This is a genomic window from Mesorhizobium sp. BH1-1-5 (assembly GCF_020165615.1).
Classification (GTDB): domain Bacteria; phylum Pseudomonadota; class Alphaproteobacteria; order Rhizobiales; family Rhizobiaceae; genus Mesorhizobium.
Genome location: NZ_JAIUIM010000014.1, coordinates 1 through 111,354 on the forward strand (window position 1 = coordinate 1; position 111,354 = coordinate 111,354).

General features: G+C 64.6%; 118 protein-coding genes and 1 riboswitch (1 of these 119 only partly in view). Of the genes, 66 read left to right on the forward strand and 52 right to left on the reverse strand.

Annotated elements, in window-relative coordinates:
- Positions 1–108: 108 nt before the first annotated feature.
- Positions 109–720: a TIGR00730 family Rossman fold protein gene (locus tag LB572_RS19230; RefSeq protein WP_140809730.1), complete on the reverse strand. Its 612-nt coding sequence runs from the start codon at positions 718–720 to the stop codon at positions 109–111.
- Between the two features lie 120 nt (positions 721–840).
- On the opposite strand from LB572_RS19230, the gene LB572_RS19235 reads away from it, so the two are divergent.
- From LB572_RS19235 to LB572_RS19260, 6 genes are all read left to right on the forward strand, one after another.
- Positions 841–2,370 (forward strand): LysM peptidoglycan-binding domain-containing protein, encoded by a 1,530-nt coding sequence (locus LB572_RS19235; protein WP_224668813.1) that lies wholly within the window; start codon positions 841–843, stop codon positions 2,368–2,370.
- A gap of 146 nt (positions 2,371–2,516) precedes the next feature.
- Positions 2,517–2,810 (forward strand): ArsR/SmtB family transcription factor, encoded by a 294-nt coding sequence (locus tag LB572_RS19240; RefSeq protein ID WP_224668814.1) that lies wholly within the window; start codon positions 2,517–2,519, stop codon positions 2,808–2,810.
- Positions 2,810–4,693: an ABCB family ABC transporter ATP-binding protein/permease gene (locus tag LB572_RS19245; protein ID WP_224668815.1), complete on the forward strand. Its 1,884-nt coding sequence runs from the start codon at positions 2,810–2,812 to the stop codon at positions 4,691–4,693. The genes LB572_RS19240 and LB572_RS19245 overlap by 1 nt, the downstream gene beginning before the upstream one ends.
- 196 nt (positions 4,694–4,889) lie before the next feature.
- Complete coding sequence (locus tag LB572_RS19250; protein ID WP_224668816.1) at positions 4,890–5,231, forward strand: antibiotic biosynthesis monooxygenase; 342 nt, start codon at positions 4,890–4,892, stop codon at positions 5,229–5,231.
- A 170-nt stretch (positions 5,232–5,401) separates the two neighbouring features.
- Positions 5,402–6,139 (forward strand): phosphatidylserine decarboxylase, encoded by a 738-nt coding sequence (locus tag LB572_RS19255; protein WP_318014053.1) that lies wholly within the window; start codon positions 5,402–5,404, stop codon positions 6,137–6,139.
- Positions 6,140–6,142: 3 nt separating this feature from the next.
- Positions 6,143–6,958 carry a CDP-alcohol phosphatidyltransferase family protein gene (locus LB572_RS19260; protein ID WP_412033575.1) on the forward strand — a complete coding sequence of 272 codons (816 nt, stop codon included), beginning with the start codon at positions 6,143–6,145 and terminating at the stop codon, positions 6,956–6,958.
- Between the two features lie 178 nt (positions 6,959–7,136).
- Here LB572_RS19260 and LB572_RS19265 read toward each other — a convergent pair whose 3' ends face one another.
- Positions 7,137–9,359, reverse strand: coding sequence for an AMP-binding protein (locus LB572_RS19265; protein ID WP_224668818.1), 2,223 nt, complete (start codon positions 9,357–9,359; stop codon positions 7,137–7,139).
- Between the two features lie 206 nt (positions 9,360–9,565).
- Here LB572_RS19265 and LB572_RS19270 point away from each other — a divergent pair, with 206 nt between their 5' ends.
- Complete coding sequence (locus LB572_RS19270; RefSeq protein ID WP_224668819.1) at positions 9,566–10,012, forward strand: antitoxin Xre/MbcA/ParS toxin-binding domain-containing protein; 447 nt, start codon at positions 9,566–9,568, stop codon at positions 10,010–10,012.
- Positions 10,009–10,515 carry an RES family NAD+ phosphorylase gene (locus tag LB572_RS19275; protein WP_224668820.1) on the forward strand — a complete coding sequence of 169 codons (507 nt, stop codon included), beginning with the start codon at positions 10,009–10,011 and terminating at the stop codon, positions 10,513–10,515. The genes LB572_RS19270 and LB572_RS19275 overlap by 4 nt, the downstream gene beginning before the upstream one ends.
- 33 nt (positions 10,516–10,548) lie before the next feature.
- Here LB572_RS19275 and LB572_RS19280 read toward each other — a convergent pair whose 3' ends face one another.
- Positions 10,549–10,959: a tautomerase family protein gene (locus tag LB572_RS19280; protein ID WP_140809710.1), complete on the reverse strand. Its 411-nt coding sequence runs from the start codon at positions 10,957–10,959 to the stop codon at positions 10,549–10,551.
- Between the two features lie 112 nt (positions 10,960–11,071).
- Between LB572_RS19280 and LB572_RS19285 the strand changes: the two genes are divergently transcribed.
- Complete coding sequence (locus LB572_RS19285) at positions 11,072–11,926, forward strand: LysR substrate-binding domain-containing protein (protein ID WP_224668821.1); 855 nt, start codon at positions 11,072–11,074, stop codon at positions 11,924–11,926.
- Positions 11,927–12,109: 183 nt separating this feature from the next.
- Here LB572_RS19285 and LB572_RS19290 read toward each other — a convergent pair whose 3' ends face one another.
- The 3 genes from LB572_RS19290 to LB572_RS19300 form a co-directional block, all read right to left on the reverse strand.
- A complete protein-coding gene (locus LB572_RS19290; protein WP_224668822.1) occupies positions 12,110–13,024 on the reverse strand; it encodes a DMT family transporter in 915 nt (304 codons plus the stop codon).
- A 37-nt stretch (positions 13,025–13,061) separates the two neighbouring features.
- On the reverse strand, positions 13,062–13,958 hold the full coding sequence (locus tag LB572_RS19295; protein ID WP_224668823.1) for a DMT family transporter: 897 nt from the start codon (positions 13,956–13,958) through the stop codon (positions 13,062–13,064).
- Positions 13,959–14,093: 135 nt separating this feature from the next.
- Positions 14,094–15,596, reverse strand: coding sequence for a S10 family peptidase (locus LB572_RS19300; RefSeq protein WP_224668824.1), 1,503 nt, complete (start codon positions 15,594–15,596; stop codon positions 14,094–14,096).
- Positions 15,597–15,760: 164 nt separating this feature from the next.
- Here LB572_RS19300 and LB572_RS19305 point away from each other — a divergent pair, with 164 nt between their 5' ends.
- Entirely contained in the window at positions 15,761–16,516 is a 756-nt protein-coding gene (locus LB572_RS19305) for a helix-turn-helix transcriptional regulator (protein ID WP_224668825.1), read from the forward strand.
- 15 nt (positions 16,517–16,531) lie between these two features.
- Here the strand turns inward: LB572_RS19305 and LB572_RS19310 are convergent, their stop codons facing one another.
- Entirely contained in the window at positions 16,532–17,632 is a 1,101-nt protein-coding gene (locus tag LB572_RS19310) for a polyamine ABC transporter substrate-binding protein (RefSeq protein WP_224668826.1), read from the reverse strand.
- 88 nt (positions 17,633–17,720) lie between these two features.
- Complete coding sequence (aguA, locus tag LB572_RS19315) at positions 17,721–18,827, reverse strand: agmatine deiminase (protein WP_224668827.1); 1,107 nt, start codon at positions 18,825–18,827, stop codon at positions 17,721–17,723.
- 305 nt (positions 18,828–19,132) lie between these two features.
- Between aguA and LB572_RS19320 the strand changes: the two genes are divergently transcribed.
- A complete protein-coding gene (locus LB572_RS19320; RefSeq protein WP_224668828.1) occupies positions 19,133–19,639 on the forward strand; it encodes an OsmC family protein in 507 nt (168 codons plus the stop codon).
- 300 nt (positions 19,640–19,939) lie between these two features.
- On the opposite strand, the gene LB572_RS19325 is transcribed toward LB572_RS19320, so the two are convergent.
- The 13 genes from LB572_RS19325 to rpsF all read right to left on the reverse strand — a co-directional run bounded on the left by LB572_RS19325 (position 19,940) and on the right by rpsF (position 32,206).
- Positions 19,940–20,164, reverse strand: coding sequence for a hypothetical protein (locus LB572_RS19325; RefSeq protein ID WP_041008353.1), 225 nt, complete (start codon positions 20,162–20,164; stop codon positions 19,940–19,942).
- A gap of 125 nt (positions 20,165–20,289) precedes the next feature.
- Positions 20,290–20,931 (reverse strand): hypothetical protein, encoded by a 642-nt coding sequence (locus LB572_RS19330; protein WP_140806374.1) that lies wholly within the window; start codon positions 20,929–20,931, stop codon positions 20,290–20,292.
- An 88-nt stretch (positions 20,932–21,019) separates the two neighbouring features.
- Complete coding sequence (locus tag LB572_RS19335) at positions 21,020–21,763, reverse strand: SDR family NAD(P)-dependent oxidoreductase (RefSeq protein ID WP_140806376.1); 744 nt, start codon at positions 21,761–21,763, stop codon at positions 21,020–21,022.
- A 79-nt stretch (positions 21,764–21,842) separates the two neighbouring features.
- Positions 21,843–23,324: an amidophosphoribosyltransferase gene (gene purF, locus LB572_RS19340; RefSeq protein ID WP_224668829.1), complete on the reverse strand. Its 1,482-nt coding sequence runs from the start codon at positions 23,322–23,324 to the stop codon at positions 21,843–21,845.
- A gap of 113 nt (positions 23,325–23,437) precedes the next feature.
- Positions 23,438–24,115 carry a CvpA family protein gene (locus LB572_RS19345; RefSeq protein ID WP_224668830.1) on the reverse strand — a complete coding sequence of 226 codons (678 nt, stop codon included), beginning with the start codon at positions 24,113–24,115 and terminating at the stop codon, positions 23,438–23,440.
- Between the two features lie 42 nt (positions 24,116–24,157).
- The gene (gene radA / locus LB572_RS19350; RefSeq protein ID WP_140806398.1) at positions 24,158–25,561 is read right to left on the reverse strand and encodes a DNA repair protein RadA; all 1,404 of its coding nucleotides are present in this window, start codon (positions 25,559–25,561) and stop codon (positions 24,158–24,160) included.
- A gap of 221 nt (positions 25,562–25,782) precedes the next feature.
- Complete coding sequence (locus LB572_RS19355; protein WP_140806411.1) at positions 25,783–27,273, reverse strand: replicative DNA helicase; 1,491 nt, start codon at positions 27,271–27,273, stop codon at positions 25,783–25,785.
- Between the two features lie 457 nt (positions 27,274–27,730).
- Positions 27,731–28,696: a small ribosomal subunit Rsm22 family protein gene (locus tag LB572_RS19360; RefSeq protein ID WP_224668831.1), complete on the reverse strand. Its 966-nt coding sequence runs from the start codon at positions 28,694–28,696 to the stop codon at positions 27,731–27,733.
- A 69-nt stretch (positions 28,697–28,765) separates the two neighbouring features.
- A complete protein-coding gene (locus LB572_RS19365; protein WP_224668832.1) occupies positions 28,766–29,086 on the reverse strand; it encodes a YnfA family protein in 321 nt (106 codons plus the stop codon).
- A gap of 67 nt (positions 29,087–29,153) precedes the next feature.
- Positions 29,154–30,440, reverse strand: coding sequence for an SAM-dependent methyltransferase (locus tag LB572_RS19370; protein WP_224668833.1), 1,287 nt, complete (start codon positions 30,438–30,440; stop codon positions 29,154–29,156).
- Positions 30,441–30,669: 229 nt separating this feature from the next.
- On the reverse strand, positions 30,670–31,254 hold the full coding sequence (rplI, locus tag LB572_RS19375) for a 50S ribosomal protein L9 (protein ID WP_140806436.1): 585 nt from the start codon (positions 31,252–31,254) through the stop codon (positions 30,670–30,672).
- A gap of 212 nt (positions 31,255–31,466) precedes the next feature.
- A complete protein-coding gene (rpsR, locus tag LB572_RS19380; RefSeq protein ID WP_006203718.1) occupies positions 31,467–31,715 on the reverse strand; it encodes a 30S ribosomal protein S18 in 249 nt (82 codons plus the stop codon).
- Positions 31,715–32,206: a 30S ribosomal protein S6 gene (rpsF, locus tag LB572_RS19385; protein WP_224668834.1), complete on the reverse strand. Its 492-nt coding sequence runs from the start codon at positions 32,204–32,206 to the stop codon at positions 31,715–31,717. Before rpsF ends, rpsR begins: the two co-directional genes overlap by 1 nt.
- Positions 32,207–32,661: 455 nt before the next feature.
- Between rpsF and LB572_RS19390 the strand changes: the two genes are divergently transcribed.
- Positions 32,662–34,290, forward strand: a complete 1,629-nt coding sequence (locus tag LB572_RS19390; RefSeq protein WP_224668835.1) for a pilus assembly protein — start codon at positions 32,662–32,664, stop codon at positions 34,288–34,290.
- Between the two features lie 280 nt (positions 34,291–34,570).
- On the opposite strand, the gene LB572_RS19395 is transcribed toward LB572_RS19390, so the two are convergent.
- Positions 34,571–35,401 (reverse strand): hypothetical protein, encoded by an 831-nt coding sequence (locus LB572_RS19395; RefSeq protein WP_224668836.1) that lies wholly within the window; start codon positions 35,399–35,401, stop codon positions 34,571–34,573.
- Positions 35,402–35,759: 358 nt separating this feature from the next.
- Complete coding sequence (locus tag LB572_RS19400; protein ID WP_224668837.1) at positions 35,760–36,677, reverse strand: NADP-dependent oxidoreductase; 918 nt, start codon at positions 36,675–36,677, stop codon at positions 35,760–35,762.
- Between the two features lie 103 nt (positions 36,678–36,780).
- Between LB572_RS19400 and LB572_RS19405 the strand changes: the two genes are divergently transcribed.
- Positions 36,781–38,184 carry a PLP-dependent aminotransferase family protein gene (locus tag LB572_RS19405; protein WP_224668838.1) on the forward strand — a complete coding sequence of 468 codons (1,404 nt, stop codon included), beginning with the start codon at positions 36,781–36,783 and terminating at the stop codon, positions 38,182–38,184.
- Between the two features lie 79 nt (positions 38,185–38,263).
- Here the strand turns inward: LB572_RS19405 and LB572_RS19410 are convergent, their stop codons facing one another.
- A complete protein-coding gene (locus LB572_RS19410) occupies positions 38,264–40,192 on the reverse strand; it encodes an LTA synthase family protein (RefSeq protein ID WP_224668839.1) in 1,929 nt (642 codons plus the stop codon).
- 274 nt (positions 40,193–40,466) lie between these two features.
- On the opposite strand from LB572_RS19410, the gene fabD reads away from it, so the two are divergent.
- From fabD to gmk, 7 genes are all read left to right on the forward strand, one after another.
- Positions 40,467–41,408: an ACP S-malonyltransferase gene (gene fabD, locus LB572_RS19415; protein ID WP_224668840.1), complete on the forward strand. Its 942-nt coding sequence runs from the start codon at positions 40,467–40,469 to the stop codon at positions 41,406–41,408.
- Between the two features lie 231 nt (positions 41,409–41,639).
- Entirely contained in the window at positions 41,640–42,377 is a 738-nt protein-coding gene (gene fabG, locus LB572_RS19420; protein ID WP_224668841.1) for a 3-oxoacyl-[acyl-carrier-protein] reductase, read from the forward strand.
- 220 nt (positions 42,378–42,597) lie between these two features.
- Complete coding sequence (locus tag LB572_RS19425) at positions 42,598–42,834, forward strand: acyl carrier protein (RefSeq protein WP_006203723.1); 237 nt, start codon at positions 42,598–42,600, stop codon at positions 42,832–42,834.
- Positions 42,835–42,868: 34 nt separating this feature from the next.
- A complete protein-coding gene (gene fabF, locus LB572_RS19430; protein ID WP_224668842.1) occupies positions 42,869–44,131 on the forward strand; it encodes a beta-ketoacyl-ACP synthase II in 1,263 nt (420 codons plus the stop codon).
- 155 nt (positions 44,132–44,286) lie between these two features.
- Positions 44,287–45,564, forward strand: a complete 1,278-nt coding sequence (gene mltG / locus LB572_RS19435) for an endolytic transglycosylase MltG (RefSeq protein WP_224668843.1) — start codon at positions 44,287–44,289, stop codon at positions 45,562–45,564.
- Positions 45,565–45,698: 134 nt separating this feature from the next.
- Complete coding sequence (locus LB572_RS19440; protein WP_224668844.1) at positions 45,699–46,589, forward strand: YicC/YloC family endoribonuclease; 891 nt, start codon at positions 45,699–45,701, stop codon at positions 46,587–46,589.
- A 5-nt stretch (positions 46,590–46,594) separates the two neighbouring features.
- A complete protein-coding gene (gene gmk / locus LB572_RS19445) occupies positions 46,595–47,269 on the forward strand; it encodes a guanylate kinase (RefSeq protein ID WP_095767013.1) in 675 nt (224 codons plus the stop codon).
- A gap of 39 nt (positions 47,270–47,308) precedes the next feature.
- On the opposite strand, the gene LB572_RS19450 is transcribed toward gmk, so the two are convergent.
- The 8 genes from LB572_RS19450 to lptF form a co-directional block, all read right to left on the reverse strand.
- The gene (locus LB572_RS19450) at positions 47,309–47,602 is read right to left on the reverse strand and encodes a type II toxin-antitoxin system RelE/ParE family toxin (protein WP_224668845.1); all 294 of its coding nucleotides are present in this window, start codon (positions 47,600–47,602) and stop codon (positions 47,309–47,311) included.
- Positions 47,599–47,907, reverse strand: a complete 309-nt coding sequence (locus tag LB572_RS19455) for a type II toxin-antitoxin system RelB/DinJ family antitoxin (RefSeq protein WP_140806536.1) — start codon at positions 47,905–47,907, stop codon at positions 47,599–47,601. The genes LB572_RS19450 and LB572_RS19455 overlap by 4 nt, the downstream gene beginning before the upstream one ends.
- 81 nt (positions 47,908–47,988) lie before the next feature.
- Positions 47,989–48,834, reverse strand: a complete 846-nt coding sequence (rsmA, locus tag LB572_RS19460; RefSeq protein ID WP_224668846.1) for a 16S rRNA (adenine(1518)-N(6)/adenine(1519)-N(6))-dimethyltransferase RsmA — start codon at positions 48,832–48,834, stop codon at positions 47,989–47,991.
- Between the two features lie 7 nt (positions 48,835–48,841).
- Positions 48,842–49,876: a 4-hydroxythreonine-4-phosphate dehydrogenase PdxA gene (gene pdxA / locus LB572_RS19465; RefSeq protein ID WP_224668847.1), complete on the reverse strand. Its 1,035-nt coding sequence runs from the start codon at positions 49,874–49,876 to the stop codon at positions 48,842–48,844.
- A 69-nt stretch (positions 49,877–49,945) separates the two neighbouring features.
- A complete protein-coding gene (locus LB572_RS19470) occupies positions 49,946–50,869 on the reverse strand; it encodes a peptidylprolyl isomerase (RefSeq protein ID WP_140806555.1) in 924 nt (307 codons plus the stop codon).
- A 222-nt stretch (positions 50,870–51,091) separates the two neighbouring features.
- Positions 51,092–53,503: an LPS-assembly protein LptD gene (locus LB572_RS19475; protein WP_224668848.1), complete on the reverse strand. Its 2,412-nt coding sequence runs from the start codon at positions 53,501–53,503 to the stop codon at positions 51,092–51,094.
- Positions 53,503–54,585, reverse strand: a complete 1,083-nt coding sequence (gene lptG, locus LB572_RS19480; protein ID WP_140807470.1) for an LPS export ABC transporter permease LptG — start codon at positions 54,583–54,585, stop codon at positions 53,503–53,505. Before lptG ends, LB572_RS19475 begins: the two co-directional genes overlap by 1 nt.
- A 2-nt stretch (positions 54,586–54,587) precedes the next feature.
- Complete coding sequence (gene lptF, locus LB572_RS19485; RefSeq protein WP_224668849.1) at positions 54,588–55,784, reverse strand: LPS export ABC transporter permease LptF; 1,197 nt, start codon at positions 55,782–55,784, stop codon at positions 54,588–54,590.
- Between the two features lie 378 nt (positions 55,785–56,162).
- Here lptF and LB572_RS19490 point away from each other — a divergent pair, with 378 nt between their 5' ends.
- The 8 genes from LB572_RS19490 (at position 56,163) to LB572_RS19525 (ending at position 64,617) form a co-directional block, all read left to right on the forward strand.
- Positions 56,163–57,704 carry a leucyl aminopeptidase gene (locus LB572_RS19490; protein WP_224668850.1) on the forward strand — a complete coding sequence of 514 codons (1,542 nt, stop codon included), beginning with the start codon at positions 56,163–56,165 and terminating at the stop codon, positions 57,702–57,704.
- A 3-nt stretch (positions 57,705–57,707) separates the two neighbouring features.
- A complete protein-coding gene (locus tag LB572_RS19495; RefSeq protein WP_224668851.1) occupies positions 57,708–58,157 on the forward strand; it encodes a DNA polymerase III subunit chi in 450 nt (149 codons plus the stop codon).
- Between the two features lie 275 nt (positions 58,158–58,432).
- Complete coding sequence (locus tag LB572_RS19500; protein WP_224668852.1) at positions 58,433–59,422, forward strand: 3-oxoacyl-ACP synthase III family protein; 990 nt, start codon at positions 58,433–58,435, stop codon at positions 59,420–59,422.
- Positions 59,423–59,425: 3 nt separating this feature from the next.
- Complete coding sequence (locus LB572_RS19505; protein ID WP_224668853.1) at positions 59,426–60,409, forward strand: NAD-dependent epimerase/dehydratase family protein; 984 nt, start codon at positions 59,426–59,428, stop codon at positions 60,407–60,409.
- The gene (locus tag LB572_RS19510) at positions 60,406–61,230 is read left to right on the forward strand and encodes an MBL fold metallo-hydrolase (protein WP_224668854.1); all 825 of its coding nucleotides are present in this window, start codon (positions 60,406–60,408) and stop codon (positions 61,228–61,230) included. Before LB572_RS19505 ends, LB572_RS19510 begins: the two co-directional genes overlap by 4 nt.
- Complete coding sequence (locus LB572_RS19515; RefSeq protein WP_224668855.1) at positions 61,227–62,483, forward strand: F390 synthetase-related protein; 1,257 nt, start codon at positions 61,227–61,229, stop codon at positions 62,481–62,483. The genes LB572_RS19510 and LB572_RS19515 overlap by 4 nt, the downstream gene beginning before the upstream one ends.
- A complete protein-coding gene (locus tag LB572_RS19520) occupies positions 62,480–63,625 on the forward strand; it encodes a GNAT family N-acetyltransferase (RefSeq protein ID WP_224668856.1) in 1,146 nt (381 codons plus the stop codon). Before LB572_RS19515 ends, LB572_RS19520 begins: the two co-directional genes overlap by 4 nt.
- Positions 63,622–64,617 carry a Rieske 2Fe-2S domain-containing protein gene (locus LB572_RS19525; RefSeq protein WP_224668857.1) on the forward strand — a complete coding sequence of 332 codons (996 nt, stop codon included), beginning with the start codon at positions 63,622–63,624 and terminating at the stop codon, positions 64,615–64,617. The genes LB572_RS19520 and LB572_RS19525 overlap by 4 nt, the downstream gene beginning before the upstream one ends.
- A 218-nt stretch (positions 64,618–64,835) precedes the next feature.
- Here LB572_RS19525 and LB572_RS19530 read toward each other — a convergent pair whose 3' ends face one another.
- From LB572_RS19530 to LB572_RS19545, 4 genes are all read right to left on the reverse strand, one after another.
- Positions 64,836–65,993 (reverse strand): hypothetical protein, encoded by a 1,158-nt coding sequence (locus LB572_RS19530; protein ID WP_224668858.1) that lies wholly within the window; start codon positions 65,991–65,993, stop codon positions 64,836–64,838.
- 88 nt (positions 65,994–66,081) lie between these two features.
- Complete coding sequence (locus LB572_RS19535) at positions 66,082–67,161, reverse strand: glycosyltransferase family 2 protein (protein WP_224668859.1); 1,080 nt, start codon at positions 67,159–67,161, stop codon at positions 66,082–66,084.
- 5 nt (positions 67,162–67,166) lie between these two features.
- Positions 67,167–68,084, reverse strand: a complete 918-nt coding sequence (locus tag LB572_RS19540; RefSeq protein ID WP_224668860.1) for a lysylphosphatidylglycerol synthase domain-containing protein — start codon at positions 68,082–68,084, stop codon at positions 67,167–67,169.
- A gap of 253 nt (positions 68,085–68,337) precedes the next feature.
- Positions 68,338–68,811, reverse strand: coding sequence for a carboxymuconolactone decarboxylase family protein (locus tag LB572_RS19545; RefSeq protein WP_140807456.1), 474 nt, complete (start codon positions 68,809–68,811; stop codon positions 68,338–68,340).
- A 135-nt stretch (positions 68,812–68,946) separates the two neighbouring features.
- On the opposite strand from LB572_RS19545, the gene LB572_RS19550 reads away from it, so the two are divergent.
- The 3 genes from LB572_RS19550 (at position 68,947) to LB572_RS19560 (ending at position 71,249) form a co-directional block, all read left to right on the forward strand.
- The gene (locus tag LB572_RS19550) at positions 68,947–69,561 is read left to right on the forward strand and encodes a TetR/AcrR family transcriptional regulator (RefSeq protein WP_224668861.1); all 615 of its coding nucleotides are present in this window, start codon (positions 68,947–68,949) and stop codon (positions 69,559–69,561) included.
- A gap of 148 nt (positions 69,562–69,709) precedes the next feature.
- On the forward strand, positions 69,710–70,342 hold the full coding sequence (locus tag LB572_RS19555; RefSeq protein WP_224668862.1) for a hypothetical protein: 633 nt from the start codon (positions 69,710–69,712) through the stop codon (positions 70,340–70,342).
- A 58-nt stretch (positions 70,343–70,400) separates the two neighbouring features.
- A complete protein-coding gene (locus LB572_RS19560) occupies positions 70,401–71,249 on the forward strand; it encodes a 23S rRNA (adenine(2030)-N(6))-methyltransferase RlmJ (protein WP_224668863.1) in 849 nt (282 codons plus the stop codon).
- 15 nt (positions 71,250–71,264) lie between these two features.
- Here LB572_RS19560 and LB572_RS19565 read toward each other — a convergent pair whose 3' ends face one another.
- A complete protein-coding gene (locus LB572_RS19565; protein WP_140807452.1) occupies positions 71,265–72,017 on the reverse strand; it encodes an AraC family transcriptional regulator in 753 nt (250 codons plus the stop codon).
- A gap of 182 nt (positions 72,018–72,199) precedes the next feature.
- Here LB572_RS19565 and LB572_RS19570 point away from each other — a divergent pair, with 182 nt between their 5' ends.
- The 3 genes from LB572_RS19570 to LB572_RS19580 all read left to right on the forward strand — a co-directional run bounded on the left by LB572_RS19570 (position 72,200) and on the right by LB572_RS19580 (position 73,599).
- A complete protein-coding gene (locus LB572_RS19570; protein WP_140807451.1) occupies positions 72,200–72,622 on the forward strand; it encodes a VOC family protein in 423 nt (140 codons plus the stop codon).
- Positions 72,623–72,651: 29 nt separating this feature from the next.
- A complete protein-coding gene (locus tag LB572_RS19575; RefSeq protein WP_224668864.1) occupies positions 72,652–73,014 on the forward strand; it encodes a DoxX family protein in 363 nt (120 codons plus the stop codon).
- Positions 73,015–73,146: 132 nt separating this feature from the next.
- Positions 73,147–73,599, forward strand: a complete 453-nt coding sequence (locus tag LB572_RS19580; RefSeq protein WP_140807449.1) for a hypothetical protein — start codon at positions 73,147–73,149, stop codon at positions 73,597–73,599.
- Between the two features lie 155 nt (positions 73,600–73,754).
- Here LB572_RS19580 and LB572_RS19585 read toward each other — a convergent pair whose 3' ends face one another.
- The 3 genes from LB572_RS19585 to LB572_RS19595 all read right to left on the reverse strand — a co-directional run bounded on the left by LB572_RS19585 (position 73,755) and on the right by LB572_RS19595 (position 76,142).
- The gene (locus LB572_RS19585; RefSeq protein ID WP_224668865.1) at positions 73,755–75,005 is read right to left on the reverse strand and encodes an RNA polymerase sigma factor; all 1,251 of its coding nucleotides are present in this window, start codon (positions 75,003–75,005) and stop codon (positions 73,755–73,757) included.
- Positions 75,002–75,406 carry a YciI family protein gene (locus tag LB572_RS19590; RefSeq protein ID WP_224668866.1) on the reverse strand — a complete coding sequence of 135 codons (405 nt, stop codon included), beginning with the start codon at positions 75,404–75,406 and terminating at the stop codon, positions 75,002–75,004. Before LB572_RS19590 ends, LB572_RS19585 begins: the two co-directional genes overlap by 4 nt.
- A gap of 145 nt (positions 75,407–75,551) precedes the next feature.
- A complete protein-coding gene (locus LB572_RS19595; protein WP_224668926.1) occupies positions 75,552–76,142 on the reverse strand; it encodes a TetR/AcrR family transcriptional regulator in 591 nt (196 codons plus the stop codon).
- A gap of 103 nt (positions 76,143–76,245) precedes the next feature.
- Here LB572_RS19595 and LB572_RS19600 point away from each other — a divergent pair, with 103 nt between their 5' ends.
- The 4 genes from LB572_RS19600 (at position 76,246) to LB572_RS19615 (ending at position 78,965) form a co-directional block, all read left to right on the forward strand.
- Positions 76,246–76,764, forward strand: a complete 519-nt coding sequence (locus LB572_RS19600) for a DinB family protein (RefSeq protein ID WP_224668867.1) — start codon at positions 76,246–76,248, stop codon at positions 76,762–76,764.
- Between the two features lie 402 nt (positions 76,765–77,166).
- Positions 77,167–77,532 (forward strand): hypothetical protein, encoded by a 366-nt coding sequence (locus LB572_RS19605; protein WP_181179718.1) that lies wholly within the window; start codon positions 77,167–77,169, stop codon positions 77,530–77,532.
- A 271-nt stretch (positions 77,533–77,803) separates the two neighbouring features.
- Complete coding sequence (locus tag LB572_RS19610) at positions 77,804–78,400, forward strand: glutathione S-transferase family protein (RefSeq protein WP_224668868.1); 597 nt, start codon at positions 77,804–77,806, stop codon at positions 78,398–78,400.
- 190 nt (positions 78,401–78,590) lie between these two features.
- Positions 78,591–78,965, forward strand: coding sequence for a TfoX/Sxy family protein (locus tag LB572_RS19615; RefSeq protein WP_140807444.1), 375 nt, complete (start codon positions 78,591–78,593; stop codon positions 78,963–78,965).
- 95 nt (positions 78,966–79,060) lie between these two features.
- Here LB572_RS19615 and LB572_RS19620 read toward each other — a convergent pair whose 3' ends face one another.
- Entirely contained in the window at positions 79,061–79,708 is a 648-nt protein-coding gene (locus LB572_RS19620; protein WP_140807443.1) for an outer membrane protein, read from the reverse strand.
- A 410-nt stretch (positions 79,709–80,118) separates the two neighbouring features.
- On the opposite strand from LB572_RS19620, the gene LB572_RS19625 reads away from it, so the two are divergent.
- From LB572_RS19625 to LB572_RS19695, 15 genes are all read left to right on the forward strand, one after another.
- Complete coding sequence (locus LB572_RS19625) at positions 80,119–80,883, forward strand: SDR family oxidoreductase (RefSeq protein WP_140807442.1); 765 nt, start codon at positions 80,119–80,121, stop codon at positions 80,881–80,883.
- Positions 80,880–82,964, forward strand: a complete 2,085-nt coding sequence (uvrC, locus tag LB572_RS19630) for an excinuclease ABC subunit UvrC (RefSeq protein ID WP_224668869.1) — start codon at positions 80,880–80,882, stop codon at positions 82,962–82,964. The genes LB572_RS19625 and uvrC overlap by 4 nt, the downstream gene beginning before the upstream one ends.
- 476 nt (positions 82,965–83,440) lie before the next feature.
- Positions 83,441–84,037 carry a CDP-diacylglycerol--glycerol-3-phosphate 3-phosphatidyltransferase gene (pgsA, locus tag LB572_RS19635; RefSeq protein WP_027165584.1) on the forward strand — a complete coding sequence of 199 codons (597 nt, stop codon included), beginning with the start codon at positions 83,441–83,443 and terminating at the stop codon, positions 84,035–84,037.
- Positions 84,038–84,042: 5 nt separating this feature from the next.
- Positions 84,043–84,300 (forward strand): molybdopterin converting factor subunit 1, encoded by a 258-nt coding sequence (gene moaD / locus LB572_RS19640; RefSeq protein ID WP_041001878.1) that lies wholly within the window; start codon positions 84,043–84,045, stop codon positions 84,298–84,300.
- A gap of 1 nt (position 84,301) precedes the next feature.
- Entirely contained in the window at positions 84,302–84,781 is a 480-nt protein-coding gene (locus tag LB572_RS19645) for a molybdenum cofactor biosynthesis protein MoaE (protein ID WP_224668870.1), read from the forward strand.
- A gap of 134 nt (positions 84,782–84,915) precedes the next feature.
- Positions 84,916–85,329 (forward strand): YbaY family lipoprotein, encoded by a 414-nt coding sequence (locus LB572_RS19650; protein WP_140805177.1) that lies wholly within the window; start codon positions 84,916–84,918, stop codon positions 85,327–85,329.
- Positions 85,330–85,511: 182 nt separating this feature from the next.
- Positions 85,512–86,384, forward strand: a complete 873-nt coding sequence (locus LB572_RS19655) for an amino acid ABC transporter permease (protein ID WP_210242035.1) — start codon at positions 85,512–85,514, stop codon at positions 86,382–86,384.
- The gene (locus LB572_RS19660) at positions 86,381–87,190 is read left to right on the forward strand and encodes an amino acid ABC transporter ATP-binding protein (protein WP_224668871.1); all 810 of its coding nucleotides are present in this window, start codon (positions 86,381–86,383) and stop codon (positions 87,188–87,190) included. Before LB572_RS19655 ends, LB572_RS19660 begins: the two co-directional genes overlap by 4 nt.
- Positions 87,191–87,224: 34 nt before the next feature.
- Positions 87,225–88,364 carry an N-methyl-L-tryptophan oxidase gene (gene solA / locus LB572_RS19665; RefSeq protein ID WP_224668872.1) on the forward strand — a complete coding sequence of 380 codons (1,140 nt, stop codon included), beginning with the start codon at positions 87,225–87,227 and terminating at the stop codon, positions 88,362–88,364.
- Between the two features lie 70 nt (positions 88,365–88,434).
- Positions 88,435–89,355 carry an ABC transporter substrate-binding protein gene (locus LB572_RS19670; protein ID WP_181179506.1) on the forward strand — a complete coding sequence of 307 codons (921 nt, stop codon included), beginning with the start codon at positions 88,435–88,437 and terminating at the stop codon, positions 89,353–89,355.
- A gap of 31 nt (positions 89,356–89,386) precedes the next feature.
- A complete protein-coding gene (locus tag LB572_RS19675) occupies positions 89,387–90,148 on the forward strand; it encodes a glutamine amidotransferase (RefSeq protein WP_224668873.1) in 762 nt (253 codons plus the stop codon).
- A gap of 168 nt (positions 90,149–90,316) precedes the next feature.
- Positions 90,317–91,333 (forward strand): LacI family DNA-binding transcriptional regulator, encoded by a 1,017-nt coding sequence (locus tag LB572_RS19680; RefSeq protein ID WP_224668874.1) that lies wholly within the window; start codon positions 90,317–90,319, stop codon positions 91,331–91,333.
- A 47-nt stretch (positions 91,334–91,380) separates the two neighbouring features.
- Positions 91,381–91,443, forward strand: a riboswitch (Fluoride riboswitch).
- 100 nt (positions 91,444–91,543) lie between these two features.
- Positions 91,544–91,957, forward strand: coding sequence for a fluoride efflux transporter CrcB (gene crcB / locus LB572_RS19685; RefSeq protein ID WP_140805187.1), 414 nt, complete (start codon positions 91,544–91,546; stop codon positions 91,955–91,957).
- Between the two features lie 3 nt (positions 91,958–91,960).
- Complete coding sequence (crcB, locus tag LB572_RS19690) at positions 91,961–92,383, forward strand: fluoride efflux transporter CrcB (RefSeq protein WP_224668875.1); 423 nt, start codon at positions 91,961–91,963, stop codon at positions 92,381–92,383.
- Positions 92,384–92,396: 13 nt separating this feature from the next.
- Positions 92,397–92,741, forward strand: a complete 345-nt coding sequence (locus tag LB572_RS19695) for a DUF190 domain-containing protein (RefSeq protein WP_140805191.1) — start codon at positions 92,397–92,399, stop codon at positions 92,739–92,741.
- Between the two features lie 15 nt (positions 92,742–92,756).
- Here the strand turns inward: LB572_RS19695 and LB572_RS19700 are convergent, their stop codons facing one another.
- On the reverse strand, positions 92,757–92,963 hold the full coding sequence (locus tag LB572_RS19700) for a hypothetical protein (RefSeq protein ID WP_140805193.1): 207 nt from the start codon (positions 92,961–92,963) through the stop codon (positions 92,757–92,759).
- 169 nt (positions 92,964–93,132) lie between these two features.
- A complete protein-coding gene (gene ndk / locus LB572_RS19705) occupies positions 93,133–93,555 on the reverse strand; it encodes a nucleoside-diphosphate kinase (RefSeq protein ID WP_041010781.1) in 423 nt (140 codons plus the stop codon).
- 177 nt (positions 93,556–93,732) lie between these two features.
- On the opposite strand from ndk, the gene LB572_RS19710 reads away from it, so the two are divergent.
- Positions 93,733–93,939: a hypothetical protein gene (locus tag LB572_RS19710; RefSeq protein WP_140805195.1), complete on the forward strand. Its 207-nt coding sequence runs from the start codon at positions 93,733–93,735 to the stop codon at positions 93,937–93,939.
- Here the strand turns inward: LB572_RS19710 and LB572_RS19715 are convergent.
- Entirely contained in the window at positions 93,936–94,232 is a 297-nt protein-coding gene (locus LB572_RS19715) for a DUF1905 domain-containing protein (protein WP_224668876.1), read from the reverse strand. The genes LB572_RS19710 and LB572_RS19715 overlap by 4 nt on opposite strands.
- A gap of 17 nt (positions 94,233–94,249) precedes the next feature.
- A complete protein-coding gene (locus LB572_RS19720) occupies positions 94,250–94,942 on the reverse strand; it encodes a glutathione S-transferase family protein (protein WP_224668877.1) in 693 nt (230 codons plus the stop codon).
- Positions 94,943–95,004: 62 nt separating this feature from the next.
- Between LB572_RS19720 and LB572_RS19725 the strand changes: the two genes are divergently transcribed.
- The 4 genes from LB572_RS19725 to LB572_RS19740 all read left to right on the forward strand — a co-directional run bounded on the left by LB572_RS19725 (position 95,005) and on the right by LB572_RS19740 (position 98,983).
- The gene (locus LB572_RS19725; RefSeq protein WP_224668878.1) at positions 95,005–95,517 is read left to right on the forward strand and encodes a DinB family protein; all 513 of its coding nucleotides are present in this window, start codon (positions 95,005–95,007) and stop codon (positions 95,515–95,517) included.
- A 475-nt stretch (positions 95,518–95,992) separates the two neighbouring features.
- Positions 95,993–96,640 (forward strand): hypothetical protein, encoded by a 648-nt coding sequence (locus tag LB572_RS34590; protein ID WP_318014049.1) that lies wholly within the window; start codon positions 95,993–95,995, stop codon positions 96,638–96,640.
- A 116-nt stretch (positions 96,641–96,756) separates the two neighbouring features.
- Positions 96,757–97,542, forward strand: a complete 786-nt coding sequence (locus LB572_RS19735) for a GGDEF domain-containing protein (RefSeq protein ID WP_140805203.1) — start codon at positions 96,757–96,759, stop codon at positions 97,540–97,542.
- A 628-nt stretch (positions 97,543–98,170) separates the two neighbouring features.
- On the forward strand, positions 98,171–98,983 hold the full coding sequence (locus tag LB572_RS19740; protein WP_224668879.1) for a sterol desaturase family protein: 813 nt from the start codon (positions 98,171–98,173) through the stop codon (positions 98,981–98,983).
- Between the two features lie 65 nt (positions 98,984–99,048).
- Here the strand turns inward: LB572_RS19740 and LB572_RS19745 are convergent, their stop codons facing one another.
- Complete coding sequence (locus LB572_RS19745; protein WP_140805207.1) at positions 99,049–99,351, reverse strand: DUF982 domain-containing protein; 303 nt, start codon at positions 99,349–99,351, stop codon at positions 99,049–99,051.
- A gap of 264 nt (positions 99,352–99,615) precedes the next feature.
- On the opposite strand from LB572_RS19745, the gene LB572_RS19750 reads away from it, so the two are divergent.
- Positions 99,616–100,431 (forward strand): phosphatase PAP2 family protein, encoded by an 816-nt coding sequence (locus LB572_RS19750; RefSeq protein ID WP_263498163.1) that lies wholly within the window; start codon positions 99,616–99,618, stop codon positions 100,429–100,431.
- Positions 100,432–100,664: 233 nt separating this feature from the next.
- Here LB572_RS19750 and LB572_RS19755 read toward each other — a convergent pair whose 3' ends face one another.
- Together LB572_RS19755 and LB572_RS19760 are read right to left on the reverse strand one after the other, a co-directional pair.
- Positions 100,665–102,746 carry an ATP-dependent helicase gene (locus LB572_RS19755; protein WP_224668880.1) on the reverse strand — a complete coding sequence of 694 codons (2,082 nt, stop codon included), beginning with the start codon at positions 102,744–102,746 and terminating at the stop codon, positions 100,665–100,667.
- A gap of 105 nt (positions 102,747–102,851) precedes the next feature.
- A complete protein-coding gene (locus LB572_RS19760) occupies positions 102,852–103,019 on the reverse strand; it encodes a hypothetical protein (protein ID WP_181179508.1) in 168 nt (55 codons plus the stop codon).
- A gap of 129 nt (positions 103,020–103,148) precedes the next feature.
- On the opposite strand from LB572_RS19760, the gene LB572_RS19765 reads away from it, so the two are divergent.
- Positions 103,149–103,331 (forward strand): hypothetical protein, encoded by a 183-nt coding sequence (locus tag LB572_RS19765; protein ID WP_224668881.1) that lies wholly within the window; start codon positions 103,149–103,151, stop codon positions 103,329–103,331.
- A gap of 226 nt (positions 103,332–103,557) precedes the next feature.
- Here LB572_RS19765 and LB572_RS19770 read toward each other — a convergent pair whose 3' ends face one another.
- Positions 103,558–104,526, reverse strand: coding sequence for a LysR substrate-binding domain-containing protein (locus LB572_RS19770; protein WP_140805215.1), 969 nt, complete (start codon positions 104,524–104,526; stop codon positions 103,558–103,560).
- A gap of 112 nt (positions 104,527–104,638) precedes the next feature.
- Here LB572_RS19770 and LB572_RS19775 point away from each other — a divergent pair, with 112 nt between their 5' ends.
- The 5 genes from LB572_RS19775 (at position 104,639) to LB572_RS19795 (ending at position 107,923) form a co-directional block, all read left to right on the forward strand.
- A complete protein-coding gene (locus LB572_RS19775) occupies positions 104,639–105,472 on the forward strand; it encodes a hypothetical protein (protein WP_224668882.1) in 834 nt (277 codons plus the stop codon).
- Positions 105,472–106,611, forward strand: a complete 1,140-nt coding sequence (locus LB572_RS19780; protein WP_224668883.1) for a DMT family transporter — start codon at positions 105,472–105,474, stop codon at positions 106,609–106,611. The genes LB572_RS19775 and LB572_RS19780 overlap by 1 nt, the downstream gene beginning before the upstream one ends.
- Positions 106,601–106,813 carry a hypothetical protein gene (locus LB572_RS19785; protein WP_140805217.1) on the forward strand — a complete coding sequence of 71 codons (213 nt, stop codon included), beginning with the start codon at positions 106,601–106,603 and terminating at the stop codon, positions 106,811–106,813. The genes LB572_RS19780 and LB572_RS19785 overlap by 11 nt, the downstream gene beginning before the upstream one ends.
- Positions 106,814–107,167: 354 nt before the next feature.
- Positions 107,168–107,611, forward strand: coding sequence for a MucR family transcriptional regulator (locus LB572_RS19790; protein WP_140805219.1), 444 nt, complete (start codon positions 107,168–107,170; stop codon positions 107,609–107,611).
- A gap of 3 nt (positions 107,612–107,614) precedes the next feature.
- Complete coding sequence (locus LB572_RS19795) at positions 107,615–107,923, forward strand: hypothetical protein (RefSeq protein WP_140805221.1); 309 nt, start codon at positions 107,615–107,617, stop codon at positions 107,921–107,923.
- A gap of 224 nt (positions 107,924–108,147) precedes the next feature.
- Here LB572_RS19795 and LB572_RS19800 read toward each other — a convergent pair whose 3' ends face one another.
- The 3 genes from LB572_RS19800 to LB572_RS19810 form a co-directional block, all read right to left on the reverse strand.
- A complete protein-coding gene (locus tag LB572_RS19800; protein WP_140805223.1) occupies positions 108,148–108,348 on the reverse strand; it encodes a hypothetical protein in 201 nt (66 codons plus the stop codon).
- 298 nt (positions 108,349–108,646) lie between these two features.
- On the reverse strand, positions 108,647–109,366 hold the full coding sequence (locus LB572_RS19805) for a lysozyme inhibitor LprI family protein (protein WP_224668884.1): 720 nt from the start codon (positions 109,364–109,366) through the stop codon (positions 108,647–108,649).
- Positions 109,367–109,587: 221 nt separating this feature from the next.
- A complete protein-coding gene (locus tag LB572_RS19810; protein ID WP_224668885.1) occupies positions 109,588–109,818 on the reverse strand; it encodes a hypothetical protein in 231 nt (76 codons plus the stop codon).
- Positions 109,819–109,956: 138 nt separating this feature from the next.
- Between LB572_RS19810 and LB572_RS19815 the strand changes: the two genes are divergently transcribed.
- Positions 109,957–111,354, forward strand: the 5' portion of a protein-coding gene (locus LB572_RS19815) for an ABC-F family ATP-binding cassette domain-containing protein (protein WP_224668886.1). 480 nt of this gene lie beyond the right edge of the window; 1,398 of the gene's 1,878 nt are visible here — the first part of the coding sequence; the start codon lies at positions 109,957–109,959; its stop codon lies beyond the right edge, outside the window.

Below are 111,354 nucleotides of genomic sequence, written 5' to 3' on the forward strand. Positions count from 1 at the left end.
TTCCGTCTTTGAGGCATCAGTCCCTCTCTCAGGACTGTCCCTTATATCCTTGTCTCAGTTTTGGGGTGCACTCCAGGCTGCAGTTTCCTATTGCCTACTGCCTATTCCCTACATTTTATCGATCACCGACCGGACCCCTTCCGTCGGCGCATCGACCGACGAGCCGGCCACCATGATCGCGGCGACGATCGCCTCCGGGTCGTCGACCACCAGCGGCTTCACGCGATGCGCGGTATGGATGAAGCCTTCGGCCGACATGTGCTCGATCAGCGCCAGCATCGGATCCCAGAAACCCTTGATGTTGGCGAAGACCATCGGCTTGCGGTGGTGGCCGAGTTGGGCCCAGGTCATGATCTCGACGATTTCCTCCACCGTGCCGATGCCGCCCGGCAGCGCCACAAAGGCGTCGGATTTTTCGAACATGCTGTGCTTGCGCTCGTGCATGTTGTCGGTGATCAAGAGTTCGTCGAGCTTGTCGAGCGCGGTCTCGGTCGCCTCCTTGTTGATCAGGAAGCGCGGGATGATGCCGGTGACCTTGCCACCGGCCTTGAGCGCGCCATCGGCGACGGCGCCCATGATACCCTTGGTGCCGCCGCCATAGATCAGGCGCAAACCGGATTTGGCAAGCGAGCGGCCGAGTGTGTGGCCGGCCTTGATATAGGCCTCGTCGCGGCCCGGAGACGAGCCGCAATAGACGCAGACGGATCGAATCGTGTTCATGTCGATGATTGGTGATGGGGACGGTTGGCGCGGTCAAGCCCGCGGACGGGCTTTTTCTTGTGAGCATGGAGAAAACACGCTAGACCGGGCGTTAGGTGGCTAAGGGGGCAATAAAGAGTTATGGCTGTCAATCCATTGAAGGCGTTTCTGTTCGCGGCTGGCGGCTCGGTAGCCGTGGCCGGGACCGCCTACGTATCGGGCGCGCTCGATCCGTATCTCAACCAGAAGCCGGCGCAGATCGCAGCGCTGCCGCAAACCGGCACGAAGCCGGCTGAATCCTCAAGCACGAGCACTGAGGCGCGGGTGCCCCAGGCTCCGGCCAACACGATGGCTCCGGCCAACAAGATGGCACCGGCGAACAACGCCATGGCGCCGGCCAACGCAATGGCATCGGCAAACAATGCGACGGCCCCGGCCGCTCAATCGCCTGCCGCCGCAGCCGGCCCGACATTGCCGACCTTCGATGTCGTGCGCGTCGAAGGCAACGGCTCGATCGTCGTCGCCGGCAGCGCCGCGCCCAACGCCAAGGTCGAGATCCTGAATGGCGGTACCGTGCTCGGCTCGACCGATTCCGGCCCCGATGGCGCCTTCGCCATCGTGCTCGACGACCCGCTGAAGCCGGGCGACTACACGATCACGCTGCGCCAGACGGTTGGCGGCACTGCCGTCGCCTCGGCCCAGACCGCCGTCGTCTCGGTGCCGCAGAGCCCGACCGGCCAGGTGCTGGCCATGGTCGAGGAACCGGGCAAGGCCTCGCAACTGATCACCGTTCCTGAGGCCGAGACCAAGCCGGCAGCGCCGGTCGCGACCGATCAGGCGACGGCAGCTCCGGCGACAACGCCCACCGCCACCGACCAGGCCCCGGCGACCGCGCCGGCAGCGGCCGCGGCGGCGGAGCCCAAGATCGCAGTCGAGGCGGTCGAGATCGACGGCAGCAAGATCTTCGTCGCAGGCACCGCCGACCCGGGCCGCAAGGTGCGCGCCTATGCCGATGCCATCCTGCTCGGCGATGCAAAAACCTCGCCCGACGGCCATTTCCTGATCGAAGCGACGCGCGATATCCCGGTCGGTAACTACACCATCCATGTCGACGGGCTGGACGATGACGGCGTCAAGGTCGTCGCCCGCGCCGCCGTGCCGTTCGAACGCGAGCCCGGCGAGTCGATCGCCGCCGTCGCCCCGAATGAAACCAAGACCGGCGAGGCCAAGCCGGCGGATACCAAGACCGCTGACGCCACGCAGCCGGCTGAGGCCCCGGCCACCGCGGAGGCCAATCCTGCCGAAACCACGACCGAGACAGCGACTGCCGATGCGGCCAAGCCCGCTGCCGCCGCCGAGGCTCCCGCCAAGGTCGCCGAGGCGACGCCTTCGACCGACGTGCCCGAGACGGTCGCGCCGAAGCTTGAACATGCCGACGGCGCCGTCATCATCCGCCGCAACGACACGCTCTGGCGCATCTCGCGCCGCGTCTACGGCCACGGCGTGCGCTACTCGACCATCTATCTCGCCAACAAGGACCAGATCCGCGATCCCGACCGCATCTGGCCGGGCCAGGTGTTCAAGGTGCCTTCGACTTCGAAGGAAGGCGAAGCTGCCGATATGAAGGCCATGGGCGAGCAGATGACAGCCGCGCCGGCGAAGACGGAGTAGGGGCCGCGATTAGCTAATCTCCCCCCTTGTGGGGGAGATTAGCTCTCTACCCATCCGCCTAGCTTGCCCTCGCATCGTCCATCGTCTATCGCCGATGCACGATGGACGAATCCCCAGAAAAGCGATGCAGCAATGACAGCCACGCCATGGCCATTCGCCTGGCGGCGCTCTCGCATCCGGCGCGCATCGAGATCCTGAAACGCCTCTCGGCCAGCCGTTGCTGCTCGTGCCGTGAGGTGGTCGATCATCTCGACCTTGCCCAGTCGACCGTCTCGCAGCATCTGAAAGTGCTGGTCGAGGCGGGGCTGGTCCGCTTCGAGGCCGATCGGCAGCGCTCGCGCTATGCCGTCGACCATGCCGCGCTCGCCGGCGTCTCCGCCTCGCTCACCGAACTCGTCGACTCCTGCTGCCCCAGCCATTCATCCAAAAGGCAAGACTAGTGGCCGAAAAAACCGTATCCGCCGAAGCCGACACCCTCACGACCCTGCGCAACCTCTGGCCCTATATGTGGCCGGCCGAGCGTGCCGATCTCAGAGCCCGCGTCACCTGGGCGACGCTGCTTCTGGTCGTCGCCAAGGTCACCCTGGTCGCCGGTCCTTATTTCTTCAAATGGGCGACGGACGCGCTCGCGCACGCCGCGAAGACGCCGCCGCCGCTGCCGGCCTTCCTGCTGGCGCCGGTGATGCTGGTCATCGCCTACAATGTGCTGCGCCTGATCCAGCTCGGCTTCAACCAGTTGCGCGACGCGCTGTTCGCCCGCGTCGGGCAATATGCGGTGCGCCAGCTCGCCTACCGCACCTTCGTCCACATGCATCAGCTGTCGCTGCGCTTCCATCTCGAGCGCCGCACCGGCGGCCTGTCGCGCATCATCGAGCGCGGCACCAAGGGCATCGAGACGATCGTGCGCTTCATCATGCTGAACACGGCGCCGACCATCCTCGAATTCGCGCTGACGGCCGGCATCTTTGCCTTCACCTATGGCTGGAAATATGTCGCCGTGGTCGCCGCCACCGTCACCGTCTATGTCTGGTTCACGGTCAGGGCGAGTGACTGGCGCATCTCGATCCGCCGCGACATGAACGACAGCGACACCGACGCCAACACCAAGGCGATCGACTCTTTGCTCAACTTCGAGACGGTCAAATATTTCACCAATGAGCGCATGGAGGCCGAGCGCTTCGACCGCTCGATGGCGCGCTATGAGATCGCCGCGACCAAGACCTGGACCTCGCTCGGCTGGCTGAACTTCGGCCAAGGGCTGATCTTTGGCCTGGGCACCGTCATCGTCATGTGCATGTCGGCGCTGGAAGTGCAGGCCGGCACGCAGACCGTCGGCGACTTCGTCTTCATCAATGCCATGCTGATCCAGCTTTCGGTGCCGCTCAACTTCATCGGCTTCATCTACCGCGAAATAAGGCAAGGCCTGACCGACATCGAGCACATGTTCGACCTGCTCGACGTGCCGCAGGAGATCGTCGACAAGCCGGACGCCAAGCCGCTCAAGGTCAGCGCCGGGAAGGTCGAGTTCCGCGACGTGCATTTCTCCTACGATCCAAACCGCAAGATCCTGAAGGGCGTCTCCTTCGAGGTGCCGGCCGGCAAGACGGTGGCGATCGTCGGCCCGTCCGGCGCCGGCAAGTCGACCATTTCCAGGCTTTTGTTCCGCTTCTACGACGTGCAGGGCGGCCAGGTGCTGATCGACGGCCAGGATATCCGCGATGTCACCCAGGAGAGCCTGCGCGCCATGCTCGGCATGGTGCCGCAGGACACGGTGCTCTTCAACGACACGATCGCCTACAACATCCGCTACGGCCGCGTCGGCGCAAGCGAGGACGAGGTGCGCAAGGCGGCCGAGCTCGCCCAGATCGGCCCGTTCATCGAGAAGCTGCCCGAAGGCTACCGCTCGATGGTCGGCGAGCGCGGCCTGAAGCTTTCCGGCGGCGAGAAGCAGCGCGTGGCGATCGCCCGCACCATCCTCAAGGCGCCGCCGATCCTGATGCTGGACGAAGCGACCTCGGCGCTGGACAGCCATACCGAGCAGGAAATCCAGGCCGCCCTCGACCTCGTCAGCAAGGGCCGCACCACCATCGTGATCGCCCACCGGCTGTCGACGGTGATCTCGGCCGACGAGATCATCGTGCTGAAGGACGGCCAGATCGCAGAGCGCGGCACACATGCGGCGCTGCTCGCCAAGCATGGCCTCTACGCCTCGATGTGGGACCGCCAGCGCGAGGCGACCGAAGCCGAGGAGCGCCTGCGCATCGCCCGCGAAAGCGACGAGCTTGGTGTTATCGTGAGAAGAAGGACTTCGGAGGTTAGCTAGCGCCGACTTCCCCTTCTCCCCCTTGTGGGAGAAGGTGTCGCCGAAGGCGACGGATGAGGCGCTGCGCGCGGATCCACCTTCTCCCACAAGGAGAGAAGGGAAGGGCAAAATCCCCCTTGACCTCAACCTATCTTGAGCTTGCAAACCCTCTCCGAGCTGCCTGCCAGGCAACCCTTTCAATCGGAGATGGATGAAAATGACCACCAAAAACCACCGCACCGGCAGCGTGTTCCGGGTCGACAAATTCGTCGTGCCGGCGGCAGCGCGCGACGAAATCCTCAGCAAGGCCAGGATGACGCATGAACTGCTGCGTCAGCAGGAAGGCTTCGTGCAGGATTTCCTGCTCGAGCAATTCTCTGGCCCGGGCGAGTTCAACATCGTCACCGTGGTCGAATGGGAAAGCCAGGCCGCGGTCGACAAGGTGGTGCCGATCGTCAAGGCAGCGCACGAACGCATCGCCTTCAGCGCGCAGGAAACCATCGCGCGCCTCGGCGTCAAGGCCGACATCGCCAACTACCAGCGCGTGCCGGAGGTGTAAGGCCTATATCCTGCCGGGCTGAAGATTGGCGAAAGCGGGCGCGGCAGCCAATCTCCCCCCAAGTGCGGGAGATGTCCGGCAGGACAGAGGGGGGCGCTGTCCCGCCAGCGTGAGCAGGGATCGGGATCACGCTGGATATTGTTGCGTTGCGGCGAGGGGGGCTTTCGGCTATTGAGGCGCAACCTGAAACAGGGACCGCCCCCAGCCCTATGACGCTTCTCGACTCGGTCAAGAACACGTTCGTCCCGATCCATCGCGAAGGCTACCCCTTCATCGCCGCCTTCGCCGCGGCGACGCTGTTTCTCGGCTATTTCTCCTCGATCCTGTTCTGGATCGGGCTGATCCTCACCGCATGGTGCGTCTATTTCTACCGCGATCCCGAGCGCGTCACGCCGGTCGATGACCGTCTGGTGGTGAGCCCGGCCGATGGCGTGGTCTCGGCGGTCGGGCCTGCCGTGCCGCCGAGCGAGCTTGGCCTGGGCTCAGGCGAGATGACCCGCATCTCGGTGTTCATGAACGTGTTTTCCTGCCACATCAACCGCGCCCCGGTGCGCGGCCGGATCACGCGCATCGAGCATAAGCCCGGAAAATTCCTCAATGCCGAGCTCGACAAGGCAAGCGCCGAGAACGAGCGCAACGGCCTCGTCATCGACAGCCCGAACGGCACCATTGCCGCCGTGCAGATCGCCGGACTGGTGGCGCGCCGCATCGTCTGCTGGGCCGAGGCCGGCGGCTCGATCGCCATTGGCGAACGTTTCGGCCTGATCCGCTTCGGCTCGCGCGTCGACGTCTTCCTGCCGTCGAACGCCGTGCCGCGCGTCGCGGTCGGCCAGACGGCGGTCGGCGGCGAGACCGTGCTTGCCGAATTCGGCGCCACGGCGGTCACCCCATTGGTCAGGGTTTCCTGAGCGTTGGGCGCGCCGTTCAAAAAATTCGAGGCCCATGCCAGCGGCGGTCCGCGCATCCGCGAGATCCCGATGCGCATGGTGCTGCCCAATCTGGTCACGGTGCTTGCCATCTGCGCCGGCCTCTCGGGCATTCGCTTCGCCTTCGAGAACCGCTTCGAGATCGCGGTGGTCATGGTGCTGCTCGCCGCCTTCCTTGACGGCATCGACGGGCGGCTGGCGCGCATGCTGAAAGCCACCTCGAAATTCGGCGCGCAGATGGATTCGCTGGCCGACATCGTCAATTTCGGTGTGGCGCCGGCCCTGGTGCTTTATGCCTTCCTGCTCGATCGCGCCGGCTCGCCGGGCTGGATCGCCGCACTTCTGTTCACCATCGCCTGCGGCATGCGGCTTGCCCGCTTCAACGTGCTGGCCGACGACACCGACCAGCCGGCATGGCAGACCGAATATTTCGTCGGCGTGCCAGCCCCTGCCGGTGCTGTGCTGGTCATGCTGCCGCTCTATCTCTATTTCCTGCGGCTTGGACTGGAGCCCACCCGGCCGGCCGCTTTCGTCGCCACTGGTTTCACCGTGCTCATCGCCTTCCTCCTGGTCAGCCGCCTGCCGGTTTATTCCGGCAAGAGCGTCAAGGTGCCGGGCGACAGGGTGCTGCCGGTGATCCTCGGCGTCGTCCTCTACATCCTCTTGCTGATGACCTATCCCTGGTACACGCTGACCGCTTCGGTCGCCGGCTATCTGTTCTTCCTGCCGTTCTCGGTGCGCGCCTATTCGAAACGGGCGAAGCTGGAAGGGGAAAAGGTGCCACCTTCGGATATCGGGTAGCGCCATCGCAAGTGAGGGGAAAAGCGCCGACTAGGAAAGTTGGGCGCTCGACGAGAAAAGCGGCCGCACTCTACGAAATCCCCTCTCTGGCATTTTCCAAGCACTTGCTCGGGGACAAGCCCGCTCGCAAATGCAGGAAAATGTTTGCTCCCCCACAAGGAGGGAGATAGTGCGGCGCCTATGCCGCCGCACTCAGCCCCAACCGATCGATCGCCAGCTTGCGCGCCGAGATGTAATCCGTCTTGCCCGAGCCCAGCACCGGGATCTCGTCCACCTTGATGATGTCGTTGGGCACCATCAACTCGGCCGCGCCGGCCTTCTTGCCGAACTGGCGCAGCTCTTCCGGGTTGGCGTCGCCGGCGGTAGTGACCAGCACGATACGCTCGCCGCGTCTCTTGTCAGGCACAGCCACCGCCGCGTGACGCTCTTCCGGCCACAGCGATTGCACCAGCATCTCGACAGCGCCCAGCGACACCATCTCGCCGGCGATCTTGGCGAAGCGCTTTGCCCGCCCGCGGATGCTGATGAAGCCTTCGCGGTCGATCGAGACGATGTCGCCGGTGTCGTGCCAGCCCTCCAGCGGCTGCAATTCGCCGGGTCGGTCGGCGGTCATGTAGCCCATCATCATGTTGGGACCGTCGAGCCACAGCCGGCCGCCCTCGGCGATGCCTTCGACCGGCTCCAGCTTCATGCGGATGGCCGGCAACGGCCGCCCGACCGTGCCGTCGCGGCCATGGATGGCGGTGTTTACCGCCACCACGGGCGCCGCCTCGGTCAGGCCGAAACCTTCGACGATCGAGGCCTGGAAACGGTCGCGATAGGTGCGCCGCGTTTCCGGCTTCACCGCTTCGGCGCCGGCCACGACGAAGCGCAGGCTGGAGAAGTCGCCATCCTTGGCGGTGCGCGCGTAATTGGCGAGGAAGGTGTCGGTGCCGAACATCACCGTCGGCTTCACCTTGCGGGCGATCTCCGGAATGATCTTGTAGTGCAGCGGCGAGGGGTAGAGGAACAGCTTTATCCCCAGCACCAGCGGCAGGATGGTGCCGCCGGTCAGCCCGAAGGAATGGAACACCGGCAGCACGTTGAGCAGGATGTCGGCCGGCGAGACGGAGACGCGCGCCTCGGCCTGCATGACATTGGCAAGCAGGTTGCGGTTCGACAGCACGACCGCCTTCGGCGTGCCTTCCGAGCCGGAGGTGAACAGGATGACGGCTGGCTTCGAGGCTTGCTGCCGCTGCAGCGGGAAACGCCACAGAAGCGCGGCGGCGACCTTGTCCAGGGACGTCACGCTGGCGCGCACATCTTCCAGCCACAGCATCTTGGCGCCGCCCGCTTCGACCGCGGCGACGATGTCGTCGATGGCGGCCTTCTCGATGAAGGCGCGGGACGAGATCACGGTGCGGATCACGGCGGTGCGGACCGCCGCGGTCACGCTCGCAGGACCGGCGGTGTAGTTGATCATCGCCGCCACACGGCCCGCGGAGATCAGCCCGACGAAGGTGAGTACCACGCCATTGGCGTTGGGCAACAGCACGCCGACCGCTTCGCCCGGCGCCGTCACCGTCTCGAAATGACGGCCGAGCACGCGCGCGCCGATGAACAGCTTGCGATAGCTGAGGGAGCCGGAAATCACGTCCTCGATGATCGGATGCGAGGGGCCGACGCGATCGGCCGCGTCCCGCATGGCGAGGAACAGGCCGCGGTCGAGATTGGTGCCGTAGAGCCGTGCCTCGGCGAACCGGTCGAACAGCGCGTTGGTGTTGGAAGCCATGTCGGGGTTGCGCGCCACCAGCTCGGCGACAGTCATCGGCTCCAGCACGCTTACCGACAGCCGCGGGAACCAGTGGCGCGGCGCCTTCTCCTTCGGCGTCAGCGACACCGGCAGGTCGCGCGTGCCGGCGACGAAGATCGGCACGATGCGGGCGTCGGCCTGCATGGCGATGCGGGTGATGGCGCGAAACAGTCGGAAGGATTTGACGTCCGGCTCGACATTGTCGGGCAGGTAGACGGCGAGCCGCCCCTTGCCCTTCAGCACGCGCACCAGCCGCCGGCTGACGAAGACATGCTCGGCATTGAAGGCAATCGTGCGCGCAAGCTCGCGCCACGGCTCCAGCCAGGGCGAGCGCGCCGAGGCCTCGTCCAGGATATGCAGCGTGTCGTCGGGAAGCAGCGACAGCATCAGCGCCGGCTCGATGCGCGACTGGTGCGAGACCACATAGATCACCGGCGTCTTGGCGCTGCGGGCAATGCGGATGCGATTGTCGGCGATGCGCCAGGCGAGCTTGAACGGCACATAGAGCAGCGCCTGGGTGAAGCGCAGGTCGAGCCGGAACCTTTCGATCACCGCGATCAGCAGCCAGGCAAGGACAAGGCCCGCCAGCAGCGCCAGGGTCAGGATCATGCCGCTCTCTCCCAGTCTCCTCGGCGCGGCTCTTGGGCGGCCGCTTCGGTGGCAGAGGGTAGCGGAAGTGGGGGCAAGGTCAATGCGGGCCGATACAGCGCTTCGATCGCCACTTGAAAAACTTCGACACATGTCGTAAATAAAGCGACACGTGACGGAGAAATAACATGGCCAGTTTCCCAACGGGGTTTGCCGAGGCGCCGCACATGGAGCCCGAGTTCAAACGGCTGGTCGATCTGTTCGGCGGGCCGAAGGTTCTTGGATCCTCGGTATCCAGCCCGCTCGAGGCCCATGAAATGATCCTGCATGGAATTCCAAGCCAGGCCCTGGAAAGCCTTGTCAGGCGGCTGACCGTCATTGATGCAGATGCCTTCGAGGCGGCATTCGGCATGAGCGAGCGGACATTTCAGCGGCACAAGTCGGATCACTCCAGGACGCTCAATCGGGAACAAGGCTCAAGGACATGGAATTTCGCCAGGGCTCTCACCAAGGCCACATCCGTTCTGGGAAACCAGGAAGCAGCCGAAAAATGGATGATTGAGCCCGCCATGGGCTTGGACAACCGGCGGCCGATCGATCTTTTGGCCACGGCGGCGGGCACCATCCTAGTACAGGAATTCCTGGAGCGGCTCGACTACGGTGTCTACGCGTGACGCCTTTGCCGGGTTCTCTCGGAACAGGCGACGTTCTTGGCTGGAGGCTTGATCACAAACGTTTCCAGGCAAGCTGGGACAGCGGCGAAGGAGCCTTCAAACTCGGAGGAAGGTGGAACAGCAAAGGGGTCAGGGCCATGTACGCGTCCATCGACCCATCGACCGCCATTCTGGAGGTGGCGGTCCACAAGGGGTTTCGCACGCTCGATATCGTTCCTCACGTGCTGACGGCATTAGACATCACCGATCCGTCGAAGATTCACGTCGTGGAAAAGGACGATATTCCGAACGCCAACTGGCTGCGTCCCGGCATTCCCGGCGCGGGACAGCAGAAGTTCGGCGACAGTCTGCTTGCCAGGCATCCCTTCTTTCTCATTCCGAGCGCGGTATCCCAGCACAGTTGGAACCTTGTGTTCGATCCTGGCCGGACGGCCGGCCTTTACAGGCTGCGTCTCCAGGAGGATTTCGCGCTTGATACGAGGCTTCATCCTCCTGCGGGATAGCGTCCCTCGGAGACAGCGAAGGCGCGCAAAAGCCTACGCCGCCGCCTTCAGCCTCCCGCTGATGAAGCGGAACTCCTGGCTCTTGCCGCCAAAGCCATAGGCCGCCGCCGGCACCTCGTGCACAAGCGCATAGCTTTCCTCATGCACGCCGCCCAGCAACCGGCCGAGAGCCTCGAAGATCGCCTTCAGATAGGCTTCGAGCTCGAGCTTGGTGTTGGTGCCGTCGACGACCTTGATGTCGAGCCAGAATGTGTTGGTGCCATGCTCCGCAAGCGACTTGCCGCCGGCGAACCAGTGCCGCGGGTCGATGTAATTGACCGCGACGGCGGTGATCGTCGGATCCTTGTGCAACAGCTTGGCGGTGATGTCGGTTGCCTCCTTGGCGATTGCCGCGGACAGCTTGGCATCGGGCTTGCCGGTGACGCTGATGTTGATGATCGGCATTTTTCTCTCCTTCGGCTTCGCGTCGTCGCGCTTTCGATGGGAGAGATATGGGCTCATCCATTCGTCAAAAAAATCGAATTGTTTTTGATAATTGCTTCGATATTATCGAAGTATGGAAACGCTCGATCCCGATTTGCTGAAAACATTCCTTGCCTTCGTGGACGGCGGTTCGCTCGCCAAGGCAGCATTCACCGTTGGCCGCACACCATCGGCGGTGACCGCGCAGATGCAGCGGCTGGAAGAGATCGTCGGTGAACCGCTGCTCATCCCGCAGGGCAGGGGACGCGGGCTGACGCCGGCCGGCGAGGATCTTGTCGGCCATGCGCGGCGCATCCTTGTCGTCCACACCGAGGCGTGGCTGGCGTTGAAGGGCGCGCGCGCCGGCGGCCGCATCGCCATCGGCACGACGCAGGATTTCGCCGATCATGGCCTGCCGGACCTGCTGCGCGCCTTCGCCGCGAGCCATCCGCGCGTCAGGATCGATCTGCGCGTCGGCCGCTCCCTGGAACTCGGGTCGGCCCTGCAGGCAGGCCAGTTGGACCTCGCGATCACCATGCGCCATGCGGCATCGCCGGACGAAGCGGCGCTGATCAGCGAGCCGATGCTGTGGCTTTGCTCGGAAAAAGGCCTGGCGACGCGGCAGGAGGCCGTGCCACTGGCGCTGCTCGATCCCTATTGCGGCTTCCGCGAGGCCGCGCTCAATGCGCTTGACGCCGCCGGTCGCCGCTACCGCATCGCCGCCGGCAGCGCCAGCCTCGCCGGCCTGCATGCCGCGGTCGATGCCGGCATCGCGCTGACGCCGCGAACCCGGCGTTTCGCCCATTCCGGCATCGTCGAGGCGTCCGCCGATTTCGACCTGCCGCCGCTGCCGATGGCCGATTTCGTCATCCGGCTCGGCCGAGAAGCCCCCCGCCCGGCGCGGGATCTGGCGGAGCTTCTTGGCGGCGGCCTCGCCTTGCCGTCGTGAATGGAAACCGCGGTGCCATCTCCCGGAATTTCCCGAAGAAAGGAATTCCCAAAGAAAAAGCCGACCTTTTTGCGGGTCGGCTTCTAGTCGGACGGGTCGAGGGGTTTGGGGGGACTTGGGGGGTGACCCGTCGAACTAACAATGCCCGACTCGAATGATGGTTCCGTGACTGGCAAAATATTTTTACGAACGCGCCGATTTCGCCTTCAACCAGTCGCGGCCGGCATGCGCGAAAACCGCGCAAAGCACGATGGCGCCGCCGATGATGCTGGCCGTCGGCGGGATTTCACCGAGGAACAGTAGGGCAAACAGGATGGCGAACGGCACTTCGGCCGAGCCGAGCAGTCCGGCCTCCGCCGACGGGATGAGCCGCGAACCTTCCGTCCACAGGATCGAGGCCAGCGCGAAAGAGCAGCCGAAAGTGGCAAGCAGCACCACGTCGCGGGCGGACACGGCGAGCGGATCGGTGACGAACCAGCCGAGCACGAAAAGCAGGAAGGCGGAGACTGCACCCGCCCACACGACCGGCGAGTCGCGAAAGGCGCGCACCATGATCATGTAGAGCGCGCTGCCGGCGGTCATCAGCAGCGCCAGCCCGTCGCCGAACAGATGCCCGTTGCCGAGGCCGGCGCCCACCATGATGGCGACGCCGCACAGCGACACCGCCGCCGCAACCATCGTCTGCAGCCGGAATTTTTCCCGCACCAGCACGAAGGCAAGCAGCGCCGCGATGAAGGGCGAGGTCGCGTAGATGACGGCGACATTGGCGACATAGGTGAATTTGAAGGCCGAGATGAAGGCGATGCTGGCCGCCGCCCCTTCGATAGCCAGCAGCCAGCCGCGCCAGCCGAGTTTCAGGCTTTCGCGCCCGCCCGAGCGCCGGCGGCGCCACAGCACGTAGAGGCTGATGAGGATCGAGCCGAAAAAGCCGCGCCAGCAGGTGATGGTCAGCGGATCGGCATGGATCGACTTGGTCAGCACGCCGGTGAGCGCGAAGGCGACCGCCGAGGCCGACACCAGGATGATGCCGAGCGTGCGCTCGGCCGCCACGTCGGCGGCAGGCGCAAGCTTTTCGGGCAATTCGAGCGTATCCGTCATGGCGCCAGACTATTGGGTTGCTGCTGACAGCCTTCTGTCATGAGGCCTGCTCCCGTTTGCGGAAACGTTCGTTGCCGACGATGAGCAGGCCGGCGCCGATGATCAGCGTTGCGCCCATGAACACTTCCGTGCGTGGCAGATCTCCCCAGATGGCGTAGCCCAGCGCGAAGGCCCAGACCAGCGAGGTGTATTCGAACGGCGCGATAATCGACACCGGCGCGCGCTTCATGCCTTCGAACAGCACATATTGCGCCACCCCGCCAAGCGCCCCGACGCTGAGCAGCAACAACAGCTGCGCCCCGTCGGGCATGCGCCACCAGAGCAGCGCCGGCACGGCCGAGAAGAGCAGGAAATAGAAATTGTTGAGCGCGAGTTGGATCATAGTGCGCTCTTGCAGCGCCGTCTTGCGCAACAGCACGACGGCAATCCCCCAAAGCACGGCCGCGGCCAGCACCAGAAGCACCGGCGCCGAGAAGCCGAGCCGTGTCGGATCGCAGGCGATGAACACACCGACGAAGCCGATGAACACCGCCAGCCAGCGCAGCAGCGGCACGGTCTCGCCCAGGATCAGCACCGACAGCACGGTGACGATGATCGGCGCGGCGTAATAGATGGTGGTGAGCTCGGCGAGCTGCAGCGAGCGCGCGGCGTTGTAATAGCAAAGCCAGGCGGCGAGCGTGAAGGCGCTGCGCACCAGCATCGGCTTGACGATCGGCGAGTCGATCGTGTCGGCGAACAGCCGCCTGCCGCCGATCGCGCCGCAGGCGACGAGCACCGTGATCGAGCGGACGAACATGATCTGCCAGACCGTCAGGCCGACGACCAACAGCTTGATCGAGGCATCCTGCGCCGAAAACAGGAAATAGGCGGCGGCCGTGAACAGGATGCCGGCCAGCACCCTTTCGCGGCTTTCAAGGACGACGACATCGGCCATGCGGTTTCAGCGGGTTTGCGTGAGGCGGCTCCGTCCCAGCCGGAGCCATGCCCGCAGCTATACGGGTGAAAACAGGCGCTGCGCTGCTCCAGCGCGGCGCTTGCGTTGGGGCAGGCCTTTGCCGACGGCGGTCGCCTACTGCGTCGCCTGGTAGAGCTCCGATGCCGCGTCCTTCAATGCACGCCGGCCGTCGGGCCGCAGATACATCATGTGGCCGCCTTCGACGACGTCGAGCTGGATCGGCTTGGCGTTGGCGAGCGAGGGGACCTGGTTCACCAGGTAGCGCGAGGCGAGATAAGGCGTGACGAGGTCGGTATAGCCGTTGACGATGACGACGCCGAGCGCAGGGTTGAGCGAGCGGGCGCGCTGCAGGTCGTTCATCACGCCGGCATAGCCCTGGCCCGAGGTGCCGTAATCCCAGTTGCGGCTGATCTCGCCATTGAGCAGCCGGTAGCTGACATCGGTGCGGTAGTTGAGCTCGTCGCGGGCATAGGCGACGAAAGCGGAGGTCAGCACCGGAACGCTGCGGTCGAGCACTGGGTCGGGGCCGGCGTCACGCGCGCTTTGCGGCGCGATGTCGGCGGTGCCGATGGTGGCGTCGTAGGGGCTGAGCACCTTGCCGGTGGCGCGCTGGAATTCCTTGGCGAAAAGCCCGGTGGGGATGCGGGCGAAATTGCGTTGGACAAGCTCGAGCGGCAGGCCGGTGATCTCCGACACGCGAACGCTGGCGAGCTTGCCGCCTTGCTCCAGCCCGCTGTTCAGCGCCGTCAGGTAATCGCCGAACGCGTAATGCTCGACTTCGGCCAGTCTGTCGCGCAATGCATCGCCGCTGACGCCGTCGGCCTTGAGCCGCGTTGCCGCGAGCGAAGGCAGCTCCAGCGCCCAGTGCAACTGGTCGAACTGGTCGGGGCGCACCAGCATGAATTCCAGCGCCGGCGAGATCAGCACGATGCCGCTCGGGCTCAGGCCCACATCCTCCTGCAGCGTGCGGGCAAGCAGTGCCGCGCGAAACCCGCCGTAGCTTTCGCCGGCGAGATAGAGCGGCGATCCGGTGCGGCCGTTCTGCGCCAGATAGAGGCGGATGAAGGCGCCGACCGAGCTGGCGTCGGCATCGACGCTCCAGAATTCCTTCGGCTCGTGCCCCGGCGCTTCGCGGCTGTAGCCCGTGCCGACCGGATCGACGAAGACGAGATCGCTCATGTCGAGCCAGCTGTCGGGATTGTCGATGAGCTTTTGCGGCGGCCGCCGGAATTCGCCGTCGGCGGCGGTCTCGACGATGCGCGGCCCGATCGCGCCGAGATGCAGATAGGCCGACGCCGCGCCCGGTCCGCCGTTGAAGACGAAGGTGATCGGCCGGTCCTTCGCAGGCGCCGGCGACTGCTGCGTGTAGGCGACATAGAAGATCTCGGCGGTGACCTCGCCCCTGGCCGACAACAGCGACAGCGTGCCGGCCTTGGCCTGGTAATCCAGCTTGCGCCCGCCAAGCGTGATCGAATGCTCGGTCACCTGCGGCGCCGGCAACAGCGACAGCACGCCGCCTTGGGGGGCGGGGCGTTCCGGCGTTTCGGCGAGCGCCGGCTGGGAGAAGGCGGCAAGCGCCAGGAGGATGAAGGGGACGAGTCTCAGCTTGGACCTCATGATGCCTCCGCAAGGGTTCCGCAATAGGTATGGCCTGGGCCTGCGAAGTCAAAGCAACTATTCGGCCTCGCGATCCGTCACGGTGCCTGAGCCAGCCATACCGGTCCGCCTTGCCGCCGTTCGCCAGGTTGAACTTGCGGCGGCATGCGCTACGCTAGGCGCGAATGCTCTCGAATTTTTCCCTCGACCGATTTGCAAGCTGGAGCGGCGGCGTCCCCCCCGCGGCCGGCGCCGCGACGCCCGAGGAATTGTCGGCTCGCTTCACCACGGCGGCGGGGGTGCTGCTCGGCTCCGATCGCGTCTATGTCGGCTTCTATCGCCGTGACATCACCTCCCTGACGATCGACGACGCCGGCCCCGATCGCTGGAACCGCGACTACGACGCCCGCGTCTACCGGCTGGATCCCTTCTTCCAGCGGTTCGCCAGCAGCCGGCAGGATTTCCTGTTGCCGTTATCGGCTCTCCGCAGGGGCGATTTTCAGCGCTCGCCCTATTATCGCGAATTCTATGGCCCCTCCGACAGCTTCGACGAGATAACCGGCGTGTTCAATCTCGACCGGCTGACCGCTGGTTATGTCACCTTTCTGCGACGCAACGGCGCGCCGCCCTTTGGCGAGCAGGACCTGGCGCTCGCCGGCGCCGCGGGCGGCGCAACGAAGCTGGTTCTGGAAAGATTGTTTCACTTGTGCCGGCTCCGGGACAAGGGCCGGGCAGTCGAGGCCGCGCGGTCCCTGCTCAGCGCGCGTGAGAGCGAGATCGCGCGGCACCTGGTCGACGGCGGCAACGCCAAGACCATCGCGCGGAGCCTTTCCATTTCGCCGGGCACGGCCCGCAACCACATCAAGCAGGTCTACCGCAAGCTCGGCGTGCACTCCCAGGTGGAGTTGCTGGCCGCCGTTCGCGAGGCCGCGCGCAACTGATGTTGCGCGCCAGCCCTACTGCCCCGTCACCACGCGCGTCCACATACGATTTTGGGACCGCAGCAGCTTCGCGTCGCTGTTGCTGACCACGAACAGCTTGGCCTTCACGTCGTCGGGAGGAAAGACGCCGGGGTCGCCGGCGACCGCCTTGTCCATCAGCGGCAGCGAATCCGGTATCGCGTTGGCGTAGGAGACATAGCTGGAGTTGGCCGCGGCGATGTCGGGCCGCAGGTTGAAGTTGATCCAGGCCATGGCGTTGTCAGGGTGCGGCGCATCTTTCGGCACCGCCATAGTGTCGAAGTTGATGAGCGTGCCTTCCTTCGGAATGGAATAGGCGATCTCCAGCTTCTTGGCGGATTCGGCGGCACGCGTTCTTGCCTGAAGGATATCGCCCGACCAGCCAAGCACGACGCAGATGTCGCCGTTCGCCAGGTCGTTGATGTATTTCGACGAATGGAAATAGCGAATGTAGGGACGCACCTTGCCCATCAATTCCTCGACCTTGGCGAGGTCGTCGGGACTGGTCGACCGCGGGTCGATATGCAGATAGTTGAGCGCCATCGGGATGACTTCGGCCGGGGCGTCGATCATCGCCACGCCGCAATCGGAGAGCTTCTTGACGACGTCGACGTCGAAGACCATGGCGAAGGAATTCGTCGGCGCGTCCGGCAGCCGTTGCTTGACCGCGGCGACGTTGTAGCCGATGCCGTCGGTGACGGCCATATAAGGCACGGCATGCTTGTTTTGCGGGTCCGCGCCCGCGATCAGCGAAAGAGCGTGCGGATCGATCTTCGTGTGGTTTGCGAGCTTGGACGTGTCGAGCTCAAGGAAAGCTCCCGCCTTCACCTGGTTCTTCAGGAACGGATAGGCCGAAGGATAGACCACGTCATATCCGGAGCCGCCGGTGAGCAGCTTTGTCTCGAGCACCTCGTTGCCGTCATAGACATCGTAGCGAACCTTGATACCCGTCTCCTTCTCGAACTTCTCGGCGGTATCCGGCGCGATGTAGTCCGACCAGTTGTAGACGTTGACGACTTTTTCGTCGTCCGCCGAAGCCGTGCTGGCGATGCCGCAGGCGAGCCCGGCAAGCAGCGTTGACAGGATCAGGGCGCGCATGAATCTCCTCCTTTTCGCCTAGGCTGGCACCGATTGATCGCTCAGCCCTCAGTTCGTTTCGCAGCCGGTAGCCGGCGTTCGCCTTCGCTCAACATCGTTGTGGGGCATAGACCGGCAAGGTGATGCAGGCGACATTGCCGCCACCCAGCAAAATCTCGCGGGAGTTCTCGATGCCGACTATTCTATGGTCGGGAAACAGCTCGGCCAGCTTTGCTTTTGCTTTCACGTCGAGGCCGGAGCCGAACTCAGGCACGACCACGACGCTGTTGCCTGGATAGTAATTGATGTAGCTCGCCGCGATCCGGTTGCCGGCCGGTCGCGCCCAAGTCGAATCGAGCCGGTCAACGCTTTCGCTTTCTTCCGGCGTCATCTCGATCGGCATGGGATGAGGCAGGCGATGCACCTCGAGCGTACGGCCACGCGCGTCGCGAGCCGAGCGCAGCACTTCCTCGGCTTCCCGCACGATCTCATATTGGGGATCGTCGCGATCGTCGGTCCAGCTCAACACCACCACGCCGGGGCGCACGAAACAGCAGACATCGTCGACATGGCCGTCCGTCTCGTCGAAGGCAAAGCCGCGCGGTAGCCAGATGATGGTGTCGACGCCGAGATAGTCGCCCAGTTGCCGTTCCACCTCGGCCTTGCCGAGATGGGCGTTGCGATTTCGATTGAGCACGCATTGCTCCGTCGTGATGAGCGTGCCCTGGCCGTCGCATTGCAGGCCTCCGCCCTCGGCGATCAGCGGCGCGCGATAACGATCCATCCCCTCGATTTCGAGCACCTTTTGCGCCGCCAGGTCGTCCAGGTCCCATGGCGCGTAGAGCCCGCCATCGAAACCGCCATAGGCGTTGAAGGTCCAATCGACGCCGCGCACGGAGCCTTGATCGTTGACGACGAAATTCGGGCCGCTGTCGCGCAGCCAGGAATCGTTGGTGGACATCTCCACCACGCGCACATGCTCGGGCAGGCGGGCCCTGGCGTTCTGCCACTGCCGGCTCGATGCCGCCACCGTCACCGGCTCGCTTTGCGCGATCGCCGCGGCGACATTGGCAAACAGCTTCTGCGCTGGCTTGGCGCCGAGGCGCCAGGTGTCGGGCCGCTCCGGCCAAATCAGCCAACACCCCGATTTGGGCTCGAACTCGCCGGGCGCGCGAAATCCGTCCTGTTTCGGCTTCGTCGAAAGGGTACGTGGCATGTGGGGCACCGGAAAATGGCAGACGACACTCGTCCGGATCAGACTTTTCGGGGGATCGTCCGTCAATGTCCCATTTGGGATACCCGGATGCCGGCTGGAGCAAGTCCAGGAGAGGGATGGCAGGTACTTTCCCGGCTTGCCACGAACCAAGGAAGCAGGGGCCGCTCGCCCTTCCTTTCGACGGTGAGGACCTGGGGCGGAGCGGCGGCAGGGATAAATGCATTGCCTTGCCGATCGATCGGGGCAAATCTCGATCCGACGGCGAATGGCGATGCAGCAACAAGTCGACGAAAAGGACCCGCAAAATGGACTCCACCGCACTCAAGGCCATGCAGGCCCCGCTCAAGGAAGCCTATCGCGACGATGCTGCCAGGGCGCTGATCACGCTCAAGGCGCGCGGCACGCTCGACGACCAGTCGATCGCCTGCAAGGTGGAGACGGGCAGGGCGCTTGCGGTTGCCGGGCTTCATCCCGCAACCGGCGGCTCGGGTCTCGAGCTCTGCTCGGGCGACATGCTGTTGGAGGCGCTGGTCGCCTGCGCCGGCGTGACGCTGAAGGCGGTGGCGACGGCGCTGGAGTTCAAGCTCGGCAACGCCACCGTCGAGGCGGAGGGCGACCTCGATTTTCGCGGGACGCTCGGCGTTACCCGCGACGCGCCGGTCGGCTTCCGCGAGATCAGGCTGAAATTCGGCCTCGATACCGACGAGCCGCAGGAGCGCATCGATTCGCTCATGAAGCTCACCGAACGCTATTGCGTGGTGTTCCAGACGATCAACAACAAGCCGGCGTTGACGGTGAGCGCGGGGCGCTGAGGCTGCCAATCTCCCCCTCAAGGGCCCTTGTGAGGGAGATGCCCGGTAGGGCAGAGGGGACGCTGTCCCGCCGACGTCAGGCACCTGGCTCTACGGCGCGGCCCATGCCTTCGTCATACTCGGGCATGACCCGAGTATCCATGCCTTGACGCGCAGCGGTGCAGAATTCTGTAACCGCAGCAACGCCTTAGCGTAACGGCATGATTCTAGGGTCTGCGCGCGTCGCTTCGCTCCTTCCTCCGCCCTAGGATGACGAAGCAGAAGGTCGCGCCGTTCAAGGGAGGAGAGATCTGCCCCCCGCTATTGCGCGGACGGCGTCTCCGCATCGCCTTCATCGGTGAAGGGTGAGGCGCTCGGCACGCATTGCACGGCCCAGCCCTGCGGCGTCGGCTGCTTCTGGTATTCGGTTATGGCGTTGGTGCACTGTTCGCGGGTGTCGAAGGTGCTCGGCAGCACCACCATGCCGCCTTGCGGTCCGGCGATCACAAGATACCAGACCAACGCTACGCTAGGGGTGGCAGCCATGGGTATTCCTCACTTTGCTCGAATGTCGGAGTCAGACCGATCCTAGCAACTCCCTCGGCACGGCGAAAGCAGGGCAGCGGCACACGCTTCCACCGCCCTGGTCACAGACCCGTGAACGACCGCGCCTACTCGGCCGCGAAGCAGTAGAACAGGCCGTCGCCGCCGGTGCCTTTGAGCGCCTCCTGGCTGCAGCCGCCGCGCGAGGCATGCGAGGAATTCCACGACTTCGCTGCCGCCGAGTCGTCAAGCCCGGTGCGGTCGTGATGGCCCATCATGGCAACACCCTCGGCGCCGCTCATCGTCCAGTCGCCGCAGGTCTGGTCGGCGATCCTGGTGCCGTCGGGCTTGGAGCCGGTCAGCATGTCGTGCCGGTTCGGCGTGTCGCCCCGGCCGTTGATCGTCTCGCCCTTTTCGGTCAGCGCCGTCTTTTTGCTGATGCCGTTGGCGTCGCTGTGCAGCGAGGCGACATCGTCGGCGATCTTCTCGCCCTTGGCGTTGAACCACGGACCCTTGCCGATCCGGTCGCGCACGTCCTCGGTGCTGCTCGACAGGTAGGCATGCCAGGTCTTGCCGGTGACGCCGGCCGCTTCCGCCAGCGACGCGCAGTGGGCATCGGCGCCTTTCAGGCCGCCGAGATCGGCGCCCTTGCCGGAGCCGACGCTGGTCACGAAGAAGCTCATGGTCTTGTCTTGCGAGAGGGCCACGCCGGCTGTGGCCGCGAGTGCCGCGGCAATGACGGTGGCGGCAAGGAGAGTGGGTCTACGCATGTCGATCCTCCGGTTTTCGAATGTTCTACATTCGAAGAACGTTGCCGGAGGGCTATTTCATCCGTCTTCAGCTCTACTTTCAGCAGGCCTATTCCGGCTGCCGGTAGGCGACGAAGCGGTTGTGCTTGGCCCGGAAGATCAGGCCCGTCTCCTTCAACTCCGGGCTTGCCAAAGGCACGATACGTTTGGCGATCTCGGACGGATGCGGCAGCGTCTCCGGATCCTCGCCGGGCATCGCCTGCGCGCGCATCGCCGTGCGGGTAGCGCCTGGGTCGGCGGCATTGACCCGGAGCGCCAGGCTCTCGGTCTCATGCGCCCAGGAACGCATCATCGTCTCGACCGCCGCCTTGGAAGCCGCATAGGGCGCCCAGAAGGCGCGCGCCGAATGGGCCGCGCTGGACGACAGGATGATGGCGCGGCCGGCGTCTGAGAGCCTCAGCAGCGGGTCGACCGAGCGGATCAGCCGCCAGGTCGACGTGACGTTGACGGTCATCACCTTGTCGAAGGTCTTGGCCTCGACATGGCCGATCGGCGAGATGACGCCGAGCACACCGGCATTGGCAACCAGGATATCGAGCTTGCCCCAGCGTTCATGGATCGCGCCGCCCAGCCGGTCGATGCCGGGCATGTCGGTCAGGTCGAGCGGCACCAGGGTCGCCTGGCCGCGGCCATCGGCCTTGATCTGGTCGTCAAGCTCCTCCAGCCCGCCCACCGTGCGGGCGACCGCGATCACATGCGCGCCGGCCGCCGCCAGTTCCCTGGCGATGAAATAGCCGATGCCGCGCGAGGCGCCGGTTACGACCGCCACGCGGCCGGAAAGGTCGAGGGTCATGCGAGAATGTCCGTGAGCTAAAGCAATTCCAGGAAAAGTGTTCTACGGTTTTCCGTCCGGAATTGCGTCAAAACAAATATTACGACCCGCTCGACGCCAGCAGCGACAGCGTGCGCACATTGTCGTGGCCTTCGAAGTCGAGCAGGCGGGTGGGGTATTGTCCGGTGAAGCAGGCGTCGCAGAATTGCGGCTGGTCATCGTCGCGGCGCGCCTCGCCGACGGCGCGGTAGAGCCCGTCGATCGACAGAAAACCGAGCGAATCGACACGGATGAACTCCGCCATTTCCTCGACCGACATGCGCGATGCGAGCAGCTTCGACTTCTCCGGTGTGTCGACGCCGTAGAAGCAGGATGCGCTGGTCGGCGGCGAGGCGATGCGCATGTGCACTTCCTTCGCGCCGGCGTCGCGCACCATCTGCACGATCTTCTGGCTGGTGGTGCCGCGCACGATCGAATCGTCGACCAGCACCACGCGCTTGCCCTCGATCATGCGGCGGTTGGCGTTGTGCTTCAGCTTGACGCCCATGTGGCGGATCGAGTCGCCCGGTTGAATGAAGGTGCGCCCGACATAGTGGTTGCGGATGATGCCGAGCTCGAAGGGAATGCCGGCGGCCTGGGAAAAGCCGATCGCGGCCGGCGTGCCGGAATCCGGCACCGGCACGACGATGTCGGCCTCGACCGGGTTTTCCTGCGCCAGCTCGGCGCCGATGCGCTTGCGCACCTCGTAGACATTGCGGCCTTCGACCGAGGAATCCGGCCGCGCGAAATAGACATATTCGAAGATGCAGAAGCGCGTCTTCTGCGGCTCGAACGGAAAGATGCTCTCGATGCCCTTCGAGGTGACCACCACCATCTCGCCGGGCTTGATGTCGCGCACGAAGCGGGCGCCGATGATGTCGAGCGCGCAGGTCTCGGAAGCGAGGATCCAGGCGCCATCGAGGTCGCCCAGCACCAGCGGCCGGATGCCAAGCGGGTCGCGGCAGCCGATCATCTTCTTGGCTGTCATCGCAACCAGCGAGAAAGCGCCCTCGACCTGGCGCACCGCGTCGATGAAGCGCGAATTCAAATCGCGCTCCTTGCTGGTAGCGACAAGGTGCAGCAGGGTTTCGGTGTCAGACGTCGAAGAGAAGATAGAGCCCTGCTTCTGCAACGCGCGCTGCACGGTGAGCGCGTTGGTGAGATTGCCGTTATGGGCGACCGCAAGCCCGCCCTCGGCAAGCTCGGCGAAGAAGGGCTGGATGTTGCGCACGCCGGCGCCGCCTGTCGTGGCGTAGCGCGTATGGCCGATGGCGCGATTGCCCTGCAGGCTGTCGATGACGCGCTGCTTGGTGAAGGTGTCGCCGATCAGGCCGACATGGCGTTCGACATGGAACTGTGTTCCATCATAGGAGACAATGCCGGCCGCTTCCTGGCCGCGATGCTGAAGCGCGTGCAGGCCGAGTGTGACGATGGCCGCCGCGTCCAGCCGGCCGAAGATGCCGAACACACCGCATTCGTCATGGAAATGGTCGTCGGCCTCGGCGGAAGGGACATTGCCTGCATCTGCCGTTGAGTCTGCCATCTGGTGCTCAAGCTCCGCTAAAGCTGCCATATAGGGCGATCTCTCGCGGAACGCAACGCGCACCGCCGGGCATTCACAAATAGCAGGGGCAAGCCGCGCCGGCTTGCCCGCAATCAGTTTGCCGGCGCTGGAGCGGGAGCCGGGGCAGGCGCCGGAGCCGACTCGTTGTCGGCTGGGGCGTCGCCCTCGCTGTCGTCGGGCGCCGGCGCGCTGTCGTCGCCGGTGGCCGGCGGTTCGGCCGCGGGCTGGTCGGTCGTCGCCGGCGCGCCGGCCTGCGGCGTGCCCTTATGCGTGTATTTGTTGACCAGCTCTTCCGTGTTCTCGGGCAGCACGCTTTCGAGCTTGGCGCCGATCGTCTCCAGCAACGGCCGCGACTTGGCGTTGGCGATCCAGGCCGGCGCCTTGGCGCCGGCCAGCCAGTTGAAGAACAAAAGCGCCACCGCGACCACCAGGATGCCGCGTGCCGCGCCATAGAGGAAGCCGAGCGTGCGGTCGAGCGCGCCGATGCGCGAATCGATGATCCAGTCGGCGAGCTTCATGGTGATGACGGAGACGACGATCAGCGCGATCAGAAAGACGACGCCGGCGGAAGCCGCCATCGCGATCTTGTCGTTGTCGACATAGGGCTGAACATAGGGCAGGATCGGCTTGTAGAAGAAGAACGCCGCCGCCGCCGCCGCCGCCCAGGAAACCACAGACAGCACTTCGCGGGAGAAGCCGCGCACCATGGCGAGCATTGCTGAGACCAGGGTGAAGCCGACGAGGATTCCGTCAAGCAGCGTAATCGGCATGGTTCTCGCCCCACTTCCTGTCTTACGGCCCGGCGAGCCGTATCACTCCTCGTCGTCGGCACGGCCGCGCCGTGAGCCGGCTATGCGCGCCACAAGGTCGGCAAGCTCGGTGGGTTGGAAAGCGCCGGCCCCGATCCCCCCGGCAAGTTCCTCGCTACCGAGCGGCAGCACCGCGCTTCCAAAACCCAGCTTTTCGGCTTCCTTGAGGCGCTGCTGCGCATGCGCAACCGGCCTCACGGCGCCCGATAGGCTGATTTCGCCGAAATAGACGCAATCGGCGGGAAGGGCAAGACCGGTGAGCGACGAAACCAGTGCGGCGGCGACCGCGAGATCGGCCGCCGGCTCGCTGATACGGTAGCCGCCGGCGACATTGAGATAGACGTCGTGCTGGCCGAAGCGCACGCCGCAATGCGCTTCCAGCACCGCGAGCACCATCGACAGCCGCGCGCCGTCCCAGCCGACCACGGCGCGGCGCGGCGTGCCGAGCGAGGAGGGCGCGACCAGCGCCTGGATCTCCACCAGCACCGGCCTCGTGCCTTCCATGCCCGCGAAAACCGCGGCGCCCGGCGATTTCGCGTGGCGTTCGCCGAGGAAGAGCTCGGATGGATTGGAGACCTCGCGCAGGCCCTTGTCCGACATTTCGAACACACCGATCTCGTCGGTCGGCCCAAAACGGTTCTTCACCGTGCGCAGGATGCGGAAGTGGTGGTTGCCTTCGCCTTCGAAATAGAGCACGCCGTCGACCATGTGCTCGACGACGCGAGGGCCCGCGATCTGGCCTTCCTTGGTGACGTGGCCGACGAGAACGATCGCAGCGCCTGTGGATTTCGCATAGCGGATCATCGCCTGGGCGGCGGCGCGCACTTGGGTGACGGTGCCCGGGGCCGAATCGGCAAGGTCGGTCCACAGCGTCTGGATCGAATCGAGGATGACCAGATCCGGCCGCTTGCCGTCGGCGATGGTGGCGAGGATGTCTTCGACATTGGTTTCGGCGGCAAGCTCGACCGGCGTCGAGGCGACGCCGAGGCGCTGGGCTCTCAGCCTGATCTGCGCGACCGCTTCCTCGCCCGAGACATAGACGATGCGATGGCCTTTCGAAGCGAGCGCTGCGGCGGCCTGCGTCAGCAGCGTCGACTTGCCGATGCCGGGATCGCCGCCGACCAGCAGGGCCGAGCCGCGCACAAAGCCCCCGCCGGTGGCGCGGTCGAGCTCGCCGATGCCTGACACGATGCGCGGCGCGTCCTCGATGTCGCCCGACAGGCTGGTCAGCACCACGGCGCGGCCCTTGCGGGCGTTGCGTGTGTTCGCCGGCCCCGAGCCGATGCCGCCGGACGTGCCTTCCTCGACCAGCGTGTTCCACTCGCCGCAGGCATCGCATTTGCCGGCCCAGCGCTGATGCACCGAGCCGCAATTCTGGCAGATGAACTGAACGCGCGATTTGGCCATTAGGCGCGGCCCGACATTGGATAGGCTGGCGGGACGGCGCCCCCCTCTGTCTTACCGGACATCTCCCCCTCTAGTGGGGAGATCGGCAGTTTCGCCGACGGCGCCCATCTTGCAACGTCGGTGATTGGCGAAAGCCGACGCGACATCCAATCTCCCCCCTTGAGGGGGAGATGTCCGGCAGGACAGAGAGGGGGGCGAAGGAATGAGGCCTTTCTCAAGAGTTACTCAAACCTCTCCGGCAGATGATGCTCTTCCGCCAGATCCGAAAACCGCGTGAACTCGCCGTGGAAGGCGAGGCTGACGGTGCCGGTCGGTCCGTGGCGCTGCTTGGCCACGATGCACTCGGCCTTGCCGCGTGCCTCGTTCATCTCGTTTTCCCACTTGACGTATTCCTCGGTGCCGAGCTTCGGCTCGCGGTTCTTGAGGTAATATTCCTCGCGATAGACGAACAGCACCACGTCGGCGTCCTGCTCGATGGAGCCGGATTCACGCAGGTCCGAGAGCTGCGGGCGCTTGTCGTCGCGGCTTTCGACCTGACGCGACAGCTGCGACAGCGCGATGATCGGCACGCCGAGCTCCTTGGCCAGCGCTTTGAGGCCCGTGGTGATCTCGGTGATTTCCTGCACGCGGTTCTGCGAGGCCTTGGCGCTCGAGCCCTGCATCAGCTGGATATAGTCGATGACGATGAGGTCGAGGCCGCGCTGGCGCTTCAGCCGCCGCGCGCGGGCGGAGAGCTGCGCGATCGAGATACCGCCGGTCTGGTCGATGAACAGCGGGATCTTCTGCATCGTCTGCGAGCAGGCGACGAGTTTTTCGAAATCCATCTCGGTGATCTCGCCGCGGCGGATCTTCGATGACGAGATCTCGGTCTGCTCGGAGATGATGCGGGTGGCGAGCTGCTCCGACGACATTTCGAGCGAGAAGAAGCCGACGACGCCGCCATTGGCGGCTTTGAAGCTGCCATCGGCCTGCTGCGCCGGAACGTAAGCCTCGGCGATGTTGAAGGCGATGTTGGTCGCCAGGGACGTCTTGCCCATGCCCGGGCGTCCGGCGAGCACGATCAGGTCGGAAGGCTGCAGGCCGCCCATGCGGCGGTCGAGATCGCGCAGGCCGGTGGCGATGCCGGACAGATGGCCGTCGCGCATATAGGCAGCGTTGGCCATGTCGACGGCGGTCTTGACCGCATCGTTGAAGCTTTCGAAGCCGCCATCATAGCGGCCGGTCTCGGCGAGCTCGAACAGCCGCCGCTCGGCGTCCTCGATCTGGTCGGAGGGCGACATGTCGACCGGCGCGTCATAGGCGATGTTGACCATGTCCTCGCCGACGGTGATCAGCGCGCGGCGCGTCGCGAGGTCGTAGATGGCGCGGCCATAGTCGGTCGCATTGACGACGGTGACGGCTTCGACAGCAAGCCGAACGACATATTGCGCCACCGTCATGTCGCCGACCTTCTCGTCGGCCGGCAGGAAGGTCTTCAGCGTGATCGGCGTCGCGATCTTGCCCATGCGGATGAGCTCGGCCGCGACCTCGAAGATCCGGCGGTGCAGCGGCTCATGGAAATGCGCGGGCTTGAGGAAATCCGAGACACGATAGAAGGCGTCGTTGTTGACGAGGATGGCGCCCAGCAGCGCCTGCTCGGCCTCGATGTTGTTCGGTGCCTCGCGATAAAGCGGCGTCTCCGCCGCGCCGAATTTCAGTGCCGCCTCTGCCATGATATCCCCGATTTCGATCCCGCTTTCCTCGATACCAGAACGGGAAGATTCGGTGCTGACCTTTCTGCAACACTCCTCGGTCCAACCGGCTTGATGCCCAATGTTCACAGGATCGGCAAACCATCCACAGGACAGTATTCCGGTGGCCCGATTCCGTTTGACTCAGCAAGAGGCGATTCTTAGCTGCAGATATAGAACGAAGCAAGAACAATCTAGCGATTGATTGCCGTCGGGGATTTGTCCGGAACGGATCTATCGCACATGTTCGCGCAGAGTAGCGCGGACGTTCGAGATTGGCCGAAATGCTCGTGACATCGTCATCCACGGGTCTGCGCGCCGCTTCACGTCGCTCCGCCCGTGGATGACGAAGTTCAGTCGCTTCGGCTAATCTCCAACGCCGCGATTCTACTAGCGCCTTGACTATGGGTCATCTCTCCGCGTGATCGGCCTACGTGCCTCAGCCCACCACATCGCCCCAGTCCGCCCGTCGCGCCGCCTTGAAGACATCACCGTCGCGCTTGCTGAACAGCTGCTCGCCGGCGCTGCCGGCCGGCCGGCAGAGTTTCAGCACCACCTTGCCGGAGCCACCCTTCGGCGGCGCGATCACCCGTGCGGCGCGCGCTGGCGCCGGTTGCCGGGAGGCGGCGAGGTAGATGAACTTCTCGTCTTCCCACGGCACCTCAGCTTCCTTGACGAGACGGTGCAGGCGCGAACGGGCGACGCGGCGTGCGAAGTGGCACCAGTCGGGCGGCGTGAGCGGGCAGGGCGCCGCGTGCGGGCACGGCGCCAGCAGGTGCGCTCCCGCCTCGATCAGTTGTTGCCGTGCCGCGAGGATGCGCCGCCAGCCTGCGGGCGTGCCGGGCTCGACGAGGATGAGCGTGTCGGCCGCGAGCCGCCAGAGGCGATCGATGAGCTTCGGCAGCGATAAAGGCACGATCTCGTCAAGCACATAGGCGGCGCTGACGAGGTCGGCGGGCACGATGCCGTCGAGATCGATGGTCGCATCGCCGGCGATCCACTCTGTGTGGGTCGCGATCGCGCCTTCCGCGAGCGACTGGCCGACCTTGCGCACGGCAGCGCTTGCTTCGACCAGAACCGCCCGCTCTAACTCCGGCCAGGCATCTGTCGTGGCCCAAAGCATGGTGCCAGGTCCGGCGCCGACATCGAGCAGGCTCGTCGGCCGGAAGTCGGGCCGGGCCTCGCTCAACGCCTCGAGGCTGGCGCGCACGGCGGCATAGGTGGCGGGCAGCCGCGTCGCCAGATAGGCCTTGACCGCCATCTCCTCGCCCATATGCAGGCGGCCGTCGCGCAGCTCGGCGCGGTAGCGCTCCGAGAGCGTCCGCGCCGCCTGTTTCAGCGCCGGCAACGGCACCTTCTCCAGAAAGCTGTCGACCCCTTGCCGGAGCGCGGCGGGCAGTTCCATTTCAGGCTCCCTTGGAATCAAAAAGATAGAGCATGATGTTGTCCGAAAACCGCCTCACACTTTTCGGCATCATGCTCTCGGCGCAAGCAGGATGACGGAGGCACCGACGATGCAGAGCGCCGCCCCCGCCAAGTCCCAGCGGTCGGGGCGCGCGCCTTCGACCAGCCATAGCCAGCCGAGCGAGGCGGCGATGTAGATGCCGCCATAGGCGGCGTAGGCGCGGCCCGCCGCGTCGGTGTCGACCAGCGACAAAAGGAAGGCGAACAGCGCCAGCGAGAAGAGGCCGGGGAGGAGCCAGAGCGGCGACTTCTCCAGCCGCCACCACGCCCAGAACGAAAAGCAGCCGGCGATTTCGGCCAGCGCTGCCGCGGTGTAGATGAGATAGGTCATGAAAAAGGTCTCGCGAACGAGACCTTTTTCGTGGCGTCAGCCCGCAATGGCAAGCGGCAATGCGCGCCTACTCCACCTTCTTGCGGCGGATCGGCTTGGAGGCGGCAGGCGCGGCCGGCTCCTTGTGCCCGATATCGCGCAGCTCCAGCGCCTTCTCGCATTTGGCCATGTAGTCGCGCGTCATCGGCAGCGTATCGTTCTTCTTGGCGATCTGGAACTGGAAGATCACCAGGTCCTGCCAGCGGAAGGCGGCCTCGGAGGCGGCGAGATAGAACTCCCACATCCTGCAGAAATGCTCGTCATAGATCGCTTTCGCCTTGTCGCGATTGGCGGCGAAGCGCTCGCCCCAGTGCTTGAGCGTGTCGGCGTAGTGCAGCCGCAGGATCTCGATGTCGGTGACGACGAGGCCGGATTTCTCGATCGCCGGCATTACTTCGGAAAGCGCCGGGATGTAGCCGCCGGGGAAGATGTATTTGCGGATGAAGGCGCTGGTCGCCCACGGCACGCCGGAGCGGCCGATGAAGTGAAGCAGCATCACGCCGTCGGGTTTCATAAGCGTCGCGGCCTTGTCGAAGAAGGTGCGGTAATGGTTGACGCCGACATGCTCGAACATGCCGACCGAGACGATACGGTCGAAGCGCTCATTGATGTGGCGGTAATCCTTGAGATCGAAATGCACGCGGTCCTGCAACCCTTGCGCATGCGCGCGGTCGGTGGAGACGCCGTGCTGCTCGGTCGACAGCGTCACGCCCTGCACGTCGACGTCGAAGGCCTTGGCGAGGTAGAGGCCCAGCCCACCCCAGCCGGAGCCGATGTCGAGCACCGTCTGGCCGGCCTTGAGCCGAAGCTTGGCGGCGATGTGGCGCTTCTTGGCAAGCTGCGCTTCGTCCAGCGTCATGTCCGGCTGCTCGAAATAGGCGCAGGAATACTGCATGTCCTCGTCGAGGAAGAGCTTGTAGAGCTCGCCGGAAAGATCGTAGTGCCGCTCGACGTTGCGGCGCGAGCGCGAAGCGGTGTTGATCTGCTGCAGCCGGCGGAAGGCGTGGCGCAGGCCCTCGATCGCCTTCGACCAGGTCACGTCGATGCCGCTCGAGCCCATGTTCTGGAAGGCGATGCGCATCAGGCCGAGAACGCCGCCCTCGAGCACGTCGAGCTCGCCGTCCATGTAGGCTTCAGGCACCGCCAGCATCGGGTCGAAGGTGATGGCGCGCTCGGCATGCGTGGTCTTGATATGGATATGCACCGGCTCGCCGCTGCCTTCGCCGAACTTGTGCGTCGTGCCCTTCGGGCCGGTCACCTTGAGGTCGCCGACCCGTACCAGGCGTTCGAGAACGTGTTTCAACAGGATATTCATGACCAAATGTCCCCTCAGTCGGATCACCCGGTAATCGGACTGGAATGCCAGATCGAAATGCCACTGCGCGTCGCCCGCGTCCAATCGACGCGCCACGCTGTAATGTGCACAAGATATAGGGTGTCGAAAAGTTCCTTTTGGCACAAAAAAGCCCGGGTCGGAGACCCGGGCGTTGGTCCAGAAATCCTGGACGCCTGCAAGCCGAAGCGATGCTTCGGCGATAGGCAGGTCAGGCGTTCTCTTCGCCGCCTTCGAACTCGGCGTTCGGGTCGAAGAAATTTTCCGGCCGGGCGTTGTCGTTGATGTCGTCGCCGTAGATGGCTTCGGCGGTGGTCAGCGTCTCGCCCTTGGCCTGGCGCTCCGCCTCGTCGGCCGAACGGGCGATGTTGAGCGTCACGGTGACCTGGACCTCCGGATGCAGCGCGATCGCCACGTTGGAGAGGCCGATGGCCTTGATCGGCTGGTTGAGCTCGATCTGGTTGCGGTTGACGGTGAAGCCTTCGGCGGTGAGCAGATCGGCGATGTCGCGGGTCGACACCGAGCCGTAGAGCTGACCGGTCTCGCCGGCCGAGCGCACCACGATGAAGCTCTTGCCGTCGAGCTTCTCGGCGACCTGCGTGGCTTCCGACTTACGCTCGAGGTTGCGGGCTTCGAGCTGGGCGCGCTGGCCCTCGAACTTCTTCTTGTTGGCTTCGTTGGCGCGCAGCGCCTTGCCCTGCGGGAGCAGGAAATTGCGGGCGAACCCGTCCTTGACCTTGACGGTCTCGCCCATCTGGCCGAGGCGGGAAATGCGCTCGAGGAGAATGACTTCCATGATTTCGTTCCTTCGTCGGTGCCGTCGATCAGTCGATCGACATTGGATGAATTGGAACAGGTCAGGAAGCAAAAGGCGTCGCCGCCGGTGTCGCTGTCCTGCCTGTCTGGCAGTTAGAGGCTTTGGCCTCAACTCGGGCTTTGCAGTTCGAACCGGTCGTGCCCATCACGGCCGGAGGAATGAGCAGGCGGCGAGCCGCCTGCTCGAGGTTTTTAGCGGACCACGTAGGGCAGCAGGCCGAGGAAGCGGGCGCGCTTGATCGCCTTGGCGAGCTCGCGCTGCTTTTTCTGGCTGACGGCGGTGATGCGCGAAGGCACGATCTTGCCGCGCTCGGAAATGTAGCGCTGCAGCAGACGCACGTCCTTGTAGTCGATCTTGGGCGCGTTGGCGCCGGAGAACGGGCAGGTCTTGCGGCGGCGATGGAACGGGCGTCGGGTCGGGATCTGGTTGATGTCGACCATTATTCTGCACCCCCTTCAAAGCCTTCGCGCGGACGGCGCGGGCCACGATCGCCACCGCCATCGCGGTCGCCACCGAAGCTGCGCGGCGGACGGTCGCCGCGGTCGCGGTCGCCGAAGGAACGCGGGCCACGGTCGCGGTCGCCGAAGCCACCGCGCTCGGAGCGCTCTTCGCGCTTCTGCATCATCGCCGAAACGCCTTCCTCATGCGCCTCGACCTTGATGGTGAGGAAGCGAAGGACGTCTTCCGACAGGCCCATCTGGCGCTCCATCTCGTTGAGCGCGGCCGGCGGACAGGTGATGTCCATCAGCGTGTAGTAAGCCTTCCGGTTCTTCTTGACCCGGTAGGTGAGGGACTTCAGTCCCCAGTTCTCGATCCGGCCGATCGAGCCGCCATTCGCGGAGATGACGCCCTTGTACTGTTCGACAAGCGCGTCAACCTGCTGCTGCGACAGGTCCTGCCGGGCAAGAAACACATGTTCGTAAAGAGCCATTATGTTAGTGCCTTTCTTCGTTTCTCTGTCCGGCCCTCGCGGCTAAGCCTCTGCAACTTGTCTGACCCGATGGAACGGGGAAGAAAGGAGCAATCACGAGACGGTCGAGAGCGGAGACACGGGAGACCGAAGCGCTTCTGGCTTCATGCGTGGCTTCCGAAAAAACCACGGCCCTCCGTTCAGCCCCCAGCAAGGACCGGCAGATTGCGCGGGTCTATATAGCAATTCGCCAGGAAGGCAAGGCCGGGAAGGGGTCAGCGTGACTGCAGAGTGTCGCAGGTTCCAGAAAAACGCCAACGGAGCCGGTACGCGATTTTATCGATTTTGCAGTAATCGGGTTTTAACCACCACATAAGGTTGTATGCGGTTGTAACCGCCCGTTTATCATGAAAGGCGCATGAGAGGCACGCGGGCCGCAAGGCGGCAGGAAAATCGAGCAATTCCGGGGGTAGGGAATGCTTCTCAGGCAGTTTTGGCGCTCTCGGAGCGGCAATTTCTCGTTGATGCTGGCGTTGGGCGTGCCGGCCATGTTGGGGGCGGTGGCGTTTGCCACCGATGTCTCCACCCTGATGCGGGCAAAAAGCAGTCTGCAGAACGCGCTGGACGCGGCTAATCTCGCCTCCTCGCATCTCGGCGATGCCGAGACGACGCGCGTTGGAGCCTTCAACAGCTATTTCCAGGCCAACGTAGCCAGCCACGGCGAGCTCTCGAACGCCAAGGCCACGCTGACCGTCGACAGGGGCGTCAACTTCGTCAAGACCAGGGCCACCGCCTCGGCAGACGTCAATCTCAACTTCGCGTTCCTGTTTGGCGCCGAAAAGCATATCAGCGTCGATGCTTCGGCGGTCGAATCCAACAACCAGCTCGAAGTGGTGCTGGTGCTCGACAACACCGGTTCGATGGCCGGCGCGCGCATCAGCGCGCTGCGGACGGCGACCAAGTCGCTGCTCGACTATCTCGAGGCGGTCAAGTCGCCGACGCGCCAGGTGCGCGCAGCACTTGTGCCCTTCGTCACCGCCGTCAACGTCAACGGCCCCGAATTCGACCCGTCCTGGATCGACATGGACGGCAAATCGCCCGACAACGGCATCAATTTCCCGATCGTTGACGGCAAGCGGCCGAACCATATGGCGCTGTTCAAGCAGCTCGGCCAGCAAGGCGGCTGGAACAATACGGGCTGGAAGGGCTGCGTCGAAGCGCGGCCCGGCGCCTTGAACATCGCCGACTCGCCGCCGGATCCGTCGAAGCCGGAAACGCTGTTCGTGCCATATTTTGCGCCGGACGACCCTGACGTCGCCAAGAAGCCGTCGGCCTCCTACGGCAACTCGTCCACCGGCTACAACAATTCCTATCTCAATGACAGCATCGACAAGACCAAGCTGAACCAGAACATACTGGGCATCGACCTGAGCGGGCTGCTGACGGGCGTGCTCAACGCGCTGCTCAACGCGGATTTGACGACAATCGCGAAATATGTCGCCTCGACCGGCAAGGAAATCACCGAGACCGGAAATCCGATTACCATCGGTCCGAATCGTTCCTGCCCGACGCCGATCGTGCCGCTGTCCACCGATTTCAACCAGCTGCGCACCGCCGCCGCAAAGATGAGCGAATGGAACGGCTCCGGCACCAACGTCTCGGAAGGGCTCGCCTGGGGCATGCGGGTGCTGTCGCCGCAGCCGCCCTACACCGACGCCTCGCCTTACAAGACGGCCGGCGTCACCAAGGTGGTGATGCTTTTGACCGACGGCGAGAACGTCGTCTACGGCGCCTCCAACACGCCGCAGAAATCGGACTACACATCCTATGGCTACCTCGCCAGCGGCCGTTTCGGTTCGAGCAACCAGACGACGGCGGCGCGCAACGTCGACGGCTGGACCAAGGACGTCTGCACGCAGTTGAAGAACCAGGGCGTGCAGATCTACACCATGGTGCTGCAGGCCGACACGGCGGCCAATCGTTCGCTCTACAGCGCCTGCGCTTCCGATCCGAGCGACTATTACGCCGTCGAGGATCCGGCCAAGCTCCCCAACGTGTTCCAGACCATCGCCAACAAGTTCTCCAGGCTGCAGCTCACCAACTGACGAGGGTCGGCGCCGCGGCATGGGAACGATCTGGCGGAATGGAACCGCACGTCCGTTGCCGATGCACGATGCGAGGAGTGTCTGGTTTGCGCTCCTCGTGGAGCAAATTCCGCCGCAGGCCCGTCATTTCTCCCGCAACAGGCCCTTTGTGCTGCTGGGGTAGGGGCCACCTGCTTATCAACCCAGGTGGCCCAAGCCCGAACGGCGGCTTGACGTGGTTTCTATCCGAAGCGCTCAGGGCCGGGAAGCTGCCCGGGGGCGATGGAACGTGGGGGAAGGTCTATTGCGAGACCGTGAACCCACACTGCTTCTGTTCCATCTCGATCTGCTTCGTAATACGGATGGCGTTCTGTGCGTAGGCTTCGGTCACGGAACCGCTGTTCACGGTCTTGTCTTTCAGGGGGCTCACGGCTGCGCAGAGGTGGAAAACATGCGGCTCCGCGGATTTTTTGGTGCCGTCCTCCGGCGCGATCCAGTAGACGACATCCTGGCCGGCCGGGTGTTGCGCGTCCTTCGTAGCGGCAGCCACCGAGGCCGAGTCCGTGGCGATCTCCTGCGCCTGGGCGGCGACGTCGGGCGAACAGGCTGTGGTCGGCTGCCCCGCCTTGATCTGGGTCGCGCAAGCATTCATGTCCTGGGTATATTGCTCGACCGACGGAGGTTGGTAGCTGACGCCGACCAGCGTCGCGAGCACGGCCAGCACGGCGCCAAGGCCGCCGGCAACCTTCTTGGTCTGCGGATCCATGTTCTTGTCGGTCAAGATCAGGAAAACCAGCGGGAGGAAGGCAATCAGCGTGATGATCGCGCCGAGCTGGTTTTGGAAGAAGAACCTGGCCGTGTCGGATGCGCGGGCCGGATCGTGCCTATTGGCCGCCTTCCACAGCAAGTTGCCGGCGATTGCGAAGACCGCAATTCCGACCAGAAAGCCGATCAGCAGCGGCATGTTCCCGTGGTCGAACTTGTGCTGGTAGAACAGGTAGATCCCGGCGATCTCGCCGCCAACGGCGACGATCCAGCAGAGCGCCGCGAAAAGGCGCAGCCGCGTCGCGGAAGACTTCTGGCCCTGCGTCGCTTGCCAATCCTTGGTAACGTCTGGCCTGTTGTCGCTCATGACCGAATCCCCGATATCGACACTTTTGCGAGCGCGGCGGCATGTCAAAAGGCCAACCCGTTCGGCGCAGCGTCATTGAACCAACGTCTTCATCGACTGCCCTGGCGACGCGGCTAAAATGCGAGCGCCACTGCAGACCGCATCTCATCCATATTGCGCATGAATCGATCCGTCCATACCACGGACGCAGATGCCGGTGCGGCGATGGCGCCGTTCAAATCCTCTTGGCCACACCGGATCGAGAACAGAGCGCCGTATCTCGGTGCCTATGGGCAGATGCCCTCGAGCGAGAGGTCCAACCAGCGGCCCCCACTGAAGCAATGGGGCCGCATCCGCGCTGCGCCGGGTAGCAGCCGGTTCACGGGTGAACGCGGATGACCGTTTTCCCCGCGCGTCGCTCGGCCGCGTTGAAGGCTGAGATCGCCTCGTCGAGGGTAGCGACTTTGCCGATGTTCGTCCGCAGTCGTCCGTCCCGCACCCGCTGAACGATCTCACCCAGTTGGGCACGATCGGACTCGACCACGAAGTCGATGGCCAGGCCATCCACGGGACGTGCCTCGGTCGGGCCGACCGCGGTCACCAGTATGCCTCCGGCTCGAATCAGAGCCGTGGACCGCTTCTGAATGTCGCCGCCGATGACATCGAACACCAGATCGATCCGACCGATGTCCTCCAGGGTGTCGTTCTCAAGATCGACGAACGTATTTGCGCCGAAGTCGAGCGCCTTCTGGCGGTCGCCGGCACGTCCGGTGCCGATGACATAGGCGCCGGCCTCGCGTGCGAGCTGCGTCACCATGGACCCGACTGCGCCGGCCGCGCCGTGAGCGAGGACGCTCTGGCCGGCCTGAAGGCGGCCGTGTTGAAAGAGTCCCTGCCATGCGGTCAGGCCCGAGATCGGCAGGCTCGCGCCCACCGTGAAGTCGACATCGCCCGGCAGCGGCGCGAGGTTGCGCGCCTCCATGGCCACATATTCCGCCAGCGTCCCGTCGCGGTGCCAGTCGGCGAGGCCGAACACGCGCTGTCCAACCGAGAGCCCGGTCGTGCCGTAGCCGAGAGCGGTGACCACCCCGGCCAGTTCGTGTCCAGGGATCGATGGTGTCCGGTCACGATCGCGGCGGTCGGCCCAGGTCGAGGGCCACTCGAGTTCAGTCGGGACGAATCCCGATGCATGAACCCGGACAACGACGTCGTTTATCGCTGCCTGCGGCTCGGGCCGGTCCACCAGCGTCATCCCGGCCGTCCCTGCGGCCTGGTCCTCCACAACAATTGCTTTCATGAAGATTGTCTCCTCGATCGTTCGTGACGATGGCCGCTAGATGTGTCCGGCTCTGGTCATGAAACAGGACCAAGATTGGCGGGAATGATGGTACCATTGCTCAATGACCGTTGTGCCCATCGATCTCGACCGTGCCGCAAGAACGCCGCTGGCGACGCAGATCTACCGGGCGTTCCGGGACGCCATCGAGACGGAGCGGCTGGACCCCGGGGCGAAGCTCCCTTCTTGGCGTGATATGGCCGCACAGCTCGGCGTCTCGCGCGGCACCGTACGCGTCGCGTATCAGCGCCTCATCGACGAGCAGTTCGCCATCGGCGCCGGCGCGGCGGGCACCCGCGTCGCCAAGCGCCCCTCGCTTTCGTCGCCGCCCCTGTCGTCGACAGACTTGCCGCCTCTGCCGGAGCTGTTCCAAACCTATGGAACAGCGCCCTTGCCGTTCCAGATGGGCGTGCCCTCACAAGACGCCTTTCCGTTCAAGCTTTGGTCGCGGGTCGTCGCGCGAGCGGCGCGGCGGGCGGCGGCGGCGCCGGTCAGCTATCCCGATCCCCGGGGTGATCCGCAGCTGCGAAAGGAGATCGCGGCCTATCTGGGAATTGCACGGGGTCTTCGGTGCAGTCCCGCCCAGGTGTTCGTCACGGGAGGTTATTCCGGGGCGCTTGGTCTGGTGGTGCGGGCTCTGCAGGTGGAGGGGGCGCGAGCCTTGATCGAGGATCCGAGCTTCCCGATCACACGCAAAGCGCTCGAGCTGGCAGGGATCGCCGCGACGGCCGTTGCGGTCGACGCCGAAGGCCTGGATGTCGCTTGCGCCATCCAGAGCGCCCAGGACGCGGCACTGGCAATCATCACGCCAGGGCAACATGCCCCGCTCGGGATGACGATGTCGCTGACCCGCAGGCTTGCGTTGCTCGCCTGGGCTCGGCGGAGCGACGCCTGGATCATCGAGGACGATTATCTGAGCGAGCTGCAACTGACCGGCCGGGCGGCTCCAGCGCTCGCATCGCTCGATCACGGCGGACGGGTCCTCCATGTTGGCAGCTTCAGCAAGACGATCAGCCCAGCTCTGCGCCTCGGCTTCGTCGTTGCGCCCTTGGGACTGACTGGCCGGTTCGGTGACGTGTGCGCTTGCCTGGCGCCGGCTCCAGCCCCGGCGCTCCAGGGCGCGGTGGCCGAGTTCCTGCGCGAGGGGCATTATATTCGGCATCTGCGGCGCATGAAGCGCCTCTATGCCTCTCGGCGGCAGGCGGTGCTCGATGGTCTCGCGCAGGTCGGGTCGAAGTCGCTGAAAGTCGAAGCCACTGCTGGCCTGGCGGTCATCGTCTCGACAACCGCCTCGGTGTCGGATGTAGAGATCGCCGGCCGCGCCCGCTCGTTCGGCTTGGCTCCGTCGCCTCTTTCTCAGTGGTGCGTCCGATCACCCCCGTCACAGGGACTCCTGCTCGGCGTGACCAACTTGGATACGCGCCGGCTCACGCAATATTGCCGACAGCTTGCGGAAGCGGCGCAATAGCACCCTTCGCATTCACCGATCCTTGAAGGCCTGTCACTGCCGCGGTTTGCGGCGCCCCCGCCTCCAACGACCGCCCATCTCAGCTCGTATGCGCGACGAGCTTGTCCACCGTCTCGGGGAAGAAGTCGGGCGCCGAGTGCCGCTTGCCGAACATCATGTCGTACTGGATGAGCCGGAAATCGTTGATCTTCGGATCGATCTGCTTCTGCCGCGCCCAGTCCGGCGTCGCTTCGCCAGCGGGCGACAAAAGCAGGTTGCGGTCGACCACCCGGTAGCGTTCGCGCAGCGCGCCGAGGAAGCCGGTGTAATAGGGGTGGGTGATGCCGGCCGTGGTCAGGATATGGTAGGGCAGGAAGGCCGGGCTCACCGAGCCCAGGTTCTGCACCGGACCGGAGCGGTTCGACCAGATGATCAGCGGCGTGTCGTGATGCTCGAGCGCGGCGTCGGCGCTAGGCTCCTTGCGCGGCGCGACATTGTCCTTGAGGAAGCCGGTTTCGACATAGACGGGTCCGAGCGGCGGCAGGTGGTCGCCGAAGAAGGCGATGATGGTCGGCCGCTGGCGCACCTTCGCCCAGTCGATCAGCCGCTGCAGGCCGCGATCGGCGTCGGCCGAGCCCTCGGCATAGGAAAGCAGCGATTCCCGCGCCCAGGAACTGATCGGCGCGTCGACCGAATGCGTCGGGTTGGAGTAGCGATAGGGCTCGTAAGGACCGTGGTTCTGCAGGCTGACGGCGAACAGGAACACCGGATCGTCGCTGGCGTCGGCCTCGCGGATGATCTCGTCGGTCATCGCCGCGTCCGAGGCGAGCGGCCCGCGCTTTTCCATCGGCGGCAGCGTCTCTTCCGAGCGGAAGTCGTTGAAGCCGAAATCGGCATAGACGGCGCCGCGGTTCCAGAACCAGTTGGTGCCCGGATGGATGGCGCGCGCCCGGTAGCCCTCGCTCTTCAGGAAGGTCGCCAGCGAGGGCGTCGGGGTGCGCACATATTGCTGGTAAGGGATCGAGCCGGCCGGCAGGAAGGCGTTGGAAAAGCCGGTCAGCGCCTCGAACTCGATATTGGCGGTCATGCCGCCGAACTCAGGCGAGAACATCGAGCCGGAGCGCAACGCCCTGACCGTCGGGATCGGGTCGGGCTTGATGGCGACGCCGGGCAACTGCGTCGGATCCCAGAAGGATTCGCTCATCACAACCACGATATCCGGCTTCTCGCCCGGCACCGACGCGGCGACGTCGGAGCGCTGGATCGCGTCCATCGTCTTTTCCGAATAGCCGGGTGGCGCCGAGACATGCGCCATCGGCACGTTCATCGCGAAGGCCAGCGCAAAGCCGTTGGAGGCATAGTTTTCCTTCTGGTCCCACATGATCGGGATGATCTGCAGCCGGTCGCGCGTCCACGAGAAGGTCGCGTAGTCCATGATCGAGACGAAGAAAGCGAGCAGCGGCACGGCAAGCGCCAGCCGCGCCAGGCGGCCCTTGCGGCTGAGGATCGGCACCCGCCGCCGCCAGGTCCGCCAGCCGTAGACGAGCAGCGTCAGGCCGCCGACGATGCCGACCGCCATCATGACGGCCGTCCACGGCCGCTCGCGCACCAGAAGCGGCATAAGCGCCACGATCTGGCGGGCAAACAGAAAATCCGTGGGGTAGAGGGGATCACCGAGATAGTGCGATTTCTGGTGGCCGACAAAGGCCAGCGCCAGCGTCAGCGGCGCCACGATCATCAGGCTCTGGTGGCTGCGCCCGAGGATGGCGTCGAGCCCGACCAGCACCAGGGCGAAGACGATGATGGTGGTCCAGCCCGGCTTGAAGGGCTGCAGGAAGAAATCGACCGTGCCGAAGAAATCGCCGCGCACGATCCATTCGATCGCGAACACGAGCAGTGCGGAAACCAGAAGCGTCGTCAGGCCGTAGCGTACCGTCGGCCATGCCCGCCCCGGCAGGTAGCCGGTGGACGGATCGTCTTCCAAAAACTGCGGCACGGGTTTGGCCGCGCCTTTCCTGATCCTTGCCACTCTGCTTCCCCCGGCCACGCACCCGCCTTCCACACGCGTCACGCTTCTGTCATCGAAGTGTCACGCAAAGCTAGCGCCTGTGGCGGAAATAAGAAGAGCCAGCAAACTAAACGTGAGCGGTTTTCATCAGGTGTGATCGCCAAAAAGCCTTTTGGAACAGGGAGTCAGCGCGGTTTTCCGGCTGAAATGCGGGCGGAAGAGATGCCCGCGGGCTTGACTTGGCCGTCCGCCTTGCGCCAGAGGCAGGGAAAACCAGCCTTTGGAGAGACCTCAAATGGCCGTCGCATTCACCTTTCCGGGACAGGGCAGCCAGGCCGTCGGCATGGGCAAGGACCTCGCCGATCAATTCCCCGAAGCGCGCCGCGTCTTCGAGGAAGTGGACGCCGCGCTCGGCGAAAAACTGTCGAAACTGATCTGGGAAGGCCCGGAAGAGACGCTGACGCTGACCGCCAACGCGCAGCCGGCGCTGATGGCGGTGTCGCTGGCGGCGATGCGGGCGCTCGAAGCGCGCGGCTTCTCGCTGAAGGACAAGGTGGCTTATGTGGCCGGTCATTCGCTGGGCGAATATTCCGCGCTTGCCGCTGCCGGCTTCGTTTCGGTCGGCGATGCGGCGCGGCTGCTTCGGACCCGCGGCAACGCCATGCAGGCGGCGGTGCCGGCCGGCGAGGGCGCCATGGCCGCCATCATCGGGCTGGAGCAGGCAGATGTCGAAGCCGCTTGCGCCGAGGCCGCCAAAGGCTCCGTCTGCCAGGTCGCCAACGACAATGGCGGCGGCCAGCTGGTGATTTCCGGCGCCAAGGCGGCGGTCGAGCTGGCGGCGAAGCTGTGCACTGAAAAGGGCGCCAAGCGGGCGCTGATGCTGCAGGTTTCCGCTCCCTTCCACTCGGCGCTGATGGCGCCGGCGGCCGACATCATGCGCGAGGCGCTGGCGGGCGTGGCCAAGCAGGCGCCGGTGGTCCCCGTCGTCTCCAACGTGACGGTGACGCCGACCAGCGATCCGGACGAGATCGCCCGCCGGCTGGTCCAGCAGGTCACCGGCCGCGTGCGCTGGCGCGAGACGGTGGAATGGTTCGGCGCAAATGGTGTGGCAACGCTCTACGAGGTCGGCGCTGGCAAGGTGCTGTCGGGTCTGGCGCGCCGCATCAACCGCGACATCGCCACCGGCGCCATCGGCACGGCGGCGGAAGTCGAGGCGGCGCTGGCGGCACTTGGCTAAGGAGCGCTCGAACGTTACCGATAGGTGTCGAATTGTTCACTTCGAAGATTGGTCTAAGCAAAACCGAACGGCTGAACGAGGACTATCGCGTTGCAGGTGAGGTTGTGGAGCGCATTCGGCGCGGTGACGAGGATGTACAAAAGGCCGAAGATTTCTGGCGTGGTTTGGATGATTTGACATATACGGAGCCAGGATCGCCCGCGGCGAATTCGGAAAAATGAGGTTGCAAAAATGTTCGAACTGACCGGCCGCAAGGCGCTCGTCACCGGCGCAACGGGTGGCATCGGCGAGGCGATCGCCAGGGTGCTGCACAGCCAGGGCGCCATCGTCGGCCTGCACGGCACCCGTGTCGAGAAGCTGGAGGCCCTGGCTGGCGAATTGGGCGACCGCGTAAAACTGTTTCCGGCGGATCTGACCAACCGCGACGCGGTCAAGGCGCTCGGGCAGAAGGCGGAAGCCGATCTCGAGGGCGTCGACATCCTGGTCAACAATGCCGGTATCACCAAGGACGGCCTGTTCGTGCGCATGTCGGACGCCGACTGGGACACCGTGATCGAGGTGAACCTCACCGCCGTGTTCCGGCTCACCCGCGAGCTGACCCATCCGATGATGCGCCGCCGTCATGGCCGCATCATCAACATCACCTCGGTGGTCGGCGTCACCGGCAATCCCGGCCAGACCAATTACTGCGCCTCCAAGGCCGGCATGATCGGCTTTTCCAAGTCGCTGGCGCAGGAGATCGCCACCCGCAACATCACCGTCAACTGCGTCGCCCCGGGCTTCATCGAATCGGCCATGACCGACAAGCTCAACGACAAGCAGAAAGAGACGATCATGGCCGCGATCCCGACAAGGCGCATGGGCACCAGCGCCGAGGTCGCGTCCGCCGTCGCCTATCTTGCTTCCAATGAGGCGGCTTACGTTACCGGCCAGACCATTCATGTGAATGGCGGCATGGCGATGATCTGACGGGGTGATGGTCTGACCGACTAGGGTCGGCCGCGCCTGTGAAAACAGCCATTTCGGCTTGGACGCCCGCCATTTTTCGTGTAATGCGGCCCGCAACCCGGCGGTTCGGGCAAAAGCCGGTCCTGTGGCGTTGCGTTGCCCGCAAGACCATCTTTCAGCTTGATTAGCGGCATTCCGCCCGCTAACGAAGATAGACAACATGAGACGAGGATTGCCCCAAATGAGTGACACCGCAGAGCGCGTCAAGAAGATCGTCATCGAGCATCTCGGCGTCGATGCCGACAAGGTGACGGAGCAGGCGAGCTTCATCGACGATCTGGGCGCGGACAGCCTCGACACGGTCGAACTCGTCATGGCGTTCGAAGAAGAATTCGGCGTCGAGATTCCGGACGATGCCGCCGAGACCATCCTGACCGTCGGCGACGCCGTGAAGTATATCGACAAGGCCTCGGCCTGAGTTCTTTCGCAGGCATTACCGGGGAGGACCTGCGATGAGGCGTGTCGTCGTCACGGGCCTTGGCCTGCTTTCGCCGTTTGGCACGGGCGTCGAGCACAGCTGGCGGGAATTGCTCTCCGGCCGCAGCGCTTGCCGCCGCGTCACTGAATTCGAGGTGGACGATCTTGCCTGCAAGATCGCCCACGTCATCCCGCGCGGCGACGGCTCGAACGGCACCTTCAATCCGGAGGCCGTGCTCGAGCCGAAGGAACTGCGCAAGATCGGCGAGTTCATCCTTTACGGCATCGCGGCCGCCGACGAGGCGCTGGCCGATTCCGGCTGGAAGCCTCAGACGCATGAGGAGCAATGCGCCACCGGCGTGCTGATCGGCTCCGGCATTGGCGGCATCGACGGCATCGCGGAAAACGCGATGATCCTCAAGGAACGCGGCCCGCGCCGCATCAGCCCCTTCTTCATTCCCGGGCAGATCATCAACCTGGTTTCCGGCCAGGTCTCCATCCGCCACGGCCTGAAAGGCCCGAACCATGCGGTGGTCACCGCATGCTCGACCGGCGCGCACGCCATCGGCGATGCGGCCCGGCTGATCATGTGGGGCGATGCCGATGTGATGCTGGCGGGCGGCGCCGAAGCGCCGATCACCCGGCTGTCGATTGCCGGCTTCGCCGCCTGCCGCGCGCTTTCCACCGAGCGCAACGACAGCCCCGAAACAGCATCGCGTCCCTATGATCGCGACCGCGACGGCTTCGTCATGGGCGAGGGCGCCGGCGTCGTCGTCCTGGAGGAGCTGGAGCACGCCAAGGCGCGCGGCGCCAAGATCTATGCCGAAGTCACCGGCTATGGCCTGACTGGCGATGCCCACCATATCACCGCGCCGGCCGAAGATGGCGATGGCGCCTTCCGCTGCATGACGGCGGCGCTGAACCGCGCGAAACTCTCGCCGGCCGACGTCGACTACATAAACGCGCACGGCACCTCGACCATGGCCGACACGATCGAGCTTGGCGCGGTCGAGCGGCTGGTCGGCAATGCCGCCTCGAAGATTTCGATGTCGTCGACCAAGTCGTCGATCGGTCATCTGCTGGGCGCCGCGGGTGCCGCGGAAGCGATCTTTTCGATCCTTGCCATCCGCGACAACGTAGCGCCCGCCACCATCAATCTCGACAATCCGGAGCGCGAGACGGCGATCGATCTCGTGCCGAACAAGCCGCGCCTGCGCCAGATCGACGTCGCGCTGTCGAATTCCTTCGGCTTCGGCGGCACCAACGCCTCGCTCGTGTTCCAGCGTTACAATGGCTGAAAGATTCCAGGGAAGCGTGCATAGCCGTTTCCGACCGGGATTGCTCAGAGACAGACAATCAGCCGGCAGTCCCGCCACCTGCCGTCATTTTTGCCAAATTCTCCCCTAGCTTCTTGCCGGGGGATTCGTTGCAGATCAGACGGTAGGGCGCGCCCATGAGCACAAATCCGGGGAGCACAAATCCTGGGGCCGCAAATCCAGGCGGCGAAGGGGAATTCGGACGGCAAGGCACAAAGGGCCCGATCGTGCCGAAGACCGCGGCCGAGGCGTTGCGCCCGGAAGCCGGCACGCCGCCGCCGTCGAAGCGCTCGCGCGCCTCGCGCAGCCAGGTCGTCGTGTTCCTCAATTTCTTCCTCTCCATGGTCATCCTGGTCGTGCTCGCCTCGGGAGCCGCGCTCTATTTCGGCATGCAGGCTTTCGTCGAGCCCGGTCCGTCCGCCAATGGCGATACTTTCATGATCAAGCCGAACACCGGCGTCCAGGAGATCGCCGACCAGCTCGAACGCCGCAGCCTGATCAGCGATGCCCGCATCTTCCGGCTCGGCGTGCGCGCCACCGGCAATGAAACGGCGCTGAAGGCTGGCGAATACGCCATCAAGCCGCGCGCCTCGATGCGCGACATCATGGACCTCTTCAAGAGCGGCAAGTCGGTGATGTACTCGCTCACCATTCCCGAAGGGCTGACGGTCGAGCAGGCGCTGCAGCGCGTCGCCGATCAGGAGGCGCTTACCGGCGACATGCCGCCGAGCTTGCCGCCGGAGGGCAGCATTGCCACCGACACGCTGCGCTTCACGCGCGGCGCCACCAGGCAGCAGATGGTCGACAAGCTGGTTGCCGACCAGAAGAAGCTCGTCGACGACGTCTGGTCGCATCGCGCGCCCGACCTGCCGGTCGCCAACGTCGATGACTTCGTCACGCTGGCTTCCATCGTCGAGAAGGAGACGGGCCGCAGCGACGAGCGCTCGCGCGTCGCTGCCGTGTTCCTCAATCGCCTGGCCAAGGGCATGCGGCTGCAGTCCGACCCGACCATCATCTACGGTCTGTTCGGCGGCAAGGGAAAGCCGGCCGACCGGCCGATCTATCAGTCGGACCTCGACAAGCAGACGCCCTACAACACCTACATGATCAAGGGCCTGCCGCCGACGCCGATCGCCAATCCCGGTCGCGCTGCGCTCGAAGCGGTCGCCAATCCGTCGAAGACCGACGACCTCTATTTCGTCGCCGACGGCAATGGCGGCCATGTCTTTGCCGCGACGCTGGAAGAGCATAACCAGAATGTCGCCCGCTACCGGGCGCTGCAGAAGAAGCAGGCGGATGCTGCGGCCAAGGCTTCCGGCCAGACGACGGCGCCGGCCGCTCCCGATGGCAATGCCGACGGCAATGACGCCGGGGACAATGGCGACGGCGGCGAGAACGGCGACGCTGCCCAGTAGGCTTGCCGCACGCGTCCTTTGACGCGAGGCCATATTCATGTTTTGAGGGGGCGCCGGCTGATCGTCCGGCGATTTTTGGGGCGCGCAGCGCTGGGCCACGTATGCCTTGGCTGCGACAGGGGGACGACAGGGCAATGAGCCTGCAAAGCATGACCGGTTTTGCGCGGTCCGCCGCCGAAAGCGAGGGCACCTCGATCGCCTGGGAGGTGAAATCGGTGAACGGCAAGAGCGCCGAGGTGAGGCTGAGGTTGCCGCAGGGGTTCGACCGGCTGGAGACCGCTGTCCGGCAGACCATCCAGAAGCGCTTCGCGCGTGGCAATTTCCAGGCGACGTTGAGCGTCGGCCGCGCCGTTGCAAGGCAAACCCAGCCGGTGGTCAACGAGGCGTTCCTCAAGGACCTTGCGGGGCTCGCCAAGCGCTTGCAGGAGCAGTTCGGCACCCACCCCGCCACCGCCGACGGCCTGCTCTCCCTGCGCGGGGTGCTCGACGTCCCGGAGGCCGTCGAGACCGATGAGGAACGGGCCGCTCTCGATGCCGCGATCGTGTCGGCGCTCGAGGCAGCGCTCGCCGGCCTCGAGCAGGCGCGCCGCGGTGAGGGCGCAGCGCTTGGCGCGCTGCTTTCCGGCCATGTCGACGCCATCGAGGCGCTGACGCTGAAGGCCGAAGCCGACTCCTCGCGCGAGCCCGCCGCGATCCGCGAGCGCATCGCCGAGCAGGTGCGCCTCCTGATGGATGCTTCGGCCAATCTCGATGCCGCCCGGCTGCACCAGGAAGCGGCCTTCCTCGCCACCAAGGCCGACATCCGCGAGGAGATCGACCGGCTGAAGACACATGTCGCTTCGGCGCGGGCGCTGCTCAAAAGCGGCGGCGCCGTTGGCCGCAAGCTCGATTTTCTGGCACAGGAATTCAATCGCGAATCGAATACCTTATGCTCCAAGTCGAACGCCGCCGCGGTCACCGCGATCGGGCTGGAGCTCAAGGCGGTGGTCGACCAGTTTCGCGAGCAGGTCCAGAATCTGGAGTGACGGGAATGGTTGCCAAGGAACCGACGGCTGCCAGGGATTTGGGATCCCGCATCCGCCGCCGCGGATTGATGCTGGTGCTGTCGTCGCCGTCGGGCGCCGGCAAGTCGACGATCGCGCGCAATCTTCTGGAAAGCGATGGAAGCCTCGAGCTTTCGGTCTCCGTCACGACAAGGCCACGCCGCGGTTCGGAGATCGAAGGCGTCCACTATCATTTCCGCACCATGCGCGAGTTCGAGCGGCTGCGCGATTCCGACGCGCTGCTCGAATGGGCCGAAGTGCACGGCAATTGCTATGCGACACCGCGCGAGCCGGCGGAAATCGCGCTGGCCGAAGGCCGCGACATGCTCTTCGACATCGACTGGCAGGGTGCCCAGCAGCTCAAGGAGAAGATGCGCGCCGACATCGTCTCGATCTTCATCCTGCCGCCTTCGATGAAGGAATTGAAGGCGCGCCTGAAGCGCCGCGCCGAGGACCAGGAATCGGTCATCGAAACCAGGCTGAAGAACGCTCGCCTCGAGATCGAGCATTGGAAGGAATACGACTTCGTCATCGTCAACGACGATCTCGACCGCGCCTTCGCCGAGGTCCGCGCCATCGTCACGGCGGAACGGCTTCGGCGCGACAGGCGGCCGGGCCTGTTCGATTTCATTTCGGGATTGCTGGACGAGAAGACGGGGTAAGGCAGCAGCTCGTTGGCACCTTGGACCAAACAAGCCTCATCAGCTGCCCGGTAGCTCATCTGGCCAACGTTGTGCGCCGTGAAGCGCGCGCAGAATTCGAACGGCATTCTCGGTCACTTGATAGGCGGCGATATACGGGGTTCCGACGATGACAAGCTCTCGGATTTGCGCAAGCCTGCCGGGCCGGCCGCTCTCGGGAAAGTCCTGAAGGCGGCTTGTCGCCGTGATTATCCGCTCGTCTATCGCGATTGCGGCCATAGGATTTTCGGCCTCGATATGCGTGAATATCCCGTCGCGATCCGAAAGCGCCAGGACTGACCAGACGATCCTCAAGATTTAGCGTTACCGGCCTTGCGACGCGCCGCCGCGCGTCGCTTGGCAAAATGCGCCTCAACTTGTTCGCCCGAAATGTCTGGTCGGGTGTCGTCGATTGCTTCGCGCACTTTTGCGCGAAACCACGCATCGTGCGCCTCACTCGTTGCGAGCAGATCGATAGGCAACGCGCCCTCGTTGGCGGTTCGGGTAAGAAGTATACGGACTGCATCCGAAACCGTGAGGCCCATGCTTTCGAGCACCGCGGAGGCCCGATCCCGGATTTCGGCGTCGATACGCGTCTGGACAAGTGCGTTCGTTGGCATGGCAACCTCCTTTGCCGTATTGTAATGCATTTGAATGACGATTGCCAGCGCAGCCTTCCTTTCCCGTCCACCGAAAAAGAACTACATCGCGTTCGTCAGCCTGACGAACTCCTCCACGCTGAGCGTTTCGGCCCGCCGCGTCGGGTCGATGCCGGCACGCGTGAGCAAGGCTTCGCCGCCCAGGCTCTTCACGCTTTGCCTGAGCATCTTGCGGCGCTGGCCGAAGGCCGCCTCGGTGACGCGGCCGAGCTTTTTACCGTCCACGGGGAGGGGAGACTGCCGTGGCACCAGATGCACCACGGAGGAAGTGACCTTCGGCGGCGGTGTGAATGCCTGCGGCGGCACGTCGAAGGCGATCCTCGCCTCGGTGCGCCAGCCGGCCAGCACGCCGAGCCGGCCATAGGCGTCGCTGCCCGGATCCGCGGTGATGCGTTCCGCCACCTCGCGCTGGAACATCAGCGTCATCGATTGGTAGAAGGGGGGCCACTCGGCCACCGTCAGCCAGCGGATCAGAAGCTCGGTGCCGATGTTGTAGGGCAGATTGGCGACGATCTTCACCGACCCACCGTTCGCCGTGCCGGCAAGTGCTGCAAAATCCGTTTTCAGAGCATCGCCGGCAATGACCTCGAGGCGGCCGGGATAGTGGCTGGAGACCTCGGCCAGCGCTTCCAGGCAGCGCTCGTCGCGCTCGATGGCGATCACGCGCCGCGCGCCGTTGAAGAGCAGCGCCCGCGTTAGCCCGCCTGGGCCGGGACCGACCTCGATCACCGTCGCCTCGCCGAGATCGCCGGCCGCGCGCGCGATCTTGCCTGTCAGGTTCAGGTCGAGCAGGAAATTCTGCCCAAGCGCCTTCTTGGCCTGCAGGCCGTGCCGCTCGATCACCTCGCGCAGCGGCGGCAACCCGTCGATCGTGGTGCGTCCGCTCAATGGATCCTCACGCGGCCGCCATCTGCCGGCCGCTGTCGGCGAGCCGGCGCGCCAGCCTCAGCGCGGCGATCAGGCTGTCGGCGCGCGCGATACCTTTGCCGGCGATGTCGAAGGCCGTGCCATGGTCGGGCGAGGTGCGGATGAAAGGCAGGCCCAGCGTCACGTTCACCGCTTCGTCGAAGGCCAAAGTCTTGGCCGGTATCAGCGCCTGGTCGTGATACATGCACAGCGCAGCGTCATAGGCGGCGCGCGCCCGCGAATGGAACATCGTGTCGGCCGGCAGCGGTCCGATCGCGTCGATGCCTTCCGCTTTCAACATCTCGACGGCCGGGGCGACGATGGCAATGTCCTCCAGGCCCATGGCGCCGCCTTCGCCGGCATGCGGGTTGAGCCCGGCGATCGCAAGCCTGGGCCGCGAGATGCCGAAACGGCTCTTGAGATCGGCGGCGGTGATGCGCGCGGTGGCAATGATCAGTTCCGTCGTCAGTACCTTTGGCACGTCGGCCAAGGCGATGTGGATGGTCACGGGGACGGTGCGCAGATCCGGTCCGGCCAGCAGCATTACCGGCGTCACGTCGCTGCCGGTGTGGCGCGAGGCCAGATGCGCCAGATATTCGGTGTGGCCGGGAAAGCCGAATCCGGCATCATAGAGCGGCTTCTTGGCGATCGGGCAGGTGACCACAGCGGCGGCGCGGCCGGCCAGACAGTCGGCGACGGCGCGGTCGATGGCCTCGATCGTGCCGGCGGCGTTGGCCGGATCCGGTTGTCCCGGGCTGTCGACGTGGCGCGCCTCGAGCGGCACGACAGGCAGAGCCCGGGCAAAGTGATGCGCCGCCTGTCCCGGCAGCGTCTCGGCAATCGTGATGTTCGCGCCGACGAGGCGGGCGCGGGCTTCGATCAGCGCGGGGTCGGCGATGAGATAGAAGGGCGGCACGTCGGCACTGTCGCCTGCCTGCCAGGCGGCGATGGCGATTTCGGGCCCGATGCCCGAGGGGTCGCCGACGCTGAGCGCAAGCGGGGCATCGGTCTTCTGCACACTCATGCCAGTTCGCGGATCAGGCCGCTCATGGCTTGGGCGAACTTGCTGCTGTGTCGAGACACGCTTGTCGCTCTAGCGCTCGACGATCTTGGCCTTCTGGCGCAATTCGGCGACATACTTCTTGCTGAGTTCTTCGGCGTCCTTGTCGCTGCTGCCTTCGGCCTGGAACACCGTCTGCGCGGCCTTGTCGTCGGAAACCTCGCGCGAGGAGCAGATGCCGATGAATTCGACGCCGCGCTCTGTCTCGCGGGTCGGCGTCGCGCCGCCGGCCTTGGTCGCCTTGATCTGCTCGGCCCAGTCGGACGGCAATTGCGGCGCCAGAAACCGGCCGAGATCGCGCACGGTGACGTCGAGCAAGCCCTTGGCAAACTCGCGCGTGGTGTTGCAGCCGTTGAAGCGGGCGCGCATGGCGTCCGCTTCGCGCTTGCGTTTGGCGAGCGTGGCGGCGCGCTCCGATGCCGGCACCACGAAGATCACCTGCTGCAGCATGTATTCCGTCGCGGTCGGCTTGGCGCCGCCCTTGTCGAGCATGCGCCGCACGGCGTCCTGCTCGGTCACCGAGCCGCCTTCGCCGGAGCGGTAGCGTGCGCTGAGCGCCTGGTTCCAGGCCATCTGGGCGCGGATGAATTCCTTGAAATGCTCCTTGGTGACGCCCGATTGCGCCATGATCGCGTCCAGTTTCGCCAGCGGCATCTTGTTGCCTGAGGCAAAGCGCTGGTAGGCAGCGTCGACCTGCTGATCGCTGATGCGGATGCCGAGCCGCTTGGCCTCCGCCAGCCGCAGCGTCTGGTCGATCATCTCCTCCTTGGCATCGCCCTTCTTGTGCTGCAGCTTGAAGAAGGCGGCCCGGTGCGCGATGTCGCCGGAGGTGATCGGTATGCCGTTGACGACATACTTGATCTCAGCGGCGAAAGCGGGCTGCACGGCAGCCGTGACCGAAACCGAGGCCGCCGCCACCAGAAGCGCGAATCCCGCTGAAAACAGGTATTTCCTCATCTTGCCTTCCCAATTTTTCCCCACCACGACGGCATCGCGCGTCCTCCGAACGCCTGCACGATGCAGTCGACCCCATGCCCGTCCTATGCGGCGAAACGATGTCGCCGGCGCATGACGCCGAGAATCGAGCCTATACTCAAGGGATCGCGCGTCAAATCAAGGCCCAAGCACCATGAGCGCCCGGAACGGCGCACGGCTCCGAGTCCATGCGCGCAGTCGTGGTCACTGAATGGTATCGACCGAGCTTGTTGACGAGCCGAAATCGCCGAGCGTGCGGAACGACAGGTTGAAACCGATGTTCTGCGACACTTCCTTGGTGACGGTGTCACGCGTCTGCGAATACGTCATGATGTAAGTGAAGCAGGAATCGTTATAGGCGAACCCGACACCGTCCTTGACCAGCACATTTGTCTCGATGTCGTAGGTACCGGTGCCGAACAGCCGCCAGTTCTGCGCCAGATGCGTCGAGGCGCCGAGCGTGAGCTCGTGACGGTCGGTGGTGAAGCCATAGAGCGGCTGCGCCTCGATGAAGGCATATTTGGCGCTGAGCGATATCGGCAGGCTGGAATAGGCAGCCTTCACTTCGGCGCGCCTGACCTCCCAAGTCTGCTCGTCGAAACGACTGCTCAGCGAGCCGGAGAAACCGCTTGGGCTGTTGAAACCGACCAGGCCGACATAGTCCGAGGTCCGCTTATCCAGGCCGGACTCGGCCCCGACATTCACGAGATCGGGTGCGGCAAAGGAGTTTTCGCCGGCAAGCTGGTAGGACTGACCGAAAATAGCGTTCGTGGCCCAGCCATTGTCATAGGCGCCCGAGTAACGGAAGCCGACATTGGCGCGCGTGCCGCCTTCGATGCGGTCATAGCCCGAGAATTTATCACGCTCGAACAGCGTGGTGGCATCGAAGACGAAGCTCTGCGCGTCTTCGTTGGGAATGGCCAGCCCGCCGACATATTGCTCGTTCGGACGCACGAAGACCTGCGCCGTCGGCTCCAGGATATGGCTGGAGCTGGGCATCGAGAACAGCAGCGGCCAACGCGCCTCGAGGCCAAGGGTGGCCATGTAGCGGGCAAGCGACGAGCGCATGTCGACGTCCTGGCCGAGATTCGTCGCCATCTGGTTGACGGCATCGAGCGAAGCCGAATTGGCGTTGACATAGCCGGTGTCGCCACGCAACGCGAGCAATGGCGTCAATTGCAGGCCGCCATCGGTGGTGAAGGTGCGCTTCCATTCGGCTTCCGCGCTCAGCCGGCTCGACTCGCCTTCGATACCGCGCACATTGTTGATGGAATCGGGATTCTTGATATCCGCGAGCACGGCGTCCAGCCGGTTGCGGCTGATCACGCGTGCGTTGACGTTGAACGACAGCTGGCCGCCGGCCACCGACGTGTCCGGGATATAGGCGTAGTCGAGCGACGGCAGCACCCAGGGCTGCTTGGCGGCGCGCGCCGTCGGGTCGCTGGAGAGCGTGTCTTCCTGCACCTCGAAGCGCATGGCGCGGACGTCGAAATAATTGCGGTCGCTCAAGCCCGTCAGATAGATCGACGACTGGTGGACGAGATCGCTGTAGCCGTCGATGTTGTAGGTGCGCGAGAATTCCTTGTCGGTCTGCAACAGCACGTCCCAGCCGAAATTCCAGCGCTCGTTGATGGCGAACTGGCCCTTGGTGCCCATCATGCCGCGGAACTTGTTCGGATCGTTGGGTGCGCCGGAATTCACATTATGGCCGGCGGAATCGATGAACGCGTCGGGATCCTGCTGGTTGATGCCGGCGATCTTCAGCGTGTACTGGCCGTTGTTGAAGCGCTGGCGCCACTCGGCCTCGCCGAGGAAGCCTTGCTTGGTATAGCCGCTGCCGGTGACGGTCAGGTCATAGGTCGGAGACAGGGCGAAATAATAGGGGACTTTGACGCCGACGCCGAGATGGTTGTTGTAGACGATGCCGGGGATCAGGAAGCCGCTCTTGCGCTTCACCGTCGGGTCGGCGATCTCGAAGGCCGGCAGGTAGGCAAGCGGGAAGCCGAAGAATTCGAAATTCGAGTTCTCGAAGCGGACCGTCTTCTTCTCGCCGTTCCAGATGATCTTTCGCGCCTTGACGCGCCAGGTCGGCGCTTTGTCGGGCTTGTCCTCGCAAGGTTCGCAGGCGGTGTAGACGCCGTTGTGGAAAGTGGTGAGCACGCCGCCCATGCGCTCGGCGCTCTCGGCGGCGAAATAAGCCTTGTCGATCGTCTCGACGCGCAGCGCGTTGAGAAAACCGTCGGCGAAATCGTCGGTGATGTCGATATGGTCGGAATTGACCTTGGTGCCGTCGCTGTTGATCAGCTCGACGGCGCCGCTGGCAACGAGGCGCTTGGTGTCGCGGTTGTACACCACACGCTGGGCGACCAGCTTGTTGCCGCCATAGTCGATCTGCACGCCGCCGACGGCCGTCACCGTATGCTTGTCGTTGTCATAGACGAGCGTATCGGCGGCCAGCAGCATCTGCGTGCCGGAAGGGACGGACTTGGCAGCGATGGTCTGCGCCAGAGCGGGTGCCGTCGGCACCGCACAGGCGAACAGACATGCCAAGGCGGTCGCCCCATAGAGGCGTGCCAAACCGGCCTGCCTATGGCTGCGCAAAACCGCCTCCCTCACTAGCCGTCTTCCTTGTATAGCAGAAACGTCACCCCAAAGAACATAGCCACGACAACCGGAACCCATGCAGCCACCACTGTAGGCACGAATCCGGCGACACCGAATGCCTTGACCAGTACCGAAACGACATAAAGCAGAAAGCCGGCCACGACGCCACCCAGAATCATCGTTGCCGACTGCCCCATTCGCGCAAATCGCATTGAAACCGTTGCAGCAATCAGCGTCATGGCGACGAGAAGGAACGGCAGCGCCACCAGCGAATCAAACTGCATGGCGAAGGCATTCGCCTTGAGCCCGAAGGAGCGGGCAACCTCGATCTTGCGCGGCAGTTCGTAAAAGGGGATGGTTTCCGGGCGCGCCAGGCGCTCCTGCACGAATTCCGGCTTGAGGTTGGTCGGCACCTTGTCGGAGGCCAGCGCCTGGATATTGCCCCCCTTGAAGACCTTGACGTCCTGCAAGTCCCAGTAGCCGTCGCGCAGGAAGGCCTTGGCGGCATCCTTGCGTTCGGTGATGTTGCCCTGCGGGTCGAGGATGAAAAACACCGCATCCGCCATCTCCAACCCCTGGTTGAGGATGGCGCGGGCGCCGATGATGGTGTCGCCTGATTCGGTCTTTTGCCGGAGCCACGGCGTGACGTTGGTGGTGACGGCGTTCGATTTGCCGGCCCGCAGGTCGTTCTCCATCTGCTCGGACCAGGAAAAGCCATGCGCGGCGATCGGGTTGATGACGGCGACCGACAGCACGCCGAACATCAGTGCGCCGACGCAGCAGGGGAACAGGAACTGCCAGGCAGAGACGCCGGCCGAGCGCGCGATGACCAGCTCATAGCGGCGGTTGAGCGACACCAGCGTCGCCATCGCCGAGAACAGCCCGACGAACGGCACGGTCTGCAGCATGATCATCGGCATCCTGAGCGCCGAAATGGCGAAGGCTATGCCGTAGGTGAAGCCGGGCAGCCCGGTCGTGCGGCCGGAAAGCTCGGTGAAATCGATCAGGAACACCAGCGCCAGCAGGCCCAGGAAGAACCAGAAGGTAATCGAGACGTAGCGGAAGAAGAAATAGCGGCCCAGCGTCCAGCCCATGGTCAGGCTCCCTGGCCGGAAGTGCGCCGGGCGAGCCAGAGCTTGAATGCCGTCCAATTGTCGCCGGTGCGCTTGGCAAGGTTCGTCAGCCAGTCGGCCCAACTGACCGGCAATTCCATGGTGCGCGAGGAGACGATGAACCAGACCGAGACCGCCGAGGCGACGATCGGTATGCCGTAGAGCAGGTAGACATAGTACCAGACCCTGTCGGCCTTGCCTGCAGCGAAGAAGCCCAGCCATCGCACGAACAGCGCGATCGCGATTGCCGTGATCAGCGGATTGATGCGCGCCTCCCGGTGCGAGCGCGCATCGCCGGCAACCGCAAGCGCGATCAGCGCGAACACCAGCGAATAGGACCATTCGGCGAAACGCTGGTTGAGCTCCGCCCGGTAGCTGCCCGGTTCGCGCTGGAACATCTTGTCGTTGGGATCCGGGTTGAGCAGATAGGTCGTCGTCCGGTCCTTGGGCAACAGCGTGATGTCGTTCGCCGCCGACAGGAAGGCCGACATGTCGAAGGCGTAAGAGGTGAAGCGGATGACGGAGAGGTCGCCGGTCACCGATTTGCGGTTGATGACGCCGTCATTCATCATCAGCACCTTCTCGTCGCCTTTTTCGACGATGCTGCCGGTCTTGGCGTAATAGGTGAGGCTGGCCCCTTCCTCGCGCGAATCGGCGACGAAGATGCCGCCGAGCCTGTTGCCGGGAAGCCGTTCCCCGACCTGCAGGTAAAGGCCCTCGTCGATCTTGCGGAACGTGCCTTCCTGGATGATCAGCGAGACAAGGTCGGCGCGCGAAGCCGCCACCAGTTGCCGGTTCTTCTGCCTGGCATAGGGGTCGATCGCGTTGTCGACGATGAAGGAAAAGGCGCAGGCAAACGCCGCGAGCAGCAGGATCGGCCGCGCGATCGTCCAGCGCGAGGCGCCCGCCGCGCTGAGCACCGCCAGCTCCGAATCGGTGTTCATCGCGCTCAGCGTCTGCGCCACCGCCACCACCAGGGCGAACGGCACCACGATCGGGATGATGGAGGGGATGATGAGCGCCGCGACCTCGAAGAAGGTCAGCGCCGACTGGCCGTTGTCGGTGACGAGGTCGATCTTGGCCAGCACCTGCGTCGTCCACACGATCGCCAGCGTCCAGACCAGCGATGCGAGGAACATCGTCAGCGCGCGGCGCATGATGTAGCGTTCAACGACCTTCATGAAGGCTTTTCTCGATTTTGCCGAACGGCATCATGCCCGCCGACAAGGTAGTCATCCGGCGGCGCCCGTACAACTGGCTCATAGGCGGCTCGCTCCGGTTTGTCGCCCCACGCCACATACTTCGGCGTGGCGGAGTCTCCGCGCCAATGGATAAGAAATGCAAAACATCGATGGTTAACAGCAGGTTGCGGCAGCAAGCTGAGGTCGTGCCGAGGCGAATCCTTTGTCTATCGTGGCGCCGATATAGACTGCGATTTCGGCCAAAGTCTTGCCAAATGGCGCAAAACGACCAAATGTCGCGCACGCTTGCCAAACCTCTCGCTCGCTGAAAATTACCTTTGCCGGCACCTTACGGCCATTCCCCGAAAGTAGGACCTGATGACGTCGAGACCTTCCATTTCTTTCGCCAAGTTCGCTGCGCCGAAGAAGGGCAGCGTTTTCGTCTTCGCCGCCGGCGGCGGCGGGCTCGGCGAGGCGGCGAAAGCCTGCGATCCGGCCGGTTCGCTGGCTCGCGCCTTTCCGGTCGCGGATTTTTCCGGCAAGTTCGCAAGCTCGGCCGAGGTGCTGGCGCCGGAAGGGGTTTCGGTCGACCGGCTGGTGGCGATCGGCGCCGGCAAGGTCTCGAGCCTCGACGACAATGCCTGGCTGAAGCTCGGCGGCGCCGTTGCCGCTTCGCTGCGCAAGGCGACCGAGGTAGCTGTGGTCCTCGATCTGCCGGACCTGCAGCCTGACGGCCGACAGGCGGCAAGCCTTGCCGCCGGCATCCTGCTGCGCAGCTATTCCTTCGACAAGTACAAGACCAGGAAAGACAAGGAAGACGGGCAATCCGATTCAAAGGGGGCTGACGCCAAGGGAGCGGCGGCCAGGAAGGCCGAGGCGGCCAAGCCTGCCAGGATAACCATCCATTGCGCCGACCCCGCGGCCGCGAAGAAGGCGTTTGCCGGCGATGAGGCGGTGGTCGACGGGGTGCTGTTGGCGCGCGATCTGGTCAACGAGCCGGCCAATGCGCTTGGTCCTGTCGAATTCGCCGAGCGCGTCAAGGTGCTGGAGCAGCTCGGTGTCGAGGTCGAGATCCTCGCCGAAAAGGAGATGAAGAAGCTCGGCATGGGCTCGCTGCTCGGCGTAGCCCAAGGCTCGCCGCGCGGCGCCCGCTTGGCGGTGATGCGCTGGAACGGCGGCAAGGCCAAGGACGCGCCGCTCGCCTTCATCGGCAAGGGCGTCACCTTCGACACCGGCGGCAATTCGATGAAGCCGGCCTCCGGCATGGAAGACATGAAGGGCGACATGGGCGGCGCGGCCGCCGTCACCGGGCTGATGCATGCGCTGGCCGCGCGCAAGGCCAAGGCCAACGTGGTCGGTGTCATCGGCCTGGTCGAGAACGCCGTCGACGGCCACGCCCAGCGCCCCGGCGACATCGTCAGCTCGATGTCGGGCCAGACCATCGAAGTCTTGAACACCGACGCGGAAGGCCGCCTCGTGCTCGCCGACGCGCTCTGGTACGCCAACGACCGTTTCAAGCCGAAGTTCATGATCAACCTGGCGACGCTCACCGGCGCCATCATGGTGGCGCTCGGCCAGCACTATGCCGGCTTGTTCTCCAACAATGACGAGCTGGCCGGCCGGCTTTTCGGCGCCGGCCAGGCATCCCAGGAGCGGTTGTGGCGCATGCCGCTCGGGCCGGAATACGACAAGCTGATCGATTCCAAGAACGCCGACATGAAGAACATCGGCGGCCGCTATGGCGGCGCCATCATCGCCGCGCAGTTCCTGCAGCGCTTCGTCAAGGACACGCCTTGGGCGCATCTCGACATTGCCGGCACCGCGATGGGCGCGCCGTCGAGCGAGATCAACCAGTCCTGGGGCTCCGGCTTCGGCGTCAGGCTGCTCGATAGGCTGGTGCGCGATCATTACGAAGGGTAGGGGATGGCCGACATCCTGTTCTACCATCTGACGGAATCGACGCTCGAGGAGGCGCTGCCGGGCCTGCTCGAGCGCAGCATCGAGCGTGGCTGGCGCGCGGTGGTGCAGACCGGCACGGAAGAGCGCCGCGACGCGCTCGACCAGCATCTGTGGATTTTCCGCGACGATTCCTTCCTGGCGCATGCCACCGACCGCGAGGCCTATCCGGCCGAACAGCCCGTCCTGCTCACCACGGGCGAGAGCAACCAGAACGCCGCGCAGATACGCTTCCTGGTCGACGGCGCCAGCCCGCCCGAGCTATCGGGTTACGAGCGCGCCGTTTTCCTGTTCGACGGCCATGACGCGGCACAGCTCGAAGCCGCGCGCGGCCATTGGAAGACGATGAAGGAAGCCGGCCACGCCGTCACCTACTGGCAGCAGTCGCCCGATCGGCGCTGGGAGCGCAAGGCTTAGCTCGGCCTGCAATCGCCTTCTCCTCAAGTACCTACCGCCCGTTTAAGGAAATTCGCCAACCGGTCGATGGCGAGGATCAGGTTCCCGCCGTAAAGGACTGAGAACATAAAACCCCGACGAAAGGGGCCTGAAAGAGCAACGCACTAAAGATCGCGAAAGCAACATATTGCGGCGTTGCTGCTCTCTCTTTTCTGTACAGTCCATATCCTGCGCAGCCTTGGCCATCACGCTGGATCCGCACTATAGATAGGCCAAGCTCATGCGGCGGGGGGAGAATGCGGATCAGGATCGTCGGAACCGGCAGGGCGGTACCGGCCGAGCGCCTCACCACGCGCGCGCTGGAAGAGAAGCTGAGCCTCGGCGAGGGCGCGCTTGAGACCGTCACCGGTGTCGTCGAGCGCTATGTCTGCAACGACGAATCGCAAATCGATCTCGCCTTTGCCGCGGCCACGCTTGCGCTTGCCGATGCCGGCCTTGATCCCGGCACCGTGGACCTGATCATCGGCGGCTGCGGCGTGCCATACCAGCCGCTGCCGGCGACCGCGCCGCTGGTCATGCAGCGCCTTGGGCTGGCGGACGGCTCGGCCGCCGCTTTCGACGTCAACAGCACTTGCCTCGGCTTCCTTACCGCCTTCGAGACCGCCGGCCGCATGATCGAGGCGGGGCAATGCGAGACGGCGCTGGTATTTTCATCCGAGGTCGCCTCGCGCGCTTTGCCGTGGCAGGACGCGCCGGAGATCGCAGCGCTCTTCGGCGACGGCGCCGCTGCGGCCGTGTTGCGCAAGGCCGAGCCCGGCGAGGGCAAGGTGGCGGCGAGCCTGATGCGCACCTATCCGTCGGGCTGGGAGGCCTGCGGCATCGGTTCGGGCGGCACGCGCTTCGATTTCCGCAAGGAGCAGGAAGCGTTCGCCGCGCACAGCCTGTTCCACATGGATGGCAAGGAACTGTTCCGGCTCACCGCGCGCTATTTCAACGGCTTCGTCGCCGCTCTGCTCGAACGCGCCGGCTGGCGGCATGACGATGTCGACCTCGTCGTGCCGCATCAGGCAAGCCCCTTCGCGCTCGCGCACATGGCGCGCCAGACCGGCTTCGCGCCGGAAAGACTGGTCGACATCTCGGCTCGCTTCGGCAACCAGATCGCGGCCTCCATTCCCTTCGCGCTGGACGTCGCGCGCCGCGAGGGCCGCGTGACACCGGGCAAGAAGCTGCTCTTCCTCGGCACGTCGGCCGGCGTCTCCTTCGGCGGCATGGCGCTGGAGGTCTGAGGCATGGCCGTGCTCGTCACCGGCGCCAGCGGCTTCCTCGGCTCCCATGTGCTCGAGCGGCTGGCCGCGTCCGGCACGCTGGCGCTCGGGCTCGGCCGCGACGAGGCGCGCTGCGCCGCGCTCGAAGCCGCCGGTCATCGCATCATCCGCCACGACCTCGCGCAGCCGCTCGATGGGACGGTCGACCCGAGGCTCGGCAGGGTCGAGCGGATCATCCATTGCGCGGCGCTCTCTTCGCCCTTCGGCCGCCTCGTGGATTTCGTGGCGGCAAATGTCACGGCGACGCGGAACCTTGTCGACTTCGCCGGGCGGCAGGGCGTCAGCCGTTTCGTCCACATCTCCAGCCCGTCCGTATGCTTTGCCTTCCGCGACCAGCTTGGGCTCAGCGAGGACATGGCTTTGCCGGAGCCCGTCAATCACTATGCCCGCACCAAGCGCGAGGCCGAGACGGTCGTGCTTGGCCAGCCCGCCATCCATCCGGTGGTGCTGCGGCCGCGCGGCATCTATGGCAAGGGCGATCGGGTGCTGCTGCCGCGTCTGATCAAGGCAGCAGAAAGCCGGCCTTTACCGCTGTTTCGCGATGGCCGGGCGGCGATCGACCTCACCCATGTCGACGATGTAGTCGACGCGGTGATGGCGGCGCTTGCCGTATCGGCCAAGGCGGAAGGGGAAGTGTTCAACATTTCCGGCGGCGAGGTGCTGCCGGTCCGCCGCATCGCCGACGAGGCCTGCGGCCGCGCTGGTCTCAAGGCGCGCTGGCGGCCGACGCCGCTCATGCCGGCGATGCTGGCGGCGGGCCTGATGGAAGCGGTGGCGCTTCGGTTGCCCGGCCGGCCCGAGCCGCCAGTCACCCGCTATGGGCTCGGCCTCTTCGCCTATGCGCAAAGCCTCGACCTTTCCAAGGCGAAGCGGATGCTCGGCTGGGCGCCGAAAATCTCGTTCGAACAAGGGTTTGACCGTACGTTTTCCGGCGGGGCCGGGCCATGAGGATCGTCTTCGCCAACAGCGCCTGGGTGAGCGCGGCCGAGCGGCTGATCCTGCGCGGCGGCGGCTGGCAAAGCGTCAGGCTGCGCGTTCGCTACGGGCTGATCTTTCACGCCGTTGCCGGCCCGGTGCTGATCGATACCGGCTACACGCCGGAGGCGCTTGTTGGGGACAGTCGCGGCCGGATGCTGCGGCTCTACGGTGCGCTGCTGAAACCGCAGCTCAACACTGCCGAGCAGGTCCTGCCGGTGCTCAAGCGTTTCGGCCTGTCGCCCGATGACATCCGCACAATCATCGTCACGCATTTCCATGCCGACCATATTTCGGGCCTGTCGCTGTTCCGCAACGCGCGCCTCATCGCCAGCGACGCCGCCTGGGCGCGGGTCAAGGCGCGCGGCCTCAAGCAAAACCTGCGCCATGGCGTCTTCACCGAACTCTTCCCTCCGGATTTCGAAGCGAGGCTGGAAGGCATCTCCGCGAAACCGCGCGTCGCGCCGCAGGGCGACATCCCGGGCGGCGCCGATCTCTTCGGCGACGGCAGCGTGATCGCGGTCGATCTTCCTGGCCATGCCGATGGCCAATTCGGCCTGCTGTTGAATAGGCTGGACCGCCCGCTGCTCTACGCCGTCGATGTGCAATGGCTGCTCACGGCCTTGACCGAAAACCGCACGCCCGGCTTCCCGGCCACGATGATCGCCGAGGACGCCGCGGCGCTCGAGCCGACCAGCGCCATGCTGCGCCGCTTCATGGCCGCCGGCGGCGAGGTGATGCTCTGCCACGATCCCGTACCGACGCCTTATGACCTCGCGCCGGAGGCTGCATGAACAGGCTGGCGGAAGCGGCAGGGTCCTTCGCCCTGACACGCTGGGTCTCGCGCAAGACCCGGCCCGATTTCGAGCGCTGGCAGGCGGCCGCCTTGCGGCGCTTCCTCGACCGCGACCTGCCGCGCGCGCCTTTCTATCGCCACGCACCGGACCGGCTTGCCGACCTGCCAGTGACCGACAAAGCGCTGCTGATGGCGCGCTTCGACGAATTCAACGTCCACGGTCTCACCGCCGCGCAAGCCCGGGCGGCCCTGGAGCGTGACGGCTGCGCGGGATCGCTCACTGTCGGCGCCAGCACCGGAACATCGGGCAATCGCGGCCTGTTCGTGATTTCCGAGGCCGAGAAATACCGTTGGCTGGGCACGATCCTCGCCAAGGCGACGCCCGATCTTCTATGGCGCGGCATGCGCGTCGCCGTCATCCTGCCGCAGAACACCGGGCTCTATGACAGCGCCCGCAAATCGCGCCTGATCAAGCTCGCCTTCTTCGATCTGGCGAACGGGCCGGAAAGCTGGCGCGGCGCGCTCGAAGCCTTCGACCCGACAATCATCATCGCGCCGCCAAAAATGCTTCGGCATTTCGCGGCCGAGAACTTCCGGCTCCGGCCGAGGCGTGTCTTTTCCGCGGCGGAAACGCTGGATCCGGTCGACCGTCCGGTTATCGAGGATTTCTTCCGGCTGCCGCTCGATCAGATCTACATGGCGACCGAAGGCCTGTTCGCGGTGACCTGCCGGCAGGGCGGGCTGCATCTTGTCGAAGACTCCGTCTTCTTCGAATTCGAGCCGGCGGGCGAGGGGTTGGTGACGCCGCTGGTGACGGCCTTTCGCCGCCAAACCCAGATCATGGCACGCTACAGGATGAACGACCTATTGCGCTTGTCCAAAGAACCTTGCCGCTGCGGTTCGCCGCTGCGCTGCGTCGATGAGATCGTCGGCCGCATGGACGATGTCTTCCGGCTCACTTCGCCAGACGGCCCGATGCTCGTCACGCCCGATGTGCTGCGCAACGCCGTGCTCAAGGCCGACCACCGCATCGACGATTTCCGCCTCGTCCAGACCGGGCCTGACGGGGTTGAGCTCAGGCTTCCGCCGACGCTGGCAGACGACGCGGCGGCCGCCGCACATCAAGCAGTGCAAGCGTTGCTGGACGCGCGAAAGGCGGCCGCCACCGTGACGCTCATCCGCGCGCCGCTGCCGCTGGAGACAGGCCGCAAGCTGCGCCGCGTCGAATGCCGCCTGGAGCCGGCGCGATGAGCGGCGCGGCGACGATGGAAAGGCCTGCGCAGCAGGCCGACCGGGTCGAGAACAAGCCGGCAAAGGTCGAGGCTTTTGTGAGGCTTTTCAACGAGATGCCGGTGCGCGATCTCATCGCCAACCTCAAGACGAAAGTCGAGACTTTCGAGGTCGCCGGCCGGGCTTTTCCGCTGACGCTGAACGACGCCGATGAAGCGCCCAACTGCTATATCTGCTGTCCGAGCAGCGCCTATATCGACTATGCGATGGACGAGACGCGCAACTTCGCCGCCCACCCGCTGCTGCGACGCGCATTGAACGCACTGATCAGGGCCTGCGCGCCGCTGCTCAGGGCAAGCGGCCTCGACCGTCAGGCGCAGGTCAACAACTGGCTCTATTCGACCAATCCGGTGCCGCTGCTCGACCGGCGGACGGCCGCGTCGCTGCGCGCCGACCTGACCGCGCGTTTCCCCGATCGCTCCATCGTCATCCGCTCGTTGAACGACGTCGCCGATCCGGCGACCATTGCCGCTTTGAAGGCCGAAGGGTTCCGAATGCTGGCGGCACGCCAGATCTATATCTTCGCCGACCGCAGCGCGACGCCCGCGCTGACGCGAGACATGAAGCGCGATCGCGCCCGCCTGCGCGCAACACCGTTCGAGCGGGTCGGCAATGGCGATTTCACCGAGGCCGACTATGCACGCGCCGAGCAGCTCTACGATTTGCTCTACCTCGACAAATACACGCCGCTCAATCCGCACTACACAGCGCGCTACATCGCAGAGATGCACCGGCGCGGCATCATCAGCCTGGCGGGGCTGCGCAGGCCGGGCGGCGAGCTCGTCGCCATCACCGGCCTGTTCGAAAACGGCGGCACGCTGACCCAGCCGATCGTCGGCTACGACACAGCCCTGCCGGTGGCCGATGGGCTTTATCGCATGATGATGGCGGTGGCGCAGGATCACGCCACGGCGCGCGGCCTGTTCTTCAACATGAGCGCGGGTGCTGCCGATTTCAAACAGCGGCGCGGCGCGGTCGCCGCGATCGAATACAACGCCGTCTATGCCGGGCATCTTGCGCGCCGCCGGCGCCTGGCGATCCGCGTCATGGAGACGGTGCTGGCGCTGGTAGGCATTCCGCTGCTCAGGAGGTTCGAATTGTGAGCGAGCGTCGTGGGGAGGATCATTGGCAGGCGGTGGCGCTGTCCGCGGAGGTCGGCAAGCGGCCGAAGCGCATCCTGTTCGATGGCGAGCCGGTGGTGTTGTTCCGTTCGGCGCAAGGCATTGCAGCGCTTTTCGACCGCTGTCCGCACCGGCTGGTCGAGCTGTCGACCGGCAAGGTCGTCGGCGGTGAGATCGAGTGCCCTTATCACGGCTGGCGCTATGACGGCGAAGGCCGCTGCACCGCCATTCCTGGTCATGTCGGCGCCATGCCGCATTACCGGGTCCGCCGCTACGCGGCGATCGAGCGCGACGGCGTGGTCTTCATCTCGTCCGGCACGCCACGGGGCGAACCTTACCTGCACTGCATGCAGGGCTGGGACATCATCGTGCGGCGGGTGCGTTCATCGACGCAGTCGACGGTGATCGACGCGGCGGAAAACATCCTCGATGCCACCCACACCCATTTCACCCATAAGGGCCTGCTGCGCGGCTTGACCTCCAAGCGCCATCTGGTGCGGGTCGAGGTGACCGGCGGCGAGGGCTGGGTCGAGGCGAGCTACACCGGCGAGGACCGCCAGCAGGGCCTGATCAGCCGGCTCCTGGAAGGCGAGCGCGCAAGGACCATCGGCCGCTTTCGCCATCCCGGCATCGCCGAGCTGGAATATTGGGGCAAGGACGGGCTGGTCTTGGCCACCACCTTCCATCTTCGCCAGGCCGACGAGCGCACCGTCGAGGGTGTCGGCTGGCTGATCGGCCGGCGCCAGGGTCTGCTCGGCGAGCTGAAGGCGCTGGCCTTCAAGCCGCTGTTCACTATCGCGCTGCATCAGGACCGCCGCGTGCTGAAATCGGCCAGTGACAACGCTCGGCTGCCGCCGCAAGCCCTGCCGGTCATCGGGCCGCTGGATTTCCTGCGCCGCGATATCGCGGCGATCATGGAAGGCAAGATGCCGGCGGCTGCTGGTGGGGTGAGGGTGCACCAGATCGAGTTGTAGTTTTCGTTCTCGATATGGTTAGGTCGGGTTCCTTCACACCCCCCTCCGCCCTGCCGGGCATCTCCCCCGCAAGGGGGGAGATTGGATGTCGCGACCGCTTTCGCCAATCATCGAGGTTGCAGGAAAGGTGCTGCCGGTGGATCTGCTGATCTCCCCCCTCGCGGGCAGGCCAGAGGGGGGTGCTGTCCCGCCGGCGTTTGGAATGGAGGCGGCTTAGGCTAGGCCGGCCCGTTCCACTCGATATCGCGCGTGGACGCCGCTTGCAGGCTGATACGCTCGCGCCACGCCACGCGCGCGATCTCCGCCAGTGCCGGCCACTGCGCCCTTACCGGGGCTGAATCTCCCGGCCAGTCGAGCAACTCTTCGCCCTCGCGCATTGCTTGGCGAAAGCGGGCGAGCGCTCTCGAACGCAGCGCCGCCGGCAGTCCGTAAATCCACATCGCAAGCCTCACTGTTTGCGGGGCGGTGACGTCGGGCGCGACTTCTGCTCCATCGCCAAGCACAGCATCGGTAAACCGCGCCGGATCGCGGAAGAAATGCAGGCCGCTGACCGCGCGCGGATTGCATTCGAGCGGCAGCACCCGGCCGCCCGGTTCGCGCATCAGGTCGAAGGAGATCTGCCCGGTCCATGCGGTACCGGCGACGATGCGCTCGACCAGATCGCGCGCCGCGTCATCCTCGATCCGCTCGAAGAAGATGCCGGCGCCCTTGCCGGCGCGATAGAGCGAGCGGTAGAGCGCAAGCGCCTTGAGCCTGCCGTCGCGCGCCACCGCATAGGCGCTGATCTCCTCGCCCTCGACAAAACGCTGCGCCACCCAGGGCATGGCGGGCGAGGGTGTGATCGCATCGAGGAAATCGGGCGTCGGGCGCAGCAGCACATGGCTGGCAAAGCGCGACCAGACCGGCTTGAAGACGAGCATGCGCGAGCGGGCACGCACCGCCTCCAGGTCGTCGCGGGAATTGAGAAGCGTGGTCTCCGGCACCGGCAGGCCAAGCCGTTCAGCCAGCCGGATGAAGCTGTGCTTGTCGTGGACCTCCGCCAGCAACCCGATATCGGGTGCGAACAAAAGCGCCGGCATGGTCCTGTTGCGCCAGGCAAGCGCAAGGTGAAAGACTTCCTCGCAGGTCGGGATGACGAGGCTGATGCCCTCGGCCCGGATCAGCGCCTCCACCGCCTCGCGGTAGACCTGCGGCTCGAAGCGCGGCGGCGGCAATCGATGATAGCGCGCGCAGGTCTTGCTCGCCGCCGCGATCGGCCGCGCCGGCGTGTCGGCCAGGATCACCCTATGCCCGGCGCCATGGAGAAGGCGCGCCAGATGCAACGCCACCGGCGCGCGAGCCCCGGTTATCAGGATGGATCCGTCAGTCCCCGGCATCGCTCATTTTCGGTCGTTCCCGTCGCAGGGACCGTTGCGCGAAATCAATGCGATTGGCAATGCGGCCAATGCCGGCCAGCCTGACCGGTCACTTCCGGCGCGTCCTCGGTTTTTCAACAACCGCCGGCTTGCTCGGCCAGTGCCAGCCGTCGCCCTCGCCATGCGCGGGCTGCGGCCGCGCCACATAGGCGAGCGCGCCGTTGGTCTCGAGATAGACGCGCGACAGCATTTCGGCGAGCACGCCCGACGTCACCGCCTGCAGCCCGGCAATCACCAGGAAGAAGCCGGTGATCAGCATCGGCCTCGTGCCGATGTCCTGCCCCCAGAAAACCTTGATCGCGAACAGATAGGCAAGGATCAGCGAGCCGAGCACGCCGAGCACGATGCCGATGCCGCCGAAGAAATGGCCGGGCCGCGTGCGGTAGCGCAGGAAGAAGAACATGAAGACGAGGTCGAGCACCACGCGGAAGGTGCGCGAGATGCCGTATTTCGACTGGCCGTGGATGCGGGCGTGGTGCGTCACCACTTCCTGGGCGATGCGGCGCGGCGTCGTCACCGTCGCCAGCCACGCCGGGATGAAGCGGTGCATCTCGCCGTAGAGCCGCACGCTGCGGATGACGCTGCCGCGGAACACCTTCAGGCTGCAGCCATAATCCTTGAGCTGCACCCCGGTGACGCGCGCGATCAGCCTGTTGGCGATGCGAGAGGGCAGGCGGCGCACCCAGAAACCCTCCTTGCGGTCCTTGCGCCAGCCGGCGACGAGATCGAGATCCTCGGTCAGCAGGCGATAGACCATGCGCGGAATGTCGAACGGATCGTTCTGCAGGTCGCCGTCGAGCGTCGCGATGACATCGCCGCGCGCGGCGTCGAGGCCGGCCTGCATGGCGGCGGTTTGCTTGTAATTGCGCACCAGCTCCACGCCGTGCACATGGGGCCCGTATTGAGCCGCCAGCCGGCGGATCTCGACGGGCGTGGCGTCGGTGCTGCCGTCGTCCACCAGCACCACTTCCCAGGGCTGGCTGTAATTCTCCATCGCCTGATGGATGCGGACCAGCAGCGGCTCGACATTGTCGGCTTCGTTGTACATCGGGATGACGATGGAGAGCTTGTGCTCGGGCATCACGGCGCCCTCGGGCAATCCCGATGCGGGGATGGGAAGCACGTTCATGGCGGTCATTTCCTTGCCGGTCCCGTCGCCGGGGTTTCCGGCAGCGTCGATTTCGAGGGGAACAGCCAGGCGATCGCACCGGTTGCGACCGCCGAGCAGAGGATGAAGAGGTGCAGCGCGAGCGCCGCCTGCAGGCCGTCCTTCATGGCGATGCCGGAATAAAGCAGCGCCGCGGCGGCGCCCGCCTCATAGGTGCCGAAGCCGGCGACGCCCTGCACCGGAAGGATGGCGGCGGCTTCCGCGCCGACCGCGCCGGGAAAGGCGGTCTGGAACGAGGTGTTGAGCAACATGGCGAGCAGCCAGCCCTGCACGCCGAGCTTCAGTGCCCAGTTGGCGATCGTCCACCACCAGCCATAGCGCGAGCGTCCCGTCGCTTCAGTGAAGATGTCGCGCAATTTGCCGAGTTTCGAGACGATCCTGCCGCCGGCCGTCCAGTCGTGCGGCGCGCGCGCCCAGCGCGGCAAGTACCATGCGGCGGCGATCAGCGCCGCGATACCGGCGGCCCTGAGCGCCGGATGCAGGCCCGGCCAGACCAGGCAGGCCAGCACGCCGACGACGAAGGCGTCCTGCAGCCTGAACCAGAGGAGAGAGGCGCTGGCGCGCACGATCGACACGCCGAACACCTGGCGCAACAGGATCGGGAAGGCCGTCTCGCCGCCACGGAAGGGCACGACATTGATCATCGCATTGTGGATCAGGATGACGCGCAGCACGGCGCCGAAGCGGCCGTTCACGTCGTCGCGGAATTCGTCGCAGACACGCAGCGCCCTGAGCACATAGGTGACGAACAGCGCCGCCGCGACCGCCACGAAAGCGCCGGGCGTGATGGAGGCAAAGGCATCGCCCACCATCTTCCAGCGCTGGTCGCTGGCAAGCCATGCCAGCAGCGCCAGGGTGACGATTATCGATATCGCTCGCTTCAATCAGGTCTCCAATGGGCCGCCCGGTTGGGGGGCGGAAGCGCAATCCGAGGGCCACGCAAGGGCAACTCTCGGATGTCGGCCCGGCCGGCGCCGGTCCGATATCGGATCCGTTCCCGCTTTTTCAAGGCGCTGTTCCTATAGAGCAGCCGCCGCAGCGAATCCATAAGCTTGGTTGGAGCCTCGATCGGCACGGTCAAAAGCGGGCGGGGTTCGGCCCGCCCGCTTTGCCGGATAAGCTATGCTGAGATAAATCTTACTGCCCCCCCATCTCTTTCTTGAACTGGTCGAAATCGACCTGCATGCCGTTGAAGATGGTGCTCCAATGGCGCGTCAGCGCCGCCATGGCGACCGCTTCCTGGATCTCCTCGTCGGTGGCGCCGGCGTGCTTGGCGTTCTCGGTGTCCGACCAGATGCAGTAGCTACAGGGGATCTGCGCCGCGACCGCCAGCGAGATCAGCGACTTCTCCTTTGGCGTCAGCGCCGTCTTGTCGCTGAGCTCGATGGCCTTGACCTCGGCCCACGCGCCGGGCAGACCGGCTTTCGGGAACTGTTTGACGAAGCTCGGCACGCCGCCCATCGTCGACTGGATGTCCTTGAGGGCGGCGTCATAATCATCGGCCCGGGCAGGGGTGGAGGCGAACGCTGCGGCAAACACGCCCGCGGCGGCGATGAGCGAGGCGGAACGAAGGCAGGAATGCACGGTTGAGACGATGCGAATGACTGACATGATGTTCTCCTCTGGTTTTTGTTAGCCTTACGATGTAAGGTGTGCCAAAGATGAACCTTACAGTGTAAGTTGTCAAGCGCGACCATGGATGCATCGAGCAAAAAAAAGCGGACCCGCGGAAAGCTTTCCCGCGAGATGATCGAGGGCGCCGCCTTCGAGGTGATCGAGCAGGAAGGGCTTTCCGGCTTTTCGATGCGCAAGCTCGCCGCCAGGCTCGGCTGCGAGGCGATGAGCATCTACCATCACTTCCCCTCGCAGGCGCATCTCTACGAGGCGCTGGTCGACCGGCAGATGAGCGGGCTTGTTATTCCCGACGACAGTTTGCCATGGCGCGAGCGGGCGCGGATCGGGATGCAGGAGTTCCGCCGTGTCGCCACCGAGCACCCGGCCTTTGCGCCCTTCATCGTCGTCTACCGCATGAACTCGCCGCCCTGCCTTGCCAAGCTGAACGCCATCATCGGCCTGTTCGAGGATGGCGGCTTCGGGCCTGAGCTCAGCGCCCGCCTGTTTCGCGCCGCCGGCTATTATCTGATGGGCGCGATCCTCGACGAGACGGCAGGCTACGCCAAGGGACCTTCGGCGGTCACCACCGTCAGCAACGAGGATCTGGCGCGCGACTATCCGAGCGTTGTCAAAGCCGGCGCCTATTTCGGCGCCGGCGGCTTCGACAAGACTTTCGAGCTTGGCCTGGAAATGTTTCTGGACGAGATGGAGCGGGTCCGCGAAGCTGCCCGAGACGAAAACCGCTAGAGCAATTCCAGGAAAAGTGTGAGCGGTTTTCCGTCCGGAATTGCGTCAGAACCAAGAGATAGAGCGGTTTGCCGTTTCCCTGAAGCGGTGAACCGCTCTAGTAAAAGGGGCGGCAGCCGTGCGCCGAAGAAAACAGCCAAGGGTTTGAATGCGCTTCCTCTCCGTCCTTCTCCTCATCGCCGGTGCCGCCATCGGCATCTTCTATCCCTGGGCGATGAGCAATTTCTCCGGCAATGCGATCGGCACCTACCGCGTCTATGAGAGTGGCCGCTTCCGTCCGGTCACGGTGCAGCTCGCCGCGGGCGACGCGCCGGTGCGGGTGCTGGTCGATCTGACCGCGCGGGCCGAGCGGGTCGCCGGCCAGCAGCGCACGGTGCTGACGCTGACCGCGGCGAGCGGCGGCCGCACGGCGCTGGCGTCGGCGCTCTCCTTCAACCACACCGACACTCCACGCCAGGCCAGCCCGCAGCTGCTGCCCGACAAGATCTTCCGCGACGAGGCCGGCGTCATCGATAGGGTCACGCCCGGTCCTTACGTCTTCGCCGTCGGCCCCGGCGATGCCGACGGCATCGACATGCGCGCGGTCGATCTCATCCTGCGTGCCGGCACCGGCTCGATCGACGAACGCGCGCAGCCGGCCGGCTACACGCTGATGGGCGTCGGCCTTGCCGGACTGGTGCTGTCGCTGGTCTTCGGGCGCCGTGGCGGAGGCCGTCCGCAGAACCCCAATTCGCAGCCGCCACCGCCGCGCTGGGGCCGCAACGGTTCGCCGCGAGCATGATGCCGAAAACTGTGAAGCGGTTTTCGGTCGACATCATGCTCTTTGGAGGTAGGCGCGCATGAACTATCGCCATGCCTATCACGCCGGCAATTTCGCCGATGTCGTCAAGCACGCCGTGCTGGCGCGCCTCGTCGAATATCTCAAGCAGAAGGACAAGGCTTTTCGCGTCGTCGACACCCATGCCGGCATCGGCGGCTACGATCTCGCTTCGGTCGAGGCAGGCAAGACCGGCGAGTGGCAGGGCGGCATCGGCCGGCTCGCCGAAGTGACGCTCGATCCGCGAGCGGCGGCACTGCTCCAGCCCTATCTGGAGGCGGTGCGCGCGCAAAATCCCGACGGCGGGCTCAAGCATTATCCCGGCTCGCCGCTGATCGTTCGCCATCTCCTGCGCAACCAGGATCGGCTGACGGCGATCGAACTGCACCCCAGGGATGCCGCGCGGCTGAAATCCGTCTTCGCCGGCGATTTCCAGGCGAGGGTGATCGAGCTCGACGGCTGGCTGGCGCTCGGCGCGCAATTGCCGCCGAAGGAAAAGCGCGGCCTTGTCCTTATCGATCCGCCCTTCGAGGAGGACGGCGAGTTCTCCAGGCTCGTCGACGGCTTGCGCAAGGCGCATCGGCGCTGGCCGGGCGGCATCTACGCGCTTTGGTATCCGATCAAGGACCGCAAGGCGGTCGCCGCCTTCCGCGCGGCGCTGAAGGAGACAGGCATTCCAAAACTGCTCGACATCGCCTTCGAGATCCGGCCTGCGTCGGACGAGCCCAGCCTCGACGGCAGCGGAATGGTGGTGGTCAATCCGCCCTACACGCTGGAAGGCGAATTGAAAGTCTTGTTGCCCGCGCTCCACAAGGCGCTCGCTGTCCGGCAGCAGTCGCGCTGGTCGCTCGAGTGGCTGGCGGGCGAGTAGGACGACCCGCGTTGCTTAAGCCAGCGCTGTAGGCGTCACGCCGGTCAGCCGCCTGCTTTCGCGGATCAGGTGCGCCTGGTCGGCGTAACCGGCCTCGATGGCGAGCAGCGCGGTCGAGCCTTCACCCTGCCGCTGCAGACGTCGGAAGCGATGGAAGCGCAGGATGCGATCGAGTGTCTTGGGACCATAGCCGAAAGCGTCCTCGAAACGCCGGCGCAGCGTCCGCTCGCTCATATGCAGCTGGCGCTGCAGGAATGGAACCATGGGCGTTTCCGGCGGCAGTCCCTCGTCCAGGACACCAAAGGCCCGGCCCATCTGCGGGTCGAGCGCATCGCGGCCTTCGGTGCGCATGCCGACGGTCTCTTCCAATTGCCGCAGCATGGCCGGCAGGTCGGTCGCAGCCTTGATGCGATCCGACAGTTCGCGGGCGCGCGTCCCCCATAAGTCCTGGAGGTCCAGGCGTCCGCCGACGATTTCGCTGGCTGGCACGCCAAGCCAGCCGGCGGCCGCGCCTGGCCGGAAGCGGAAGCCGACGATCACCGCGCCGGCCAGCGGCGTCTCGATCTGCGGCTCCTTGTCCGGCCCGGCCACGCGGAAGCGGCCGTCGATCCATTGCAGGTCGATCGTCGCGTCCGGCGTGATGACGATTGGCGGAACGACGCGCTCGTCCATGCGGTGGATCCAGATCGCACAGAAGGCATCGGCCAGGCCGCCAGCGACGGGCCGCTCGCGAAAGAAGCCGGTTGTCTGTGCCAGGACCGGTTCCATTCTGTCTCCGATCTGCTCCAGCAGGATTGCCGGATGGGTGCGACGGTCATTTTGGCCGAAATCTTCAATGCCGACCACGTCGTCCATGGCAAAACGGATGGAACTTCACGGCGCTTCACGCGCTCGCATCAGACCGCATCCGTTTGCGACTGTGGTCTCGAATATAGAAAGGAGTGAGAGAAATGAAAGCTCGCATCACCGTACTGACGCTTGGCGTCGATGACCTGGAGGCCTCGCTCAGATTCTATCGCGACGGCCTCGGCCTGCCGACCGAAGGCATCATCGGCCGCGAATTCGAGCATGGCGCCGTCGCCTTCTTCGATCTCGCCGGCGGCTTGAAATTCGCCATCTACGAGCGTGCCAACATCGCCTGGGATGCCACGGTGCCGCAAAGCGGCCGCAGCCCGACCGAATTGACCATCGGCCACAATGTCGGCAGCGGGGCCGAGGTCGACGCCGTGATGGCCCAAGCTGTCAAGGCCGGCGCGCGCGTGGTCAAGCCAGCGCAAAAGGCGTTCTGGGGCGGCTATGCCGGCTACTTCCAGGATCCCGACGATCATCTGTGGGAGGTCGTCTACAACCCGGCCTTCGTTCCTGAGGACTGAACGAAGTACATCATCGAGAGGAAGCCGCCATGCCTGCTCAAATCGTTCAAGCGCTCGGCGCTCTCCTCATCGGTGGCGTGTTCGTCTTTGCCGGCATCGAGCATTTCGTGAAATTCATGGCGATGCGCGACTATCTGGCCGCCCAGAGATTTCCGGCTCCGGCCTTGATGCTTGCCGCCGGTTCGGCGGTCGAGGTCATTGCCGGCTTCCTGCTTGCCGTTGGCATGGCCCGGTCCTTCGCCGCCGGCGCGCTGATCGTCTTCACGCTGGCGACGAACTTCATGCTGCTGCGTTTCTGGGCCAGCGAGGAGCCGGAGCGCCAGGTGCTGCGCAATGCGTTCCTGATCAACATTGCCGTTATCGGCGGGCTGCTGCTTGCCGGTACTGGCTGATCAGCCGGCGGCCATCGGAACGAAGTTTTGCGGAAACCCCAAAGTCTCTTCCGAAAAACCTTTATTTCGCGACCGCTTGACCGCCGCCAAGCGAATCCGCACAGTGCGCGGAACTGACCTTGAGAGGCTGTCATGACTCGCTTCGCCCATTCCGCCCTTGCCGCGCTGGTTGCGCTGTCCACTCCTTTTGCCACTCCGCTGGGCTTCAGCCAGGCGGCGCAGGCCGCCGACCTTTCCGTCTACAGTGGCGACGATGGCAGCGTCTGCGGCGAAAGCTGGGTGCTGAACAAGATCACCGACCGCTTCTCCTATCAGGTGCATCACGTGCCGCATCTGCCGGACGTCGCCATCGCCGATTTCCGCAACATCCGCCAGCATCGCTACGAGCCGGCGAGCGACGAATGGCCGATCGGCCGCCACTACTGCCGCGCCACGGTCAACCTGTCGGACGGCCGCGACCGCTCGATCTTCTATCTGATCGAGGAAGGCCAGGGCTTTGCCTCGATCGGCGACAATGTCGAATTCTGCGTCTCGGGCTTCGACCGCTGGCTGGTCTATAACGGCCGTTGCCGCGTGCTGCGGTAGGCTGTGCCGATATTCAGGTGATGCCGGCCTGCGAATGGCGGCGCCCTCCGCTTCCGGTGCTCACGTACTTTAAGTACGCTCCGCTCCGGTGCACGGACGCCGGCATTCTCGACTCGGCCTGACCTGAATCTCGACACACCCCGGCACTTAACTTCTTACGTCAGGCTCGGGCCAGCCCGCGCAAGCAGCAGCGCGCGCTCCCGCTCGTTGCCGGTCAGCTCGGCGGCGCGGCGGAATTCGGCGCGGGCCTCCTCCATCCGTCCGAGCTTCGCCAACAGGTCGCCGCGCACCGTCGGCAACAGATGCGCATCCTTCAGCCGCGGCTCGTCCCGCAGCGCATCGGCGATGGCCAGCCCTTGCGCCGGCCCGAACGCCATGCCGGCCGCGACCGCCCGGTTGACCTCGACAATGGGCGAGGGGGCCGCCAGCGCGAGCGCCTGGTAATAGGCGGCAATGGCAATCCAGTCGATGTCGGCCGCGCTCATCGCGCGGGCATGGCAGGCGGCAATCATCGCCTGCAGTTGATAAGGACCCGGCGTCGGCGTGAGCGCCATCGCGCGTTTCAGCCCGTCGAGGCCGCGCCGGATCAGCGACCAGTCCCAGCGCCCGCGGTCCTGGTCGAGCAGCAGGATCGGGTTGCCCGCGCCGTCGGTGCGGGCGCCGAAGCGCGAGGCGCTGAGTTCCATCAGCGACAGGAGTCCGATCGCCTCCGGTTGCTCCGGCGTCAGCGCCGCGAGCAGGCGGCCGAGGCGCATTGCTTCGTTGCTGAGATCGATGCGCAGCCAGTCCGGTCCGGAGGAAGCGACATAGCCTTCGTTGAAGATCAGATAGATCACTTCCAGCACGGCGCCCAGGCGCTCGCGCCGCTCTTGCCCGCGCGGCGTCTCGAAGGCGATGCCGGCATCGCGCAGTGTCCGCTTGGCGCGCACGATGCGCTGGGCGACGGTAGCCTCCGGCACCAGGAAGGCGCGTGCGATCTCCGGCACCGAAAGCCCGCCGAGCATTCTAAGCGCGAGAGCCGCGCGCTGCTCGGCCGGCAGCATCGGATGGCAAGAGGTGAAGATCAGCCGCAACAGATCGTCGTCGATATCCTCGTCGAGCGCCGCCTCGATATCGGGCATCGCGCGCTCCAGCTCGGCGAGATCGACGGCCAGCTGCCGATGCTTGCCGTCGATCAGCACGGTGCGGCGCAGCCGGTCGAGCGCCCGGTTTGTGGCGACCCTGGTCAGCCAGGCGGCCGGGTTATGCGGAATGCCGTCCCGGGGCCAGCGCTCCAGCGCCTGCACGAAGGCATCCTGCACCACTTCCTCGGCTAGTCCGACATCGCGCAGGGTGCGGGTGAGCCTGGCGGCGAGCTTCGGCTGCTCGATCCGCCAGACCGCTTCGATCGCCGCCGTGGCGGTCAACCCTTCAGCTCGTCGAACCCGTCGACGACCTTCTGGACGTCCTCGGGAAAATCGTTCATCTCGAAAACGCGCCGGACCTCGATGACGTCGTTCTCGCCGGCGGGGCAGCGGCGTGCCCATTCGATGGCTTCCTCGGGCGAGCGCACGTCGATCACCCAATAACCGCCGAGCACTTCCTTGACCTCGGCGAAGGGGCCATCGGTGACGGCCGGCTTGCCGCCCTTGAAGGAGACCCGCGCGCCCGATGACGGCGGATGCAGCCCGTCGAGCGCAAGCAGCACGCCGGCCCGCTTCAGCTCTTCATTGTATTTCATCATCGTCGCCACGGCTTCCGCCTCGGGCCTGACGTCGGGAGCCGCGGTCGCGTAGCCGCCGGGGATCATCAGCATCATGAAACGCATCTCGAATTCCTTCGGTTGGTTGGTTGCGATGATACGACGAACGGGGAACGGCGGAATCGACAGGCGATGCGAAAATTATTGCGGCGCCGGTGACCGGCGAAGAGGCGCGTTGGCACACGGGCCGCCGCCAGCCGCACACGCTTGCTCAGGCTGCCTTGCCGCCCGATACGTAGGCCGAGATCAGCTCGACAAGCTGCTTCTGCAATTCCGGCGCGTCGAGCATGTTGCGGCGTGCCGCGTTGTGGATCACGCCTTCGACTGCCGAGGAGAGCACGCGCGCCATCGTCTCGGTATCCTTGCGGCGCTTGCGGTACTGCGCGACCGCCGCCGCATAATGTTCGAGATAGCGCGCCTGGAACGAGGCGTGCGCGGCGCGCGAGCCGCGGTCGCCCGGCGCCTCGTCGAGCAGCACCTGGTGCAGCGTCGGATGGATCGAGTGCGCGCCGATCATGCCGCGCACCAGCTCGCGCGCGAATTGCCTCAGCGGCTTCTCGTCCGTCGCCGCTTCGCGAATCACCGACAGCACATGATCGAAGTGACGGCGCCGGATCGCTTCGACCAGAGCGAGCTTGTCGGGAAAATATTGATAGAGCGAGCCGATGCTGACGCCCGCGGCCTCCGCCACCTTGTTGGTGGAAAAGCCCGCCCAGCCGAGCTCGCTCAGAACGTGAGCACCGGCTTCGATGATTGCCTCCACGGTAGCGATCGAACGCGCCTGGCGCGGCTGCTTGCGCATGCGTGCGGCCGGCTTTGCAATGCGAGTAGACATGCTAGCCCGTCTCCCGAGAATATAAACAGGATACTCACATTCATTTCACCAACGCAAATGGGCTGCGAAGATGAGTGCCAAGACCTTGCTGAAGGGCATGCTTGCCCATCAAGCCTGGGCGAACGATGAGCTCGTGGAGAAGCTTGTCGGGTTGGACTCGTCAGGCGATGCCGGGGAACGCCACGCCGCGATCCGCCTGATGAACCATATCCATGTCGTGTCGCGGATTTTTGCCGCGCACCTGAACGGGGTTGCCCACGGCTATGCGAGCGACGCGCCCGAGCCGCGCGCGTTGCGCGTCGCCGTGGCCGAAGTCGACGGCTGGTATCTCGACTATCTCGAAACCGTTCCGGAGCAAGAGCTTGCCGCCCCGGTCGCCTTCACCTTCACCGACGGCGACCAGGGCTGCATGACGCGGCAGGAGATGCTGACCCATATCGTCTTGCACGGCAGCTACCATCGCGGCGAGATCGGCTGCATGCTGGCCGGGATCGCGGTTTCGCCGCCCTGGGATACCTACGCCGTCCATCTGCATCGGGCCGAACCGGCACGCCGCCTGCAGCGCGGGCGCCAACCGGCGGACGTTTGATCGCAGCGCCAGAATATGAGCTTCAAGCTCGCTTTATGCATCGCAAGCTTTCGTCGATTCGCGTGCCCGGTTTCATCTGTAGATGTTTCTGCTGGACAAGATGAAGCGAGCGTTCGGCTGCTCACCCTCTATTGTGAGCAATGCGCTCACATTCCGATATAGGCTTATGCTATGGGCCGATGGTTGATCGGGCGATAGAAGCTGCGCGAAAATCTGTGGGCCGGGCCGTCACTTCGAAAGTGACAGATTCGCTCACAATTTTTCAACGAGATGCGCTTCGTGTAACCAAAATTCAATAACTGAAAATCATTGTGTTGCTTCGCTGGCTAGACAGTCGCGAGTCAGATATGCATAGAGACGCCGGGTCACTCACGACCATTGGCAAAACGCAAGGGGCATCGCATGGCAAAGACGACAACCAAGGCGCCGGCGGCGAAAGCGCCGGCAAAGAAGCCGGCAGCTAAGGCTGCCGCGAAACCTGCAGCAGTGAAGAAGGCAGCGGCACCGAAGGCAGCCGCCAAGGCTCCGGCCAAGGCAGCAGCGAAGCCGGCGGCTAAGGCTGCGGCCAAGCCCGCCGCCAAGAAGCCGGCAGCGAAGGCCGCGGCCAAGCCCGCCGCCAAGGCAGCGGCGAAGCCTGCCGCCAAGAAGCCGGCAGCGAAGGCCGCGGCCAGGCCCGCCGCCAAGGCTCCGCTGAAGGCCGCCGCCGCCAAGGCGCCGGCAGCCGTGAAGAAGGCAGCTCCGGCGAAGAAGCCGGCCGCCAAGAAGTGATCGCGTAGCTTCGCTCGCGAACCGCAATAGGTGAGGGCGGGTGCCACCCAGGCACCCCTCTCGCCAATTCGGTGTCAAGGCGAGCGGAGTCGGAGCGGACGCTCCTCCTAAAGCTCTCGGAAATTTTGCCGCCAAGCAAAACTTCCGGGAGCTTTTTCTTTGCGGGTGCGCGCGCCGGCAGGATGCATTGGCCAATCCGGATTGGCCGGCTGGCCGTTGCCCTTCGGACGCGGATCGGTCAACAGTGCCGCAAACAACTGGGAACCCGATCATGCCGAAACTGCTCTATGCTTCCACATCCCCTTACAGTTCGAAGGTTCGCATGGCGGCCGTCTATGCCGGCATCGCCATCGACCTCGTGCCGGTCAAGACGGAGGACAAGCCCGCCGAGCTGATCTCGGCCAACCCGCTCGGCAAGATCCCGGTGCTGGTGCTGGAGGACGGCCGCTCGATCTATGACAGCCGCACCATTACCCAGCATCTCAACCGGCTGTCGAAGAACGCGCTGTTGCCGCGCAATCCCGACAAGCGGCTCGAGGCGGAGGTTCTCGAGGCGCTTGCGGACGGCATCTGCGACTGCGCGCTGTCGATGGTCTATGAGCGCCGCACGCGGCCGGAGGCAATGGTCTACCAGCCCTGGCTCGACCGCCAGTGGACCAAGATCACCACCGCGCTCGACCTCATCAACGCCAACCCGCCGAAACTGCCGAAGAAGATCACCGCTGGCCACATGGCGCTGCGTGCGACCCTTGGCTATCTCGCGTTGCGCTTTTCCGGCCAATGGGAGAAGGGCCGCAGCCGGCTCGTGCGCTGGGCCGCGCGGTTTGATGAGAAGTTTCCGGAATTGAAGGGCAGCGTGCCGGGGTAAGGCGCGCCCACCTTCTCCCCTTGTGGGAGAAGGTGGATCGGCGCGATGTGCGTCAAGCTGGAGCACCCCTCATCCGTCCGAGCTTCGCTCGGCCACCTTCTCCCACAAGGGGAGAAGAGGAAGATCGCACCGCCTTGAACGCCGCCCGCTTCCATGCTTGCCTGACATCACCCAAGTCGGAGTGGTGAGCATGGCAAAGCCCTCAACCAGTGTCGCGCCGGACCCGATGGTCGCACGCCTGCGCGCTGCCCTCGGCCGGCGCGCCTTCACCGAGCAGAAGATGTTCGGCGGCACCTGTTTCATGATCAACGGCAACATGCTGATCGGCACCTCGAAGCGGGGGCTTCTGGTGCGCGTCGGCAAGGGCGCGCATGCGGCCGCCGCGGCGCTTCCTCATGCGGGCCCGATGGAGATGGGCGGACGCTCGATGGAAGGCTATATCCGCGTCGCGCCCGAAGGCACCGCGATCGATGCCGATCTTGCCGGCTGGCTCGCTCGCGGGCTGGCTTTCGTCGAGACGCTGCCGCCGAAGGCAAAGGCCAAACCGCCGAAGAGGCCGAAATGAGGACCGATTGAGGGGCCCGCAACCCTTGTCGGTTTTCGCGGACACAAAAAAACCGGGCGCAAGGCCCGGCTTTTCCGTGTCGTGGCTTCTACGACTTAGAACTTCATACCGACGCCGAACGTGACGCGGTTGTCCGAAGACTTGACCTTGCCCGTGTCGCCGAAGTTCTTGCTGCCGTAGTCGGTGTAGCGATACTCGACGCGGCCGAACACGTTGTCCGTGATCTTGATGTCGGTACCGGCACCGGCCGTCCAGCCGAGCATGGCCTTGCTGTCGTTCACGCCGCTGACGCTGTCGTCGATCTTCTGGTTCTTGGCAGCGAGACCGCCCGTGCCGTAGAGCAGGATTTCCGGGGTCACGGCATAGCCGAGGCGAGCACGCAGCGAGCCTTCGATGCCGGTCTTGGCGGAAAGGCCATTGTCCGAACCCTTGGTGCCGTTGTAGCCGAGGTCGGCTTCAGCACCGTATACGAAGTTGTCCTGCTGCCAGTTGTAGCCGCCGAAAACGCCGCCGATGAAGCCCTTGGTCTTGGCGTCGACGCCCGGGGCCTTCACATGGCCGCCGAAGCCGTAGCCCAGATTGATACCGGCATAGGGGCCGGCCCAGGAAGCGACCGGAAGCTCGGCAACCGGGGCGGGAGCCGGCGGCTCTTCGGAAACGACGTCGGCCGCGAAGGCGGTGCCAGCAAAGGCGAACAGCCCGAGCGCAGCGGCAAGCGGCGCGAATTTAAGATTGGTCTTCATTGTTCTACTCCTTAAGCCACAAGACACTTAGGCTTGTTTGTCATGAAACGCCCCGGCCCGTCCGGGGGGATAAACGAGCTTGGCGTTCAACGGTTCCAAATGTCGTGCTGAAATGCGGCTGAAGCGAACCTGAACTTGGGTCATTCCCCGGCGCGAATGAGGCTGAAAGGTGACGTTGCATCTTCGCAACAGCGAATGTCAGCAGGCTAATTATGTTGCGCTGCACGCCGCTTGGTTCAAGGGGTCTTGCGACATATATTGCCGTGAACGGTGCCCCGCATCCGGCGGGGCGGACGCGTGTCCGGGCCGCTTCGCCACATTCCTGCCCTAGGTGGAAATGGCATTTAACGCTTGGCCCGTCATATTGTGCCGGCTTCCCGGAATCGTGAAGCCGATTGAGGATTGACAAGATGAGACAAGCCACGGCCGTCGCGCTGGTGACGGGTGGAGCAAGGCGGATCGGCAAGGCGATCGTCGAGGACCTGGCCGCCAATGGCTTCGCCGTCGCCATCCATGCCAACCGCTCCGGCAAGGAGGCCGAAGCGTTGGCAAGCAAGATCGCGGACGAGGGCGGCCGCGCCGCCGTGGTCGCCGCCGACCTCACCGACATGGATGCCGTCGGCGGCCTTGTCGGCCGTGCGCAAGCGGCGCTCGGCCCTGTCACGCTGCTGGTCAACAACGCTTCCCTGTTCGTCGACGACCGGGTCGAGGATTTCGACTGGCAGGCCTGGGATCGGCATTTCGCCATCCACGTGAAAACCCCGGCGCTCCTGGCGCAGACCTTTGCCCGCGCCCTTCCGCAAGGCGAGGAGGGGCTGATCGTCAACATCATCGACCAGCGCGTCTGGCGGCCGACGCCGCGTTATTTGTCCTATGCGCTGTCGAAATCGGCGCTGTGGACGCAGACCGAGATGCTGGCGCAGGCGCTAGGCCCGCGCATTCGCGTCAATGCCATAGGTCCAGGCCCGACACTGAAGAACAAGCGCCAGGACGACGATGATTTCGGCAAACAGGTCGAGGGCCTGATCCTGAAGCGCGGCCCGCAATTGCCCGAATTCGGCGCCACGATCCGCTATCTCTGGCAGGCGCGCTCGGTGACCGGCCAGATGATCGCGCTCGACGGCGGCCAGCATCTTGCGTGGCAGACGCCCGATGTGACAGGCATGGTGGAATGAGTCCCGCAGCCCAAAGACAGAAACGAAACGGCGCCGCCGACGATCTCCCGCCCGATGTCGATCTCGACATCGAGGACGAGGCGGCTGAGGAGCTCGTCGAGCCGGAGTCGATCCCGGCCGGCCCCGACGTCACCTTCACGGCGATCGACTGGACGCCGCATGCCGGCGATGCCGACGGCATGGTCGGCGCCGAGGTGATCCAGACCTTCGTCAAGCGGCTGCCCAACCAGCCCGGCGTCTACCGCATGATGAACGCCGCCGGCGACGTGCTCTATGTCGGCAAGGCGCGCAGCCTGAAGAAGCGTGTCACCAATTACGCGCAGGGGCGATTCCACACCGCCCGCATTGGCCGCATGGTGCGCGAGACCGCGACGATGGAATTCGTCGTCACCCGTACCGAGATCGAGGCGCTGCTGCTCGAGGCCAACCTCATCAAGCGGCTCAGGCCCCGCTTCAACGTGCTGATGCGGGACGACAAATCGTTCCCCTACATTCTTCTGACCGGCGACCATGTCTCGCCCGGCATCTACAAGCATCGCGGCGCGCGGTCGCGAAAAGGGGACTATTTCGGGCCGTTCGCCTCGGCCGGCGCGGTCGGCCGCACCATCAATTCGCTGCAGCGCGCCTTCCTGCTTCGAAGCTGCACCAACTCCTTCTACGAGAACCGCACGCGGCCGTGTCTGCTCTACCAGATCAAGCGCTGTGCCGGTCCCTGCACCGGCGAGATCTCGCATGAGGGCTATGCCGAGCTGGTCGAAGAAGCCAAGGATTTCCTGTCCGGCCGCAGCCAGAAGGTGAAGACCGAGATCTCGGCCGCCATGCAGCAGGCTTCCGAAGAGCTCGATTTCGAGCGCGCCGCCATCTACCGCGACCGTCTTGCCGCGCTCTCGCATGTGCAGGCGCATCAGGGCATCAACCCGCAGACGGTGGAGGAGGCCGACGTCTTCGCCATCCACCAGGAAGGCGGCCAGACCTGCATCCAGGTGTTCTTCTTCCGCACCGGCCAGAACTGGGGCAACCGCGCCTATTTCCCCAAGGCCGATCCGGCGCTGGAGCCGGCCGAGGTGCTGGGCTCGTTCCTGGCGCAATTCTATGACGACAAGCTGCCGGCGCGCACGCTGCTTCTGTCGCAGACCGCGCAGGAACAGGAACTGCTCGGCGAGGCGCTCTCCACCCATGCCGGCCGCAAGATTACGATCTTGGTGCCGCAGCGTGGCGAGAAGAAGGATCTGACCGACCACGCGCTGCAGAACGCGCGCGAGGCGCTAGGCCGCAGGCTGGCCGAGACCTCGACCCAGGCGCGGCTGCTCAAGGGTTTTGCAGAAACCTTCGGCCTGGAAAGACCGCCGGTGCGCATCGAGGTCTACGACAACTCGCACATCATGGGCACAAATGCCGTGGGAGCCATGGTCGTCGCCGGACCGGAAGGTTTCGTCAAGAACCAGTACCGCAAGTTCAACATCCGCTCGACCGAGATCACGCCGGGCGACGATTTCGGCATGATGCGCGAGGTGATGCAGCGGCGCTTTTCGCGGCTGCTCAAGGAGCATGGCGACGAGCAGCCCGGCCCGGTGGTCCAGGACGATGCCGGCGAGGAGGATCTGGTCGCCGGCAATGGCGGCTTCCCGGCCTGGCCCGACGTCATCCTGATCGACGGCGGCCAGGGCCAGATGACGGCCGTGCGCCAGATCCTTGCTGACCTCGGCGTCGAGGACCGCGTCATGGCAATAGGCATCGCCAAGGGTCCGGACCGAGACGCGGGCCGCGAGCGCTTCTTCGTCAAGGGCAAGGATTCCTTCATGCTGCCGGTGCGCGATCCGGTGCTCTATTTCGTCCAGCGCCTGCGCGACGAGGTGCACCGTTTCGCCATCGGCTCGCACCGGGCGCGGCGCAAGAAGGAGATGATCAAGAGCCCGCTCGACGAGATCGCCGGCATCGGTCCCGGCCGCAAGCGCGCCCTGCTGCTCGCCTTCGGCACCGCCAAGGCGGTCAGCCGCGCCGCGGTCGAGGACCTGGTCAAGGTCGACGGCATTTCCGAGCATGTGGCGAAACTGGTCTACAATCATTTTCATGAGAGCTGAGGGGCGGGCACGAAAGTTTGACGATGGTGTCCGCGTGGCGAGGAATGCTGTACCGTGGCGATTGGCCCAGACGCCCGTCCCATCGTCATCCACGGGCGGAGCAAGGAGCGAAGCGACGCGGCGCAGACCCGAGGATCCATTCCGTGACTTACGAGCTTTGCGGCGGTCTAGAACGGCCTCTGTTCTGCACCGTCTCCACCCCTCGCGCAAGATCACGGCATGGATCCTCGGGTCTGCGCAGGAGCTCCGCTCCTGCTCCGCCCGTGGATGACGAAGTTGCCTGGGCTTTGCCCAACTCTCGACATTGCAAGAAGAACCTGCGCCGAGGCGCCATGAATGGAGATGCCGGGGCCAAGAGAGGTGCTTCACGCCGACCTTCACGCCATTTTTCCCTGTCCAATCGAATCTCGGCTGTTGACCCCCTACATTGGCTTCTGATTTGAGTACCTCTGGCGGAGGAGATTTCCCGAGACGACATGGCACAACGCGCGTTCAACCTGCCGAACATCCTCACCTACGCCCGCATCGTCGCGGTGCCGCTGGTTGTGCTGTGCTTTTTTCTCGAGGGACATCTGAAGTCTTCCGACTTCGCCCGCTGGTCGGCGCTGGTCATTTTCCTGCTCGCCTCGATCACCGATTACTTCGACGGCTATTTTGCCCGCGCCTGGCAGCAGACCTCCAACATAGGCAAGATGCTGGATCCGATCGCCGACAAATTGCTGGTCGCCACCTGCCTGCTCCTGCTTGCCGCCGACACCGACCGCCACGCCGGCATCGCCGGCTGGTCGCTGTGGGCGGCGATCATCATCCTGTGCCGCGAGATCCTGGTTTCGGGCCTGCGCGAATATCTGGCCGCCTTGAAGGTCTCGGTGCCGGTGACCCAGCTCGCCAAGTGGAAGACCACCATCCAGATGGTCGCCATCGCCTTCCTGCTGGTCGGCCCGGCCGGCGACAAGATCTTTCCGCTGACCACCCAGATCGGTCTCGTGCTTTTGTGGGTCGCGGCGCTCGTCACGCTCTACACCGGTTACGATTATTTCCGCGCCGGCCTCAAGCACATCATGGACGAGTGAAGACAATGTCCACGAAGCTCATCTATTTCGCCTGGGTTCGCGAGCGGATCGGCAAGCCGGAAGAGGACGTCGAATTGCCCTCCGGCATCGAGACGGTCGCCGATCTGCTGCGCTGGCTGAAGTCGCGCGGTGAGGAATATGAGAACGCGCTGCAATACCCCGACGTCATCCGCGTCGCCATCAACCAGGAACATGTCGGCCACCGCGAGAAGATCGCGGGCGCGCGCGAGATCGCGTTGTTTCCGCCGATGACCGGGGGCTGAGATGGCCGGCGCCGTCGTGCCCGCCATCCGCATCCAGCGCGAGGATTTCGACGTCGCCGCCGAGATCGCCGGCCTGACCGAGCGCCGCGCCGATATCGGCGCCGTGGTCACCTTCTCCGGCCTTTGCCGCGACGAGCAGGGCGCGCTGTCGGCACTTGAGCTCGAGCACTATCCCGGCATGGCGGAGGCCGAGATCGGCCGCATTGCCGCGCAAGCCCTCGAGCGCTGGCCGCTGCAGGGGCTCACCGTCATCCATCGCCATGGCAAGATAGCGCCGGGCGAAAACATCGTGCTGGTGGTCGCGGCCTCGTCGCATCGCCAGGCGGCCTTCGAGGCGGCGAATTTCCTGATGGATTACCTGAAGTCGCGCGCGCCCTTCTGGAAGAAGGAGCATCTTGCCGACGGCTCCCAGGGCGGCTGGGTCGAGGCCAAGGAAGCCGACGATCGCGCGGCGGACCGCTGGAAGAAGCAGGGCGAATAATGCATGTCGCCCAGAAGTGCGCAGCGGTTCTGGGGCAACGACATGCATCAGAAAAAACTCCCGTTCGGCCATCGAACGACCGCAATCCTTGCCAAGCCTGCCGGTTGGTTTGATTTGCTTGGCGGAGCAGGGTCATGCTGGACAGGATCGCGGAGTTCTTCATCTTCGGGCTGGTGCCGTTGGTTGTCGGCGTGCTTGCCGTGCCGGAAGTGACCAATGCCGGCGAGAAGACGATCGCGGGCGAGGTGATTTATCGCGAGCGCATCGCCCTGCCGCCCGATGCCGTGCTCATGGTCGAACTCGCCGACGTCTCGCTGGCCGATGCGCCGGCAACCGTGATCGCCAAGCGCAGGATAGCCCCCACCGACCAGGTGCCGATCAAATTCGAGATCGGCTTCGACCCCAAGGCGATCCAAAAGGGCCGGACCTACACGCTGCAGGCGCGCATCACGGTCGGCGAGCGGCTGATGTTCATCGCCGATACAGGCCACCAGGTCGATCCGCTGGCCGCCAAACCTCAAACGGTATTGGTAAGAATGGCGCGCTGACGTCGCGTCGGAGCGGGCTCAACACTGCCAGCAGACCGGCTGCGGTCCGTGTCCGGTCGGGCGGCTTGATGCAATGGCCACGCACTGCGAAACATATTGCTGTCGCCAGGGAAAATATCGAAACTTGATTGACAAGATATCGATTTCTAATACTCTGAAATCGATATCTGAGCGAGGTTGGCGTGAAAACTACGATTTCCCAGGATATTCGCGATCCGGCTTTTCTCTCGGGCAAGCCGAAGCCTCTGGGGCGGGGCAAACGCGCCATCGTGACCGCCGTCGTGGTTGCGCTCGTGCTGGCCCTGGCGCTGCGCATCGTCGCCAGCGGGGCCATCAACTGGCCGATTACCTTCGGCTTCTTCTTCCATCCGGCGATTCTCGACGGCCTGGTCATGACGCTCGAGCTGACGGCGCTCTCGATGATCGTCGGCGTGCTGCTTGGCGTCGCATTGGCCGTGATGGCGATCTCGCGATATCCGGCGGTGTCCGCCGCGTCGGCGCTTTACGTCTGGATCTTCCGGGGCACGCCGCTGCTCGTGCAGCTGATTTTCTGGTTCAACATCGCGCTGGTGTTCCCGGTGGTCGGCATTGGTGCCTGGCAGGTCTCGATCAACAGCCTGGTGACGCCGTTCGCGGCAGCCTTGCTGGGATTGGGCCTCAACGAGGCCGCCTATATGGCCGAGATCGTGCGCGCCGGCATCAAGTCGGTCGACAGCGGGCAAGGCGAGGCGGCCGTCAGCGTTGGCCTCAACCGGCGCCAGGTCATGAACAGCGTGATCCTGCCGCAGGCGCTCAAGGTCATCATCCCGCCGACGGCCAATCAGACGATCGGCATGCTGAAGAACACCTCGCTGGTCTCGGTCATCGGCGCGCAGGAATTGCTGACCAAGACCGAAGACATCTACGCCCGCAACTTCCAGGTCATCGAGCTCCTGATCGTCGCCTCGCTCTGGTACCTGGTGCTGACCACGGTCGCCTCCGCCTTCCAGTTCTGGCTCGAGCGCCGGTTCGGGGACAGTCGCGCTGTCGAGGTCATTGCCGGTGTCCAGCCATGACCGTCCCCATGCCGATGCGCTCGAAACAGGCAAATGAAGCCGCGACGCAGCCCATGCTCGGCGCGCGCCACATCGGCAAGGCCTTCGGCGCGCATGTCGTGCTGAGGGACGTCTCGCTAGAAGTCGAGCGCGGCGAGGTCGTGTGCATCATCGGCCCGTCAGGCTCGGGCAAGAGCACGTTCCTGCGCTGCATCAACTTCCTCGAAGTGCCCGATGCCGGCGGGGTCTGGGTCGATGGCGAGCGTATCGGCTGCCAGGAGGTGGACGGCGTGCTGTGGGAGGTTCCCTCGGCCGTCCTTGCCCGTCAGCGCGCCGCCATGGGCATGGTTTTCCAGCGCTTCAATCTGTTTGGCCACCTGACGGCGGTGGACAACGTCGCGCTTGCCCTGCGGCTGGTCAAGCGCATGCCGCGGCCAAAGGCGCGCGAACGGGCGATGGCGGTGCTCGCCTCCGTCGGCATGGAGCGCTTCGCCGGCCATCGCCCGGCGCAGCTTTCCGGCGGCCAGCAGCAGCGCGTCGCCATCGCGCGGGCGGTGGCGATGGAACCCAAGGTGCTTTTGTTCGACGAGCCGACCTCGGCGCTCGATCCGGAGCTTGTCCACGAGGTGCTCTCGGTGATGGGCAATCTGGCCGGGCAGGGGATGACGATGGTCGTCGTCACCCACGAGATCGGCTTCGCGCGCGAGGTCAGCAACCGCACCGTCTTCATGGATGGCGGCGCGATCGTCGAGCAGGGGGCGTCGGCGCAGGTGCTGGGCCAGCCGTCGGAACCGCGCACCAGGGCATTTCTGTCGAAGATCAAATGAAAGGAGCAGCCCCGCGTCGCGGGCTGAGCAGGCAATGAAAGCCAGGAAGATCGCCGTCGTCGGTGTCGGGGCAATGGGCAGCATGGCGCTTTGGCAATTGGCCAGGCGAGGGCACGAGGTCGTCGGCTTCGACCGCATGGGCGTGCCGCACGACACCAGCGCGCATGGCGCCGAGTCCCGCATCTTCCGGCTCGCCTATCGCGAGGGCAAGGAATACATCCCCCTGCTCAAGCGCTCGCTGGAGCTCTGGCGGGAATTGCAGTCGACCTCCGACCGCAAGTTCCATTTCCCGATCGGCTGCCTCTACATCGGCGAACGCGACGCGGACTGGCTCCTTGGCACCATCGAAGGCGCGCGCGAGCATGATGTCCGCCACGAGGTGCTTGACGAACAGGAGCTTCGCCGGCGCTTTCCCCAGCACAGGCTGGAGGGCGGCGAGTTCGCCCTTCTCGACACCGACGGCGCCCTGCTGCGGCCCGAGCTCGGGGTGAGGGCCGCGGTCAGGGCGGCGCAGGCGGCGGGTGCCACCCTGCACCAGGGCTGCGCCGTCGAGCGCATCGTGCCCGAGGCCGGCGGTGTGGCGATCACCGTCGGCGGCAAGACCGAGCATTTCGACGCCACGGTCGTCACCTGCGGCGCCTGGGGAACGAGGGCGATCGAAGGACCGTCGCCGCAATTCATCGCCCGGCGCCTCGTCGGCACCTGGTTCGGCGTCGACGACGTCGCGGCCTATCTCCCGGAGCGCTTCCCGGTCTGTATCCGGCGCACGTCAGAAATCGATTACTCAGGCTTCCCCTCCATGGATGGCTGGACGATCAAGGTCATGCCGCCGGTCAATTTCCTCAGCAACATCGATCCCTCCCGCGTCGACCGGACAGTCTCCTACGACGACACCGCGATCATGCGCCGCGTGGCCCGGACCCTGCTCGAAGGGGTCGATCCGGAGCCGGTGCGCTCCGGCGTCTATCTCGACGGCTTCACCACCGACAACCATCCGATCATCGACCACCATCCCGCAAGCGAGCGGATCGTGATCGCGGCCGGCTTTTCGGGCCATGGCTACAAGATGGCGCCGGCGGTCGGCGTCGCGGTGGCCGATCTCATCGACAGCGGCGGCGACAATTACATCCGCCACCATTTCTCGGCCCACCGGCCGAGCCTCCAGGTGGCATGACAGGCAATTCAAAACCGGCCGCGAGGCCGGGCAACCGACCGCGTCAAGCGGCAAACAGAGGAGAACGGAAATGAGCATTCTTACCACGGCCGGCCGGGCGATCGCCCTTGCCTCCGCGCTTCTTGGCGGCACCTATGCGGTGCTCGCCGCGGACCTGAAGATCGGTCCCAACAGCACGCCTCTTTCGGTCGATGCCTCGGCCGATCTCGCGGGCAAGGTTCCGGACGCCTTCAAGGGCGGCGCGCTGAAGATCGCGACGGATCCGAGCTCGCCGCCCTACACCTACTATCAGGCGGATGGTCAGACGCTCGTCGGCGCCGATATCGATCTCGGCAATGCGGTCGCCGCCAAGCTCGGCCTCAAGGCTGAGTGGTCGGCCGTAAAATTCCCCGGCATCATCGCCGCCATCGAGGCCAAGCGCTTCGACACCGCGCTCACCGGCATGGGCGACACGCCAGCCCGCGAGCAGAAGCTGGACTTCGTCGACTATTCCACCGACGGCAACGCCATCGTCGTCCTGAAGGGCAATCCGCTGGCGATCAAGACCATCGCAGACCTGTGCGGCAAGCATGTCGCCGTGCTGCAGGGCTCGGTCATGCAGGGCCTTGTCGAGAAGCAGGACGGCAAATGCGCCGACAAGAAGATCGACATCCAGGTCTTCCAGGATATCAACCAGGCGCTGCTCCAGGTCCGCACCAAGCGCGCCGACGCGACGATGTACCAGTATGGCGTCGCGGCCTATGTGATCCAGACCTCGCCAGACGCCGCCGGTCTCGAGGTGCTCGCCTTCGAGCAATACGGCACCGGCTACAACGCCATGCCTTTCCGCAAATCCGACAGCGCCTTGCGTGATGCCGTGCAGGCGGCGCTAACCGAGATGAAGGCGGACGGCAGCTACGAAAAGATCCTCACCGCATGGGGCATGCAGGCCAACGGCCTCGAAAAGATCACCGTCAATGACGGGCTGCGTTTCAACCAGCCGAGCAATTGAAGGCTCGCCGAATACCGCAAGGAGAAGTAAAATGGCAGTTCGAGTTCTATATTGTGGGGACACCCAGGCCGAAACGCTGATCACGGCGAAGGGCATGGACACGTTCATCCACAATTACTACCGGGATTCGGCGCGCGTGCTGCGGGAGGCGCTGAGCCCACGGCCCGGCATCGAACTCACCCATATGCCCGCCGACAAGATACGCGCCGAGTTTCCGATGACGCCGGAGCAGTTCGCGAAGTGGGACGTCATCATCCTCAGTGACGTCGGCTACAACAACTTCGCGCTGCTGCCGGGCAATCGCGAGCGCCTCGTGCCGATGGGACCGGACCGCATCGGCAACTTCCGCAAATGGGTCGAGGGCGGCGGCGGCCTGATCATGGCCGGCGGCTACACCACTTTCTCCGGCATCGAAGGCAAGGGCATCTGGGGCGGCACGCCGATCGAGGCGGTGCTGCCCGTCACGATCATGCGCGGCATCGATGACCGCATCGAGGTTCCGGAGGGCGCCACCCTGGATGTGACGGTGGCGGATCATCCGATCCTGAAAGGTGTCGCGTTCGACAAAGACAGCATCATCCTCGGTTACAATCAGGTGACCGCCAAATCCGACGCCAAGGTGCTGATGAAAGTGCGCGGCGACGTCTTCATGGCCGTGGCCGAAGTCGGCAAAGGACGTTCGATTGCTTACACGACCGACCCTGTATATCACTGGTGCGGCAATCTTCACGAATGGGAAGCTTATGGCCTGATGTGGGAGCGCATGGCCAAGTGGGCGGCACGTGAAATCTAGGATTTGACTTGTCGATGGGATCGCGTTGCCGCCATGCCGGATTTTGTTCCGTATACTGCAGCAACAATCGACGCGCCTTTGCTCCCGTGAAGGTTTCATGACTTACGGCCTCGGCCGGCCCTTTGCCGGGCGGGCCGAGGCTCAACACCACCGCCGTCGGGATCAGATTTGACCGCAACCATCTATGATGTAGCCCGTCACGCCGGGGTTTCGGCCGCCACGGTCTCGCGCGTCGTCAATGGCCTCAAGGTGCGCGAGGACCTCGCGGAGCGGGTGAAGGCGTCGGTGGCGCAACTGGGATACCGGCCGAGCCGTACCGCCCAGCGGATGCGCACCTCGGCATCGCATTTGTGGGCGCTGATCGTTCCCGATTTCGAGAACACCTTTTTCACGCGCCTGGCGCGCGGCCTCGAGCAGGTCTGCCGGCCGCGCGACACCTGTGTCTTCATCGGCAGCTCGGATGACGATCCGGAGAAGGAGCGGCACTATCTCGACGTCGCGCTGGCCGAGCGGGTGGGAGGTGTCGTGATCGCGCCGTCGTCGGACGCCACCGATCTGACAAAAGTCGCGGAGGCAGGAATTCCGGTGGTCATCGTGGACCGGGCTCTGCCAGGCAATGCCTACGACACGATATTGACCAACAATCTGTCGGGCGGCGCGCTCGCGGCCGGGCATCTCGAGACATTGGGCTTTCGCAAGGCCGTTTGCATTGCCGGCCCGCTGAACCCCACCAGCGACGCGCGCCTGCAAGGCTTTGTCGAGGCGGCGAAACAGAAGCAGGGTCTGGACATCGTCCGCATCGAGCATGCGAACAATCGCGTCGACGGCGGCTACCTCGCCATGCGGCGCATCCTGGAGGAGCGGACAGCGTTCGATAGCCTGTTCGTCACCAACAATTTGATGGCCGTCGGCTCGATCAAGGCGCTCGAGGACGCCGCCCCCGGACGCAAGGACGACATCGGCATCATCGGCTTCGATCTCAAGGAGATTCCGTTTCTCAGCGGCAGGCACATGGCCTCGATCGATCAGGACCCCCATGAGATAGGCCGCATCGCTGGCGAGCGGATTCTGGAGCAGCGGCAGGATGGATCGAGCCCCGGCTGCTGGATCGAGCTGCCGCCGACTTTGGCGACGTTCGATGCGAATCCGTCTCTGATTGTGCCCCGATATTCTTCCGCCACATAAGCGCTTCCCGTCACAATTGACGCCGCCATCTCGAACCCCTAGGCTCCCTCGAAAATGGGGATGGGGTTCCCCCGAAACCGCCCTTATGGGCTGATGACTCCTGCCAGGCGTGCTCTCGCGCGGCAGGATTTGTTTTTCCCGCTCTCGCATCAGGCCTGATTTCGTGAAGTGATTCCGGTGCGGAATCGCGTTTGGAAAGGCATTGAAGCGATGACCCTTGCGGCCTGCGCCCTGGTCCTGATCGGCGGTTTCCTCGGCGGCATTTCCCGCTTTTTCCTCTCCGGCGTGGTCGGCCGCGGCGTCGGCGAGACCTTTCCCTGGGGCACGCTGGCGGTCAACGTTTCAGGCGCCTTGGCCATCGGCGCCTTCGCCGGCGCCGCGCGATCGGTCGGCGGCGTCTTCGCCAGCGATCTCGTGCGCGACCTGATCGTCGTCGGCCTGTTCGGCGGTTACACCACCGTGTCGTCCTTTTGCCTGCAGACGCTCAACCTCGCGCTCGACGGCGAGGGCCGGCTCGCCGCCTTCAACGTCGTCGCTTCGTCGGTGCTGTGCGTGCTGTTCGTCGCGCTCGGTTTCTGGGCGATCGTCTGGATTTCTGGTTCAGCCACCGGCATGGCGGGCTGAGCGATGACGGACAGGCGGATGGCGATGCGGCTTTATCTGGCGGTCGGTGGCGGTGCCGCCATCGGCTCGCTGGCCCGCTTCCTGTCGGGCTATGTCATCGTCTCGTTGCTCGGCCTGAACGCGCTTTGGTCGACCGCTTTCGTCAATGTCGTCGGCTCGGGGGTCATCATGGCCTTTGCCACGCTGACCGGGCCGGACGGCCGCCTGATGGTCGGCCCGGCTGGCCGCAATTTCGTCATGGCCGGCTTCTGTGGCGGCCTCACCACGTTTTCGGCGATGAGCCTCGATACCTTCATCCTGCTGTTCGAGGGCGACTGGCCACTGGCCGCGACCTATCTCATCAGTGTGGTCGGGCTGTCGCTTGCCGCCGCGTGGCTGGGCTATCTTATGGCATCCAGGCTCAACCGCTTGCCGGTCGACAGGTGACAAGGAGGAGAACATGGAACTTCCCGCGCAATGCGCGCTTCTCAGGATCTTCTTCGGCGAGGATGACAGGGCGGCTGATGGCAAGCCGCTGCATGAGGCGATCGTCATCAAGGCGCGCGAAACCGGCATGGCCGGCGCCACGGTGCTGAGAGGTCCGCTCGGCTTCGGCCGCTCCAGCGTGCTGCACACCGCCAAGATCCTGCGCCTGTCGCAGGATCTGCCGATCGTCGTCGAGATCGTCGACGCGCCGGAGAAGATCGATGCGCTGATCCCCGAGATCAAGGCGCTGACGAGTAAGAAGAGCTGCCTGATCACCAGGGAGAAGGTCGAGGTCATCCGCTACGGCGACGGGGACTGAATCCGCCCATCCCCATCAGCCGCCGCGAAGACGGCGGCCGATCGTCGCTTCGTCGAAGACACCGGCGGAGAACAGTCTCATGGCCTCTGCGGCCAGGTCCGATGCCTCGGAGCTTCCCCCGGTGATGCCGCGCTCTGCGCAGATCAGGTCATAGACACGCTTCAACACGACGAGATCGTCCGGATACGCAACGCCACTTTTAGAAACATGAGGTTTGATCATGCTTCCCTCCCTGGTTTCGGCGGAAGCGCGATGGTCGCTTACAGCCGGCGACACCCTGGTCCGCTTTGTCGCCGGTGTCGGTGAACCTAGGGCGCGCGGCAGGCGCGACCACCCCAAAACGAAACGGCCCGCTTGGGCGGGCCGTTTCGGCGAAATTCAAAGTTCCGGTTCAGCCGACGATCTCGGTGTCCGAGAACCAGTATTTGATCTCCTGCGCGGCGGTTTCGGGCGCGTCCGAGCCATGCACCGAATTCTCGCCGATCGACAGCGCATGCACCTTGCGGATGGTGCCCTCGGCGGCATTGGCCGGGTTGGTGGCGCCCATCACTTCGCGGTTCTTGGCAATGGCGTTCTCGCCTTCCAGAACCTGCACGATGGTCGGAGCCGACGACATGAACTCCACCAGTTCGCCGAAGAACGGCCGATCCTTGTGGACGGCGTAGAACCCTTCCGCCTCGCGGCGGCTCATCCATACGCGACGCGATGCGACGACGCGCAGGCCGGCATCTTCCAACATCTTGGTGATGGCGCCGGTGAGATTGCGCCGGGTCGCGTCCGGCTTGATCATGGAGAAGGTGCGTTCGATCGCCATAGGGTCGTCCTTGTTCTGGGAATGGAAATTGGAGTGGCGGGCTCTATACAAGCCGCCCGGCGGCTTGCCAAGGGGAGGCGGCTTCTGGTCAAGGCCGGCCCTTTGCGGGATAATTAGACGGCTGCGCGCGCTTCGGGCGCCTGCTCCCGAACACTCGCGGCTGCGGAGTCGAAGGCGATGAGTTGGCCTTATCTCAGGCGCGGCGACATTGTGGGTATCGTCTTCATGGCGCTGATGTGCGCCGTGATTGTCTTCTTTCTGCTGGTCCTGCCGCCGCGGGATCACAATTTCGGCTTCGGCCCGGAATGGCAATGTACGCGCATGGGCGAAGGCGACCCGATCTGCGTCAAGCTGGTCGACAAGGATGCGCTCAAGCAGAATTAAAGCGCAACCTCTATGGTCAGCGCTGGCGCATCGCCGGCCTTCAGCCCCTCTCTTTGCCGCACCGAGGCGTTGAGCGGCAAAAGCAGGCTGCCCGATGCCTTGTCGGGGAAAAGCGACGTGCTCCACCTTGTCTTGCCGATGACAGCCGTGACGCCGAGCGAGTCCCACGGGCGCGCCAACCCCGCCATCGCCGCCTTGATCCGAGTCGCGACGTCCGTCGGCACCGTCACGAAATGCCAGCCGCCCTTGCCGGGATAGACCCAGATCTCAGCCTGCATCTCATAGCGCAACATCCCAGCGCTCGCGGCGTTCACGCCGCCGCGGCCACCTGTCTGCCGATCCCGCCATGCAGGTCGAGGCAGCGTTCGAACCAGCGGGCAATGCCGTCGCTGTCGTCGAGCAACTGGAAAGGCGAGGCGATGCGACCCCATTGCAGCGCCCCGAACACGATATAGTCGGCAAACAGCGGCGCCTCGCCGCCGATGAAGGGCTGGTAGGTGAGCGTCGAGCGCAGCGGCTCCAGCGCGGCGCGGAAGGCCGAGAGCCCGGCATCGCGGTTGGCCACGACATCCTCCAGCCGCTTGCCGTAGCGCTGCTCGCGGCTTTCGCGGAAATAGGCAGCGTTCGGCCCGTCCTGCATGGCGTGCAGATCGGTCAGCGCCACCGTTGCGATATACGGGTGGATGGTGAATTGCGACCAGCGCTCGACGAAGCGCGCCATCGCCTTGCCGCCTTCGCCCGAAAACAGCGTCGGCCGTTCCGGATAGGCTTCGTCGAGATAGAGCGCGATGGCGAAGGAATCGGCCACCACGCGCTCGCCGTCGCGGATCACCGGCACCGTCTTCGAAACGCCGCCTTCGACCTTCGGCACGTCCAGGAAGCGCGTTGGCACCTTGGTGGCGGCAAGCCCCTTATGCGCCAATGCCATCTTGGTCTTCCAGCAATGCGGGCTGAACGGGCGGGCGGTATCATGGCCGACGAGGTCGTAAAGCAGAATGGTCATTGGCGGGTCCGTTGCTGCGGGTTACGAAGGATCAGGATTCGGGGTTGAGCCGGGTGGGAAGAATGAAGCAGCATTTCATGATGTTTGCGGCCTACAATCAATGGGCCAATGGCCGCCTCTACGATGCCGCCGCCGATCTTGGCGAGGAGGAGATCGGGCGCGACGTCGGCGCTGTCTTCGGCTCGATGCTCGGCACACTCAATCATCTGCTCGCTGTCGACCGCGTCTGGATGAAGCGCTTTACCGGCGAGGGGGACGCGCCTTCGAACACCGCCGCCATCCTCTACCGCGCTTTGTCCGGCCTGCGGCAGGCGCGCGAGGCGGAGGACAAGAGGATTGTCGATTGGGTCGGCGGCATGAGCGACAAAGCGCTCGCTGGCCGCTTCTCCTACATGACGCTGACCGACATGCGCACCGTCTCGCAGCGGGTGGCGCCGGCGCTCAGCCATTTCTTCAACCACCAGACTCACCATCGCGGCCAGGCGCATATGTGCCTCACCGTGCTCGGCCGGCCCTCAGTGCCGCTCGACCTGGTGCTATTCCAGCGCTCGGAGGAAGGCCGCGCCTACGCCTGAAGGTGGAACCGCCACATTTGGGAGGCGTTCTCAACCGAGCGTCGCGCCTGGCCAAAGTCGTTAGCCAGCGGTTGCTTCCTACCCAGCCAGAAAGTGCCGAATTAGCGCCTTGCTTTGCTAATTTCCTAAAATTGTAAATCTTAAAGTAAAATATCGTATATTTCTAGTTTATTGGTATAGCATTCAAAACTACAGCCTGTTCTTGCAAATTCCTCTTTGAAACCTCAGTTGACATCGGCGCGTAGGTGTTTATGCGCCAAGCACATTCCCAATGTTGATATTGGAATGATGCAGCGCAGCAAATAGTGAGATCAAAGAGGAGAGTGCAATTTCCGGTATTTCTAGAAATATCGCTGTAGCTCTGTCTTGTGGTGCGATTGTCGCTATTTTTGCCATGCCCGCGTACGCCGCTGGCGGTCTCGGTGTCGGCGTAGGCGCATCTGTTGGCGGATCCGGCGGTGTTAGTGCTGGGTCTGTGGGCGGTTCCGGTGGTGTTAACGCCGGCGTCGGAGCGTCTGTTGGCGGATCGGGCGGTGTCAACGCCGGCCTTGGCGCCTCGGTTGGCGGCTCGGGTGGTGTCAAAGCCAGCGCTACCGCCTCTGTCGGCGGTTCGAATGGCGTCAACGCCGGTGTCAGCGCCAATGTCGGCAATGGCGTCAATGTCGGCCTTGGCCTCGGCATTGGCGGCGACACGTCCGATCCGGGCAACCCCAGCAACCTCTCCAAACCCGGCAATCTCACCAAACTGGGCTTGCCTGGCGCCGTCGCCAGCATGTCGGGCAACCAGTTGGCGCGCATGAAGAAGCGCTGCGTCGACGTGCTGTCCAGCGAAGGCACCTATGATGGCGACCTCAGGGCTCTCTGCCTGATGATCGCGCGCCGCCGACGCATGATCAGAGCCGAAGATCCGGCAGGATCGTGCGCCAGGTCGCGGTGCCATGCCGGTGCCGCGCAACGGCCAACCGGGAGTGTCGGACCGGCCGTGAGGCTCTGCGGCACTCTCCTACCGCGTCGCCTACCTCCGGCCGGCGGCGCGCTGACGAGAACCTCCGGCCAGTCGGGAAGCCTGCCACATCCGTGGTGGGCTTCCTGTTATACGGTGTTGGGGAACCGGTTGGCTTGACTGCTTGGCGTATCGTCGAAAGGCGAGAATTAACCAATTTCGCGGGAGGGGGCGTATATTAGCAGTTCGTTTGCCTTCCTCGCGGCATGATGGCCTGACGTAACGGGAGCAACGGCATGCGCATCGATTTGTCCCCGACAAGTTGGGGCAGGGTCGTGGTGGTCACAGCCGCCGGCACCGCCTTTTTCATTGCCGCCGCCTTCTTCGTCGATTCCTTCAATTTCCCCTCGCTGTCGCCACAGGCGCTGCTGTGGGCGCAACTCACGGATCTCTTCCTGCCGCTTATCCTTGGCGGCTCGTTCCTGTTCTTCCTGATGTGGAAGATGCGCCAGCTGGCGATCACGCAGAAGGAACTCAGCGTCATTGCCGCGACCGACAGCCTGACGGCGGTCTTCAACCGCGGCGCCTTCTCGATGCTGGTCGAGGCCTATCTCGAGCGGGCGCGCGGCCAGACGGTCGCCGATGCCGGCGCGCTGCTGATCGTCGATGCCGACCACTTCAAGTCGATCAACGACCGGCTGGGTCACGATTGCGGCGACCAGGCGCTCAGGTTGATCGCTGCGACGATCAAGGGGCAACTGCACGGCGCCGATATTGTCGGACGGATCGGCGGCGAGGAATTCGCGGTCTTCCTGCCCGGCGCCGACGCCGCGCGCTCCTTCCTGGTCGCCGAATCCATCAGGCGCCGCATCCGCGAGGCCGAGTTCGCACCCGGCGGGCGGCCTTGGCCGCTTTCCGTGAGCATCGGCGGTACCGCCTTCAGCGGCGCGACCACCTACCATGACATGTTCCAGGTCGCCGACCGCCATCTCTACAAGGCCAAGTCCAATGGCCGCGACCAGGTGAGCTTCGAGATCCCGCGCGGCGCGCCGCCGGGGGACGCCGCAGGCACGGTTCACTAGATCAGGATCACGTTTCAACGGTGGCTGCGGTTGAGCAGCGGCCTGTGCTGGCGGATCAACTGGCGTTTCGACATCGAGATAGGGCCTGATCAGGCCGGCCGCCGTCGGGGTCGGCTCCGGCTGATGCACCACTGCCGTCAGCGCGCCGTGTTCGGTGAGCAGGTTCAGCCACTTCAACGCTTCCCATTTCGGCGTTGCGCCGCCGCGGCCGGCAAGGCTGCGGTTGATATAGCCGGGATAGGAAAGCAGGCGCTTGCCGGCCGAGACGCCGCAGGTGCCGATCCTGACCGGCTTGCCTCCGGCGGTGATCCAGACATAGACGGCTTCGCCGAGTTCGCACACTTTTGGGTCAGTTATCGTCACCCGGATCGACGATTTATCCCGGCTGAGCCGCATTTCGGCTGCCGGCATGAAACGCTCGCGATCGAGAAACATCCGCCCTCCCTTGCCGCGGTCCGCAACTGGCATGAGCAACGCGGATGTTCCGTGCGCTGTTTCACGCAGCGGTCGAAAAAATTTCACCGGATTTCGTGGCAGGCCGGCGCGATGCGGGCCTTGGCGATCAACGGTCCGTTCATCCTTTGGCGGCTAGTGTCGGCAACTGGCCTCTGCCGATCCGCGAGCGACCGTGTTCGATCTTATCGACTTCAAGGCGATGCTGATCATCGCCCTCATCTTCATTCCGCTGGAGCAGCTCCTGCCGCTGCATGCCGAGCAGTCGGCGACGCGCCGGCACTGGCTGAACGACGTTTTCTATCTGCTCTTCAACGGCATCGTCATCAAGCTGGGCATGTTGCTGGTGATCGGCTCGGCGATGTTCGTGATGCAGCGTTTCGTTCCCGAAGCGCTCACCGCCGCAGTGCAGTCGCAGCCATTATGGCTGCAGGCGATCGAGGCCCTGCTCGTCGCTGACATCGGCTTCTACCTTGCCCATCGCGCTTTCCACGCGGTGCCGTTCCTGTGGCGCTTTCACGCCATCCATCACTCGATCGAGGAGATGGACTGGCTGGCCGCTCATCGCATCCATCCGGTGGACCAGATCCTGACCAAGTCGGCTTCGCTCCTGCCGCTCTTCGTGCTGGGTTTTTCCGGCGAGGCGGTTCTCATCTACGTGCTGATCTTTCAATGGCAGTCGGTGTTCATCCACTCCAACACGCGCATCACGTTCGGGCCGTTGAAATGGCTGATTGCCTCGCCGCAGTTTCATCACTGGCATCATGCCAATGAACGCCAGGCCTATGACAAGAATTTCGCAGCCCAGCTTCCCATCGTCGACCTGATCGGCGGCACCTTGTTCATGCCGCAACATATGCCGGAAAAATACGGTGTCGACGAGCCGGTGCCGCAGCTCTACCACCAGCAGCTCATCTATCCTTTCGTCGCCGTGGCCGAACCGGCCGCGCCGATCGTTGAGGCCGCGCCCGCCGCCAAGCCGGAATGACGGCACGGAAAAAGCCCGCCATTCGGTGGCGGGCTTTCCGGGACGGTAGTCTTTTAACGAGAAGTTCAGGCGGCGAAGCCGCCATAGCCGCGTGCCACGGGCTTGACCGAGACGATCGGCTGCTCCGAAGGCCACAGCACGCCCGCCGTCACCGCGAAGGCGATCAGCGCGTCGCGCGCCGCCTCGGCCGGGATTTCTCCACTCCGCGCCGCCTCGCAGGCCTTCACCGCGGCGCCGTAGCTGAGGCGGCGGCGCGACGGCGCAAACTCGGTCAGGAAGTCATGCATGTCGAACAGCGAGGCGATCATGCGCTTGTGGCCGGCGCCGACGCTGAGGGCGACCGGGGTGAAGAATGTCCTGTCGTGCATTCGGACCTCGTCTATTGGCTGTGGAAGCGGCGGGGCCGCCGTCTCCGGAAGGAGAACGCCACACAACGCCGCTTGCGGCGAGCGGTTCCGCGCGTGCCGATTTTTCTCCGATCGGCGCAGGTGCCGGCCCGCCTTGGCTGCCGCTCCGGACGCCTTGGAACGGCCTGTCCGGTCGCCCATGCCTCCCAGTCTGTTTGCAAAAAGGGCGCGACAGTTGCTGTCATCGCCCGAGAATGGTTGAATGTGTTCCGGGCGGGTTAATTGATGGCTGAGGCTTCTGTTGCGGCTGAAAGGCCGTACATCAATGTCGAAAGACGGATAGCGGTGGCAGCCGTTGCTTATGCGGCTGCGGCAGCACTGTCGTCTTGGGATGCATTCGCTTTTCTGCTCGGCAGATACGCAGTCACCCAATTTCTAGCTCTTCCCGTGATGCTGGTCAGCGGGCTGGGGATAGCTTCGGCCATCGCGCGACCTTCCGCCCCGTTGAGTTATCTGCGGGAACTGCTTCGTGAACGCGCAATAGGTGCGGCGTGGATAGTCGCAATATTCTGCTTTGCCATTGCTGCGTTTTCGACATTTAAGTTTCAGATATCGGCATGGCTACCCTTCTTCGCGGACAGGTTCCTGGCCGATCTTGACGAATTGATACATTTTGGTCAGCCATGGCGGCAACTGCACGCCATCACGCCAGACTGGGTGGCGATTGTCATTGGGTTCGCGTACGGCCCGATCTGGTTCGTGCAATGGTTTGGCTTTCTGCTTTTTGCCGCCTTCCTGACCAACCACAAACTCCGCGTCAGGTACCTTGCAGCCTTCTCCGCCACATTGCTCCTACTCGGCACCGTCCTCAGGGCTGCAGCGGCATCAGCAGGCCCGATCTTCTATAACCGGGCGTTCGCCAGCGATCGCTTTGCTGATCTCATGGAAGCTCTGCCCTCTGTTCCATCGGGACAAGAGACACTTTCAACCGCGAACTATCTCTTTGCGTCCTATGCCAGCGATGAAGCGGTCTTTGGTGTAGACATCTCTGCAATGCCGAGCATCCATGTCGCGATATTGGCTGGATTTATGCCGGAATGATCCTTTTCGGCTCGGTGTATTTGGGCTGGCACTACGCTGTTGACGGTTATGTGGCCATTATTGGTGTGCTGTTGATCTGGCGCTGGGCGCAAACCGTAGCGTAGACTTGGGTGTCTATCGACCGTCTCCGTTTGCAGCGTTCCAAGGGCCCTCAAAGCTCGCAGGCTAAGGTTGAACGCTTCAAACAATGCCTCTTGTCTTTTGGTGCCGTAAAGGTCGCGCTAAGCCGGCGGCTATTTCCACATGCCGCGCATGCGGGCGCCGAGATCGACCTTGACGCCCGGTCGCTGGCGCGGGTCGTCCTTCATCGCGGCACTCGCCCAGGATGACTGATCGAAGGCCGAAAGCATCGAGGCCGGGATGAAGCGGGTGCGCGAGGCATAGACGTGGCGGTCGCCGCGCGCGGCCTGGTTGTGCGGATAAAAGCGCTGCGGCACCACCAGATGCAAGCTGTCCTTGGCTCTGGTCATCGCCACGTAGAGCAGGCGCCGCTCCTCCTCGATATCCTCCTTGGTGCCGACGCCGAGATCGGCCGGGATGCAGCCGTCGACGGTGTTGAGCAGGAAGACGTTCTTCCACTCCTGGCCCTTGGCCGAATGGATGGTGGATAGGATCAGGTAATCCTCGTCGCGATGCGGCGGGCCCGCCTGGTCGCTGGTGGCGTCGGGCGGGTCGAGCGTCAGCTCGGTCAGGAAGCGTTCGCGCGAGGGATAGCCCGCCGCGATCTGCTCGAGCTGGATGAGATCGGCCCGGCGCGTGACCGCGTCCTCATGGATGCGTTCCAGATGTGGCTCGTACCAGAGCCTGACGCGTTCGAGATCGGCCGGCCATTTGGCGCCGGCGCGCAACCCGCTATAGATGTCGAGGAACACCGGCCAGTCCTGCGCGGCGCGCTGCGGCGGACGGAAGCGGGCAAGGCCCAGCGTCTCGTCCAGCGACGTCGCCATCGCGTCGACGATCTGCGAGGCGGCGGAAGGCCCGATGCCCGGCATCAATTGCAGCACGCGAAAACCGGCGACGCGGTCGCGCGGGTTCTCGGCGAAGCGCAGCATCGCCAGCATGTCCTTGACATGCGCGGCATCGAGGAACTTCAGTCCGCCGAACTTCACGAAAGGGATGTTGCGGCGCGTCAGTTCCACTTCCAGCGGCCCGCTGTGGCTCGATGTGCGGAACAGCACCGCCTGCGCCTTCAGCGCCGTGCCGGCCTCGCGCTCGGCGAGGATCGCCTGGCAGACGTAATTGGCCTGCTCGGCCTCGTCGCGCACGCTGACCAGTTGCGGCTTGTGCGAGGACCGGCGCTCGGTCCACAGGTTCTTGGTGAAGCGCTCGCTCGCCTCGCCGATCACCTTGTTGGCGGCGGCCAGGATCGTCTCGGTCGAGCGGTAGTTGCGCTCCAGCATGACGATCTCGGTGGGCTTTGCGAATTGTTTCGGGAAATCGAGGATGTTGCGCACTTCCGCCGCGCGGAAGGAATAGATCGACTGCGCGTCGTCGCCCACCACGGTCAAGCCCGCGCCATCCGGCTTCAGCGCCAAAAGGATCGAGGCCTGCAGCCTGTTGGTGTCCTGGTATTCGTCGACCAGCACATGGTCGAAGCGGGAACCGAGGTGGGCGGCGATCTCCGGCTCGGCCGCCATCTGCGCCCAGTAGAGCAGGAGGTCGTCGTAATCGAGCACGTTCTGCGCTTGCTTGGCCTCGACATAAGCCGCGAACAGTTCCTTCAGCTGGTCCGCCCATGCCGCGCACCATGGAAAGGCCGAGCCCAGCACTTCACCCAGCGGCGCCTGCCCATTCACCGCTCGCGAATAGATCTGCAGGCAGGTGCCTTTGGTCGGGAAACGGCTTTCGGTCTTGGAAAATCCCAGCTCGTGCCGGGCAAGGTTCATCAAGTCGGCCGAATCCTCGCGGTCATGGATAGTGAACGCGGTGTCGAGGCCGATCTGCTCGGCATAGTCGCGCAACAGCCTCGCGCCGATGCCGTGGAAAGTGCCGGCCCAGGCGAGCGCGTCGGCGATGATGGCGGCGTCGCGCCCCAGCACCTCGCCGGCGATGCGCTCGACGCGCTTGGCCATTTCGGCCGCGGCGCGGCGCGAGAAGGTCATCAACAGGATACGGCGCGGATCGGCGCCCTTGACGATGAGATGGGCGACGCGATGCGCCAGCGTGTTGGTCTTGCCGGAACCGGCGCCGGCGATCACCAGAAGCGGTGCGGCCACCTTGCCGTCGCCATGCACCACCGCCAGCCGCTGCTCGTCGTTCAGGCGGGCAAGATAGGCGGGTGCTTCGAAGGACGAATCACGAGCGGCGATGTTCATCGCCCATCAAGCATCGTTTCCGCTTTGTTCGCAATACAACTCGCTCTTGGTACATGGCGAAAGCCGGAGAGAGCTGCTCTCCCCCACAAGGGGAGGTTGGCTGAACTACCGCTTCGGCTCCACTCCCATCGCCGCCGACTGGCGCAGCAACGCGCGCCTCTCGTCACCCGGCATGTCCAGCGGTGCGACATCGCCGGGCACCTCGTCGATCATCCTCACGGCGACGCGATAGGCAGTGTAAGCGAACAGACCTGTTAGCAGCAGGCGGATCATGACCACTCCTCATTTCGGTTCGATTGGCCTTCAACCGAACACTGGCCGGTTGGTTCCCCGCGCCACGCAACCAAACGGCCACCGCCTCGTTGCCCTTCGTGCAGAAGGAGCGAACCAGAGGAGGTCGTCATGAAGAAACTTCCGGTGCTGCTGGCTCTTGCGGCAGCGCTCGCGCTCGCCGCCTGCGACAACAGCACCCCGCCAACCAAGGCGCCGGGCGATGAGATCAACCGGAACCCGCAGGTCGACAAGAATCCGGTGCCGAAATCGAGCACCGGCGGCGATCAGCCGGGCTCGCCGCCGAAGCAATAACAGGGCCGGGCAGGCCGGAGACATCGTCGGGCTGAAACGAAGAAGGCCGGCGCTGCTTGGGAGGAAGCTCGGTAGCGCCGGCCAAGCGGGAAAATCAGGCCCGCCGCACGATCCAACATAGCTGAGTCTCCGCTTTGCGTCATGGTGCGATCGCGGTAGCCGGCTACGGGGTTGGGGATGAGCAAAAATCCTGAAATTATGTGAGGATACGCCGTTGGCGGCTTCCTCACGCCAGCGCCGAGCGACCCGGCTGCCCGCCGGCGATCTCGATGTCCAGCTGGCGCTGCGTCAGCCCCGCCTCGGCCATGATCCACTGCTTGAACAGCTCCACCTTGCGGGCGCCGAGCGCCTTGATGGGGCTGACGAAATACCAGCCCGCGGTGTTGGGATGGTGGACCGCGAACGGGGCCACCAGCCGTTCGGCGCGGATGTCGCTTGCCATGTAGGCGCGGTTGGCGACGGCAAAGCCCATCCCGGCATTGGCCGCTTCGTAGGACATCATGCAGGAATCGAAGTAGACGCTCCTGGTTTCGCCAAGCACGAAGCTCGCGCCGGCAAAGCCCAGCCACGACTGCCAGCTCTGCGTGCAGGTGTCGGAGTGCAGCAGCGTGAAGTAGCGCAGATCCTCCGGCGTCACCTTCGACAGCGGCTTGTCGCCCAGCACGTCGTAAAACAGCCTGCGACTGCAGACCGGCGTCAGATCTTCCTTGAACAGCAGCTCCGAGGTGAGGCCGGGGAAATTGCCGTCGCCATAGCGGATTTCGAGATCGTATTCCGAGGTCGAGAATTCATGGGTGGCGTAGGAGGTCGACACCCGCATCTCGATGTCGGGATATTGATGCTGGAAGGCCGAAAGCCGCGGGAACAGCCAGCGTGCCGCGAAAGTCGGCAGCACGCAGATACGAAGCACATGCGCCTGCGACTGGCCGGTGGCCTCCATGCTGGCCGCAACGATCCGCTCCAGCGCCTCGCGCACGCGCGCCACATAGGTCTCGCCCTCCGGCGTCAATGACACGGCATTGCCGCCGCGCTCGAAGATCTTGAAGCGAAGCTGATCTTCCAGGCTTTTCACGCGCTGGCTGACGGCGGAAGCGGTGATAAATTGCTCTTCGCCGGCACGCGTGAAATTCCTGTGCCTCGCGGCGCTCTCCACGATTTTCAGCGAGTTGAGGTTGACCTGACTGAGCAGACGCACGGGGTTTCGACCTTAAGCTGGGCTTACGCTACCACCAGCATTCCTAAATTTACAGGGGTAGGCGTTTAAATGACTGTTAACCAAGTGTTGCCCCCATCTTGGAGAAAGTAGAATGAACGCCCATACAATTCCCGAACTGCGCTGTGCAATGAGCCGCGAGGCCATCATTGGTCATGAGACCTCCTGGAAAGTGTCGAGCTTCGGCGTCGCCCAGTATCGTCACGGTTACGACCCCGCTCTGCTTGCTGCCATCAAGGAGGCTGCTCTGAAACTGAAAGCCAGCCATGCCGTGCACAAGCATCTCGACCTCACCTTTATCACTGGCGCCGACCGCTATATCCCTGAGATCAAAGAGCTTTTGCACGACAAGCTGCGCCTGGAAAGGTTGTCCGACATGATGGGCACCAAGCTCGAGCCGTATCCGCTGTCGATCGTCGGCTCGACCGTCACCTTCATGAACCCCAAGGACGGCGCGGTCGAATGGCATTGCGATGGCGTTCCGGTGACCGAGCTCATTCCGCTGTCGATCAGCGATCCGCTCATCGGCGGTCATCTCGAGATCTATTGCGACGATTCCGAAACCGGACGCTCGATCCTGGAATCCGGCCACGACCTGCCGCGCAACAAGATCATGCGCATCGACCACAAGATGAACTACGCCACGCTCGGACAGTTCCTCGGCGTGCTCCACCGCACCGCGCCGATCCAGCTCGGCGAGCGCGTCACGCTGGTGCTCAACCAGCGCTCGGCGACCAAGCCCTATGTCGACGACAACCGCATGTTCTACCTCGCCGCCGATAACGACCAAGACCGCGCCTGGGTGAGCGAGCTGGCCGAGGATGTCTGGACCAACCAGCTTCCCGCCTATCGCCGGCATGCCGAGGAGCATCCCGTGCCGCAGCCGGCGGAGGATGCGGTTTCCGGCGGGGCAAGGGAGTCGTGGTAATGAGTCACGATCCGGTCGAGCATCAGCCGCCTTCGCTGTCGCTGAGTCTCGATCCGGTCGTGCCGGAAAGCCAAAGCCGTTCCAGCGCCGCCCGCGGGGCGGCGCTGGCCTTCGCCCTGGGCGCCGTGGCGCTATGGGCGACCAACGCCCTTGTCGGCAAGACGCTGCTTGCGCTCTACCCGGTGTCGCAAGTGCAGTTCCTGCAATTCTGCGGCGCGGCCCTCGTGTTCGCGCTGATCCGACAGATGAGCACTTCTCCTTCCCCTCTTGTGGGGGAAGGTGGATCGGCGCGCAGCGCCGAGACGGATGGGGGGTGTTCCAGCGAAGCGGGACATCGGCGCTCCCTGGAACACCTCTCATCCGACCTTGCTTCGCGAGGCCACCGCCCGGGGGCGAGCCACGGGTCTCGCCCCGTCCTTCGGACCCCACAAGGGGAGAAGGGCAATGCCGCGCTCGCCTACGCCGTCGGCTTCCTGGGTCTCGTCGGCACAATGGTGCTGCAATATATCGGCTTCGCCTCGATGCCGGTTATCGAGGCGAACCTCGTGGCCTACACTTGGCCGCTGATGACCGCCGCGGCGGTTATCCTGCTTGGCCGTCCGCGCCGTCCGCTGCTGCTCGGGCTCGCCGCTGCGCTCGGCTTTGTCGGCGTCGCGCTGGTGATTTCCGGCGGCCGCGCGCAGAGCTGGTTCGAAGGCAACCTCGTCGGCTATCTCGCCGCTTTCGGCTCGGCGCTCTGCATGGCTTTCTATTCGCTCACTGTCGGCCGCCTTGCCGTGTCGCCCGAGCGTCTGCTCCTGCCCTCGGCGGTGATCGGCGTTGCGCTCACCTTCGCCTGGTGCCTGCATGACGGCGTCATACGCCCGACCGGCGCGCACCTTCTGCTCGGCCTCTATCTCGGCGCCGGCCCGATGGGGCTCGGCTACTATTTCTGGTCGCGCGCGGCAAAGCTCGACCACGGCGGCAGGATAGCGGTCGTCGCCTATCTGACGCCGATAGCTTCCACGTTTCTGCTGACGCTCTCGGGCGAAAGCCTGTCGATGACGGCGGTTGCCGGCGCCGTCCTCGTCATTGGCAGCTGCCTTGCGGTCGGCATCGAAGGTACGGAGACCAGGCACGATGTCCAAAATGGCCGTTGACGAGGACGAACGCCGCGCCAGGCAGGAGGCGCACTGGCTGGTCAGGGAGTTTGGCGCGGAGGCGCCGCTCTACGCGGCCATGAAGGCGGAAAAGGCCATCGAGCAGAAGGATTTCGGCCGCTGCGCGCGCTGGAAGCGCGTGCTGGAGATCCTGGCCGACGAGCCCCCCGCGGAGCTCAGGCGTGGTGTTGCCGGCAAATGAGCGATTTGCCATGGGACCGCCGAATCGCGCATGGTCGGCTATCCGGCGGTAGATTATCGCTGCTACGCCGGAACTTGGCCTGAACTTCGATTTTTCAGCAACTTATATCGCAAATCGAAGTGCTATAGCGCCTTTTACGCATCCAGGCGGGCCGCCTGTGCTATAAAACGTCAGCTATAGCTATTAGAATTCCTAACTTGCGCGTTTCCAGCCCGCGTAGAAACATCACCCGGTATTGAGTCTCGTAGCTTTACTGACTCTGGACGGTCCGTTGGGGGACAGGTCCAATTCGATACACCGACGAAAGTCTTAAAAAAGAGCTGGCGATTTGAGGGCCAGCAGAAGGTGAAAAAATTGTCCAACATCGACGACAAGACTGCAATCGAACTGACCGCCGACATTGTCTCGGCCTATGTCGGCAACAATCCGCTCCCCGCCTCTGGCCTGCCTGACCTGATCGCCAGCGTCAGCGCCTCGGTGCGCAAGCTCTCCAGCGGCAGTGTTGTCAAGGAGGCGGTGGCGCTGACGCCCGCCGTCAACCCGAAGCGCTCGGTTTTCCCCGACCACATCGTGTGCCTGGAGGACGGAAAGAAGTTCAAGTCGTTGAAGCGCCACCTTGCGACAGATCACGGCCTGACACCGGACGAATACCGCGCGAAATGGAGCCTGCCCGCCGACTATCCGATGGTGGCGCCCAGCTATTCGGCAACTCGCTCGGCGTTGGCCAAATCGTCCGGCCTCGGCCGTAAGCCGGCCGCCGGCGACGCAGGCAAGGGCAAGCGTAAGGCGAAAGCCTGAGGCATGCTGCCTGCAACGGATGACGTCGCGCCAATGCCATGGCGCGACTGTTGGGTCGCCCTCGGCGCTTTGCGCCGCGGGGTGGCCGTGCAGTCCTCGGTGGACGCGGCCGACGGCGTCAAGGCGCGGCGCATCCTGTTTTCGCTGGGCGAGCATGCCGGCGACATGCTTGCCGCGCTCGACGCGCTCGATCGGTTCGAGCGCGCCATCGTCGAATGCGACGGCCCGTCGGCTATCGAGGCGCATAGGCTGAACTGCCTGGTCATTCTGGACCGCCTTGCAGCAAACGGTCAGCCACGCGCGATCTGTTAGAACCATGGCGTTTCACGGAAACGGTGACACGCCTTATCTCTTTGTTTTTACGCAATTCCGAATGGAAGGTTACGGCGAAGGCGCCGAACTTAACCGCTCACACTTTTCCTGGAATCGCTCTAAAAGCATGTCTCCAGAAAGTGGGAACCGGTTTCGGGACAAAGACATGCGTAAAATCGAAAACCTAAAGCGCATGGAGCGAATCTGAAAGATCGCGACGCGCTTTAGCTGAGGACTTGAGGCGGCTTGACCGGCTGGACGCGCTTGGAATCCTGCTCGCCGGCAAGGCTCTCCGCCTCGACCGCCGTCATTTCAAGAAGGTAGACAAGCATTTGGTAGCGCGTGCGCGAGAGCATTTTTGCCAGCTTGCGCGTAATTTCCGCGACATATCTCAACGTTCGTAAATCGCTGGGCGCTCCATCCATCGCGAGCTCCTGACAGGCCAGCTATTTGGGCCAAGTTACGTGAATCAGATTATCGTTGGCGCCCACTCACGACTCACGGCGCATCCGCAGGTTTGCAGGTTTACGACAAAACTGGAATCGATTTTTGCCAAGCATCATGCTTGGCCTGAAAGATTTTGCCGTCCTTTTTTGGTGGTATCGTCACTTGTCACGCCAATAATGAACCGAAACCGAACTTGCGGTTGTCTTGCCGCGCCCGGTTGGTCTTCCGATAGGGAATGTTGATCGCAACAGGTGGGCGACGGGCGGTCAGAACCGTTCAGCCTTTATAGGCGGAACAGAAGGCCGGCGGGTTGTCCTTGCCGATCATGGCGCAGCCGCGCTTGATCTCGTCGATCATCATGCTGCAGGCATTCTGCCCGTTGCAGGGCGGATTGGTCGCCGGCGACACCTGGATGCACTGCGAGACATACTGATCCGACTTCGCTTTGCCGGCGGATTGCACGCATGGCCTCGCGTCGTTCCGGCTTGCCTGGGCAGGGGCAGGTTTCGCAGGCTCGGCCTTGGCCGTCGCGGGAGCGTTCTTCGCGGGCGGCGCGGCGCTGCCGCTTTGCGGCACGCAGGAGAGGTCGCCTTCGGGGCATTGCAATTGGTGCTGCAACTGCGCCAGCCGCGCCTTGGTCAACTCCGCCTTGCAGGTCTCGACGAGGGTCGAATACACCGAGCCGTCGGCATAGGGCTTGGTGCGGAAGGCGCATTCCTTGTCGCGGAACGGGATCCAGGCGCGCTGCGCGTCGCGCAGGCGCTTGACGTCGGCAGGGGCGAGACGTCCCGCCAACGCCTTGTAGACTGCGTTGAGCCCGGCGTCGGCCGAAGCGGCATTCGCGGTCGTGCAGGTAGCAAGGTCCGCCTGCGTCTTCGCTGCAGCGCAGTCGATGGCTGCCGCGCGGGCCGAAGGCATAGTGAGAAACAGGCCGGCAACGCCCGCGGCAATCGCGATCACCAGTGAAGCCGAAAGGAGCGTGGTCTTGTCTGACATCTGATCTGTCCTTTGCATGAATCGAACCGTCGCTCGTGCCAGCATAGGTTGAGACGACAGCTGCGATCAACGCCAATCCACCGACGTGGCAAGCAAAGTGTGACCGGCACGGATTGGCTGCGGCAGGGGCGCCCGGTCTCGGGACAATGCTCTGCAATCGCTGCGGAGGGGTGGAAGGGCAGGGTGCTGTCCTGCCGCCACTGGTCGTTCGTAGGCGACGCCTAAAACGCCTTCCCGGAATCGATCTGGATCAACAGGTGCTCCCGCGTCTCTGGCCGGCTCGCAATCTTGCCCGCTTGGGGAGAGGTCGGTTGGGCCTGCGGCCCACTCGCGGGTTCAGTGGCGAGAGCAACCGCGGCGGCATCGCCTTCGAACAGGACCAGCTGCGTCGCCAGCGCTGCTGTCGTGGCGACCTGGAAGAAGATGAAGGCAAGGGCGAGATAGCGGATCACGGGCCTCCAAACGCTTCGGTTGGCAACTGGTTCCAGTCCGCCGCGTTTTTTTGCTGAGCGGCCGGAGACAGCGCGCGGCGGGCCTCATCCAGGCCCTGGCTCTTGCGAAGCGCCGATCTCCCGTGCAAAAGCCCGCTTATGCTTATCATCAACGACCTTACGCTGCGCATGGCGGGGCGGCTGCTTCTCGATCATGCCTCATTGACCCTGCCGGCCGGCACCAAGGCCGGCCTTGTCGGCCGCAACGGCACCGGCAAGACGACGCTGTTCAAGGCGATCACCGGCGATTTCCCTTCGGAGACCGGCTCGATCAGCCTGCCGAAGAGCACGCGCATCGGCCAGGTGGCGCAGGAAGCGCCAGGCACCGAGGAGCCGCTGATCGACATCGTGCTGAAAGCCGATGTCGAGCGCCAGGCTTTGCTCGAAGAGGAAAAGACCGCGACCGATCCGCACCGCATCGCCGAGATCCACACGCGGCTGGCCGATATCGACGCGCATTCGGCCGAATCCCGCGCCGCCACAATCCTTGCCGGCCTTGGCTTCGACGATGCCGCGCAGAAGCGGCCGGCCTCGTCTTTCTCCGGCGGCTGGCGCATGCGCGTGGCGCTTGCCGCTGTGCTTTTCTCCGAGCCCGACCTTCTGCTGCTCGACGAACCGACCAACTATCTCGATCTCGAAGGCACGCTCTGGCTGGAGAATTATGTCTCCAAATATCCGCACACGGTGCTGCTCATCTCGCACGACCGCGACCTGCTCAACCGCGCCGTCAATTCGATCGTCCATCTCGACCAGAGGAAGCTGACCTTCTGGCGCGGCGGCTACGACCAGTTCGAACGCCAGCTGACAGAGCAGCGCGAATTGCAGGAGAAGGGCCGTGTCAAGCAAGAAGCCGCGCGCAAGCACATGGAATCGTTCGTCGAGCGCTTCCGCGCCAAGGCCTCGAAGGCGAGGCAAGCGCAGTCGCGCATCAAGGCGTTGGAGAAAATGAAGCCGATTGCGGCGATCGTGAACGACACGGTGCGGCCATTCTCGTTCCCCGAGCCGGTGAAGACGGTGGCCTCGCCGATCGTGGCGCTCAACGGCGTCAATGTCGGCTACACCGAGGGCAGCCCGATCCTGAAGAAGATGACGCTGCGCATCGATGCCGACGACCGCATCGCGCTGCTCGGCGCCAACGGCAACGGCAAGTCGACCTTCGCCAAATTGCTCGCTGGCCGGCTGAAGGCCGAGACCGGCTCGATGACGGTCGCGCCGGGCCTGAAGGTGGCGATCTTCGCGCAGCACCAGCTCGACGATCTGCGTCCCGACGAAAGCGCCTACGAGCATGTACGCCGGCTGATGCCGGACGCGCCGGAAGCCAAGGTGCGCGCCCGCGTCGCCCAGTTCGGCCTCTCGACCGAGAAGATGAACACCGCGGCGAAGGACCTGTCCGGTGGCGAGAAGGCGCGTCTGTTGATGGGCCTGTCGGCCTTCGAGGGTCCGAACCTCTTCATCCTTGACGAGCCGACCAACCATCTCGACATCGACAGCCGTGAA

Coding starts and splice junctions, on each gene's coding strand:
- LB572_RS19230 (WP_140809730.1), bottom strand. CDS start 720: ATGAACACGATTCGATCCGTCTGCGTCTATTGCGGCTCGTCTCCGGGC.
- LB572_RS19235 (WP_224668813.1), top strand. CDS start 841: ATGGCTGTCAATCCATTGAAGGCGTTTCTGTTCGCGGCTGGCGGCTCG.
- LB572_RS19240 (WP_224668814.1), top strand. CDS start 2,517: ATGGCCATTCGCCTGGCGGCGCTCTCGCATCCGGCGCGCATCGAGATC.
- LB572_RS19250 (WP_224668816.1), top strand. CDS start 4,890: ATGACCACCAAAAACCACCGCACCGGCAGCGTGTTCCGGGTCGACAAA.
- LB572_RS19265 (WP_224668818.1), bottom strand. CDS start 9,359: ATGATCCTGACCCTGGCGCTGCTGGCGGGCCTTGTCCTTGCCTGGCTG.
- LB572_RS19270 (WP_224668819.1), top strand. CDS start 9,566: ATGGAGCCCGAGTTCAAACGGCTGGTCGATCTGTTCGGCGGGCCGAAG.
- LB572_RS19280 (WP_140809710.1), bottom strand. CDS start 10,959: ATGCCGATCATCAACATCAGCGTCACCGGCAAGCCCGATGCCAAGCTG.
- LB572_RS19285 (WP_224668821.1), top strand. CDS start 11,072: ATGGAAACGCTCGATCCCGATTTGCTGAAAACATTCCTTGCCTTCGTG.
- LB572_RS19290 (WP_224668822.1), bottom strand. CDS start 13,024: ATGACGGATACGCTCGAATTGCCCGAAAAGCTTGCGCCTGCCGCCGAC.
- LB572_RS19295 (WP_224668823.1), bottom strand. CDS start 13,958: ATGGCCGATGTCGTCGTCCTTGAAAGCCGCGAAAGGGTGCTGGCCGGC.
- LB572_RS19300 (WP_224668824.1), bottom strand. CDS start 15,596: ATGAGGTCCAAGCTGAGACTCGTCCCCTTCATCCTCCTGGCGCTTGCC.
- LB572_RS19305 (WP_224668825.1), top strand. CDS start 15,761: ATGCTCTCGAATTTTTCCCTCGACCGATTTGCAAGCTGGAGCGGCGGC.
- LB572_RS19310 (WP_224668826.1), bottom strand. CDS start 17,632: ATGCGCGCCCTGATCCTGTCAACGCTGCTTGCCGGGCTCGCCTGCGGC.
- aguA (WP_224668827.1), bottom strand. CDS start 18,827: ATGCCACGTACCCTTTCGACGAAGCCGAAACAGGACGGATTTCGCGCG.
- LB572_RS19320 (WP_224668828.1), top strand. CDS start 19,133: ATGGACTCCACCGCACTCAAGGCCATGCAGGCCCCGCTCAAGGAAGCC.
- LB572_RS19325 (WP_041008353.1), bottom strand. CDS start 20,164: ATGGCTGCCACCCCTAGCGTAGCGTTGGTCTGGTATCTTGTGATCGCC.
- LB572_RS19330 (WP_140806374.1), bottom strand. CDS start 20,931: ATGCGTAGACCCACTCTCCTTGCCGCCACCGTCATTGCCGCGGCACTC.
- LB572_RS19335 (WP_140806376.1), bottom strand. CDS start 21,763: ATGACCCTCGACCTTTCCGGCCGCGTGGCGGTCGTAACCGGCGCCTCG.
- purF (WP_224668829.1), bottom strand. CDS start 23,324: ATGGCAGACTCAACGGCAGATGCAGGCAATGTCCCTTCCGCCGAGGCC.
- LB572_RS19345 (WP_224668830.1), bottom strand. CDS start 24,115: ATGCCGATTACGCTGCTTGACGGAATCCTCGTCGGCTTCACCCTGGTC.
- radA (WP_140806398.1), bottom strand. CDS start 25,561: ATGGCCAAATCGCGCGTTCAGTTCATCTGCCAGAATTGCGGCTCGGTG.
- LB572_RS19355 (WP_140806411.1), bottom strand. CDS start 27,273: ATGGCAGAGGCGGCACTGAAATTCGGCGCGGCGGAGACGCCGCTTTAT.
- LB572_RS19360 (WP_224668831.1), bottom strand. CDS start 28,696: ATGGAACTGCCCGCCGCGCTCCGGCAAGGGGTCGACAGCTTTCTGGAG.
- LB572_RS19365 (WP_224668832.1), bottom strand. CDS start 29,086: ATGACCTATCTCATCTACACCGCGGCAGCGCTGGCCGAAATCGCCGGC.
- LB572_RS19370 (WP_224668833.1), bottom strand. CDS start 30,440: ATGAATATCCTGTTGAAACACGTTCTCGAACGCCTGGTACGGGTCGGC.
- rplI (WP_140806436.1), bottom strand. CDS start 31,254: ATGGAAGTCATTCTCCTCGAGCGCATTTCCCGCCTCGGCCAGATGGGC.
- rpsR (WP_006203718.1), bottom strand. CDS start 31,715: ATGGTCGACATCAACCAGATCCCGACCCGACGCCCGTTCCATCGCCGC.
- rpsF (WP_224668834.1), bottom strand. CDS start 32,206: ATGGCTCTTTACGAACATGTGTTTCTTGCCCGGCAGGACCTGTCGCAG.
- LB572_RS19390 (WP_224668835.1), top strand. CDS start 32,662: ATGCTTCTCAGGCAGTTTTGGCGCTCTCGGAGCGGCAATTTCTCGTTG.
- LB572_RS19395 (WP_224668836.1), bottom strand. CDS start 35,401: ATGAGCGACAACAGGCCAGACGTTACCAAGGATTGGCAAGCGACGCAG.
- LB572_RS19400 (WP_224668837.1), bottom strand. CDS start 36,677: ATGAAAGCAATTGTTGTGGAGGACCAGGCCGCAGGGACGGCCGGGATG.
- LB572_RS19405 (WP_224668838.1), top strand. CDS start 36,781: ATGACCGTTGTGCCCATCGATCTCGACCGTGCCGCAAGAACGCCGCTG.
- fabD (WP_224668840.1), top strand. CDS start 40,467: ATGGCCGTCGCATTCACCTTTCCGGGACAGGGCAGCCAGGCCGTCGGC.
- fabG (WP_224668841.1), top strand. CDS start 41,640: ATGTTCGAACTGACCGGCCGCAAGGCGCTCGTCACCGGCGCAACGGGT.
- LB572_RS19425 (WP_006203723.1), top strand. CDS start 42,598: ATGAGTGACACCGCAGAGCGCGTCAAGAAGATCGTCATCGAGCATCTC.
- fabF (WP_224668842.1), top strand. CDS start 42,869: ATGAGGCGTGTCGTCGTCACGGGCCTTGGCCTGCTTTCGCCGTTTGGC.
- mltG (WP_224668843.1), top strand. CDS start 44,287: ATGAGCACAAATCCGGGGAGCACAAATCCTGGGGCCGCAAATCCAGGC.
- LB572_RS19440 (WP_224668844.1), top strand. CDS start 45,699: ATGAGCCTGCAAAGCATGACCGGTTTTGCGCGGTCCGCCGCCGAAAGC.
- gmk (WP_095767013.1), top strand. CDS start 46,595: ATGGTTGCCAAGGAACCGACGGCTGCCAGGGATTTGGGATCCCGCATC.
- LB572_RS19455 (WP_140806536.1), bottom strand. CDS start 47,907: ATGCCAACGAACGCACTTGTCCAGACGCGTATCGACGCCGAAATCCGG.
- pdxA (WP_224668847.1), bottom strand. CDS start 49,876: ATGAGTGTGCAGAAGACCGATGCCCCGCTTGCGCTCAGCGTCGGCGAC.
- LB572_RS19470 (WP_140806555.1), bottom strand. CDS start 50,869: ATGAGGAAATACCTGTTTTCAGCGGGATTCGCGCTTCTGGTGGCGGCG.
- lptG (WP_140807470.1), bottom strand. CDS start 54,585: ATGGGCTGGACGCTGGGCCGCTATTTCTTCTTCCGCTACGTCTCGATT.
- lptF (WP_224668849.1), bottom strand. CDS start 55,784: ATGAAGGTCGTTGAACGCTACATCATGCGCCGCGCGCTGACGATGTTC.
- LB572_RS19490 (WP_224668850.1), top strand. CDS start 56,163: ATGACGTCGAGACCTTCCATTTCTTTCGCCAAGTTCGCTGCGCCGAAG.
- LB572_RS19495 (WP_224668851.1), top strand. CDS start 57,708: ATGGCCGACATCCTGTTCTACCATCTGACGGAATCGACGCTCGAGGAG.
- LB572_RS19500 (WP_224668852.1), top strand. CDS start 58,433: ATGCGGATCAGGATCGTCGGAACCGGCAGGGCGGTACCGGCCGAGCGC.
- LB572_RS19505 (WP_224668853.1), top strand. CDS start 59,426: ATGGCCGTGCTCGTCACCGGCGCCAGCGGCTTCCTCGGCTCCCATGTG.
- LB572_RS19510 (WP_224668854.1), top strand. CDS start 60,406: ATGAGGATCGTCTTCGCCAACAGCGCCTGGGTGAGCGCGGCCGAGCGG.
- LB572_RS19515 (WP_224668855.1), top strand. CDS start 61,227: ATGAACAGGCTGGCGGAAGCGGCAGGGTCCTTCGCCCTGACACGCTGG.
- LB572_RS19520 (WP_224668856.1), top strand. CDS start 62,480: ATGAGCGGCGCGGCGACGATGGAAAGGCCTGCGCAGCAGGCCGACCGG.
- LB572_RS19530 (WP_224668858.1), bottom strand. CDS start 65,993: ATGCCGGGGACTGACGGATCCATCCTGATAACCGGGGCTCGCGCGCCG.
- LB572_RS19535 (WP_224668859.1), bottom strand. CDS start 67,161: ATGAACGTGCTTCCCATCCCCGCATCGGGATTGCCCGAGGGCGCCGTG.
- LB572_RS19545 (WP_140807456.1), bottom strand. CDS start 68,811: ATGTCAGTCATTCGCATCGTCTCAACCGTGCATTCCTGCCTTCGTTCC.
- LB572_RS19550 (WP_224668861.1), top strand. CDS start 68,947: ATGATCGAGGGCGCCGCCTTCGAGGTGATCGAGCAGGAAGGGCTTTCC.
- LB572_RS19555 (WP_224668862.1), top strand. CDS start 69,710: ATGCGCTTCCTCTCCGTCCTTCTCCTCATCGCCGGTGCCGCCATCGGC.
- LB572_RS19560 (WP_224668863.1), top strand. CDS start 70,401: ATGAACTATCGCCATGCCTATCACGCCGGCAATTTCGCCGATGTCGTC.
- LB572_RS19565 (WP_140807452.1), bottom strand. CDS start 72,017: ATGGAACCGGTCCTGGCACAGACAACCGGCTTCTTTCGCGAGCGGCCC.
- LB572_RS19570 (WP_140807451.1), top strand. CDS start 72,200: ATGAAAGCTCGCATCACCGTACTGACGCTTGGCGTCGATGACCTGGAG.
- LB572_RS19575 (WP_224668864.1), top strand. CDS start 72,652: ATGCCTGCTCAAATCGTTCAAGCGCTCGGCGCTCTCCTCATCGGTGGC.
- LB572_RS19580 (WP_140807449.1), top strand. CDS start 73,147: ATGACTCGCTTCGCCCATTCCGCCCTTGCCGCGCTGGTTGCGCTGTCC.
- LB572_RS19590 (WP_224668866.1), bottom strand. CDS start 75,406: ATGCGTTTCATGATGCTGATGATCCCCGGCGGCTACGCGACCGCGGCT.
- LB572_RS19595 (WP_224668926.1), bottom strand. CDS start 76,142: ATGCGCAAGCAGCCGCGCCAGGCGCGTTCGATCGCTACCGTGGAGGCA.
- LB572_RS19600 (WP_224668867.1), top strand. CDS start 76,246: ATGAGTGCCAAGACCTTGCTGAAGGGCATGCTTGCCCATCAAGCCTGG.
- LB572_RS19605 (WP_181179718.1), top strand. CDS start 77,167: ATGGCAAAGACGACAACCAAGGCGCCGGCGGCGAAAGCGCCGGCAAAG.
- LB572_RS19610 (WP_224668868.1), top strand. CDS start 77,804: ATGCCGAAACTGCTCTATGCTTCCACATCCCCTTACAGTTCGAAGGTT.
- LB572_RS19615 (WP_140807444.1), top strand. CDS start 78,591: ATGGCAAAGCCCTCAACCAGTGTCGCGCCGGACCCGATGGTCGCACGC.
- LB572_RS19620 (WP_140807443.1), bottom strand. CDS start 79,708: ATGAAGACCAATCTTAAATTCGCGCCGCTTGCCGCTGCGCTCGGGCTG.
- LB572_RS19625 (WP_140807442.1), top strand. CDS start 80,119: ATGAGACAAGCCACGGCCGTCGCGCTGGTGACGGGTGGAGCAAGGCGG.
- uvrC (WP_224668869.1), top strand. CDS start 80,880: ATGAGTCCCGCAGCCCAAAGACAGAAACGAAACGGCGCCGCCGACGAT.
- pgsA (WP_027165584.1), top strand. CDS start 83,441: ATGGCACAACGCGCGTTCAACCTGCCGAACATCCTCACCTACGCCCGC.
- moaD (WP_041001878.1), top strand. CDS start 84,043: ATGTCCACGAAGCTCATCTATTTCGCCTGGGTTCGCGAGCGGATCGGC.
- LB572_RS19645 (WP_224668870.1), top strand. CDS start 84,302: ATGGCCGGCGCCGTCGTGCCCGCCATCCGCATCCAGCGCGAGGATTTC.
- LB572_RS19650 (WP_140805177.1), top strand. CDS start 84,916: ATGCTGGACAGGATCGCGGAGTTCTTCATCTTCGGGCTGGTGCCGTTG.
- LB572_RS19660 (WP_224668871.1), top strand. CDS start 86,381: ATGACCGTCCCCATGCCGATGCGCTCGAAACAGGCAAATGAAGCCGCG.
- solA (WP_224668872.1), top strand. CDS start 87,225: ATGAAAGCCAGGAAGATCGCCGTCGTCGGTGTCGGGGCAATGGGCAGC.
- LB572_RS19670 (WP_181179506.1), top strand. CDS start 88,435: ATGAGCATTCTTACCACGGCCGGCCGGGCGATCGCCCTTGCCTCCGCG.
- LB572_RS19675 (WP_224668873.1), top strand. CDS start 89,387: ATGGCAGTTCGAGTTCTATATTGTGGGGACACCCAGGCCGAAACGCTG.
- crcB (WP_140805187.1), top strand. CDS start 91,544: ATGACCCTTGCGGCCTGCGCCCTGGTCCTGATCGGCGGTTTCCTCGGC.
- crcB (WP_224668875.1), top strand. CDS start 91,961: ATGACGGACAGGCGGATGGCGATGCGGCTTTATCTGGCGGTCGGTGGC.
- LB572_RS19695 (WP_140805191.1), top strand. CDS start 92,397: ATGGAACTTCCCGCGCAATGCGCGCTTCTCAGGATCTTCTTCGGCGAG.
- LB572_RS19700 (WP_140805193.1), bottom strand. CDS start 92,963: ATGATCAAACCTCATGTTTCTAAAAGTGGCGTTGCGTATCCGGACGAT.
- ndk (WP_041010781.1), bottom strand. CDS start 93,555: ATGGCGATCGAACGCACCTTCTCCATGATCAAGCCGGACGCGACCCGG.
- LB572_RS19710 (WP_140805195.1), top strand. CDS start 93,733: ATGAGTTGGCCTTATCTCAGGCGCGGCGACATTGTGGGTATCGTCTTC.
- LB572_RS19715 (WP_224668876.1), bottom strand. CDS start 94,232: ATGTTGCGCTATGAGATGCAGGCTGAGATCTGGGTCTATCCCGGCAAG.
- LB572_RS19720 (WP_224668877.1), bottom strand. CDS start 94,942: ATGACCATTCTGCTTTACGACCTCGTCGGCCATGATACCGCCCGCCCG.
- LB572_RS19725 (WP_224668878.1), top strand. CDS start 95,005: ATGAAGCAGCATTTCATGATGTTTGCGGCCTACAATCAATGGGCCAAT.
- LB572_RS19735 (WP_140805203.1), top strand. CDS start 96,757: ATGCGCATCGATTTGTCCCCGACAAGTTGGGGCAGGGTCGTGGTGGTC.
- LB572_RS19745 (WP_140805207.1), bottom strand. CDS start 99,351: ATGCACGACAGGACATTCTTCACCCCGGTCGCCCTCAGCGTCGGCGCC.
- LB572_RS19750 (WP_263498163.1), top strand. CDS start 99,616: ATGGCTGAGGCTTCTGTTGCGGCTGAAAGGCCGTACATCAATGTCGAA.
- LB572_RS19755 (WP_224668880.1), bottom strand. CDS start 102,746: ATGAACATCGCCGCTCGTGATTCGTCCTTCGAAGCACCCGCCTATCTT.
- LB572_RS19760 (WP_181179508.1), bottom strand. CDS start 103,019: ATGATCCGCCTGCTGCTAACAGGTCTGTTCGCTTACACTGCCTATCGC.
- LB572_RS19765 (WP_224668881.1), top strand. CDS start 103,149: ATGAAGAAACTTCCGGTGCTGCTGGCTCTTGCGGCAGCGCTCGCGCTC.
- LB572_RS19775 (WP_224668882.1), top strand. CDS start 104,639: ATGAACGCCCATACAATTCCCGAACTGCGCTGTGCAATGAGCCGCGAG.
- LB572_RS19780 (WP_224668883.1), top strand. CDS start 105,472: ATGAGTCACGATCCGGTCGAGCATCAGCCGCCTTCGCTGTCGCTGAGT.
- LB572_RS19785 (WP_140805217.1), top strand. CDS start 106,601: ATGGCCGTTGACGAGGACGAACGCCGCGCCAGGCAGGAGGCGCACTGG.
- LB572_RS19795 (WP_140805221.1), top strand. CDS start 107,615: ATGCTGCCTGCAACGGATGACGTCGCGCCAATGCCATGGCGCGACTGT.
- LB572_RS19800 (WP_140805223.1), bottom strand. CDS start 108,348: ATGGATGGAGCGCCCAGCGATTTACGAACGTTGAGATATGTCGCGGAA.
- LB572_RS19805 (WP_224668884.1), bottom strand. CDS start 109,366: ATGTCAGACAAGACCACGCTCCTTTCGGCTTCACTGGTGATCGCGATT.